At 43.6% G+C, this 115343-nt stretch carries 104 protein-coding genes, 2 pseudogenes and 1 other annotated feature (1 of these 107 cut by a window edge); of the genes and pseudogenes, 94 read left to right on the forward strand and 12 right to left on the reverse strand.

The annotated features are described in order from the left end of the window. The 9 genes from K1J09_RS08995 to K1J09_RS09035 form a co-directional block, all read left to right on the forward strand. Positions 1 to 2366, forward strand: the 3' portion of a protein-coding gene (locus K1J09_RS08995) for a bifunctional DnaQ family exonuclease/ATP-dependent helicase (RefSeq protein ID WP_223323861.1). Its footprint begins 79 nt before the window's first position; the window shows 2366 of its 2445 coding nt (coding positions 80–2445); the start codon falls outside the window, past its left edge; it ends in the stop codon at positions 2364 to 2366. A 99-nt stretch (positions 2367 to 2465) separates the two neighbouring features. After that, complete coding sequence (locus tag K1J09_RS09000; protein WP_223323860.1) at positions 2466 to 3446, forward strand: YeiH family protein; 981 nt, start codon at positions 2466 to 2468, stop codon at positions 3444 to 3446. A gap of 12 nt (positions 3447 to 3458) precedes the next feature. After that, positions 3459 to 4691, forward strand: coding sequence for an FtsW/RodA/SpoVE family cell cycle protein (locus K1J09_RS09005; protein ID WP_125341642.1), 1233 nt, complete (start codon positions 3459 to 3461; stop codon positions 4689 to 4691). A gap of 72 nt (positions 4692 to 4763) precedes the next feature. Next, positions 4764 to 5312, forward strand: coding sequence for a DJ-1 family glyoxalase III (locus K1J09_RS09010; RefSeq protein ID WP_223323859.1), 549 nt, complete (start codon positions 4764 to 4766; stop codon positions 5310 to 5312). Positions 5313 to 5547: 235 nt separating this feature from the next. Next, positions 5548 to 6114 (forward strand): HAD-IA family hydrolase, encoded by a 567-nt coding sequence (locus K1J09_RS09015; RefSeq protein WP_317627829.1) that lies wholly within the window; start codon positions 5548 to 5550, stop codon positions 6112 to 6114. A 12-nt stretch (positions 6115 to 6126) separates the two neighbouring features. After that, positions 6127 to 8076, forward strand: coding sequence for a DNA topoisomerase (ATP-hydrolyzing) subunit B (gene gyrB / locus K1J09_RS09020; protein WP_223323857.1), 1950 nt, complete (start codon positions 6127 to 6129; stop codon positions 8074 to 8076). A gap of 86 nt (positions 8077 to 8162) precedes the next feature. Then, positions 8163 to 9887, forward strand: a complete 1725-nt coding sequence (gene ezrA, locus K1J09_RS09025) for a septation ring formation regulator EzrA (protein ID WP_002912173.1) — start codon at positions 8163 to 8165, stop codon at positions 9885 to 9887. Between the two features lie 150 nt (positions 9888 to 10037). Further along, entirely contained in the window at positions 10038 to 10685 is a 648-nt protein-coding gene (gene serB, locus K1J09_RS09030; protein WP_223323856.1) for a phosphoserine phosphatase SerB, read from the forward strand. A 9-nt stretch (positions 10686 to 10694) separates the two neighbouring features. Beyond that, the gene (locus tag K1J09_RS09035; RefSeq protein ID WP_223323855.1) at positions 10695 to 11813 is read left to right on the forward strand and encodes a glycerate kinase family protein; all 1119 of its coding nucleotides are present in this window, start codon (positions 10695 to 10697) and stop codon (positions 11811 to 11813) included. On the opposite strand, the gene K1J09_RS09040 is transcribed toward K1J09_RS09035, so the two are convergent. Continuing rightward, a complete protein-coding gene (locus tag K1J09_RS09040) occupies positions 11810 to 12148 on the reverse strand; it encodes a nuclear transport factor 2 family protein (RefSeq protein WP_223323854.1) in 339 nt (112 codons plus the stop codon). The genes K1J09_RS09035 and K1J09_RS09040 overlap by 4 nt on opposite strands. A 1-nt stretch (position 12149) precedes the next feature. Beyond that, positions 12150 to 12599 (reverse strand): DUF1694 domain-containing protein, encoded by a 450-nt coding sequence (locus K1J09_RS09045; protein ID WP_223323853.1) that lies wholly within the window; start codon positions 12597 to 12599, stop codon positions 12150 to 12152. 208 nt (positions 12600 to 12807) lie between these two features. On the opposite strand from K1J09_RS09045, the gene eno reads away from it, so the two are divergent. From eno to mgtE, 3 genes are read left to right on the forward strand one after another with little or no spacing between them, the layout of a single operon-like run. Then, entirely contained in the window at positions 12808 to 14112 is a 1305-nt protein-coding gene (eno, locus tag K1J09_RS09050; protein WP_002897814.1) for a surface-displayed alpha-enolase, read from the forward strand. 56 nt (positions 14113 to 14168) lie between these two features. After that, a complete protein-coding gene (locus K1J09_RS09055; protein WP_223323852.1) occupies positions 14169 to 14798 on the forward strand; it encodes an HAD family hydrolase in 630 nt (209 codons plus the stop codon). Between the two features lie 59 nt (positions 14799 to 14857). Further along, positions 14858 to 16198 (forward strand): magnesium transporter, encoded by a 1341-nt coding sequence (gene mgtE / locus K1J09_RS09060; RefSeq protein WP_223323851.1) that lies wholly within the window; start codon positions 14858 to 14860, stop codon positions 16196 to 16198. 202 nt (positions 16199 to 16400) lie between these two features. Here mgtE and K1J09_RS09065 read toward each other — a convergent pair whose 3' ends face one another. Together K1J09_RS09065 and K1J09_RS09070 are read right to left on the reverse strand one after the other, a co-directional pair. Beyond that, the gene (locus tag K1J09_RS09065) at positions 16401 to 16592 is read right to left on the reverse strand and encodes a hypothetical protein (protein WP_223323850.1); all 192 of its coding nucleotides are present in this window, start codon (positions 16590 to 16592) and stop codon (positions 16401 to 16403) included. A 68-nt stretch (positions 16593 to 16660) separates the two neighbouring features. Continuing rightward, positions 16661 to 17671 carry a lactonase family protein gene (locus K1J09_RS09070; RefSeq protein WP_223323849.1) on the reverse strand — a complete coding sequence of 337 codons (1011 nt, stop codon included), beginning with the start codon at positions 17669 to 17671 and terminating at the stop codon, positions 16661 to 16663. A gap of 243 nt (positions 17672 to 17914) precedes the next feature. Between K1J09_RS09070 and K1J09_RS09075 the strand changes: the two genes are divergently transcribed. The 11 genes from K1J09_RS09075 (at position 17915) to K1J09_RS09125 (ending at position 37163) form a co-directional block, all read left to right on the forward strand. Then, the gene (locus K1J09_RS09075) at positions 17915 to 18187 is read left to right on the forward strand and encodes a YgdI/YgdR family lipoprotein (RefSeq protein WP_002895853.1); all 273 of its coding nucleotides are present in this window, start codon (positions 17915 to 17917) and stop codon (positions 18185 to 18187) included. Between the two features lie 28 nt (positions 18188 to 18215). Continuing rightward, positions 18216 to 19481, forward strand: a complete 1266-nt coding sequence (locus K1J09_RS09080) for an efflux RND transporter periplasmic adaptor subunit (protein ID WP_223323848.1) — start codon at positions 18216 to 18218, stop codon at positions 19479 to 19481. After that, positions 19468 to 20142, forward strand: a complete 675-nt coding sequence (locus tag K1J09_RS09085; RefSeq protein WP_002895848.1) for an ABC transporter ATP-binding protein — start codon at positions 19468 to 19470, stop codon at positions 20140 to 20142. The genes K1J09_RS09080 and K1J09_RS09085 overlap by 14 nt, the downstream gene beginning before the upstream one ends. Before the next feature lie 75 nt (positions 20143 to 20217). Further along, entirely contained in the window at positions 20218 to 21372 is a 1155-nt protein-coding gene (locus tag K1J09_RS09090; RefSeq protein WP_373197449.1) for an ABC transporter permease, read from the forward strand. A 21-nt stretch (positions 21373 to 21393) separates the two neighbouring features. After that, complete coding sequence (locus K1J09_RS09095) at positions 21394 to 22050, forward strand: response regulator transcription factor (RefSeq protein WP_223323847.1); 657 nt, start codon at positions 21394 to 21396, stop codon at positions 22048 to 22050. Next, positions 22047 to 23420: a sensor histidine kinase gene (locus tag K1J09_RS09100; protein WP_223323846.1), complete on the forward strand. Its 1374-nt coding sequence runs from the start codon at positions 22047 to 22049 to the stop codon at positions 23418 to 23420. Before K1J09_RS09095 ends, K1J09_RS09100 begins: the two co-directional genes overlap by 4 nt. A gap of 169 nt (positions 23421 to 23589) precedes the next feature. Continuing rightward, the gene (locus K1J09_RS09105) at positions 23590 to 24768 is read left to right on the forward strand and encodes an AI-2E family transporter (RefSeq protein ID WP_002910029.1); all 1179 of its coding nucleotides are present in this window, start codon (positions 23590 to 23592) and stop codon (positions 24766 to 24768) included. Next, on the forward strand, positions 24755 to 25984 hold the full coding sequence (locus tag K1J09_RS09110; protein ID WP_317627830.1) for a tetratricopeptide repeat protein: 1230 nt from the start codon (positions 24755 to 24757) through the stop codon (positions 25982 to 25984). Before K1J09_RS09105 ends, K1J09_RS09110 begins: the two co-directional genes overlap by 14 nt. A gap of 149 nt (positions 25985 to 26133) precedes the next feature. Beyond that, a complete protein-coding gene (gene budA, locus K1J09_RS09115) occupies positions 26134 to 26853 on the forward strand; it encodes an acetolactate decarboxylase (RefSeq protein ID WP_223323844.1) in 720 nt (239 codons plus the stop codon). A gap of 74 nt (positions 26854 to 26927) precedes the next feature. Beyond that, positions 26928 to 27419, forward strand: coding sequence for a flavodoxin family protein (locus tag K1J09_RS09120; RefSeq protein WP_009660584.1), 492 nt, complete (start codon positions 26928 to 26930; stop codon positions 27417 to 27419). 171 nt (positions 27420 to 27590) lie between these two features. Next, positions 27591 to 37163 (forward strand): CshA/CshB family fibrillar adhesin-related protein, encoded by a 9573-nt coding sequence (locus K1J09_RS09125; RefSeq protein WP_223323843.1) that lies wholly within the window; start codon positions 27591 to 27593, stop codon positions 37161 to 37163. Positions 37164 to 37347: 184 nt separating this feature from the next. On the opposite strand, the gene fbpA is transcribed toward K1J09_RS09125, so the two are convergent. Next, a complete protein-coding gene (fbpA, locus tag K1J09_RS09130) occupies positions 37348 to 38997 on the reverse strand; it encodes an Rqc2 family fibronectin-binding protein FbpA (RefSeq protein WP_223323842.1) in 1650 nt (549 codons plus the stop codon). 172 nt (positions 38998 to 39169) lie between these two features. After that, positions 39170 to 39403 (forward strand) — a binding site (T-box leader). A 125-nt stretch (positions 39404 to 39528) separates the two neighbouring features. Here fbpA and trpX point away from each other — a divergent pair. The 9 genes from trpX (at position 39529) to K1J09_RS09175 (ending at position 48742) form a co-directional block, all read left to right on the forward strand. Then, the gene (gene trpX, locus K1J09_RS09135) at positions 39529 to 40536 is read left to right on the forward strand and encodes a tryptophan ABC transporter substrate-binding protein (protein WP_223320383.1); all 1008 of its coding nucleotides are present in this window, start codon (positions 39529 to 39531) and stop codon (positions 40534 to 40536) included. Between the two features lie 180 nt (positions 40537 to 40716). Further along, positions 40717 to 40947 carry an AbrB/MazE/SpoVT family DNA-binding domain-containing protein gene (locus K1J09_RS09140; protein ID WP_004187353.1) on the forward strand — a complete coding sequence of 77 codons (231 nt, stop codon included), beginning with the start codon at positions 40717 to 40719 and terminating at the stop codon, positions 40945 to 40947. Between the two features lie 220 nt (positions 40948 to 41167). Beyond that, positions 41168 to 41917 (forward strand): ABC transporter ATP-binding protein, encoded by a 750-nt coding sequence (locus K1J09_RS09145; protein ID WP_164549582.1) that lies wholly within the window; start codon positions 41168 to 41170, stop codon positions 41915 to 41917. Next, positions 41914 to 42648 carry an ABC transporter permease gene (locus tag K1J09_RS09150; protein WP_164549581.1) on the forward strand — a complete coding sequence of 245 codons (735 nt, stop codon included), beginning with the start codon at positions 41914 to 41916 and terminating at the stop codon, positions 42646 to 42648. Before K1J09_RS09145 ends, K1J09_RS09150 begins: the two co-directional genes overlap by 4 nt. A 282-nt stretch (positions 42649 to 42930) precedes the next feature. Further along, positions 42931 to 43980, forward strand: coding sequence for a phenylalanine--tRNA ligase subunit alpha (gene pheS / locus K1J09_RS09155; RefSeq protein WP_125332081.1), 1050 nt, complete (start codon positions 42931 to 42933; stop codon positions 43978 to 43980). Positions 43981 to 44025: 45 nt separating this feature from the next. Next, positions 44026 to 44535: a GNAT family N-acetyltransferase gene (locus K1J09_RS09160; protein ID WP_125332079.1), complete on the forward strand. Its 510-nt coding sequence runs from the start codon at positions 44026 to 44028 to the stop codon at positions 44533 to 44535. 246 nt (positions 44536 to 44781) lie between these two features. After that, complete coding sequence (gene pheT / locus K1J09_RS09165) at positions 44782 to 47187, forward strand: phenylalanine--tRNA ligase subunit beta (protein WP_223323841.1); 2406 nt, start codon at positions 44782 to 44784, stop codon at positions 47185 to 47187. A gap of 184 nt (positions 47188 to 47371) precedes the next feature. Further along, positions 47372 to 47764 (forward strand): YbgA family protein, encoded by a 393-nt coding sequence (locus K1J09_RS09170; RefSeq protein WP_223323840.1) that lies wholly within the window; start codon positions 47372 to 47374, stop codon positions 47762 to 47764. Between the two features lie 150 nt (positions 47765 to 47914). Then, positions 47915 to 48742 (forward strand): alpha/beta fold hydrolase, encoded by an 828-nt coding sequence (locus tag K1J09_RS09175; protein WP_223323839.1) that lies wholly within the window; start codon positions 47915 to 47917, stop codon positions 48740 to 48742. Between the two features lie 121 nt (positions 48743 to 48863). On the opposite strand, the gene K1J09_RS09180 is transcribed toward K1J09_RS09175, so the two are convergent. Continuing rightward, positions 48864 to 50012: a cobalamin-independent methionine synthase II family protein gene (locus tag K1J09_RS09180; protein WP_223323838.1), complete on the reverse strand. Its 1149-nt coding sequence runs from the start codon at positions 50010 to 50012 to the stop codon at positions 48864 to 48866. A gap of 215 nt (positions 50013 to 50227) precedes the next feature. Between K1J09_RS09180 and K1J09_RS09185 the strand changes: the two genes are divergently transcribed. Together K1J09_RS09185 and K1J09_RS09190 are read left to right on the forward strand one after the other, a co-directional pair. Further along, the gene (locus K1J09_RS09185; protein ID WP_223323837.1) at positions 50228 to 50698 is read left to right on the forward strand and encodes an SP_0198 family lipoprotein; all 471 of its coding nucleotides are present in this window, start codon (positions 50228 to 50230) and stop codon (positions 50696 to 50698) included. A gap of 179 nt (positions 50699 to 50877) precedes the next feature. After that, on the forward strand, positions 50878 to 51915 hold the full coding sequence (locus tag K1J09_RS09190; RefSeq protein ID WP_223323836.1) for a zinc-binding dehydrogenase: 1038 nt from the start codon (positions 50878 to 50880) through the stop codon (positions 51913 to 51915). 90 nt (positions 51916 to 52005) lie between these two features. On the opposite strand, the gene K1J09_RS09195 is transcribed toward K1J09_RS09190, so the two are convergent. Next, positions 52006 to 52731: a hypothetical protein gene (locus tag K1J09_RS09195; RefSeq protein WP_223323835.1), complete on the reverse strand. Its 726-nt coding sequence runs from the start codon at positions 52729 to 52731 to the stop codon at positions 52006 to 52008. A 109-nt stretch (positions 52732 to 52840) separates the two neighbouring features. On the opposite strand from K1J09_RS09195, the gene K1J09_RS09200 reads away from it, so the two are divergent. The 39 genes from K1J09_RS09200 to K1J09_RS09390 all read left to right on the forward strand — a co-directional run bounded on the left by K1J09_RS09200 (position 52841) and on the right by K1J09_RS09390 (position 92972). Further along, complete coding sequence (locus K1J09_RS09200) at positions 52841 to 53449, forward strand: TetR/AcrR family transcriptional regulator (RefSeq protein WP_223323834.1); 609 nt, start codon at positions 52841 to 52843, stop codon at positions 53447 to 53449. Between the two features lie 67 nt (positions 53450 to 53516). Next, positions 53517 to 54578 (forward strand): ABC transporter permease, encoded by a 1062-nt coding sequence (locus K1J09_RS09205; RefSeq protein WP_223323833.1) that lies wholly within the window; start codon positions 53517 to 53519, stop codon positions 54576 to 54578. Continuing rightward, positions 54579 to 55244 (forward strand): ABC transporter ATP-binding protein, encoded by a 666-nt coding sequence (locus K1J09_RS09210; RefSeq protein WP_223323832.1) that lies wholly within the window; start codon positions 54579 to 54581, stop codon positions 55242 to 55244. It abuts the gene before it with no gap. 50 nt (positions 55245 to 55294) lie between these two features. Then, complete coding sequence (locus tag K1J09_RS09215; RefSeq protein WP_223323831.1) at positions 55295 to 55711, forward strand: GNAT family N-acetyltransferase; 417 nt, start codon at positions 55295 to 55297, stop codon at positions 55709 to 55711. A gap of 173 nt (positions 55712 to 55884) precedes the next feature. Beyond that, positions 55885 to 56496, forward strand: coding sequence for a TetR/AcrR family transcriptional regulator (locus tag K1J09_RS09220; protein ID WP_223323830.1), 612 nt, complete (start codon positions 55885 to 55887; stop codon positions 56494 to 56496). An 18-nt stretch (positions 56497 to 56514) separates the two neighbouring features. Next, entirely contained in the window at positions 56515 to 58281 is a 1767-nt protein-coding gene (locus K1J09_RS09225; protein WP_223323829.1) for an ABC transporter ATP-binding protein, read from the forward strand. Next, positions 58274 to 60019 (forward strand): ABC transporter ATP-binding protein, encoded by a 1746-nt coding sequence (locus tag K1J09_RS09230; protein WP_223323828.1) that lies wholly within the window; start codon positions 58274 to 58276, stop codon positions 60017 to 60019. Before K1J09_RS09225 ends, K1J09_RS09230 begins: the two co-directional genes overlap by 8 nt. Positions 60020 to 60200: 181 nt before the next feature. Next, positions 60201 to 62162, forward strand: a complete 1962-nt coding sequence (locus K1J09_RS09235) for a P-loop NTPase fold protein (protein WP_223323827.1) — start codon at positions 60201 to 60203, stop codon at positions 62160 to 62162. Positions 62163 to 62165: 3 nt separating this feature from the next. Beyond that, complete coding sequence (locus K1J09_RS09240; protein ID WP_061602735.1) at positions 62166 to 63437, forward strand: DUF2130 domain-containing protein; 1272 nt, start codon at positions 62166 to 62168, stop codon at positions 63435 to 63437. A 9-nt stretch (positions 63438 to 63446) separates the two neighbouring features. Further along, complete coding sequence (locus K1J09_RS09245) at positions 63447 to 63890, forward strand: GNAT family N-acetyltransferase (RefSeq protein WP_061602736.1); 444 nt, start codon at positions 63447 to 63449, stop codon at positions 63888 to 63890. Between the two features lie 30 nt (positions 63891 to 63920). After that, a complete protein-coding gene (locus tag K1J09_RS09250; protein ID WP_223323826.1) occupies positions 63921 to 64724 on the forward strand; it encodes an alpha/beta fold hydrolase in 804 nt (267 codons plus the stop codon). Between the two features lie 3 nt (positions 64725 to 64727). After that, positions 64728 to 65606, forward strand: coding sequence for a tRNA pseudouridine(55) synthase TruB (gene truB / locus K1J09_RS09255; protein WP_223323825.1), 879 nt, complete (start codon positions 64728 to 64730; stop codon positions 65604 to 65606). A 247-nt stretch (positions 65607 to 65853) separates the two neighbouring features. Next, on the forward strand, positions 65854 to 66783 hold the full coding sequence (locus K1J09_RS09260) for a bifunctional riboflavin kinase/FAD synthetase (RefSeq protein ID WP_317627828.1): 930 nt from the start codon (positions 65854 to 65856) through the stop codon (positions 66781 to 66783). A gap of 111 nt (positions 66784 to 66894) precedes the next feature. Further along, a complete protein-coding gene (locus K1J09_RS09265; protein ID WP_002906786.1) occupies positions 66895 to 67296 on the forward strand; it encodes a Spx/MgsR family RNA polymerase-binding regulatory protein in 402 nt (133 codons plus the stop codon). Positions 67297 to 67298: 2 nt separating this feature from the next. Then, positions 67299 to 67577 carry a UPF0223 family protein gene (locus K1J09_RS09270; RefSeq protein ID WP_126435678.1) on the forward strand — a complete coding sequence of 93 codons (279 nt, stop codon included), beginning with the start codon at positions 67299 to 67301 and terminating at the stop codon, positions 67575 to 67577. Then, a complete protein-coding gene (locus K1J09_RS09275) occupies positions 67567 to 68337 on the forward strand; it encodes an inositol monophosphatase family protein (protein WP_164549578.1) in 771 nt (256 codons plus the stop codon). Before K1J09_RS09270 ends, K1J09_RS09275 begins: the two co-directional genes overlap by 11 nt. Continuing rightward, positions 68338 to 69642, forward strand: a complete 1305-nt coding sequence (locus K1J09_RS09280) for an RsmF rRNA methyltransferase first C-terminal domain-containing protein (RefSeq protein WP_223323822.1) — start codon at positions 68338 to 68340, stop codon at positions 69640 to 69642. A 131-nt stretch (positions 69643 to 69773) separates the two neighbouring features. Further along, a complete protein-coding gene (locus tag K1J09_RS09285; protein WP_223323821.1) occupies positions 69774 to 70655 on the forward strand; it encodes a phosphate ABC transporter substrate-binding protein PstS family protein in 882 nt (293 codons plus the stop codon). Continuing rightward, positions 70652 to 71569, forward strand: coding sequence for a phosphate ABC transporter permease subunit PstC (pstC, locus tag K1J09_RS09290; RefSeq protein ID WP_002895771.1), 918 nt, complete (start codon positions 70652 to 70654; stop codon positions 71567 to 71569). Before K1J09_RS09285 ends, pstC begins: the two co-directional genes overlap by 4 nt. After that, positions 71559 to 72443, forward strand: a complete 885-nt coding sequence (gene pstA, locus K1J09_RS09295) for a phosphate ABC transporter permease PstA (protein ID WP_002895770.1) — start codon at positions 71559 to 71561, stop codon at positions 72441 to 72443. Before pstC ends, pstA begins: the two co-directional genes overlap by 11 nt. A 10-nt stretch (positions 72444 to 72453) precedes the next feature. After that, positions 72454 to 73257: a phosphate ABC transporter ATP-binding protein PstB gene (pstB, locus tag K1J09_RS09300; protein ID WP_002895769.1), complete on the forward strand. Its 804-nt coding sequence runs from the start codon at positions 72454 to 72456 to the stop codon at positions 73255 to 73257. 75 nt (positions 73258 to 73332) lie between these two features. Next, a complete protein-coding gene (gene pstB, locus K1J09_RS09305) occupies positions 73333 to 74091 on the forward strand; it encodes a phosphate ABC transporter ATP-binding protein PstB (RefSeq protein ID WP_032906495.1) in 759 nt (252 codons plus the stop codon). Between the two features lie 14 nt (positions 74092 to 74105). Beyond that, entirely contained in the window at positions 74106 to 74759 is a 654-nt protein-coding gene (phoU, locus tag K1J09_RS09310) for a phosphate signaling complex protein PhoU (RefSeq protein WP_125332717.1), read from the forward strand. Positions 74760 to 74915: 156 nt separating this feature from the next. Continuing rightward, positions 74916 to 75545, forward strand: coding sequence for a hypothetical protein (locus K1J09_RS09315; protein ID WP_126435674.1), 630 nt, complete (start codon positions 74916 to 74918; stop codon positions 75543 to 75545). Positions 75546 to 75813: 268 nt separating this feature from the next. Further along, positions 75814 to 76443 (forward strand): hypothetical protein, encoded by a 630-nt coding sequence (locus tag K1J09_RS09320; protein ID WP_032909734.1) that lies wholly within the window; start codon positions 75814 to 75816, stop codon positions 76441 to 76443. Continuing rightward, positions 76434 to 77777, forward strand: a complete 1344-nt coding sequence (locus K1J09_RS09325; RefSeq protein WP_223323820.1) for a hypothetical protein — start codon at positions 76434 to 76436, stop codon at positions 77775 to 77777. The genes K1J09_RS09320 and K1J09_RS09325 overlap by 10 nt, the downstream gene beginning before the upstream one ends. 10 nt (positions 77778 to 77787) lie before the next feature. Beyond that, the gene (locus tag K1J09_RS09330; protein WP_002900565.1) at positions 77788 to 78084 is read left to right on the forward strand and encodes a hypothetical protein; all 297 of its coding nucleotides are present in this window, start codon (positions 77788 to 77790) and stop codon (positions 78082 to 78084) included. 8 nt (positions 78085 to 78092) lie between these two features. After that, the gene (locus tag K1J09_RS09335; RefSeq protein WP_002900564.1) at positions 78093 to 78419 is read left to right on the forward strand and encodes a hypothetical protein; all 327 of its coding nucleotides are present in this window, start codon (positions 78093 to 78095) and stop codon (positions 78417 to 78419) included. Between the two features lie 168 nt (positions 78420 to 78587). After that, positions 78588 to 81128, forward strand: a complete 2541-nt coding sequence (locus K1J09_RS09340; protein WP_223323819.1) for a M1 family metallopeptidase — start codon at positions 78588 to 78590, stop codon at positions 81126 to 81128. A 151-nt stretch (positions 81129 to 81279) separates the two neighbouring features. Next, the gene (locus K1J09_RS09345; RefSeq protein ID WP_223323818.1) at positions 81280 to 85482 is read left to right on the forward strand and encodes a GbpC/Spa domain-containing protein; all 4203 of its coding nucleotides are present in this window, start codon (positions 81280 to 81282) and stop codon (positions 85480 to 85482) included. A gap of 267 nt (positions 85483 to 85749) precedes the next feature. Then, complete coding sequence (locus K1J09_RS09350; RefSeq protein ID WP_002900560.1) at positions 85750 to 86034, forward strand: helix-turn-helix domain-containing protein; 285 nt, start codon at positions 85750 to 85752, stop codon at positions 86032 to 86034. Positions 86035 to 86089: 55 nt separating this feature from the next. Then, complete coding sequence (locus K1J09_RS09355; RefSeq protein WP_002904310.1) at positions 86090 to 86416, forward strand: DMT family transporter; 327 nt, start codon at positions 86090 to 86092, stop codon at positions 86414 to 86416. A gap of 3 nt (positions 86417 to 86419) precedes the next feature. After that, positions 86420 to 87235 (forward strand): SDR family NAD(P)-dependent oxidoreductase, encoded by an 816-nt coding sequence (locus tag K1J09_RS09360; RefSeq protein WP_223323817.1) that lies wholly within the window; start codon positions 86420 to 86422, stop codon positions 87233 to 87235. Positions 87236 to 87415: 180 nt separating this feature from the next. Beyond that, the gene (locus tag K1J09_RS09365; RefSeq protein ID WP_223323816.1) at positions 87416 to 87898 is read left to right on the forward strand and encodes a hypothetical protein; all 483 of its coding nucleotides are present in this window, start codon (positions 87416 to 87418) and stop codon (positions 87896 to 87898) included. 106 nt (positions 87899 to 88004) lie between these two features. Continuing rightward, on the forward strand, positions 88005 to 88679 hold the full coding sequence (locus K1J09_RS09370; RefSeq protein ID WP_002897753.1) for a response regulator transcription factor: 675 nt from the start codon (positions 88005 to 88007) through the stop codon (positions 88677 to 88679). Continuing rightward, positions 88669 to 90060 (forward strand): sensor histidine kinase, encoded by a 1392-nt coding sequence (locus K1J09_RS09375; protein WP_002915424.1) that lies wholly within the window; start codon positions 88669 to 88671, stop codon positions 90058 to 90060. Before K1J09_RS09370 ends, K1J09_RS09375 begins: the two co-directional genes overlap by 11 nt. 15 nt (positions 90061 to 90075) lie before the next feature. Beyond that, positions 90076 to 91014, forward strand: coding sequence for a ketopantoate reductase family protein (locus K1J09_RS09380; protein WP_125332541.1), 939 nt, complete (start codon positions 90076 to 90078; stop codon positions 91012 to 91014). 112 nt (positions 91015 to 91126) lie between these two features. Next, positions 91127 to 91513 carry a lactoylglutathione lyase gene (gene gloA, locus K1J09_RS09385; protein ID WP_002895748.1) on the forward strand — a complete coding sequence of 129 codons (387 nt, stop codon included), beginning with the start codon at positions 91127 to 91129 and terminating at the stop codon, positions 91511 to 91513. 61 nt (positions 91514 to 91574) lie between these two features. Continuing rightward, entirely contained in the window at positions 91575 to 92972 is a 1398-nt protein-coding gene (locus K1J09_RS09390; RefSeq protein ID WP_223323815.1) for a polysaccharide deacetylase family protein, read from the forward strand. 93 nt (positions 92973 to 93065) lie between these two features. Here K1J09_RS09390 and K1J09_RS09395 read toward each other — a convergent pair whose 3' ends face one another. Both K1J09_RS09395 and K1J09_RS09400 read right to left on the reverse strand, forming a co-directional pair. Beyond that, positions 93066 to 94157, reverse strand: a complete 1092-nt coding sequence (locus K1J09_RS09395; protein ID WP_223323814.1) for a DEAD/DEAH box helicase — start codon at positions 94155 to 94157, stop codon at positions 93066 to 93068. Beyond that, the gene (locus K1J09_RS09400; RefSeq protein WP_223323813.1) at positions 94147 to 95157 is read right to left on the reverse strand and encodes a Gfo/Idh/MocA family protein; all 1011 of its coding nucleotides are present in this window, start codon (positions 95155 to 95157) and stop codon (positions 94147 to 94149) included. The genes K1J09_RS09395 and K1J09_RS09400 overlap by 11 nt, the downstream gene beginning before the upstream one ends. A 79-nt stretch (positions 95158 to 95236) precedes the next feature. Here K1J09_RS09400 and udk point away from each other — a divergent pair, with 79 nt between their 5' ends. From udk to K1J09_RS09465, 14 genes and pseudogenes are all read left to right on the forward strand, one after another. Further along, positions 95237 to 95872, forward strand: coding sequence for a uridine kinase (udk, locus tag K1J09_RS09405; protein WP_032907433.1), 636 nt, complete (start codon positions 95237 to 95239; stop codon positions 95870 to 95872). 165 nt (positions 95873 to 96037) lie between these two features. Then, positions 96038 to 96706 (forward strand): YoaK family protein, encoded by a 669-nt coding sequence (locus K1J09_RS09410; RefSeq protein ID WP_223323812.1) that lies wholly within the window; start codon positions 96038 to 96040, stop codon positions 96704 to 96706. Positions 96707 to 97242: 536 nt separating this feature from the next. Beyond that, complete coding sequence (locus tag K1J09_RS09415; protein ID WP_223323811.1) at positions 97243 to 98811, forward strand: 2-isopropylmalate synthase; 1569 nt, start codon at positions 97243 to 97245, stop codon at positions 98809 to 98811. Between the two features lie 12 nt (positions 98812 to 98823). Continuing rightward, positions 98824 to 99861: a 3-isopropylmalate dehydrogenase gene (gene leuB, locus K1J09_RS09420; protein ID WP_223323810.1), complete on the forward strand. Its 1038-nt coding sequence runs from the start codon at positions 98824 to 98826 to the stop codon at positions 99859 to 99861. Further along, positions 99858 to 100124 (forward strand): DUF1294 domain-containing protein, encoded by a 267-nt coding sequence (locus K1J09_RS09425; RefSeq protein ID WP_101771275.1) that lies wholly within the window; start codon positions 99858 to 99860, stop codon positions 100122 to 100124. Before leuB ends, K1J09_RS09425 begins: the two co-directional genes overlap by 4 nt. 1 nt (position 100125) lies before the next feature. Further along, positions 100126 to 101508 (forward strand): 3-isopropylmalate dehydratase large subunit, encoded by a 1383-nt coding sequence (gene leuC / locus K1J09_RS09430; protein WP_125331004.1) that lies wholly within the window; start codon positions 100126 to 100128, stop codon positions 101506 to 101508. Positions 101509 to 101517: 9 nt separating this feature from the next. Continuing rightward, entirely contained in the window at positions 101518 to 102108 is a 591-nt protein-coding gene (gene leuD, locus K1J09_RS09435; RefSeq protein WP_002895722.1) for a 3-isopropylmalate dehydratase small subunit, read from the forward strand. A 99-nt stretch (positions 102109 to 102207) separates the two neighbouring features. Continuing rightward, positions 102208 to 102987, forward strand: coding sequence for an L-threonylcarbamoyladenylate synthase (locus tag K1J09_RS09440; protein WP_011836840.1), 780 nt, complete (start codon positions 102208 to 102210; stop codon positions 102985 to 102987). Between the two features lie 169 nt (positions 102988 to 103156). Then, positions 103157 to 103240 (forward strand): annotated as a pseudogene (locus tag K1J09_RS11895) (nuclear transport factor 2 family protein); the annotation flags it as partial. A 14-nt stretch (positions 103241 to 103254) separates the two neighbouring features. Further along, entirely contained in the window at positions 103255 to 103983 is a 729-nt protein-coding gene (locus K1J09_RS09445) for an ABC transporter ATP-binding protein (RefSeq protein WP_223323809.1), read from the forward strand. Continuing rightward, complete coding sequence (locus tag K1J09_RS09450; protein WP_223323808.1) at positions 103976 to 105496, forward strand: ABC transporter permease/substrate-binding protein; 1521 nt, start codon at positions 103976 to 103978, stop codon at positions 105494 to 105496. Before K1J09_RS09445 ends, K1J09_RS09450 begins: the two co-directional genes overlap by 8 nt. Positions 105497 to 105646: 150 nt before the next feature. Beyond that, positions 105647 to 105964, forward strand: a complete 318-nt coding sequence (locus K1J09_RS09455) for a TfoX/Sxy family protein (protein ID WP_032909732.1) — start codon at positions 105647 to 105649, stop codon at positions 105962 to 105964. A 91-nt stretch (positions 105965 to 106055) separates the two neighbouring features. Next, positions 106056 to 106721 (forward strand): SatD family protein, encoded by a 666-nt coding sequence (locus K1J09_RS09460; protein ID WP_223323807.1) that lies wholly within the window; start codon positions 106056 to 106058, stop codon positions 106719 to 106721. Beyond that, entirely contained in the window at positions 106718 to 107455 is a 738-nt protein-coding gene (locus tag K1J09_RS09465; RefSeq protein ID WP_223323806.1) for a DUF3307 domain-containing protein, read from the forward strand. Before K1J09_RS09460 ends, K1J09_RS09465 begins: the two co-directional genes overlap by 4 nt. A gap of 64 nt (positions 107456 to 107519) precedes the next feature. Here the strand turns inward: K1J09_RS09465 and K1J09_RS09470 are convergent, their stop codons facing one another. After that, positions 107520 to 108281 (reverse strand): DNA/RNA non-specific endonuclease, encoded by a 762-nt coding sequence (locus tag K1J09_RS09470; protein WP_223323805.1) that lies wholly within the window; start codon positions 108279 to 108281, stop codon positions 107520 to 107522. Between the two features lie 193 nt (positions 108282 to 108474). Here K1J09_RS09470 and K1J09_RS09475 point away from each other — a divergent pair, with 193 nt between their 5' ends. The 7 genes and pseudogenes from K1J09_RS09475 (at position 108475) to K1J09_RS09505 (ending at position 113281) form a co-directional block, all read left to right on the forward strand. Then, positions 108475 to 109056 (forward strand): GrpB family protein, encoded by a 582-nt coding sequence (locus tag K1J09_RS09475; protein WP_223323804.1) that lies wholly within the window; start codon positions 108475 to 108477, stop codon positions 109054 to 109056. A 62-nt stretch (positions 109057 to 109118) separates the two neighbouring features. Next, positions 109119 to 109367: pseudogene (locus K1J09_RS09480) on the forward strand (class I SAM-dependent methyltransferase); the annotation flags it as partial. A gap of 11 nt (positions 109368 to 109378) precedes the next feature. Further along, positions 109379 to 110002: a Type 1 glutamine amidotransferase-like domain-containing protein gene (locus tag K1J09_RS09485; protein ID WP_223323803.1), complete on the forward strand. Its 624-nt coding sequence runs from the start codon at positions 109379 to 109381 to the stop codon at positions 110000 to 110002. A gap of 18 nt (positions 110003 to 110020) precedes the next feature. Next, entirely contained in the window at positions 110021 to 110854 is an 834-nt protein-coding gene (locus K1J09_RS09490; protein ID WP_125330995.1) for an alpha/beta fold hydrolase, read from the forward strand. Positions 110855 to 110883: 29 nt separating this feature from the next. Next, a complete protein-coding gene (locus K1J09_RS09495) occupies positions 110884 to 111381 on the forward strand; it encodes a GAF domain-containing protein (RefSeq protein WP_125330994.1) in 498 nt (165 codons plus the stop codon). Then, on the forward strand, positions 111381 to 113051 hold the full coding sequence (gene dnaX, locus K1J09_RS09500) for a DNA polymerase III subunit gamma/tau (RefSeq protein WP_125330993.1): 1671 nt from the start codon (positions 111381 to 111383) through the stop codon (positions 113049 to 113051). Before K1J09_RS09495 ends, dnaX begins: the two co-directional genes overlap by 1 nt. A 38-nt stretch (positions 113052 to 113089) precedes the next feature. Continuing rightward, complete coding sequence (locus tag K1J09_RS09505; protein ID WP_002895701.1) at positions 113090 to 113281, forward strand: DUF3272 domain-containing protein; 192 nt, start codon at positions 113090 to 113092, stop codon at positions 113279 to 113281. Positions 113282 to 113334: 53 nt separating this feature from the next. On the opposite strand, the gene birA is transcribed toward K1J09_RS09505, so the two are convergent. Further along, positions 113335 to 114270, reverse strand: coding sequence for a bifunctional biotin--[acetyl-CoA-carboxylase] ligase/biotin operon repressor BirA (gene birA, locus K1J09_RS09510; RefSeq protein ID WP_223323802.1), 936 nt, complete (start codon positions 114268 to 114270; stop codon positions 113335 to 113337). A 16-nt stretch (positions 114271 to 114286) separates the two neighbouring features. Continuing rightward, complete coding sequence (locus K1J09_RS09515; protein ID WP_125330991.1) at positions 114287 to 115288, reverse strand: LacI family DNA-binding transcriptional regulator; 1002 nt, start codon at positions 115286 to 115288, stop codon at positions 114287 to 114289. Positions 115289 to 115343 lie beyond the last annotated feature (55 nt).

Consider the following 115343-nt stretch of genomic DNA (forward strand, 5'->3'; position numbering starts at 1 on the left):
TTGGCATTGTTCTGATTGAGAATGGAATCATTACCAAGACTTATGAAACAGATGTCAATCCTCATGAGGAACTGGATGAGCATATCAAAGAGCTGACGGGTTTAAATGATGAGCGGCTTGGCCGAGCTCCGGAGTTTTCTCAGGTAGCAGCTGAGGTATATGAGCTGATTCAGGATGCGATTTTTGTCGCTCATAATGTCAAGTTTGATGCCAATCTACTAGCAGAGGCTCTTTTCTGGGAAGGGTTTGACTTGCTGACACCGCGTGTGGACACGGTAGAGTTGGCTCAGGTCTTCTACCCGACCTTTGATAAATATTCCTTGGGCAATCTCTGTAATTTGCTGGATATTTCTTTGGAAAACGCCCACACTGCTCTGGCAGATGCTCAAGCAACGGCTCAGCTTTTTTTAAAAATACAAGACAAAATCAAGAGCCTGCCCAAGGCCTTGGTTGAGAAAATGCTAACTTTGGCGGACAGCATTATCTATGAGTCGCGTCTGGCGATTGAGGAAGTTTATCAGACGATGCCGGATCAGCAAGATAAGGAACTGCAATCCTGCCATGGTATTTTCCTGCGGCGTCCCCAAAAGCTGACTTCGGAAAAGAAAATGTCGCAGGATTTCCTCACCAATCTATACCTGCTGGGCTTAGAAGAGCGGTCTGAACAGCTCAAATTTGCTCGTTTTATGGAGGAAGCTCTGGACCAGCAGGAGCCTAGTTTTTTAGAGGCGCAGACAGGCTTAGGTAAGACCTTTGGCTACTTGCTGCCTATTCTATCTAGAGGTCAAGAAAAAGTACTAGTGACGGTTCCGACTAAGATTCTGCAGGACCAGCTGTTGCAAAAGGAAGGACGATTGTTGGAGGAAGTCTTTGGGATTTCCTTTCACAGTCTCAAGAGTCCGGAGAATTATATCAAGCTGGACCATTTCTATCAGTCATTTGACAGGGAATATGACAACCGTCTGGTTAGTCGCTGTAAGCTGCAACTCTTGGTTTGGCTAACAGAAACCAAAACGGGTGATTTGAATGAAATCGGGCAAGCTCATCGCTTCTCAAGCTACTTCAATGAAATCCGTCATGATGGCAAGCTAAGCAAGCATTCTCTTTTTTATGAGGAAGATTTTTGGCGGCTGGGACAGGTCAAGGCGGCCACCAGTCGAGTCGTGATTACCAATCATGCATACCTGCTGACGCGTTTAGAGGATGACCAGTCTTTGCTGGACAATCGTATTCTGGTAGTAGATGAAGCTCAGAAGATGTTTTTCGCCTTGGAAAGCTTCTCTCAAGCCAGTATAAATCTGACTAAAACGCTGCAGCAGATAAATCATCTCCTTCAGGAAGAAGGAGAACTTTTGCAGCAGCGCCTATTGCAAAGCATTCAGTTTGAGCTGGCTGATGCCGCAGAGAAGCATCGTAAGAAAACATCTGAGCTAAGTCAGGAAAAGATTGCCCGGCTGCTTCAGGATGTGTCTGAGTTAAAGATGAGTGCACTGCCTGAGCTGCAGCACTTGTTCAGTGGTAAATACCAGTATTATTGGTTGGTTGATGAAGTTTTGGCAGATCATCGCTTGATGACTCTGCATGCTGGCCGTTCAGAATTGCTGCATTTCACAGACTTTTTACCTGAAAGGGCCAAGGTTGTCTTGGTTTCGTCCACTCTGGAAATCAGCTCTAAGGTCAATTTGGCGCAGTTACTAGGCTTTGAAAGTTATCACTTTTACAAGCTGAAAAGCAAGAAGAAGCCACTGCAGAAGCTCTTTTTAGATGAGAGTTTTCCAGCAGTAGTGGATTTGTCAACTGAAGATTTTGCCCAAGAGATTGTTGCTTGCCTGCAAGAAGTGGCAGCACTTGGTCTGCCTATCGTCGTCCTTTTCACCTCTAAAGACTTGCTTTTGACTGTTTCGAACTTGCTGGCTCTTCCGCATTTGGCCCAATATAAAAATGGCGATGCCGGCAATATCAAGCGGCGTTTTGATAGAGGAGAGGCAGGTATTCTTTTAGGCTCTGGCAGCTTCTGGGAGGGGGCGGATTTTGCTGAGCAAGACCAGATTATTCAGTTGATCACTCGGATTCCTTTTGACAATCCCAAGGATTTCTTTGTGCAGAAGATTAACAGCCGCCTGAAAGCGGAAGGTAAGAATGCCTTTTATGATTATCAACTGCCTCTTGCCATCTTACGGCTTAAGCAGGCTATTGGCCGGACCCGTCGAAATGAACATCAGAAGTCAGCTGTTATTTTTTTGGACAACCGAATCTCTAGTAAACGCTATGGCAAGCAGATTCAGCATCATTTGTCACAATTAGCTTCTTTGGACATTCTGCCAGAGGCAGCCATTATGCAGGAATTACAAGACTTTTTTGACTGAAACTTTCTAAACTCAGCTGAGTTTTATCAGCTGAGTTTTTAGGTTCATTCAGATTTTTGGGACAGAATTTGTTATAATGAGAGGCATAGGAAAGAAGGGGTGTTCGTGAAAAAATATTTACCAGGAATTCTGTTATCCTTTGGCATAGCAGCTGTTTCTATCTTTTTAGGTGGTTTGCTTCCCTTGATAGGCTCTAGTGTTTTGGCTATTGTCTTTGGGATTGTTTTGAACAACAGCATGAAGCTGCCGGCTATGTTTCAGGAAGGACTCAGCTATTCAGGAAAGAAATTGTTGCAGTATTCCATTATCTTTTTGGGATTTTCCATGTCCATTGGTCAGGTTTCTGAGACGGGGCTTTCTTCTCTTCGTATCAGTCTTATCACCATTCTGATAGCCTTTCTGGCGGCCTATCTGGCTGGCCGTTTCTTTAAAATGAACCGCGTCTTGACTATTTTAATCGGTTTTGGAACAGCCATCTGCGGTGGCTCTGCCATTGCGGCTGCTTCACCAATCTTGGAAGCTGATGAAGAGGAAATCGCCCTGTCCATCTCCACTATTTTCTTTTTCAATATCTTAGCGGTATTCATTTTCCCTTTTTTGGGGCATTTGCTGCAGATGTCGGATGCCTTTTTCGGGACTTGGGCCGGAACAGCTATCAATGATACTTCGTCAGTAGTGGCAGCAGGCTATACATATAGTCCGTCAGCTGGCGACTTGGCGACCATTGTCAAGCTGAGTCGAGCCCTGATGATTGTACCGGTCTGTTTGATCTTCGCAGCTTATCGCTATATCAAGTCTAAGAAGTCGTCGCAAAAGACAAACTTGAAACAGATTTTTCCTTGGTTTATAGCTTGGTTTGTCCTTGCTTCACTTGTCAGCAGTCTAGGACTTGTGCCGGCTGCTATCATTCCTTATACAAAATTCATTTCTCAGTGGCTGATGGCTATGGCCTTGGCAGCTATTGGCGCAAAGGTCTCCTTTAAGCAGTTTAAGCAAGCAGGAGCAGCGCCTTTGCTGACTGGTGCCTTCGCTTGGTTTTGCGTCGCTGTTTCTAGCTTGATTATCCAGTATTTTTTCTAAAAAGGAGGGACTATGCCTTATCAAAGACGGACGTTTGAGTCCCGGATTGATTATAGTTTAATTTTGCCAGTTTTGATGCTGCTTTCAATCGGTGTTGTAGCTATATACATTGCTGTTAGTCATGATTATCCTGATAATGCCTGGCCCATGGTTGGTCAGCAGATCGCTTGGATTGCGGTAGGCTTCTTGCTCAGCTTTATCCTCATGTTTTTTAATACCAAGTTTCTCTGGAAAATCACGCCCTATCTCTATGTTTTTGGTCTTGGCCTCATGGTCTTGCCTCTGATTTTTTACAGCCAATCCCTGGTAGCCTCCACTGGTGCTAAAAACTGGATTGCTATTCGTGGTGTGACCCTCTTTCAGCCCTCAGAGTTTATGAAGATTTCATATATTCTCATGCTGTCGCGGCTGGTGGTCCATTTTCTCCAGCAGCACAAGCAGGATGAGCGAACCTTGGCTTTAGACTTTTTTCTGATCCTGAAGCTTGGGCTCTACACTGTGCCTGTTCTGGTTCTGTTAACCCTTCAGAGTGATTTGGGAACTGCTCTAGTTTTTGTTGCCATATATGGCGGTATCGTTCTTCTGTCAGGTGTTTCTTGGAAGATTATCCTGCCGGTCTTTCTGACGGGAGTCTTGCTGTTGGGAGGATTTCTCTTTATCTTTATTTCCGATGGTGGCCGTGCCTTTCTGCATAATCTAGGCATGCCAACCTACCAAATAAATCGGATTTTGGCTTGGCTTCATCCTTTTGACTATGCTCAGACGACCACCTTCCAGCAAGCACAGGGACAAATTGCTGTCGGAAGTGGTGGTCTGACTGGTCAAGGCTTTAATGTTTCGAATCTCTTGGTGCCTGTTCGGGAAAGTGATATGATTTTCACCGTCATTGCAGAAGATTTTGGTTTCTTAGGCTCGACCTTGGTTATCATGCTCTATTTACTGCTGATTTACCGCATGCTCAAGATTACGATTAAATCCAACAACCAGTTTTATACCTACATCTCAACTGGCTTTATCATGATGCTGCTCTTCCATATCTTTGAAAATATTGGAGCGGTGACAGGGATTCTACCTCTGACAGGGATTCCGCTGCCCTTTATCTCACAGGGTGGCTCTTCTATCATCAGTAATCTTATCGGTGTTGGTCTCCTGCTGTCCGTCTCCTATCAGAACAGCCTGACGGATGAAAAGAAGGAGCGAATTCCAGCTGTCCGTAAAAAAGTCGTACTGAAGAAATTAAAATAAAAATAAAGCAAGTTTTTGACTCACAAATCAGATGCGATTTTGTGACTGGCTCATCTCAGAAAGGATATTTTCATGAAAAAAGCAGCTTTACTCTTAGCTCCCGGCTTTGAAGAAATCGAGGCCTTGACAGTTGTGGACGTCTTGCGCCGTGCCGGTCTTGTCTGCCATATGATTGGTTTTGATGAATCAGTGACTGGCTCTCACGCCATCACTGTTAAAGCAGATCAGATCTGGAAGGGTCGGCTGGATGACTATGATATGGTTATTTTGCCAGGGGGGATGCCGGGATCGGCCAATCTCCGTGATGATGATCGCTTGATGCAGCTTTTGCAGGATTTTCAGCAGGCCGATAAATTCATCGCTGCTATTTGTGCCGCTCCCATTGCTCTTGACCGTGCAGGTATCTTGACTGGTAAGTATTTCACTTGCTATGATGGTGCGCAAGACAATATTAAAAATGGAACTTACCGTAAAGAAACAGTTCTTGTTGATGGGAAGTTGATTACTAGTCGTGGTCCATCAACTGCCTTGGCTTTTGCCTATGAGCTGGTTCGTCAGCTGAGAGGAGACGCTGACCAGTTGGCTGATGCTATGCTTTATACAGATGTATTCGGGAATTAAAAATATGCTGGGATTCATAATGTTTCCCAGCTTTTTTGAAGTCTAATATACATTTGCGCTCCTCTATATGGAGCGGGTTTAGAGATGTTGGAAAGGACGAAACCAGCAGCCATTTTTAAATTTTAGATTCTTTGAGATATTTTGTTTAGAAAAAGGCTTGAAAAAAGTCGGAAAAGTGCTGGATTCGGGCAAATATTAGCCCCTTTTTCATGAAAATTATGGTATAATGAAAGGTATGAATTATCAAGATTACATCTGGGATTTAGGTGGAACACTCTTGGATAATTATGAAACTTCGACAGCAGCTTTTGTTCAAACCTTGAAAGAGTTTGGTCTGCAAGCTGGTCACGACGAAGTTTATAAGGCCCTCAAGGTGTCTACAGACTATGCTGTCCAGCAGTTTGCTCCCCAAGAAAAAGACTTTTTAAAGTTTTATAAGGCCAATGAAGCAGAAGAGTTGACTCACCCTGTCTTATTTGACGGCGCGGCAGAGTTGCTTAGGCGGATTGTGGCCAAGGGCGGTCGGAACTTTCTGGTCTCCCACCGGGACAACCAAGTGCTGGAAATCTTGGAAAAGACTGCCATTTCATCAGCATTTACAGAAGTGGTGACATCGGCGAATGGCTTTTCAAGGAAACCCTCACCAGACTCCATGCTCTATCTAAAAGACAAGTATCAAATTTCCTCTGGCTTGGTTATTGGTGACCGTCCTCTGGATATTGAAGCAGGGCAGGCAGCTGGCTTTGATACCTATCTCTTTGATAATATGCAGCATCTTGAAGAATTTATAGATATTGATTAGAAAAGGAACACTATGACAGAAGAAAAGCAACAAGATATACAGGCCCAAGAATATGATGCCAGTCAGATTCAGGTCTTAGAAGGCCTAGAAGCCGTTCGTATGCGTCCAGGGATGTATATCGGTTCGACCTCCAAGGAAGGTCTGCACCATTTAGTGTGGGAAATTGTTGACAACTCGATTGATGAGGCGTTGGCTGGTTTTGCTAGCCACATTCAGGTCTTTATCGAAAAAGACAATTCCATCACAGTAGTGGATAACGGTCGGGGAATTCCTGTTGATATTCAGGAGAAAACAGGCCGTCCGGCCGTGGAAACCGTCTTTACTGTTCTCCATGCAGGAGGAAAATTCGGCGGTGGCGGATACAAGGTATCAGGAGGTCTGCACGGTGTGGGCTCTTCCGTTGTAAATGCCCTCTCCACTCAGCTGGATGTCCGCGTTTATAAGAACGGTCAGATTCATTACCAAGAATACAGTCGCGGTCAAGTAGTCGCAGACCTAAAAGTCATCGGTGAGACAGACCGTACAGGTACGACAGTTCACTTTACACCGGATCCAGAGATTTTCACTGAAACAGTAGAATTTGACTTTGAAAAGCTTAATAAGCGGGTGCAAGAACTGGCCTTCCTCAACCGCGGTCTCAGAATTTCTATCACTGATAAGCGGGATGGAATGGAGCAGGCTAAGGATTACCACTATGAGGGTGGGATTGCCAGCTATGTCCAATACATCAATGAAAACAAGGATGTAATCTTTGAAACGCCGATTTATACCGATGGCGAAATGGACGACATTACGGTTGAAGTCGCTATGCAGTATACAACTGGCTACCATGAAACAGTCATGAGCTTTGCCAATAACATCCACACCCACGAGGGTGGAACGCATGAGCAAGGTTTCCGGACTGCCCTGACAAGGGTTATCAATGACTATGCCAAGAAAAACAAGCTTCTCAAAGAAAACGAGGACAATCTGACTGGGGAAGATGTGCGTGAGGGACTGACAGCGGTCATCTCTGTCAAGCACCCCAACCCTCAGTTTGAAGGTCAGACCAAGACCAAGCTGGGCAATAGCGAAGTGGTCAAGATTACCAATCGACTTTTTAGCGAAGCTTTCTCTGATTTCCTTTTGGAAAATCCTGCGGTAGCTCGAAAAATCGTTGAAAAAGGAATTTTGGCTTCTAAGGCTAGAATTGCTGCCAAGCGAGCTCGGGAAGTAACCCGCAAGAAGTCTGGCTTGGAAATTTCCAATCTGCCAGGTAAATTGGCTGACTGCTCGTCTAACGACCCTCAGGAAGCTGAACTTTTCATCGTGGAGGGGGATTCAGCGGGTGGTTCAGCTAAGTCCGGCCGTAACCGTGAATTCCAGGCTATTCTGCCAATTCGCGGTAAGATTCTCAACGTTGAAAAAGCCAGCATGGACAAGATATTGGCCAATGAAGAAATCCGCAGTCTCTTTACTGCTATGGGAACTGGCTTTGGAGCTGACTTTGATGTCAGCAAGGCCCGCTACCAAAAATTAGTCATCATGACCGATGCCGATGTAGACGGTGCTCATATTCGGACCCTGCTCTTGACTTTGATTTACCGCTATATGAAGCCAGTTCTGGAAGCTGGATTTGTCTATATCGCTCAGCCACCAATCTATGGTGTCAAGGTCGGAAGTGAAGTCAAAGAATATATCCAGCCAGGTGCTAATCAGGAAGAAGAGCTTCAGGCTGCTTTGGCTCGCTATAGTGAAGGTCGCTCCAAGCCAACCATTCAACGCTATAAAGGTCTCGGAGAGATGGATGACCATCAGCTGTGGGAGACAACTATGAATCCTGAACATCGCTTGATGGCTCGGGTTTCAGTGGATGATGCAGCGGAAGCTGACAAGATTTTTGACATGCTGATGGGGGATCGCGTTGAACCTCGTCGTGAATTTATCGAAGAAAATGCTGTATACAGTACGCTCGACGTCTAAAAAAATCAGAAAAATCAACCATTATGGGCAAAAATATGATATAATCATTATGTTTGCTTTATAGTAACAATGTGAAGGAGTTCTATATGTCTATTGGACTAGTTATTCTCGTTGCTGTGGTAGCTCTGCTTTTGGTTGTCGGCTATGGTACTGCAGTTCTGATGAGAAAGAGAAATGAAGCTTTACTTCAAAATTTGGAGGAGAGAAAAGAAGCACTCTATAATCTCCCTGTGAATGATGAAGTTGAAGAAGTAAAAAATATGCATTTGATTGGGCAGAGTCAGGTAGCCTTCCGTGAGTGGAATCAAAAATGGGTAGACTTGTCCTTAAATTCATTTGCTGATATCGAAAATAATCTATTTGAAGCAGAAGGTTACAATAATTCTTTCCGTTTCATAAAAGCCAAGCATGCCATCGGCAATATTGAGAGTCAGATCGACTTGATTGACGAAGATATCAAGATGATTCGTGCAGCCTTGGAAGATCTTAAAGAGCAAGAGTCTAAGAACAGCGGTCGTGTGCTCCATGCCCTGGATTTGTTTGAAAAACTGCAAACTCAGGTGGCGGAGAATGCGGACTCGTATGGGCAAGCCTTAGCTGAGATTGAAAAACAGCTGGAAAATATCCAGTCAGAGTTTTCTCAGTTTGTGACCCTTAATTCTTCAGGTGACCCGGTTGAGGCGGCTGAAATCTTGGATAAGGCAGAGGATCATATTCTTGCTCTGACACATATCGTTGAGAAAGTTCCTGCCATTGTCGAAGAGTTGACTGTGAAACTGCCAGATCAGTTGGAAGACTTAGAATCTGGTCACCGTAAGCTCTTGGAATCTGGTTATCATTTTATCGAAACAGATATAGAGTCTCGCTTCCAGCAGCTTCATGCAAGCCTCAAACGCAACGAAGCCAACATTTCTGCCTTAGAGCTGGATAATGCCGAGTATGAAAATGAGCAAGCGCAAGAAGAGATTAACGCTCTCTATGAAATTTTTACGCGGGAAATTGAAGCCCACAAAGTAGTGGAGAAGTTGATTAAAAACTTGCCTAGCTATCTGGCTCATACAAAGGAAAACAACCAGCAACTCCAAAAGGAGATAGAACGTTTGTCTCAAACTTTCCTTCTCTCTGATACGGAAACTTCTCATGTCAAGGAGTTGCAGGCTGAGCTTTCTGCCCAGGAAGATGTGGTGTTGAGCGCGGTAGAAGATTCTTCTGAAACCAAGCAAGCTTATTCAGTGGTTCAGGAAGAGTTGGAAGCTATTCAAGAGCGTTTGAAAGAAATCGAAGATGAGCAGATTTCTCTTGGCGAAGCACTTGCAGAGATTGAAAAAGATGATGCCAATGCTCGTCAGAAAGTCAATATCTATGCTAACAAATTGCATACCATTAAGAGATATATGGAAAAACGCAATTTGCCAGGTATTCCAGATTCTTTCTTAGAAATTTTCTTCTCAACCAGCAATAATATTGAAGAGTTGGTTAAGGAATTGGAGGCTACACGAGTCAATATCGAATCAGTTAACCGTTGGCTTGAAATTCTAGGAAATGATATGGAGCAATTGGAAGAAGAAACCTATCGTATCGTCCAAGATGCTACCTTGACTGAGCAGCTGCTGCAGTATTCAAACCGCTATCGTTCCTTTGACGATAATGTACAAGCAGCCTTCAACAAGTCCTTGTATGTCTTTGAACATGACTACGACTATGCTCAATCCTTGGAAATCATTTCAAAAGCTTTGGATCTTGTCGAGCCAGGCGTAACAGAGCGCTTTGTGACATCCTACGAAAAAACACGCGAGAATATTCGTTTTTAAAAGAAGTTCCTTCGGGAACTTTTTTCTTTTGCAAAGCGAACTCTAGAGAACAGTCAGTAACAAGGATTCTGAGACTTCAATTTTTCCCAGCTTGTTTTGAAATAGAATTTCCTGTATAATACAAAAAAATAGAAAGAATGAGGTCGGACAATGAAAACAGTCAAAGGCTTGTTAGTCATGGATGTAGACAGCACCTTAATCATGGAAGAAGGGATTGACCTGCTAGGTGAGGAAGCGGGTGTAGGAGCTCAGGTTGCGGCAATTACCGAGCGTGCCATGCGAGGAGAGTTGGACTTTGAAGCTGCCTTACGTGAGCGTGTCGCTCTTTTAAAAGGCCTGCCGGAGGATATTTTTGCTCGAATTGCAGAAAGGATTCACTTTACTCCGGGAGCCGAGGACTTGGTCAAGGAGCTGCATAAACGTGGTTATAAAGTAGGCTTGGTGTCAGGTGGTTTTCATGAGACGGTGGACAGACTGGCTGAGCAGCTTGGAATTGACTATGTAAAGGCAAATCGTTTGGAAATCCAGCAGGGCTTTTTAACAGGCCAAGTCTTAGGAGAGATTGTCACTAAGGATACCAAGCTTGCCATGCTAAAAGCATGGGCAGCTGAAAATAAGTTAGTATTAAATCGAACAATTGCTATGGGGGACGGCGCCAATGATCTGCCTATGATTCAGGCAGCAGGGATAGGAATTGCCTTTATGGCCAAGCCAATCGTGCGAGAGCGGGCTCCTTATCAGATTCAAGAATGCAATCTCTATCGGGTCATTGATCTTTTAGACAATAGAAAAGAATAGGAGAGAAGCATGCATATTCTAATTGCACCGGATTCTTTCAAGGAAAGTTTGTCAGCTCCTCAGGTTGCTCAAGCTCTGCAGACGGGCTTTTCTCAGGCCATACCAGATGCCAGCTTTGACTTGCTGCCGGTGGGTGACGGGGGCGAGGGGACAATGGCTGCGCTGACAGCAGCCTTGGGCTGGGCTGAATTTTACCACACTGTGACTGGACCCTTTGGCCAGCCAGTAAAAATGCCCTACGCCAGAAATGGTCAGCAAGCGCTTTTTGAAATGGCTGATTTAGTCGGACTTGCCTCTATTCCTCAGGAAAAACGAAATCCCTTGGCCATAGAGACCAAAGGATTGGGAGAATTGATTTTGCACCTGGCTGAAGACGGTGTCAGAAAGATTTTAGTTGGTGTTGGAGGTTCGGCTAGTAACGACGGTGGGATTGGACTGGCAGCGGGCATTGGCTATGAATTTTTCGATGCGGATAACCATAAACTGCGCCCCATTGGTTCGTCTTTGGGAAAGGTCGCTCGAATTTCAGCTGAGCAGGTTCCTGCTTTCTTGAAAGAAGTTGAGATTGAGATTTTGACTGATGTTGACAATCCTCTTTGTGGAGTGCGCGGTGCGACAACTGTTTTCGGAGGTCAGAAAGGTCTATCTCCCTTATTATTCTCTCAAGTGGATCAAGCTATGTCTGATTTCTATCAGTTGGTTAATCCTCAGGTGATTGATATGGAGGGAGCCGGAGCCGGAGGCGGACTGGCTGCAGGACTGGTTGCTTTTGCCAGAGGAAAAATCGTTTCGGGTATTGAAACCTGTCTAAATTTACTGGATTTTGATGACAGAGTTAAAAAAGCGGACTTGGTCGTAGTTGGCGAGGGACGGATGGATCGTCAGTCTTTGGCGGGCAAGGCACCAGTCGGGGTCGCAAGACGAACGCCAGAAGGTATCCCTGTACTGGCGATTTGCGGTAGCCTGGCTGATGATTTACCGGATTTCCCAGTTGAGAATATCCAGTCAGCTTTTCCGATTATTGCGCGAGCAGATAGTTTGGATAGGATTTTAGAGCAGGCGGAGCAAAATTTGATTCGCACAGCAAGAAATATTGGCAATTTACTAAAAATGAAAAAAAGCGGTTAGTCCGCTTTTTTTAGTAGGTATTCAATTTCTTTAACTATCATGCCCTTTTCAAAGAAGAAGATGTCACAAGACAGGTCACCAAAGTCATTTTCTAAAATGGTCACAATCCGATTCTGGTCAGGACTAGGTTGATAATAAGTGCAAGAAAATTGGACGGGGTTGTTATGGTAGACTTGTTGAATTTTAGTCAGGTAGTCAGCTTTACCTTTGATGATTTCGGTTGTGTCACCCTGTAATTCCCAGCTAACTTGATCAGAAAGAAAGGTCTCATAGGTTTGCCAATCGCGCTGATTTTCAGCTTCAAAAAATGCAAAAAGTTTTTCTAAATTTGTCATCTTACCCAAACCATTTTTTCCAGAGAGGGCGCTTTTCTTTTACTGGCTTTTCTGCTGGCTGAATGAGACTAGCAAACTGTTGGATCATGTCCTTGTCATCTACTTGGACAAGATGGTCGCTATGGACAATCAGACCAAAAGGAGAAGACTGGTAATCGCTAGAGACGATAGTGGCTTCACAACCCTGCTCCTTAGCAGTTTTTAGATAAAAGATTTGATTGCCAGACTCGACTTCTGGGGAAATTTTGACAATTACTGGTTGGCAGTTTTTCATGATGCTGTTGAGCATTTCTTTGAAATGACTGCGAATGAGAGAGCCGTTAGCTTGTTCAATAGAGCAGGAAGCCAGCACTCGCTCCTCAAAAGTCCCTAAAAATTTGCGTTGTTCATCAGGGTTGAGCTTGACTCCGCCCTGAGATTTTTCCATGATTACTTTATTAATATCAGTCATAATAAAATTGTACCATAAAAGGAGAAATTCTAAAAGGTCAAATCTTCTTTCTGATTTGCTGGAAAAACATTTATATAGTAAATTTGGAATCGTTTTCTTGTGCGAAATTTCTCAAATTTGCTTAGATTCTCTATTTTTCCTTGAAAAAAAAGCGTTTTTGAGGTATCATAGACTAGTAAATAATTTTAAATAATAAGGAGAGTAAGAAATGTCAATTATTACTGATGTTTACGCTCGCGAAGTCCTAGACTCACGCGGTAACCCAACACTTGAAGTAGAAGTTTATACTGAATCAGGTGCTTTCGGACGTGGTATGGTTCCTTCAGGAGCTTCTACAGGTGAGCACGAAGCAGTTGAACTTCGTGATGGCGACAAATCTCGTTACGGTGGTCTTGGTACACAAAAAGCAGTTGATAATGTAAACAACGTTATCGCTGAAGCTATTATCGGTTACGATGTTCGTGACCAACAAGCCATCGACCGTGCAATGATCGCTTTGGACGGTACTCCTAACAAAGGTAAATTGGGTGCGAACGCAATCCTTGGTGTGTCTATCGCTGTAGCTCGTGCTGCTGCTGACTACCTTGAAGTGCCACTTTACAGCTACCTTGGCGGATTCAACACTAAAGTTCTTCCAACTCCAATGATGAACATCATCAATGGTGGATCTCACTCTGATGCTCCAATCGCATTCCAAGAGTTCATGATCTTGCCAGTTGGTGCTCCAACATTCAAAGAAGCTCTTCGTTACGGTGCTGAAATCTTCCACGCTCTTAAGAAAATCCTTAAATCTCGTGGTTTGGAAACTGCCGTTGGTGACGAAGGTGGATTCGCTCCTCGCTTTGAAGGAACTGAAGATGGTGTAGAAACTATCATCGCTGCTATCGAAGCTGCTGGTTATGTTCCAGGTAAAGATGTATTTATCGGATTTGACTGTGCATCATCAGAATTCTACGATAAAGAACGTAAAGTATACGACTACACTAAATTTGAAGGTGAAGGCGCTGCTGTTCGTACATCTGCAGAACAAATCGACTACCTTGAAGAGTTGGTTAATAAATACCCAATCATCACTATCGAAGATGGTATGGATGAAAATGACTGGGATGGTTGGAAAGCTCTTACTGAACGTCTTGGTAAGAAAGTACAACTTGTTGGTGACGACTTCTTCGTAACAAACACTGACTACCTTGCTCGTGGTATCAAAGAAGGTGCTGCTAACTCAATCCTTATCAAAGTTAACCAAATCGGTACTCTTACTGAAACTTTTGAAGCGATTGAAATGGCTAAAGAAGCTGGTTACACTGCAGTTGTATCACACCGTTCAGGTGAAACTGAAGATTCAACAATCGCTGACATCGCTGTTGCAACTAACGCAGGTCAAATCAAGACTGGTTCACTTTCACGTACAGACCGTATTGCTAAATACAACCAATTGCTTCGTATCGAAGATCAACTTGGTGAAGTTGCTCAATACAAAGGTCTTCAAGCTTTCTATAACTTGAAAAAATAATCTAACAGCCTATAAGAGGAGCTAGGACTTAGTCCTAGCTTTTTTGGGGTAGAAAGATGAAACAATGGATATTTTTTGATTTAGGGTCAACCCTAATTGATGAAAGGGAGACCTATCATCTTTTCCGAGAACATTGCTTAAAAGTTCTGTGTGAGGCTGGGCATACTTTATCTCTTGAGGAATTTGAGGCTAAAATGATAGCTTTTGCTAAGGAAAATAAAGATCCTGTTAAGGAGACATGGACTTTCTTTGCACCGAGTGCTCTTTCACGTCCCAAATGGGATCATACAACAGATATTCTCTTTCAAGATGTAGCAACTGTTTTGGGAGAATTGAGCAAATCTTATCGCCTCGGCATCATTGCCAATCAGCAAGAAAATCTAGCAGAGCGTTTAGAACGATTTGAACTAGGCTCTTATTTTGGAGTAGTAGTAGGTTCTGCTGATATTGGATTCAGTAAACCTGATCTAGCTATTTTTGAATACGCTTTGGAAAAAGCAGGTATTTCTCCACAGGAAGCTATTTACGTTGGAGATCGTATTGACAATGATATGATTCCTGCTAAAAAGCTAGGAATGACAACAATCTGGATTCGACAAGGTTTAGGAAAATATAATCAAGAAATTCCTGCGTTTCCTTGTGACTACATGGTTGAAAAAGTGAGTGATTTACTGAGGATTTTATAGCTTTCTTGCATCAAAATCAGTCTTTTATGGTATACTAGCAAAGTGGAAGGAGGAGTACAATGGAAGAATTATTACATCAGGTCTTACTATCACAGGATAGGGAAGTTTTCAATCAGATATTTGACGATTACTATCCCATTGATATTGCTCTTTCTTTGGAAGCCTTGGAGGATGAGGAAGGGAATCTTCTTAAAACCTTTACGGAAATGGCTAGTGATGATCAATTGGTAGAGATTTTAAAAGAAGCCGAGCCGGAGTTGCAACGACAGATTATCCAATCGATTTCTTTCAAACGTACCAGCACTCTTTTTTATCTTATGCCAGATGATGATGTGGTAGATATTTTGGGTTACTTGAGTGTGGACTTGCGTAAGCAATACTTAAGTATGATGAAAAATGCCAGTCAAGAGAATTTGAAAGCTATGTTGGCTTACGATCCTCAGACAGCTGGTGGTCTGATGACGAAAGAATTCATTACCTTAAATGAAAATCTGACCGTCTCAGCAACTCTCAATAAATTGAGGGAAATTTCACCCAATACGGAAGTTATTGATACCTTATTTATTAGAAATGTACATCATTCGCTAGTTGGCTGGATTGATATCCGTGATTTATTTATTCATGATGCGGAGATGAAACTCAGCGAATTTATGAACACTCAGTTAGTGACTGTTACGCCAGAGGTTGACCAAGAGGAAGTGGCACAGCTTTCTGCCAAATATAATTTATCTGTTGTACCGGTCGTCAATCATCGGCAGGTACTGCTAGGAATCATCACAATTGACGATATCGTCGATGTTTTGCAAGAAGAGTATCAAGAAGATATCTTGCGGATGGGTGGTGTCCAAGAAAGTGAAGAAATTGGAGGGCCTTTCGTAGAATCACTCAAGAAACGCTTACCTTGGTTGATGATTAACCTAGTGACAGCCTTTCTAGCTTCTGCGACAGTAGCACTTTTTGATGATACGATTTCAAAAGTTGTAGCATTAGCAGCGATTAGTCCTATTATCACGGGAATGGGCGGAAATTCTGCCTCTCAGACACTTGCTTTGGTTATCCAGGGGATTGCCTTGGGCAAACTAGATCTGAAAGAAGATCGGTATTTAGTATTCAAAGAAATCGTGCTAGCTTTGGTTAATGGTTTCTTTACTGGCTTGATTGCAGCGATTGTCATGTTTGTCTTCTATCAAAATTTCTATCTGTCTGTTATTGTGGTATTGGCTATGATGATCAATCTAGCATGTGGTGCTCTATTTGGTTACTTTGTACCGCTGATTATCAAGACCCTGCATCAGGATCCGGCTCTAGCCTCGACCATTTTCATTACCACGGCAACAGATGTGTTAGGTTATTTAGCTTTTCTAGGCTTAGCACAAATTTTCTTACCATTGATTTTATAAAAAAGAATACACAAAAAGAGGCTGGGACAAAAGTCCTAGCCTCTCAATTGTCTTTGGATTGTCGAGCAAGACGCAGTGGTTGAGTGGGCTCTACTACGCTGATTTCATCAGCTTTTACAGCCCTACTCAACTGTGCGGAGGTGGGACGACGAAATCGAATTCTAACGAATTCCCGATTTCTGTCCCACTCTCTTTTGTTTTCTTAGTTGTCGAACAAACCTTTAACTTTATCAATAGCGTCACTAGCTATTTCATTTCCAGCTACTAGTTTTTTAGCTTGTTCTAGGTATTCTCCGAGTTTGTCTTTGTTTTCTTCGATAAACTTTTTAGCGCCATCAAAGTCTTTCTTTTCAATCATTTCTTTTACTTGGTTAAATAAATCTACTGGATTCATAGTTGTTGCTCCTTGGTATTTTTTTATACTATTTAATCAAATTTCTAATAGAAAGACAAGAATTCTGCTTACTTGAAGGTCACACAAACAGCTTCGGGAACGTAGAAATCATGGGAGATTTCTGTTAATTTTCCACTTTCAGCATCGCGTTTGAAAATGGTTGCATTGTCAGAGTCTTGATGGACCGCAATGATATAGTTTTGGTCTGGTGTGATGTTGAAATCCCGTGGATTTTGACCATTGGTAGGTGCAATCTGGATTAATTCCAAGCTGCCGTCAGCTAAGATTTCGTAAACGGCAAGAGAGTCATGGCCACGGTTGGAACCGTAGAGGAACTTGCCGTCAGCAGACAGACGGATAGCAGCTGTTCCGTTTGCACCCTCAAAGTCCTCTGGTAAGGTGGAGATAGTTTGCAGGTGTTCAAAATGGCCGACTCCATCGTAAATCAGGACTTCAATAGTAGAATTAAGCTCACAAATCAAATAGGCGATTTTGTAATGATTGTGGAAAACGATATGGCGGGCACCAGCTCCAGCGGCACACTTGTAAGTGTTCAGAGGAGCGAACTTTCCATCTTCAGAAACATCATAGGTGGTGACTTCATCAGTTCCCAAGTCGCAGGTGATCAGGTATTGATCTGGTGTAAGGTCAGCATAGTGGACATGGGCAGAGGTTTGGTTGGCGTGTGGTCCTTGACCTTGATGGCTAGCTGAGTCAGCCAGTTCCAGTCTTCCATCAGCCAGTTGTCTGTAGACCAAGACTTGTCCCTTATGATAATTGGCACCGTAAACCAAGTCACGCTCTTCGTCAACTGCCACATAGCAAAGCGGAGCTCCTTCTTCAACGACATGGTTGAGGAGCTGACCTGCCTTGTCAAAGGCTGCAATTCCCCCCTGTCCGTCCTTTGCCCCGACAGAATAGAGATGTCCAGCCTTATCAAAGGCTAGGTAGGTTGGACTGGGCTCTTCAGCAAGCAAGGTCAAGTTTTCTAAAGTTCCTTTGTTAGAATTAAAATCTGCCTTGTAAATTCCCTTGGAATCTCTGCGAGTATAAGTTCCAAAGTAAACCGTTTGTGTCATTCCATTACCTCGTATGTATTTAGATTGCTTGCTACTATTATATCATAAAAGCAGATGATAGGTCTTAGAGCGGAGGATTTGCCTGATTTTCAAAAGAATAGTATTGGTTTTGAAAAAACAGATAAAAAACAGATAGTGGGTAGGAAGGGGATAGATGGCTTTGTTAGAATAGAATTGTTCAAAAAAACAATTACTGTCAGGAAACAACAAAGTTCCTGCTTGCTAAAACAAAGGAGAAATCAAATGAACGTTAAAAAAATTGCTATGCTCGTTGCCCTTATCGGAATGTCAGGATTCTTTTTAGCCGCATGCGGAAATAAAGAAGCTGATAACTCAGAAATTAAGGATGGGAAACAAGTAGACTTCCAGAAGGATGCTGTTGATAAGAAGACCAAGACAGTTGATGGCAAAGAAGTGACAGAATACACAATGCCTGATGGAAATGTTATCCAAATCCCAGCAGATGGTGAGGAAATTCCAGAAGATGGATCAGGATCTAGCTCAGAAGCTGAATAAAGATTAAAACATGTAGGTTGGAGGCAATATGTTTCGAAGAAAAAAAATGAATCGTAAGACCATTCTATTGGGCAGCACGGTCATTCTTGCTTGTGCTGGACTGGGAGGCTATCTGTATTTTAGACAGATCAATCAACAACAGGCCATGAAAATGGTAGATAAGACGATTGATTCGCTGACGGTCCAAGAAGCTGTCAATAACAGTAAAAAAACAAGCCTGGTTTTATCTGGGGAAGTAGTTGCCAACAATAGCAGTAAGGTCAAGATTGACCCTTCTAAAGGGGAAGTCAAGGAAGTATTTGTCAAAAATGGTGATACCGTTACACAAGGACAGCCGCTCTTTTCCTATGCGACAGAGCAGCAATTGACAGCTCAGTCGGCTCAATATGATGCCCAGTCCAAGGCTAATGGCATCACGGCCGCTCAAAACAGCGCTGCGATTAAATGGGAAACCTATAATCGCAAGCTGGCCAGTCTTAACTCTCTCAAGGACAAATACAATTCCAGTCAGGATGAGTCACTGCTGGAGCAGATAAAGTCAGCTGAAGACGAGCTGGCTCAGGCGCTGAGCGATGCTAAGACTGCGGATAATGAAGTAACGACAGCTCAGATTGAGGCTGAAAAGGCTCAGGTGACAGCTCAGACAGAATCAGACCGGATGAAGTATGATACTGTAACTGCCGATACAGCCGGAACAGTTACCTCTATGAATGAGGATTTGCCCAATCAGTCCAAGGCCAAAAAGGAAGAAGAAAACTTTATTGAGATTATGGACAAGTCCAAAACTCTGGTCAAAGGGACAGTCAGTGAATTTGACCGTGAAAAGCTGAGTGTCGGCCAGAAAGTGGAAGTGGTGGATCGCAAGGATCCTAAGAAACGCTGGAGTGGTACGGTAACTCAGGTCGGCAGTCTGACAGCAGAAAATACTTCCAATAATAATGGTGGGAATAAGCAACAGGAAAATCCCAACCAAGGTAAGTTTCCTTATACTGTAGAGCTAGATCAGGGTGGTGAGATGCCGCTAGTGGGTTCCCATTCCTATGTCAATATCGTGGAAAATGCTCCTGAGGCCGGCAAGGTAGTTGTCAATAAGGCTTATACTTTCAGTAAAAATGGCAAGACCTATGTCTGGAAGGTAGAGGGTAAGACTCTGAAAATGCAGGAAGTCAAGACCAAGAAAGTTTCTGACCGTTTGGTGGAGATTACAGAAGGTTTGACTATGCAAGATACCATTTCGACCCCAAGAGCAGGTATGGAAGAAGGGATGGAGGTAGGACAGCATGTTAAAGCTTAAGGATATCCACAAATCTTATCAGCAGGGCAGTCAGGAATTTCCAATTTTAAAAGGAATTGATCTGCATGTGAAAGAGGGGGATTTTCTAGCTATCATGGGACCGTCTGGATCTGGCAAGTCCACTCTGATGAACATTATCGGCTGTCTTGATAAGGCAAGTTCGGGGACTTATCATATCGAAGGGACCGATGTATCTGAGCTGTCTGACAATCAGCTGTCCGATTTGCGCAATCAGAAGATTGGCTTTGTTTTTCAAAATTTTAATCTTATGCCCAAGCTAACGGCCTGCCAAAATGTGGAACTGCCTCTGACTTACATGAAAATTCCTAAAAAAGAGAGACGGGAGCGGGCACTGGAAATGCTGCGATTGGTCGGGCTGGAAGAAAGAAGTGATTTCAAGCCGATGGAGCTGTCCGGTGGTCAAAAGCAGCGGGTAGCCATTGCGCGAGCCTTGGTAACCAATCCCAGCTTCATCCTTGGTGACGAACCAACGGGGGCCCTGGATACCAAGACCAGTGTGCAGATTATGGACCTTTTCAAGCAGTTTAATGATGAGGGAAAGACCATTGTCATCATTACCCATGAGCCGGAAGTAGCCCAACTCTGCAAGCAGACGGTAATCCTACGGGACGGTAATATAGAGAGCAAAGCGATAGGATAGAAAGGAAGCTGTATGGAAGATATTTTTGTAGCTCTGAATTCAATCTTGTCGCATAAAATGCGCTCTATGCTAACTATGTTGGGGATTATCATAGGGATAGGCGCTATCATCGCTATCTTTTCCATCATTGAGGGAAATACGGAAAATACCAAGCGTCAGCTTATCGGTGGCAACAATAACACAATCAAGGTCGTCTATGACAAGAAAAGCGCCATCGATCCAACCATTCCAGAGAAATCTCAAGCTCAGAAACCTTCTTATATTCCCTTTATGGGAGAGGATGTGCTGAGTAAGATTAAGGAAATCTCTGGGGTCAAGAATGCTCTGCTGACCTATGGTACAGATGAGAAGATCTACTACCTAAGCCAAAAGTCGTCTGGGAAGATTCAGGCTGTTTCGCAGACAGCTGCTGACATCAAGCAGCAACGTTTACTAGAAGGTGAAGGATTTGACTCAGAAGCCTTTAAAAATCAAGAGCAGGTGACCTATCTGGAAAAGTCGCTTTATGATAGTCTTTTTCCAAAGGGTGATGGTATCGGCAAATATGTGGAAGTCTTGGGCAATCCCTTTAAGGTTATTGGCGTATTTGAGTCAACTGAGCAGAGTGGCTTAACAGCTGGTGCGGAAAAGGTTGCCTATATTCCCCTGCAGCAGTGGCATCGGATTTTTGATACCATTAATGTCAGTCCTGAAGTGACTGTCCAAACCCACAAGGCCGATGATTTGAAAAAGGTGGCCAAGAAGGTCAGTGATTATCTCAATCAGCAAATGCCACCGTCAGACTATATGTTTGGTGTACTCAACCTGCAGGAATTTGAACGGCAGCTGGATAATCTCAATAAGTCTAACTTCGTCTTGCTAGCAGGTATTGCCAGCATCTCTCTCCTAGTCGGAGGTATCGGTGTTATGAATATCATGCTGGTTTCAGTGACAGAGCGGACTCGTGAAATCGGAATTAAAAAGGCTCTGGGAGCTCGACGGAAGATCATTCTCAAGCAGTTCCTGATAGAGGCAGTCATCCTAACCTTGATGGGAGGAATTATTGGCGTGGTGGCTGGTATCGCCTCTGGCTTTGCCATCACCCAGTCTCTAGCATATCCGTATATTTTATCCCTCTTTTCTGTCTTTGTAAGTTTGCTCTTTTGTTGTATAATAGGAGTAGTATTTGGGCTCCTGCCAGCTGTGAAAGCATCCAAGCTGGATCCAATCGAGGCCCTGCGATTTGAATAGGTAAAGGAGAAAAATCTAAGTATGCACAAGATTCTAGTGGTGGAAGATGATACGACGATTAATCAAGTGATTTGCGAGTTTTTAAAGGAAAGTCAGTATGAGGTAAGGCCAGTATTTGATGGTGGCGATGCTTTGCAGGCTTTTGAAGAAGAGCCCTTTGATCTGGTCATTTTAGATATGATGCTGCCGACCAAGAGCGGTCTGGAAGTACTGAAGGAAATCCGCAAGACTTCTCAGATTCCGGTCATGATCTTGACAGCACTTGATGACGAGTATACCCAGCTGGTCAGCTTTAATCACCTCATCAGTGATTATGTAACCAAGCCTTTTTCACCGCTAATCTTGGTCAAACGGATTGAGAATATTCTGCGTAGAAATACTGTTACTTCAGAGATTGCTGTTGGAGATTTGACGGTTTCTATTGATGACTGCACGGTTTATTGGCAGGGTGAGAAGATGCCTCTGACCAAGAAAGAATATGAAATCTTGCAGACTCTGGCTAAGAGGAAGGGGCATTTGGTGACCCGAGATCAGCTGATGAATACCATTTGGGGTTACAGCGAGCTGGATAGTCGGGTGCTGGATAATCATATCAAGAATATCCGTAAAAAGATTCCTGGTGTACCGCTGAAAACCATTACGGGTATGGGTTATCAGCTTGGAGGAGAAGACAAGTGAAAATTGTCAAAAAGAACTTTCTCTTGACCTCGTCCATCATTTTCGTGGTGGTGACTATCGTTCTAGCCAGTCTTTACTTTGCCATGCCGGTGTATTATCAGCAGGTTAAGAGTGGAGAAGCTCAGAGGGAATTTGACCAAGTTTCCAAGCAAGTTAAAGGAAAGTCCAGTCAGGAAATCGGCGAGCTCTTGAGTGATTATAGTAAAAAGAGTAATCTGATTTGGTTTACCTTGCTTGCGAAAGACAATACGATTCTCTATCCCTCTCTTGAGGCAGGAGATGAAAGTTCTCTGCAGCTGACAATTGTTCCAACGATAGCCAACAGCGAATATGAGAGCAAGAGTTTATCAGAAAGTTTTCGAACTTCAGATGGTAAAGAAGTTGTCCTGAGAGGGGAATATTCCTTACAGCCGGTTTCTGATGCTAGTCGGATTTTGCTTAATCTCTATCCATTTGTCTTGCTTGTATCTCTGAGTTTGGGTGGTCTGGCTGCCTATCTCTATAGCCGGACTTCTAGTCAGCGGATTAAAGCCATCTCTAAAAGCACCCGTCAAATGACGAGTCTGGCTCCAGATGTGACCTGTCAGGTCAAGGGGCGTGATGAGATTGCCGAACTGGCTCAAGACATCAATCATCTCTATGCTAATCTACTGACCAGTATCGAGGCTCTGCGCCTGGAAAATGAAAAGGTAGCAGAAAGCGAGCGGGAAAAGGCTGAGTTTCTGCGGATGACATCGCATGAGCTTAAGACACCCATTACCAGCATGATGGGGATGGTTGATGGCATGATCTATGGAGTAGGAGAGTTCAAGGATCGAGACAAGTACTTGCAGAAGTGCCGAGAAATCCTAGAGGAGCAGTCGGAGTTAGTCCAGTCTATCTTAGCCATTTCTAAACTGGAGATGAAGACTGAAACTGAACAGGAAGTCTTTTCACTCAAGCAGGTCTTGGAGGAAAATCTGAGCACCTATCGAGTTTTAGCAGATGTCAGACACTACCATTTTCAGGTTGAACTGGCAGAAGCGAAGGTCAAGGGGAACCGCACCTATCTGCTCAAGGCTATCAAAAATCTTCTGGACAATGCCTTTCATTATACAGTAGAAGGTGGACAAATTCTACTTAGGCTGGAAGAGCATAAGCTAGTCATCGAAAATGAGGCGGAACGCGTCTTGAACAAAGACCAAATCCAGCAGATTTTTCAGCCTTTCTACCGGCCAGACTACAGTCGCAATCGCAAGGATGGCGGGACTGGTCTGGGACTCTTTATCGTTCGGCAGATTTTGGACAAGCATGGTCTGCGATATCAGTTTGAAGCCGTTGATGGGCGGAAGATGCGCTTTAGCATTTATCTGCCAACTGTCGAGAAATAACCTTGCATTCTAGCTGGCCTTGCAGGAACCGAAGAGAGAAGTCAGAAGCTGTATTTTGCGAAAAATACAAGTCTTCTGTCTCCTCTCTTTTTTGCTTTTCCCTATAGCTGAGCAGAGAATTTTTCTCTGAAAAATGTTACAATGAAATGACGAGTTAAAGGAGGAGAATATGGAGCACAAAGAGAAAGATTTTAGCCTATCCTGGTTTTTTAAATGGTTTTTAGATAACAAGGCCATTACAGTATTTTTAGTGACCCTTTTGATGGGGCTGAATATTTTTATACTTAGTAAAATCAGTTTTATTTTTAGTCCAGTCATTGAATTTTTGGGAGTGATTATGCTGCCGGTTATTTTAGCTGGCCTGCTTTATTATCTGTTAAATCCAATCGTTGACTGGATGGAAAAGCATAAGATTAATCGACTGGTTGCTATTACCATTGTCTTTGTCTTAATTGCTTTTTTGATTATCTGGGGCTTGGCTGTTGCTATTCCTAGTTTGCAGCATCAGGTCATGGCCTTTGTCAGAAATGTTCCAGCTTATCTGAAACAGGCTGACAAGTTCATCGACGATGTTGTGACCAAGTATATTTCGGCAGATTTCAAGCCGCAGATTGAGGAATACACTAGCAATCTGTCTAGCCAGATTACTGATTGGGCCAGCAATTTTTCATCGCGAGCAGTTAACTGGGCGGGGAACTTAATCAGTACAACTTCGCAGATTATCGTGGCTATTATCATCATGCCATTTATCCTTTTTTACCTGCTGAGAGATGGGAAAAATCTGAAAGGCTATGTGACCCAGTTTCTGCCGACTAAATTCCGCGCTTCCTTTGGTCAAGTGATGACGGATATCAATAGCCAGCTGGCCAACTATGTGCGCGGTCAGGTGACGGTTGCTATCATTGTAGCTCTGATGTTTATCGTTTTCTTCAAGATTATTGGTCTGCGCTATGGTGTCACTCTTGGAGTAATTGCCGGCGTTCTCAATCTGGTGCCTTATTTGGGCAGCTTTTTGGCTATGCTTCCAGCTCTGGCAATCGGTTTGATTGCTGGTGGTCCAGTGATGCTGGCTAAAGTCATTGTCGTTTTTATCGTTGAGCAGACAATCGAGGGGCGTTTTGTTTCTCCTTTGGTCTTGGGCAGTCAGCTCAGCATTCATCCAATTACGATTTTATTCGTATTATTGACTTCTGGTACTATGTTTGGCATTTGGGGCGTTTTCCTGGGAATTCCCGCCTATGCTTCAGCCAAGGTTGCCATTGCGGCCATCTTTAAGTGGTATCAGAAAGTAAGTGGCCTCTATGAAGCCGATTTTGAACAAGAAGGAGAAATCAGTGAGCAAGAGTGAGCAAATGTTGGCAGCTTTACAGGAGCAGGACCTAGCTCTGGCTGATCGCTATTTCGAGCAAGCCCTGACTACAGACAGCGAAGAAGAATTATTGGATTTGGCCGATTACTTAGAGAGTATCGGCTTTTTCCCTCAGGCCAAGCGTATTTTTGAAAAGTTGGCTCCTGACTATCCGGCTTCTTATATCAGCTTGGCAGCTATTGCCAGTGATGATGGAGAGTTGGAGCAGGCATTTGCCTATCTGGAGGAGATTCAGCCAGACAGTGACTGGTATGTTGCTGCTCTCTTGGCTAAGGCTGACCTCTATCAGCTAGAGGGTCTGCCCGATGTAGCTCGTGAGAAACTGGCTCAGGCAGCAGAGCTGACTGATGAGCCTTTGGTAACCTTTGGTCTGGCTGAGATTGATTTGGAGCTGGGGGATTTTTCACAGGCGATTAAGGAATACGCTCAGCTAGACAATCGTACAATCTTTGAACAGACAGGCGTCTCAACCTATCAGCGGATTGGGGTATGCTATGCCAGTCTTGGAAAATTTGCAGCTGCCATTGAGTTTTTGGAGAAAGCAGTTGAGCTGGAATACGACGATGCAGCGGTTTATGAGCTAGCAACTATATTAGCGGACCAGGAAGAATACCAGAAGGCCAATCTTTATTTCAAGCAACTGGATACTCTGTCACCGGATTTTGAAGGCTACGAATATGGCTATGCCCTGTCTCTTCATGCGGAGCATCGGACGGCTGAAGCCTTGACTCTTGCCCAGCAGGGCTTGGCTAAGAATCCTTTTGAGACTCGACTCTTGCTTTTAGCCTCACAGCTTTCTTATGAACTTCATGATGAGAAAGCTGCTGAAAATTATCTTTTGCAGGCTCAGGAAGATGCGGATGATTTAGAAGAGATTGCCTTGCGACTGACTACTCTTTACTTGGAGCAGGAGCGTTATGAGGATATTTTAGAATTTGCAGAGCAAGAAGTCGATAATGCCTTGACTCGCTGGAATCTGGCGCGTGCTTATCAGGCTTTGGAAAATCTGGAAAAAGCAGAGGAACTCTATGATCAACTGGCTCGTGAATTGCATGATAATCCAGAGTTTCTAGAGCAGTATGTCTATCTTTTGCGTGAACTAGGCAGATTTGAAGAAGCTAAAAGAGCTGCTGCTTCTTATCTAAGATTAGTGCCTGATGATGCTAGTATGCAGGAGCTTTATGAAAGCTTATAAAAGCTCAAGAAGCACTTGCTCAGCTCTTTCCCACAATTTATGGTATAATGATTGGCGGTAGAAATTCAGTAAGTACATGTAATTAGGATGAAAAAATCTTAGCTGGATGGGCAATAATATTTTTAGAAGAGAAAGATTAAGGAAAAAGAATGGCAGAACCAATCAAATTATTTCAATATAATACTTTGGGAGCCTTGATGGCTGGTCTTTACGACGGCAGTATGACTGTTGGGGAGTTGCTGCAGTATGGAGATTTGGGCTTGGGGACATTGGACTCTATTGATGGTGAGCTCATTGTTCTTAATGGTAAGGCTTATCAGGCAAAGGGCTCTGGAGAAGTGCCAGAAGTGGTTGAGGTGTCACCAGATATGACAGTACCTTACGCGGCAGTTGTTCCTCATCAGGCGGAGGTCATTTTCCGTCAGCGCTTTGAGATGGATGACAAGGAGTTGGAGAAGCGGATTGAGTCTTACTATGATGGGGAAAATCTTTTCCGCTCTATCAAGATTCACGGCGATTTCGCCTGCATGCATGTTCGGATGATTCCCAAGTCTACGACAGAGCGGAAGTTTGCAGAAGTAGCGGTCAATCAGCCTGAGTATCGTAAGGAAAATGTCACAGGCACCATCGTTGGTATCTGGACGCCTGAGATTTTCCACGGGGTTAGTCTAGCAGGCTATCATCTGCATTTTGTATCGGATGATCTGACTTTTGGCGGACACGTCATGGACTTTGTCATCAAGGAAGGTGTCGTCGAGTTGGGTGCTGTAGACCAGCTGGATCAGCGTTTCCCAGTACAAGATCGCAAGTATCTCTTTGCTAAGTTTAATATGGAAGAAATGAAAGAAGATATGGAAAAGTCGGAATAAATAGCAAGGGTGAGCATTGTTTGCTTCCCTCTTTTTTGATATAATTGGAAAAAGAATAGAGGAGAAGAGAAGCTATGATTTATTTGGTAAACGCCAGCCCGAATAGGAATGGTAATAGTTTTAAGCTGGGGCATTTTTTTCTGCGGGATAGAGATTATGAGGCTCTTCAATTAGTGGATTACCACATTGAGCAATATGGCCAGTCAGCAGAAAACGACCAGTTCTTTCAGGTCTATGAGCAACTGAGTCAGGCTGATGTACTGGTCTTTACCAGTCCTATTTATTGGTGGTCTTTTTCGGGTCTGCTAAAAACCCTGTTGGACCGAGTGGCAGATGTGCATGAGCCGCAGGAAGCACTCAAGGGCAAAAAGGTGTTTTTCCTCCTGCAAGGCTCTCAACCCAGCAAAGAAATTGAAATGCTGGACTACGTGATGAGTCGCTTTTGCCAGAACTGCGGACTCGAATATGAGGGGCTGGCAGTAACCAATCATAAGCTAAAAGAAATCGAAGGTTGGGAATTAACAGCCCTGCAGGAAAAATTAGATAAGGTTTTATCAGAAGGTTAAAAGTGAGAAGATTCGTTTGCGAGTCTTCTTTTTTTACTATAAAAATGGAGTCTTTTTTTTATGTGTCTATTTTTGGACACTATGCCCCTCAACTACAGTCATATCCATGGCTAACTAAATATAAATGTTGTATAATACCAATTGCTATTAAATATTAATATAGGAGATTCTATGGGAAAAGAATTATTTAACCCCCATTTAAACAAGTTTTCGATTCGAAAATTAAATGTCGGAGTTTGCTCGGTATTATTATCTACCGTTTTCCTTTTAGGTACTGCGGCTACAGTCAATGCAGATGAAACTTCCAGCGGATCTGTAGATGATAATATCTCATTGCCAGAAAAACCGACGGACTCTGCTGTGAGTCAGCCAGTCAGTCAGCCTGCTCTTGAGAATACAGCAATATCTGCTGTTCCTGAAACAGCTAACTTAGAAGCAAGTGCTGATCAAAATCAGCTGGTAAGTCCAGCTGCTGCCCCAGAGCAAGCGACACCTGAAAAGGCACAAGAAGCTAATCAAACAGCTGAGACCTCTAATGAAGCCAGACCAGCTGAAGCTAGTCGGACTCGCTCTTATTCAGTGCAATATACGCCAAAACCAAGTTCTGCGGCTATGCCAAGGTCTGATCGTAATGGTCAGCCAATGGAGGCAGGAACTTCATTCCGTACAGCCAGTCCTGCTGGTCAAGCTAGCTCTGCTATACAAGATGCAACACCTAATCCTACAGTTTCTAAACCAACACTGGAAGAATCAGTAAGAAAACGCTCTGATGAGTTGATGAAGCAAGTGAACTGGCTAGATTTTGGTGATACTAAATCACTGAGAAATCTAGATAAAGATGGCTCCTTTAAAGTTGGAACAGTATATGAGAAGGAAATTTCGCCGGGCTATGTGGTAAAACTGACTGTGACGGAATTGAAACCTTTCTATGCGACAGAGATCTATCGTGATCGAGTAAAGGGAACTGAGTACGAAAGCAGTTATGATCCCAATGCAAAAAATACTTGGCTTCAATATAACAATAGTAATAATTATGCTTATCAGTATTGGTATGGTGATGATTATCGCCCTAAAATTACTGGTGCTGCTCAGAATCAATGGTCTGCTATTAAGTCAGAAGGGATTGATACCAAAGGACGTAAAACCCAACTGCAGGTTCCTAAAGATGAAGCCAACTATGGTGTGAAGTTCAAAGTTGAAGCTAGATATCGTGGGAAGCCAGTTAAAGCAACCGTTGTCATGGCTGATGGAGAAGAGGCAAACCCTGGTGAGTATGCTATCTTTACAACCAATGGTAAGGGTTGGGAACATTTGGCCGAGTGGAAGCGTACAGTTACAGACGCAAATGGTGTGACTACTGAGATTACAGAAACCTATAAGCCAATGAAGCCTACTACAGAAGGACAATTTATTGGAAATGACGGTACTGGAGTTCATTGGCAGGCCTATGTCAGTCCTGACCAAAAGACTGGCGGACTGGGAAGCCAAGTATTTGGACCGAACGTTTCTAGACACAATACAATTCCGCTTGTCATGACACGTGGTGCATCAGAGGTTGGTATTTATATAGCTTCTTCTGGCCAGCAGGCTGCGATGATTGGTTTTATGGCAATCGATGAAGGGGATGCACCGGATTCCTATGGAAAAGCTATCCATGCTATTTCAAGATACAATGCAGAAACTGGCGGTCAAAATCCACAGCCATTCTTGGGCCGTGTTGCGGCTGATATTGATACCACATCTGGAAACAACTGGAAGCATGACGATCAGAATGATTTAGCCGATGAAGGTATTAATCAGCTCTTGTCTGATGATTTAGTCGGGAAAACCAATGGTCTCTTTCCAGTCAACCGTCTGCGTGACGGAGATTATTCTCTCCGCATCCATGCTTCGGCTAACGGATATGAAAAAGCCTATGTCCGTGCCTGGATTGACTTCAATAATAATGGCGTCTTCGATGAAGACGAAGCCAGTGAATTTACCGAAGTAACAACTGCGGGAGATTATACTGTCAACTTTAAGAAGAATCCAGCTATGACCAATCCTGAACTTAGCAAGTTGGGAATGCGTGTTCGTATCGCCTTGAACAAGGGAGATATTGAAAAGCCTACTGGAACAGCATTTAGTGGTGAGGTGGAAGATCTAGAAGTTGAACTGACCTACCCACCAAAAGGTGAGAAGAAGGAAAGTACTGGAATCCGTGATCAGAGACAGACAGCCACTCTTCATTTTACTCCGCAGGGGATTGCTCAAAATACTGAAAATAAGAGAGTAGCGATTGATACTACTAAAGCTCCGATTGTATTGGATGCGAGAGGAAATGCCCTGACAGCTGATGCAGAAGGCTGGTATAACACTGCTGAAGGCCGTTATAAAGTAACAGCAAACGGTGCGGATGTAGATGTGGTATATGAGCCTAAGGCAGGCTTTGTCGGCACAGCTCAGGGGATTAACATCCGTCGTTTTGATACTAACGGCGCAAGTACGGATTGGATTGCCAAGAATCAGGCTGAAGCAGTCATCAATGACCAGCTCAACACCATGGATGGACGCTATGTACCAACTGTGCTCAATGTTCCTAAGTATGAAACAACGGATGCTCAAGGACTAACGCAAGAAAAGACGCCTGTCTTTAATGATGGTGATGCTGGAAAAACTCCGGCAAATCCGACTGCAGCAAATCCTGTGAAATTTGTGAAAGCGGATGGAACGACTACAGATGATACTAGAGTTCCAGCTTTATCAAATGGTCGGGAAGTTGGTCGTTTCGAAGTCGAGTCTTCAACAGGTAAGATTACTTTCAAACCAAACAAAAACTTTGTTGGGACTGTTGACCCTGTTTCCGTTCAGCTGACTGATGGCAAAGGTATTCCGCATCAAGCTGTTTATCAGCCAAAGGTGACTCCTGTTAGACCGACTGCTCAAGGTGCCAGCAGCGAGGGCATTCAAGGTGCAGTTCAGACAGGGCAATTGACCTTCAATCCGGGCCATAATCGTGTGCCTATTGATAGCAAGAAGTTGCCAACCTTTGATAATGGCAGTCAGACTAAAACAGTTGCTGGTGTTGGTACCTATCAGGTGGATAATCAAGGCCTAGTTACCTTCACTCCACTACCGACTTATACTGGACGTCCAGCAGCAGAGACTATCAAGCGAGTAGATGTCAATGGAACAGAAGTAACAGCTACCTATCAGGCTGATGTAAAAGCAGCAGCACCAAGTGCGGCGAATGCTGAAACCAGTGGTATACAAGGCCAAGTTCAGCGAGGAAAAGTCAGCTTCACAGAAGGTTCTGCGCAAGTCAATGGTCAAAAACAAACGGTGGCTTTTCCGGCTGGTTCCACTCCGCTCTTTGACAACGGTTCTACTGTTAAAGAAGTACCTACTGTTGGTAAGTTTGAAGTGGATGAGGATGGAAATGTAACCTTTACTCCAGAGAAACAATTTAAAGGCCTTACGCCGGACATCAGGATTACTCGTACAGATAGGAATGGCAGCACAGCTACAGCTATCTACAAGGCAACAGTCACTGCTGTTACTCCAACAGGGACAAACATCACCAGCACTGGTAAACAAGGCCGTCCACAGACAGGTAAGCCAAACTTTGTCAGTGGCAACCCAGATGTACCACTTGATAATGACACTCCTGCGACTTTCGACGACGGAAGCAAGCGCAAGGTGGTTCCAAATGTTGGTATCTTTGAGGTGGCACCAGATGGATCTGTCACTTTCACACCTGACAAGCAATATGTTGGTACACCGGATCCAGTAACAGTTAAGCGAGTAGATAAGAATGGCACTCCTGTGACGGCTAAGTACACGCCTACTGTTGAGAAAGTAACCCCAAGAGCAACAGGTGCTCAGACAAAAGGCCCTCAAGGTCAAGTTCAAAAAGGTAAGATTACTTTTGAACCAGGAAGTCCGCAAGTTGGTTTCCCAGAGAACAGCACCCCAGTCTTTGACACTGGCACGAATGTGAAAGAAATTGCCAAGGTCGGTAAGTTCGAAGTGGACGGAGAGGGTAATGTCACCTTTACTCCAGTCAAAACCTTTGTAGGCAAAACTCCAGAAGTCGAACTCAGCCGTACAGATGTTAATGGTACAGTAGCCAAGGCCAAATATCGGGCGACTGTGACCGCTGTGACTCCGACAGGAACTGGAGATCAGACAGAAGGTCCGCAAGGCCAAGTTCAAAAGGGCCGTGTAACTTTTAAAGCTGGCGATCCAAAAGTAGGATTCCCAGCCAACAGCACGCCAGTCTTTGACACAGGTACGAATGTCAAAGAAATTGCCAAAGTCGGTAAGTTTGAAGTAGATGCGGAGGGCAATGTCACCTTCACGCCAGACAAACAGTTCAAGGGTGAAACACCAGAAATTAGCATTACTCGCAAAGATGCAAATGGTATTGCCGCAAAAGTCACTTATGTTGCGACGGTTACATCAGTAACTCCAACAGGAACTAATGTGACTAGTACTGGCCCTCAAGGTCTTCCGCAAACGGGTACCCCAACTTTCCAAGGTGGTGATCCGCTAGTTCCGATTGATGAAGCAGTCGAGCCAACCTTTGAAGATGATAGCAAGGAAAAGGCTATTCCAGGTCAAGGAACTTACACCATTGCACCAGATGACACAGTGACCTTCACACCAGAGAAGCAGTTTGTAGGCAAGCCAGATCCAATCACTGTAAAACGCGTGGATAAGAATGGCACTCCTGTGACGGCGACTTACAGTCCAGAGTTTACCAAGGTAACTCCAACTGGTACTGGTGACAAGACAGAGGGCTTGCAAGGTCAGGTTCAAGAAGGTCATGTTAGCTTCACACCTGGTCATGCCTCTGTACCATTCCCAGCTGAAACAACTCCGCTCTTTGACAATGGTTTGACTGTTAAAGAGATTCCAACCGTTGGTAAATTTGAAGTGGATGCCAATGGCAAGGTGACTTTCACGCCAGACAAGCAGTTTAAGGGAACCACTCCTGAGCTGACATTAGTTCGAGCAGATGTGAATGGCACTCCTGTTACCGTCAAATACCAAGCAGTGGTGAAAGAAGTGGTTCCAACGGGAACAAATATCACCAGCACTGGTGAGCAAGGCCGTCCACAAACAGGCAAGCCAAACTTCGTGAGCGGCACTCCGGGAGTACCACTGGATAATGATACTCCGGCTACTTTCGATGACGGAAGCAAGCGCAAGGTTGTTCCAAATGTCGGTATCTTTGAAGTGGCACCAGACGGTTCTGTTACTTTTACCCCAGATAAGCAATATGTTGGGACGCCAGATCCAGTTGTTGTTAAGCGAGTGGACAAAAATGGCACTCCTGTGACAGCCAAGTATACGCCAACAGTTGAAAAAGTGACTCCAAGAGCGACAGGTGCTCAGACAGAGGGGCTTCAAGGCCAAGTTCAAAAAGGCAAGGTTACTTTTGAAGCAGGAAGTCCGCAAGTCGGCTTCCCAACCGACAGCACACCGGTATTTGATACTGGCACGAACGTCAAAGAAATTGCCAAAGTCGGTAAGTTCGAGGTTGATGCGGATGGTAATGTTACCTTCACACCAGTCAAATCGTTTGTTGGTAAGACACCAGAAGTTGAACTTAGCCGTACAGATGTCAATGGTACAGCAGCAAAAGCCAACTACCAAGCAACTGTGACCGCTGTGACTCCGACCGGTACTGGTGACAGGACAGAGGGCTTGCAAGGTCAGGTTCAAAAAGGCCATGTCACCTTCACGCCAGGCCATGAATTAGTTCCATTCCCAGCAGGTTCGACTCCGCTTTTTGGTAACGGAAAAAATATTAAAGAAGTTCCAAATATCGGTAAGTTCGAAGTGGATGCGGATGGCACTGTAACTTTCACTCCAGACAAACAGTTCAAGGGTGAAACACCAGAATTAGGAATTATTCGTGTGGATGCCAACGGCACTCCTGTTACAGTTAAGTATCAAGCAGTAGTGAAAGAGGTAACTCCAACAGCTACCACCGTTACGAGCACCGGTCCACAAGGTATCCCGCAAACAGGAACTCCAACCTTCAAAGCTGCGGATCCACTAGTTCCAATCGATGAAACAGTAGAGCCAACCTTTGCAGATGGAAGTAAGGAGAAGAAGATTCCAGACCAGGGAACTTATACCATCACTCCAGATGGCGTAGTGACCTTCACGCCAGACAAGCAGTTTGTAGGTAAACCGGACCCAATCACAGTTAAGCGAGTGGACAAAAACGGCACACCAGTGACTTCGACCTACAGTCCAGAGTTCACTAAGGTAACTCCAACTGGTACCAATGCAACCAGCACTGGTCCTCAGGGCCTTCCGCAAACTGGCACACCGACCTTTGCAGGTGGCGATCCACTGGTTCCGATTGATGAAACAGTAGAGCCAACCTTTGCAGATGGAAGTAAGGAGAAAAAGATTCCAGGCCAGGGAACGTACACCATTACTCCAGATGGAGCAGTGACTTTCACGCCAGAGAAGCAGTTTGTGGGTAAACCAGATTCAATCACTGTAAAACGTGTCGATAAAAACGGCACACCAGTGACTGCGACTTACAGTCCAGAGTTTGCCAAGGCAACTCCAACTGGTACTGGCACTAAGACAGAAGGCTTGCAAGGCCAAGTTCAAGAAGGCCAAGTCACCTTCACGCCAGGCCATGATTCAGTTCCATTCCCGGCAGGTTCAACTCCATTATTCGATAATGGTACCGCAGTTAAAGAAGTGCCAAATGTTGGTAAGTTCGAGGTTGATATGGAGGGTAATGTTACCTTTACTCCAGTTAAAACGTTTATCGGTAAGACACCAGAAATCGAACTCAGCCGTGCCGATGCCAATGGTACAGTAGCTAAGGCTAACTATCAAGCGACTGTGACTGCTGTAACTCCGACAGGAACCGGTACTAAGACAGAAGGCTTGCAAGGTCAAATTCAAGAAGGACAAGTCACCTTCACACCTGGCCATGACTCTGTTCCATTCCCAGCTGGTTCAACTCCATTATTCGATAATGGTACCGCAGTTAAAGAAGTACCAAATGTCGGTAAGTTTGAAGTGGACGCAGATGGTAAGGTAACTTTCACTCCAGACAAACAATTCAAGGGTGAAACACCTGAACTCGAATTGACTCGTGTGGATGCCAATGGAACATCAGTAACCGTCAAGTACCAAGCGGTAGTGAAAGAGGTAACTCCAATAGGTACCACCTCAACCAGCACTGGCCCACAAGGCCGTCCACAAACTGGTAAACCAAACTTTGTTGGTGGCGACCCGAATGTACCACTGGATAATGATACTCCAGCGACTTTCGATGATGGAAGCAAACGCAAGGAAGTTCCAAATGTCGGAATCTTCGAAGTAACACCAGATGGATCTGTCACTTTCACACCGGACAAGCAATTTGTTGGAACACCAGACCCAGTTGTTGTTAAGCGAGTAGATAAGAATGGTACCCCAGTGACGGCTAAGTACACGCCTACTGTTGAGAAAGTGACCCCAATAGGAACTACCGCAACTAGCACTGGTCCACAAGGCCGACCACAAACGGGTACTCCAACCTTCACAGGTGGTGACCCACTAGTTCCGATTGATGAAACAATTGAGCCAAGCTTCGACGATGGCAGCAAGGAAAAGACTATTCCAGGTCAGGGAACTTACACCATTACTCCAGATGGATCAGTGACCTTTACTCCAGAGAAGCAATTCGTTGGCAAACCTGACCCAATCACTGTGAAACGTGTGGACAAGAATGGTACGCCAGTGACAGCAACTTATATACCAGAATTCACCAAGGTAACTCCAACTGGTACTGGCGCCAAGACAGAAGGTCTTCAAGGCCAAGTCCAAGAAGGCAAAGTGACCTTCACGCCTGGTCATGATTCAGTTCCATTCCCAGCTGGTTCGACTCCGTTATTTGACAATGGCTCTTCTGTCAAAGAAGTACCAAATGTTGGTAAGTTCGAAGTGGACGCAGACGGTAAGGTTACTTTCACTCCAGATAAACAATTCAAGGGTGAAGCGCCAGAACTTGAATTGACTCGCACTGATGTCAATGGTACCCCTGTTACAGTTAAGTACCAAGCAGTAGTGAAAGAGGTAACTCCAACAGGTACCACCGTGACGAGCACTGGCCCACAAGGTCTTCCGCAAACTGGCACTCCGACCTTCAAAGCTGCGGACCCACTAGTTCCGATTGATGATACTGTTGAGCCAACCTTTGCAGATGGCAGCCAGGAGAAGACTATTCCAGGTCAGGGAACGTACACCATCACTCCGGATGGCGCAGTGACTTTCACACCAGACAAGCAGTTTGTAGGCAAACCAGATCCAATCACTGTGAAACGAGTAGATAAAAATGGCACACCAGTAACTGCGACATATAGCCCAGAGTTCACCAAGGTAATTCCGACAGGTACTGGCACTAAGACAGAAGGTCTGCAAGGTCAGGTTCAAAAAGGTCAGGTGACTTTCACGCCAGGACATAAATTAGTTCCATTCCCTGCTGGATCTACTCCACTCTTTGGTAACGGAAAGAATATTAAAGAAGTGCCAAATGTTGGTAAGTTCGAAGTGGATGCGGATAACAAGGTGACCTTCACCCCGATAAAACAATTCAAGGGTGAAACATCAGAACTGGGATTAATTCGTTTAGACGCTAACGGAACTCCTGTTATTGTCAAATATCAAGCAATAGTGAAAGCAGTAGTCCCAACTGGTAAAGATGCGACCTCTACGAATATCAAAGGCCATGTTCAAACTGGCAAACCTATCTTCGAAGCAGGTGATCCATTGGTTCCAATTGATGAGTCAGTAGAGCCAACCTTCGAAGACGGAAGCAAGGAAAAGACTATTCCGGGTCAGGGAACATACACCATCGCACCAGACGGTACAGTCACTTTCACTCCTGATGCTGATTTCCTTGGTCAGGGAAGCGGTGTTACTCTTGTCCGTCGCGATAAGAATGGCACCTCAGTGACGGCTCGCTATATTCCGACCGTAGTTGAACCATCAACTAGCAAGGACAGTGTATCTAGCGGTCGCAAGGGCCAAGCTCAAACGGGCACGCCAACCTTTGAAGGGGCCATTGACCAGGCAGTAGCACCGACCTTTGCGGATGGCAGCATCGAAATGGTTGTCCCAGGTGAGGGAACTTACAGGTTCAATATGCTAGGGGCAGTGACCTTTGTGCCGGAAGCCGACTTTGTCGGAACTGCTAGCGGAGTTGTCGTGAAGCGTTCAGATATTTATGGCAATGCTGTGACGGCTACCTATACCCCAACTGTTTTGGGAAATACTGCCACAGAAGATACCGGCAGCACGGGTCTTAAAGGCCAGCCTCAAACTGGTATGCCTATCTTTGAAGGCGATGTAGATCCAACCGTTCCGCCAACTTTCGAGGATGGCAGTACCGAAAAGGTTGTTCCAGGCCAAGGTACTTATACGATTGCGCCAGATGGCACTGTGACCTTTGTACCGGAAACCGACTTTGTCGGTCAAGCTGACGGCGTGACAGTGATTCGCAAAGACCGCAATGGTCAGACGATTTCAGCGGTTTACATTCCGACTGTAACAGAAGCTCCTGTTCAGTCAGAGCGGACGATTACGCCTGCACCACCGTCTCTTTCCAAGAGTGAGGGTGCAAAATCCCTTCCTAAGACTGGTACAGAAGAAACCTCCTACTTGGCGGCAAGCTTACTTGCGGGAGTATCTGGTTTGGGATTGATTGGCTTAGAGAAGAGAAAGAAAAAGTCTGAAGACTAACATAGGCTTGAAGAAATTCTATTAATGAACTAGAAGAATTTCGGAAAAGCGCAAAAACAGGTAGAACTTATGTTCTACCTGTTTTGTTATCAAAAATTATTGGAGTTGATGGAGATAATAGAATGCTTCAGCTAGCTAATGACTGTCCTGCTCCTAAGTCTGTTTGATAGTTAAAGAGGTAACTTTATATCTTCATGCTTTTAATTTTCTCTTCATCTGGTGTGACGCGCAAGGTTTTCTGGCCCGTATAGGTGACAAATCCTGGCTTTCCACCGGTTGGTTTGTTGAGCTTTCTAGTCTCAATCATATCTACTTGGACCAGATTGGAGAGTCTGGCTTTGGAAAAATAGGCTGCTAACTCGGCAGCGTCTGTCTTGACTTCATCGCTAGGTTGGAGGTTGCCAGTAATCACCACATGACTACCTGGAATATCCTTGGCGTGAAACCAAAGCTCGTCCTTCTTGGCCATTTTAAACGTCAGCTCGTCATTTTGTAGATTATTGCGTCCAACTAGGATAATAGTTTGGCCATCTGTTGCCAAATATTTCTCCGGTTTCTGTCTTTTCTGGATTTTCTCTCTTTGGCGTCGGCGGATAAAGCCAGTCTGGATTAGTTCCTCCCGAATTTCTGCAATTTCAGTCAGGCTGGCCTGAGCAAGGGCAGTTTCCACGCTCTCTAGGTAGAGAATCGTAGCCCGAGTCTCCTCAATCAAGCTGGTCAGATGTTTGACGGCTTCCTTGAGCTTCTGGTAACGTTTGAAATAGCGCTGGGCATTTTGGTTGGGGGTTAGGGCCTTGTCAAGCGAGATAATAATCTTCTCACCTGTATAGTAATTATCCAACTCAACCTGGTCCTGATCGTTAGGTACCTGATGGAGAAAGGTAGTTAAGAGCTCCCCTTTTTGACGGAATTCCTCTGCATTCTCCGTTGCTAGAAGTTCTTCCTCTTGCTTGACCAGCTTTTTTCGGTTCTTTTCCAACTCATTTTCTACTCGACGAATCAGTTCGCTAGCCTGCTGGTTGACTCGATCTCGCTCAGCCTTGTCCTTATAGAAAGTGTCCAAAAGCTCGGATAGCGTGGACATTTGGGTCTTGCTGTCGGAAAATAGCAGAGCAGAGAAGGATTTTTCGGTCAGGCTTGGCTGAGTTGGACTGGCAAAAAATGCACGGAAAGTTTTGAGCTTGTCAGCTGTCAGACAGCCACTGAGCTCAGTAGCCGTATCCCGGCCCAATCCCTGAAAAATCTGCTGCAGGCGTTTGGGCTCTAAGTCTTCAGTATGTAAGATTTCAAAGAGCTTTTCATCACCCACAGCGAAAGGATTGAGACTGCCTGTCTGAGGCGGTGCGACATAGGTTGAGCCAGGCAGGATCGTTCGATAGCTATTCTGAGAAAATCCAACATGTTTGATGGCTTCAATAATCTTACCGCTAGCCTTATCCAAGAGAATGATATTGCTGTGCTTGCCCATGATTTCGATGACCAGAGTCACAGCCACGCTATCGCCGATTTCGTTCTTATTGGAAACACTGATTTCCAAAATCCGGTCATTCTCCACTTGCTGGATTGCTTCAATAACAGCGCCTTGCAGGTATTTGCGCATCACCATGATAAAGGTATTGGGAACAGCTGGATTTTCAAACGTGGTATCTGTCAGCTGGACGCGCCCAAAGACCGGGTGGGCTGATAGGAGCAGCTTGTGGCTTTTACGGTTGCTGCGAATCTGTAAAACTAGCTCCTGTTCAAAGGGCTGATTAATTTTCTGAATGCGGCCGCCCAGCAATTCGCGGCGCAGCTCCTCTGTCATGTGGTGTAAAAAAAATCCGTCGAAAGACATGCTTTTCTCCTTGAAAGTTGCTACAGAAAATTATAACAAAAAATCAAGCTAAAAGCTTCTAAAGTCTCGCCAAAAAGCAATTTAGTTTTTGCCTATGACTGCCTCTATAAACCAAATCCGAACATTTTATAAAAATTTTCAAAAAGGCCTTGACATCTTTTCAGGAAAAACTTAAAATATAGGAAATTAGAAAAGTAGTAAATGTATTTGTTTTTAGCGAGCTTGTGGTTGGTGGAAATGAGCAGCAAATCTTTATGAAATTGGGCTAATGGATAAAATGAATTTGAAACAATAAGAATTCGGTAGGCACACCTTACAGTGCAGCTTGTTTGATGACAAGATAGAGACATGGGGAATATTAGCTATTTTCCATAATTGAGGTGGCACCGCGATTTTCGCCCTCACACAGAATACCTGTGTGAGGATTTTTTGTTGCTTATTATAAAAAACAAGGAGAATTGCCTATGTTTAAACGATGGCGTCCCTAGGGATTAAATAGGAAATTATAAAACATAGAAATGGAGAAAGAACATGAAAAATAAACGATTAATAACTATCTTAGGCCTTCTGGCCATTTTGGCAATCGGTGGGATTGTCTATTCCAGCTTGAACAGCAAAGGCAACACCACTAAGACTAGTGGCGACAGTCAGACAGTCAAGGTAGGCGTGCTGCAGTATGTCAGCCACCCTTCGCTGGATTTGATTTACAAGGGAATCCAGGATGGTCTGGCTGAGGAAGGCTATAAGGGCGACAAGATTAAGATTGACTTTATGAATGCTGAGGGTGATCAGAGTAAGGTCTCTACTATGAGCAAGCAGTTGGTCTCCAATGACAACGATGTGCTGATCGGGATTGCGACTCCGTCTGCACAAGGACTGGCTGCAGCTACTAAGGACAAGCCTATTGTCATGGGAGCTATCACAGATCCAGTTGGAGCAAATCTAGTGAAAAATCTGGACAAGCCAGGTGGCAATATCACGGGTGTCTCTGACCGCAATCCAGCCAAGCAACAGCTAGAGCTGATTAAAAAATTAACTCCAGATGTCAAGACTATCGGTGCTCTCTACTCTAGCAGTGAAGACAACTCTAAAACTCAAGTGGAAGAGTTCAAAAAATTGGCTGAAGAAGCAGGCTACAAGGTAGAGGAATACTCTGTTCCTTCGACCAATGAAATTGCTTCAACCATGAATGTCATGACTGGCAAGGTTGACGCTATCTGGATTCCAATTGACAATACCATTGCATCAGCTTTTGCGACAGTTGTGTCCAGCAATAAAGAAGCTAAGAAACCGATTTATCCAAGTGCAACAGCCATGGTAGAAGAAGGTGGTCTTGCCTCTGTCGTTGTAGACCAGTATGACCTAGGTGTTGCGACTGGTAAAATGGCAGCTAAAGTCCTTAAAGGTGCTAAACCTGCTGATACTGCAGTAGATATTTTTGATACAGGTAAATCTGTTATCAATACCAAAAATGCCAAAGAACTTGGCATTACTGTACCAGAAGATGTTCTGAAAGAAGCAGGACAAGTGATTAAATAGAAAGAAAGGGAGTCTGTTGTTTGACAGGCTTCTTTTTCTCGATAGTCTCTTCTTGTAAAACCTTTCTCACAGTTGTATAATAGAATTGGCTCAAGTGAATGAGAAGAGCAAATGAAGTGCAGTTTGCTCCAGTAGATTTTACGAAAAGATAGAAGCGGAAAGGGAGTTAGTCAAGAAAGAATGGAAGAAGATATTCAAAAAAACCGCTATATGGGATCGGTCAAGGTTGGCCCCAAGGGGCAGATTGTCATTCCCAAAGAAGTGAGAGATATGTTTGAAATTCAACCTGGGGATGCTCTGGTCCTCTTTGCAGATGCCCAGCAAGGCATTGCCATCCAGCGTTACGAGCTCTATGAAGATCTATTTAATCAGACCTTCAATGGAGACAAAAGTTCAAAAAGTGATTTATAAAATCGGAATCTGCTCAAGCAGATTTTTTCTTTTGCTTTTATTTGCTACTACTAATGAATGGGTGTATAATAAGTATAAGAAGTTATACAACTTATACCAAACTCTTTCGAGATTGAATTAAAATAGCTTAGTTTTTATTTAAATGAGTAAGTTGTGACTAGCTTTAGATGTCAAAGTCATATCTTTAAATAACATTTCGTTTTTTAGTTCCTCATATCTGATGAAAGGAGATGTCCTTATGTATGCAGTTGAGATGCAGGATTTGACCAAGCAATACGGCTCAAAAACGGTTGTTGATGGTTTGAATCTAAAAATTGAAGAAGGTGAATTCTTTGCCATGCTGGGCTCTAATGGTGCGGGGAAGACAACAACGATTAAGATGCTGTCCTGTCTAGTTGAGCCGACGATAGGAGATGCCCTGATGCTAGGCCATAGTATCCGCAAGGAGGAAGATGCTGTCAAGGAAATGATTAATGTTTCACCTCAGGAAACAGCTGTTGCTCCCAAGCTGACAGTCAAGGAAAATCTGGAGATGATTGCTCGTCTATATGGATTTTCTAAGGAAGAAGCGGCGCAAAAGACAGAGCATCTGATGGAGACATTTGACCTGACGGATAGGCAGGATGATCGAGCCAAGTCCTTGTCAGGTGGCTGGCAGCGCAAGCTCAGTATTGCCATGGCCTTAATCAGTCAGCCCAAGATTCTTTTCCTAGATGAGCCGACCTTGGGTCTGGATGTGCGAGCTAGAAGAGAACTTTGGAAGAATATTGAGCAACTAAAGGGAAAAGTCACAGTTATTCTGACTACCCATTATCTAGAAGAAGCCGAGGCTTTGGCCGACCGACTTTGCATTATGGATAAGGGAGTGGTGCAGATCTTGGGAACAGCAGAGGAAATTATCCAAGCTTCCGGCAAGAAGGATTTTGAAGAGGCCTTTTTGTCCTATACGGAAGGAGGGGAATTAGCATGAGAGCCTTCATTTTTGCAAAGCGCAATTTCAAAGAAATCATGCGTGATTATGTCAGCAGTTTGATGGGAATTGGTTTTCCTGTCTTTCTGATTATCGCCCTGTCCCTTATGAAACAGAGCCTCAAAGGGATGCCAGCTATCTTTTCCATTGAAAATTTTGCTCCTAGTATGATGGTATTTGGTGCTTCCTGGCTGACTATTTTTGTCGGCAGTTTAATGGCCACGGACCGCAATAACTCTTTTCTCATGCGTCTCCTATCTACACCGCTTAGAAGCGTGGATTATATCTTAGGGTATTCGATTCCAGTTCTGCCTCTGGCTCTTTTACAGGGCATAGCCAGTTTTGCGACTGCAATGATTTTTGGCTTATCCTTAAATCTGGGAACTTTTTACGTCCTCTTGGTTTTGATCCCAGTAGCTCTGCTCTTTATTTCTTTGGGCTTGCTTTTAGGGTCAGCTTTCTCTAGCAGTAATGCAGTCAGTGGTTTTGGAACTATTCTTGTCAATGCTACGGTTTTTCTCAGTGGAGCAGTGCTTCCGATTGAGATGATAGGAGGTGGTTTTGAAGCATTTTGCAATGCCTTGCCATTTGCCCATGCAGCAAAGGTTGTTCAGTTGGCATTGGCTCAAGATTTGAATTCACTTTTGCCTCATCTTTTTTGGGTTCTTCTCTATGCTTTCCTATTCTTTATCCCTTCTGTCTGGATTTTCAAAAAGAGGATGAAAGGCTAGGGCTTCCATTCGAGCGTGGAAATCAGCTGGATTAGCTTGCGAAATGTTTAGAAATCTGTTAGAATGAAATATAACTAAATAGCAATCCGCAAGACCAGTAACCTAGGGGAAGTTTAACAGGGAGGGGAGCCAGCGACTGAAAGCTCTCTAGATGAAAGCTAGGCGAATTCACTTGCTCTAGGATTGATAAGTAAGGTCTGGCTTGCCAGATAAAAAACGGATGGTACCGCGTGTCAACGCTCCGCTTATGGAGATTGGCGCGCTTTTTATTTTGGAGGGAAAATGACGAAAACGATTGAAGAACAACTGAAAAGCCTACGTGAAGAGACTCTAGCTTCTCTCAAGCAGCTCAAGGCTGAGAATCAAAAGGAACTGCAGGACTTGCGTGTAGCAGTCTTGGGTAAGAAGGGTTCGCTGACTGAAGTCCTGAAAGGGATGAAGGATATTTCAGCTGAAATGCGGCCGATTATCGGGAAGCATGTCAATGAAGCGCGTGATATTCTGACAGCAGCCTTTGAAAAGACTGCTCAAGAGATGGAAGAGCAATTAGTAGCTCTGAAACTGGCTGAGGAATCCTTGGATGTGACCCTGCCAGGCCGTCAAATTCCGGTTGGGAACCGTCATATTCTTAGCCAAACTAGTGAAGAAATTGAAGATATCTTCATCGGGATGGGCTATCAGGTCGTGGACGGCTTTGAAGTGGAAAAGGACTATTACAACTTTGAGCGGATGAATCTGCCTAAGGACCACCCAGCACGGGATATGCAGGACACTTTCTATATTACAGAGGAGATCCTGCTCAGAACCCACACCAGTCCAGTACAGGCCCGAGCTATGGATGCTCATGACTTTTCTAAAGGGCCACTTAAGATGATCTCACCGGGGCGTGTCTTCCGTCGGGATACTGATGATGCGACTCACTCACACCAATTCCATCAGATTGAAGGTTTGGTGGTTGGAGAAAATATTTCCATGGCAAACCTGCAAGGAACGCTGCAGCTGATTGTCCAGAAGATGTTCGGCAAAGATCGCAGTATCCGTCTGCGTCCGTCTTACTTCCCGTTCACAGAGCCGTCTGTTGAAGTGGATGTTTCCTGCTTTAAGTGTGGTGGTGCCGGCTGTAATGTCTGCAAGAAGACCGGCTGGATTGAGATTATGGGAGCTGGTATGGTGCATCCGCGCGTGTTGGAAATGAGCGGCATTGATGCAGAGAAATACTCTGGATTTGCCTTTGGTCTTGGCCAAGAGCGGGTAGCTATGCTCCGCTACGGTATCAACGACATTCGTGGATTCTACCAAGGAGATATTCGTTTTTCTCAGCAGTTTAAGTAGAAACCTATATTCATAGATGCAGCTTTTCTGAGAAAGGAGTGCAGTATGCTAGTCAGAGTCAAAAAAGAAGAAGCGAACCTCCTGCGAGAGTTGGAAGTCGCGACCTATCAAGAAACCTTTGGTCCATTTATCAAGGAAGCTGATATGGCTCATTATTTTGACAATGAGCTGTCGCTTGCAACTATCGAAAAGGAACTGGCAGACCCTGAGTCAGAGACTTATTTTGTTGTCAAAGGCGGTGAAATTGCTGGTTTTCTCAAGGTAAACTGGGGACAGGCTCAAACAGAGCAAGAACTGCCACAGGCCTTTGAGGTTCAGCGAATTTACGTTTTGAAAGCCTATCATGGTCAGGGATTAGGCAAGGAAATGTTTGAATTTGCCTTGGAAGAAGCCAAAAAACGAGGTTTTGACTGGGTCTGGCTGGGCGTCTGGGAGAAGAATTTTAGAGCTCAAGATTTTTACTTCAAATACGGCTTTGAAAAATTCAGCCAGCACGACTATATCACTGGTGAGACAGTAGACACCGACTGGCTGCTGCGCAAGAAATTGAAATAAACAAGAAACTTTAAAGAGAGGAAATGAATACGACCTAAAAGCTTTAAATTTAGATGATTTGTTTCTGAAATCAGGATTTCAGACAAATCCCTAAAATTTGGTCGGTCTAGTCCCTCAGCGATAGAATAGAGAAAGGAATTGAACCCGGGCTAAAAACTCGAAAAAAGATAGATTTGCGATCATTCGTCGAATGCTTAGTTAATCTCCTGTTTTTCAGTCGTTTTTGACGCCCTTGGTATCTTAAATATGCTAGTAAGTTATAAGTGGTTAAAAGAGTTAGTAGACATTGATGTGGCGAGCGCTGAGCTGGCTGAGAAAATGTCAACGACAGGAATTGAAGTGGAAGGTGTGACTTCACCAGCTGCTGGCCTGTCAAAAATTGTCGTTGGTGAGGTGGTATCGTGTGAGGATGTTCCTGATACCCACCTGCATGTTTGTCAAGTCAATGTCGGAGAAGAGGAGAACCGTCAGATTGTCTGCGGTGCTCCAAATATTCGTGCAGGCATCAAGGTCATGGTGGCTCTGCCGGGTGCTCGCATTGCGGACAATTATAAGATTAAAAAAGGAAAAATCCGTGGATTGGAGTCACTGGGTATGATCTGCTCTCTGGGTGAGCTAGGTATTTCTGATTCTGTCGTGCCAAAGGAATTTGCGGATGGCATTCAAATCCTGCCTGAAGAAGCAGTGCCGGGTGAGGAAGTCTTCTCTTATCTGGACTTGGACGATGAGATTATCGAGCTTTCCATCACGCCAAACCGGGCAGATGCTTTGTCTATGCGTGGGGTGGCTCATGAGGTGGCTGCGATTTATGACAAGTCTGTACGTTTCAAAGACTTCCCACTGGTGGAGAATGAAAAGCAGGCAGCTGACAGTCTTTCAGTAGCCCTTGAGACAGAGAAAGCCCCTTATTACGCAGCTCGTATCTTGGAAAATGTCACCATTGCGCCAAGTCCTCAGTGGCTGCAAAATCTTCTCATGAACGAAGGAATCCGTCCGATTAACAATGTAGTGGACGTGACTAACTACATCCTGCTCTACTTTGGTCAGCCCATGCATGCTTTTGATCTGGATACTTTTGAGGGTGACCAGATTGTCGTCCTGGAAGCGCGTGCTGGTGAAAAACTGGTGACACTGGACGGCGAAGAGCGCGAGCTGGAAGTCAGCGACCTAGTCATTACTGTGGCGGATAAGCCAGTTGCTCTGGCTGGTGTCATGGGCGGTGCAGCGACTGAAATTTCCGGTAAGTCCACTCGTGTTGTTCTGGAGGCGGCTGTTTTTGATGGAAAATCAATCCGCAAGACCAGCGGTCGCCTTAATCTGCGTTCGGAATCATCTTCCCGCTTTGAAAAAGGCATCAATGTAGCAACTGTCAATGAAGCTTTGGATGCGGCAGCAAGTATGATTGCGGACTTGGCAGGTGCAACTGTTCAGGCTGGTATCGTATCTGCTGGTAGCTTAGACACTAGTGATGTAGAAGTGGTGTCCAGTCTCGCGGATGTCAACCGAGTTTTGGGAACAGATTTACTTTATACAGATATTGTGGATGTCTTCCGCAGACTTGGCTTTGGCTTGTCAGGAAATGCTGAACAGTTCACTGTCAGCGTACCTCGCCGTCGCTGGGATATTTCAATCGAAGCGGATCTTTATGAAGAAATTGCCCGCATTTACGGCTATGACAAATTGCCAGCTAGCCTGCCAAAAGATGACGGGACTGCTGGTGAATTGACTGCAACGCAGCAACTGCGCCGTCAAGTACGGACCTTAGCAGAGGGAGCTGGACTGACAGAAATCATCACCTACGCTTTGACGACGCCAGAAAAGGCGGTTGAGTTCACTCTCAATCCTAGCAATTTGACTGAGCTCATGTGGCCGATGACAGTGGAGCGTTCTGTTCTTCGTCAGAACATGGTTTCCGGCATTTTGGACTCCCTAGCCTACAATGTAGCTCGTAAAAATAAGAATCTAGCCCTCTATGAGATTGGAAAAGTCTTTGAGCAGACTGGCAATCCTAAGGAAGACCTGCCAAATGAAATCAATAGCTTTGCCTTTGCTTTGACAGGTCTGGTTAATGAAAAAGACTTCCAAACTAAGCCAGTAGCAGTTGATTTCTTCTATGCTAAGGGTGTAGTGGAAGCACTCTTTGCTAAGTTGGGCTTGACAGCTGAATACGCGGCTAGCAACCAGATTAAGAGTTTGCATCCTGGTCGGACTGCTTTAATCTCTATCAATGGCCAGCCTGTCGGCTTTGTCGGTCAAGTCCATCCTGCGACAGCCAAGGCTTACGATATTCCTGAAACTTATGTGGCTGAGCTCAATCTGTCTGCTATTGAAGAGCAGCTCCAGCCAGCCCAGCCATTTACAGAAATCACTAAATTCCCAGCTGTCAGCCGTGATGTGGCCCTTTTGCTCAAGGCTGAAATCACTCACCAAGAGGTCCTTGATGCAATCCTAGCAGCTGGTGTGAAGCGCTTGACAGATATTAAGCTCTTTGATATCTTCTCTGGTGACAAGCTGGGTGTTGGCCTCAAATCTATGGCCTACAGCCTGACTTTCCAAAATCCAGAAGCTAGCCTGACCGACGAAGAAGTGGCTAAATATATGGAAAAAATCGAAAAATCTCTGACCGAAAAACTTGGTGCAGAGGTACGTTAATGAACGATTCCCCAGTCATGTGATTGGGGATTTTGATTAATACTTTTCGAAATCTTTTTCCAATCATAGTTGATTTACAGGTTCGCTTAGCTTTCTGTCTTGGTAAGCTTATTACTGGGATACGAGTAATGATGTAGACGACACGAGAAGTATTCGAAATTGAAAATCAGTAGGAAAAGTAATCATGGAAAATTCAAACCAAATCTCCCAATGTCAGACTCTTTGGGCTAGAAATAAATATCTGGTTCTCAGTCATTCCAGTAAGATCTATCTGGAAATCCGCCAATATCTAAAAAGTGACTCGGTGGAAGCAGCACATGTCCAAGACTTGATTGACCAGGCGGTAGCCCTGCCAGAAAACCGCGGTCAGGTCTGCAATGCCTTTCAGCATGTTTGGGGCTATTTTAAGAAAAAAGTCAGCACTTCAGAAAAAGAAGATTTTATGCATCTTTTGCTTCGTTACCAATCCGGTCAGGCTGAGCAAAAAGACTTGGTAAGAGCTGTAAGGGATCTGCTAGTAAAGTACCCTAATCCTTATCTGCAGCAGTCGACCTTGTTATTTGGGGATGAGGCATGAAGCTCTGAAATCAAGGGGAAAGAATAAGTTTGCTCGTCTAGTAGCTTTGAGGGGTGTAGATCGTAAGAATAATTTGTTAGGCTTATTAACAATATTATTTTGACTGGTTTCGATAAAGGCTCCACCTCGAGCAAAACGTGTCTTTAAGGTATGATTGGAGAAAAAATGTTTTTTACTTATCAGGGAAATAAATTATATTATAAAGTGATTGGTCAAGGAAAGCCAGTCTTGGCAATTCATGGTTTGGGCTGTTCATCTGAATTGATGGAAGGATGTTTGGAACCTATTTTTGAGAAACATGCTGACTATAAAAGGATTTATTTAGATTTGCCTGGCATGGGTAGGTCTGATGCCAATCCTGCTTTTGCAAGTGCGGATGCGATTTTAGAGATGATCTTAAACTTTATAGAGACTGTAATCAGCGGACACACCTTTCTCTTAGCTGGAGAGTCTTATGGTGGCTATCTTGCTAGAGGAATTTTGGCTAAGAAAAGGTTGGAGATTGATGGTTTGCTGCTTATTTGTCCAGTAGTTGCACCCAATCCGCAAGAAAGAATTTTGCCCAAAGATACTCTGGTAGTTAGAGAGGTAGGTTTTGATATAGCAGGCAAAAGCAAAGATTTCGTCGATTTAGCGATTTTACAGACTAAAGAAACTTATCAACGGTTTGAAAAAGAAATCTTAGCAGGGCTTCAGATGATGAATGCTCCCTTTGTCCAAAAGTTGCAAGAAAACTATGCTTTTTCGTTTGAAGTGGATCAAGAAATACAGGGAAAGGGTTACGATAAGCCCAGTCTTTTTATAGCAGGAAAGCAGGACCAAGTCGTGGGCTTCCAGCAGTTAGCCCAACTGTCTCGCTGTTATCCAAGGGCAACTCATGCTGTAATGGATCTTGCTGGCCACAATGCACAGATAGATCAAGAGGCTCTCTTTACGGCCTTGGTTGAAAATTGGCTCAAGCGAATTGAACTTTCCTGATACTACAAGATTTAATATGTTGAACAGATGCAGATGAAACTGGAGTTCATCAAAGAAATCTAATTCAGCCCAAAATTGATTTTAAAAGCATTGAAAAAAGCGGTCATACCGCTTTTTTTGCTTATTCTCCCCAGAATTTCTGGGCGATTTCTTGGCCTTGTTTGATTTTGGCCCATTGTTGTTCAATGGTTAGTTCGTTTCCAGAGTCACAAGAGGCGAAGCCGCATTGGTGGGAGAGCAGGAGACGCTCTTTCGGTAGAACGGTTGCTGCTTTCTCGAGCAGGTCTAGGACGCGTTTTTCGTCATCCAAGCCTGTCGTTTTGCTGGAAAGAAGTCCTAAAACGACTTCTGCATTCTTGTCTTTCAAAGCTACTAGGGCTGATACATCACCAGCCACATCGCTGTCCCACTCTAGGAAGTAACGATCATAGTGTTGGTCGCGCAGGAATTTTTCCGCGATAGCTTCGTAGGTCCCTTCAGCAGCAGAACGGCTTTCGTAGTTGCCACGGCAGTTGTGGGTCCAGACAGTCAGTCCTAGCTCATGAGCGTAGTCTACAACTTCGTTATTAATAGCGACAAACTCGTCTGCCAGGTCAGCCAGACTGGCATTGCCTTCAGCAAAGAAGCTGGCAGGATTGGACTCGTCAAAGAGTTCCCAGAGACAGTCGTCAAACTGGATAATCTGTCCGCCAGCGGCCTTATAGTCGTCCAAAAATTCCTTATAAGCTTGAATCAAGCCTTTTTTCAAGTCTTCATTGGTCTCATAAACTTGTCCTGGTCCCGCCAAGCGGTCAAAGACAGCTAACTCAGTATAAGCATGGGCAGGTCCCCAGACAGTCAGCTTGGTATCTTCACCAGCAGCCTCATCCTTGACTAGCTTATAAATCTCGATAAAGTGATGATTTTTACCAAAGAGTGGTGCTGTGATGCGGATACCAATGTCCTTACGGGTCTCATATTGCCCGCCGTCGTGGTCCTTGAAGGTATAGCCGTGGTCAGCAATGTAGCGCTCGATTCCCTTAAGTCCCCAGACAAAGTCCAGATGCCACATAGACTTGGAGTATTCTCCATCTGTCAGGATGTCAATTCCCTTTGCCTTTTGCTCAGCAACAATCTCCTTGATGTCAGCTGTCTCCGTCTCATGGTAGCCTGGGAAGCTGTCGTAGAAGGGGTATTGAATATCATCGCGGTGCTCAATTTCTGTCTTATACTGGCGCAGATTTTCTGGGCGCAGAAGTGATCCAACCAGTTGGAATTTTGATTTTGTCATAAGATTTCTCACTTTCATTAGGGATTATGGTCTATTGTATCGAAAATTTCTCTGCAAATAAAATAGTTAATTCTGCTGGTAGGGTATATCCGAAAACTATTGCTAGCGCTTAGGGTGTATTTCCTTTTAATAAAAACTGCTTTTTCTTGACAAATGAAACAGACAAGTGTAGAATATAAGTATAAACTACAAATGTAGAAAAAGGAGAAAAGAATATGACTATTACAAAAAAAGCCTTTATCGGAATTCTATCTCTGACAGCAGCAGTTCTATTGGTTGCCTGCTCAGGCAATACTAACCAAGGAGGGGATACTAGTTCATCACAGAATACTCAAGGCCAAACATCACAATCTGCGCAGAATCAGACTTCGCAGTCATCAGCTGCATCATCCTCTAATCAGCCTTCGTCATCATCAAATGCAGGGCAGGCCACAAATCTAGACGGGCGCTACCAAGCAACCGACCATGATGGCGACCAACATGTCCTAGAAATCAATGGTACGACTGGTACTTGGACTGAGACCGAGGTTGATGGTAGTAAGGAAATCAAGCAGGTACAAGTAGATAGTGCTAACCAAAGACTAATTGTCGGTGATGATGTCAAAAGTTACCGCCAAAATGGCAATCAGCTGATTGTGGACGAATTGGATGATGATCCAGACACTCTGACCTTTACCAAGCAGTAAAGCGCTTCTCATTCTGCTCAGGACAACAGGATGAGCAGTGAGGGAATCAAACTAGGAAACTCTGAGAAAGGAGTTTCCTTTTTTATAAGAATTTTTCTTAAATGATGTCAAAAATTTGACTTGAAGGGTGCTCTAAGTTGTATAATAGTTACTATAAAGATATCAAAGGAGAAGAAACGATGAAATTGGCAGTTTATTCAAAAGCAGGTCAAGTTGGACTGACTGAGATTGATCGTCCGCAAATTATTGAGGCAGATGATGCCATTATTCGGATTGTTCGGACCTGTGTCTGTGGCTCTGACCTATGGCGCTACCGCAGTCCAGATATTGAAGCAGGCCATCAAAATAGTGGGCACGAAGCAATTGGAATTGTCGAAGAAATCGGGGATGCAGTAACGACTGTTAAACCTGGTGACTTCGTTATTGCACCTTTCACTCATGGATGCGGGCAATGTGATGCCTGTTGGGCAGGATTTGATGGCACCTGTGATTCTCATATTGGGAATAACTGGTCAAATGGGGTGCAGGCAGAATATATGCGCTTCGAATTTGCTAACTGGGCTCTTATCAAAATTCCGGGTCAGCCCTCTGATTATACAGAAGGTATGCTCAAATCCCTCTTGACACTGGCAGATGTCATGCCGACGGGTTACCATGCCGCGCGTGTGGCAGACGTTAAGCCTGGTGATAAGGTAGTCGTGATTGGTGACGGAGCTGTTGGACAATGCGCTGTTATCGCAGCTAAAATGCGTGGTGCTTCCCAAATCGTTCTTATGAGCCAACACGAAGATCGCCAAAAAATGGCCTTGGAATCCGGTGCAACAGCCGTTGTTGCAGAACGTGGCGAAGAGGGAATTGCCAAGGTCCGTGAAATCCTTGGTGGTGGGGCAGATGCAGCTCTGGAATGTGTTGGAACAGAAGCTGCTGTTGATCAAGCTCTAGGAGTCCTTCACAACGGCGGCCGCTTAGGCTTTGTCGGTGTGCCACACTATAATAACCGAGCACTTGGTTCTACCTTTGCTCAAAATATTACAGTGGCAGGCGGAGCAGCCTCTGTCACGACTTACGACAAGCAAATATTGCTCAAGGCAGTTCTTGACGGCGATATTAATCCGGGGAAGGTCTTTACTTCAAGCTACAAACTGGAAGATATCGATCAAGCTTATAAAGATATGGATGAACGCAAGACTATTAAGTCCATGATTGTCTTTGATTAGGTAAAGAAGAAAACAGCCTTGCTGCGGTCTCTTTAAGATGGCAGTAGGCTGTTTTTGCATGGCTTGGTAGTTCTTTTCATGAAAGGAAATTCATTCTTTATGCTCTCTGCACCAAGCTATCCACCTTGACCATTCGGCGGCAAGATGGAGCTGGTGTTCTTTGATAAGGCTGTCTGGACAAAGGCTGGGGAATTCAACGCAGAATCGGGCTTCTAGGCCTTTTTCTGTGTCGCGAAATTGATGGCGAATACCACCGATATTGCAACCATTCGCTAGTCTGGCGACACCGACAGATTGGAAGGGATAAGACGCATCACGAGGTTCCTCTATCTCAGCCTCACCACCAAGATCAAGAAAAAACTGTGTCGGCAGCGGGCTGTTTCCTGCCGTCTCAATGACTTCAAGTTTGTCTCCGTGTGGCTGCATGGCATAATGGTCTGGACAGGCACCAAGATTGACTCTTTTATGAACATCTGTCTTTTCTAACATCAACTTTTCTAGCCTTTTACTGAAAGAAGCAGCAGTCAGACCACTTGCAAAAATCGTGATGATAGCTCTTTTTCGTGGTTTATTGGACCATTTGGCCGCCCATTTCATCAAATATTGGCTCCATTTGAGTTTGGTTCCGATTTGCTGGATTAGCTCTTCGTATGTCAGCTTCATTTTTGCTTCCAGTAGGGCTTGGTCTAAAATCTCCGTGTTGTCAGTATTAGGTAGCTGTAGATTAAGTATCTTAGCTGCTTTAAGGATTTTTTGCTTTCTCCATTGTTCAATTCTTTCTTGACTAACTTCCTTTTGATTGATAATAATCTTCATCTTTTAATCCTCTTGTTCTTGTCTTCTGCTTATATTTATTATATAGTGGGAGCTGGATGGTAGACAAGCATCAATTTTAGATAGACTGTTGCATTTTGAGGTGAATAGCATGTATGAGAAAAAAAGAAGAAAGACAGAAAAGCAGATAGAGACTAGCTTGCTGCAGCTGATGAAAGAGCAGACTTTTGAGAGCATCAGCATTCGCCAATTGATTGATTTGGCAGAGGTGAATCGTAGTACCTTTTATCGGCATTATCTGGATAAATATGATCTGCTGGAGAAGATAGAAGACCGCTTTCTAGGTAATTTGCAGGCCTATTATCAAGAGGCTCTAGAATCTGCCTGCTTGTTCAAGTTAGAAAAGGATTTTAAAGTGGAAGACTATATCCATGAGAAACAAAATCTTTTTCATTTTTTTGAGCCTTACTTGGAAGACTTGGCCATTCTTTTGGGTCCAAATGGCAGTCCAACTAGTTCGCAGCGGTTGCAGGAAGCTTTGAGGGAGATTTTCTCGCAGAGTATTTCCTTGGGGAATCCACATTTAGAGGAGATAGAAGCAGATTTGCTGCTGAATCATCAGGTCGCGTCCTTTATGGGAACCCTGACTTACTGGCTGGCTCATCCTTGTTATCAGGTTCAGCAAATGAGCGATTTTCATGCTGGGGTGACCGCTGTCGGTCTGGCAGGCTTTGTCAGAGAGCATATGCAGGGGGATTGACAGGATAGTTTTTCCAGCTTGCTTCTTTATGATATAATAGTCTTGAATATCTCAAAGGAGGACAGCCTTGTTTTTAGCTTTTAAAGAGATTGTCTACAGCCGTGGACGCTATCGTTTAGTGGTTGCTGTGGTCTTTCTCATTACCTATATGGTTTTCTTTTTATCTAGTCTTTCCGTCGGTTTGGCTAGGCTCAATCGCTTGGCTTTGGACCAATGGCAGGCTGAGTCAATCGTCTTGTCGGAGTACGCCAATAAGAATCTAATAGCTTCGACTCTCAAGGAAGAGGAATACAGCCGCCTGCTTCAAGGGGACTCAATCGCTGCTTTGGGACAAACGTCAGCAGTGGCCAATTATGAAGATGGCACTGATAAAATCAATGCTCAGATTTTTGGTCTGTCTTGGGATAGTTTTCTAGCGCCTGACATTATTGAGGGACGTCCTGCTGAGAATGCTTATGAAGTTATTGCGGATAAGCGTCTGCAGCAAAAAGGTGTCAAACTAGGCGACCAACTCCAGCTCAATGGCAGTGAGCGCCTCTATCAGGTTGTTGGTTTCACAGAGGATAATAGCTTCTTTACTCAACCTGTAATTTTTATGGATTTAGATGATTTCAGGGAATTAAAGTACGGCTCAAGTCAGGTTAAGAATATCAGTGCACTTGTGGTCAAGGATGGTCAGAAGATTGAAGAAGCAGGACTTAGTCAACTCTCTATGAGTGATTTTATAGAAAATATCCCTGGTTATCAGCCTCAGGTACTGACTTTTTCCTTTATGATTGGGGCCATGGTTCTGATTACATTTTTGGTATTGGGAATTTTCATGTACATCATTACCATCCAAAAGACGCATCTTTACGGTATTATGCGCGCCCAAGGGATTGCGAGTGGGAAGATTATTGCTTCTATTTTCTGGCAGATTTTCATCCTGTCCACTCTGGGAATCAGCTTAGCTGTCTTGGCTCTCTTGGGAACCCAGCTAGTCTTGCCGGCTTCTATGCCTTTTTATAGTGACTGGCGAGCTTATGCTGGATTGATTGTCCTGATTGTTTTCATGTCACTGGCTGGCGGACTCTTGTCCATTCACCGGGTTCTGAAAATTGACCCTATCACAGCAATCGGAGGTGAGTAAATGTCAATCATAGAACTAAAAGGGGTTACAAAAGAATACGGCCAGGGACATACGCTGGTTCAAGCTCTGAAACCAACTGATTTCCAACTGGAAGCGGGGCAGTTTGTAGCTATTATTGGGCCGTCAGGATCGGGTAAAACAACCTTTCTGACCTTGCTGGGGCATTTACAAACACCCTCAAAAGGACAGATTCTTCTGCATGGGAAAGATACTTCCCGGCTCAAGGAAAAGGAACGGGCAGCCCTGCGTTTCAATGATTTCGGTTTTATTTTGCAGGCTTCTAATCTCATTCCTTTTTTGAAAATCGAAGACCAGTTCCAGCTGATTGACCGCTTATCTAAAAAGGAAAGGACGGATCTAGACAGTCTGATTGAGTTGCTAGATCTACAAGGATCACTCAAGCAGTATCCGAAAGAATTGTCCGGCGGAGAACGGCAGAGAGCCGCTATCGCTAGAGCGCTTTACAATAGCCCAGATATTATCTTGGCTGATGAGCCAACAGCTAGTCTGGATACAGAGCGGGCTAAGCGCGTGGTCCATCTGCTCAAAGAGGTGACCCAGAAATTCCATAAGAGCGTGGTCATGATTACTCATGATACCCGCCTGCTGGACGAAGTTGACAAGGTCTATGAGATGCAAGACGGAGTGCTGACTCAAGTTCGATAAAGCTTTAGAAGTGTTTTGCAAACAAACAGAGAAAAAACAAGGAGAGGACTATGATTCATTATAAAACAAATCCGCAGCTAGATTTTGCGGCAGTGCTAGACCTCTATGCTTCGGTTGGTTGGAGCAATTACACCAATCGTCCTCAGCAGTTAGAGCAGGCATACCATCAGTCTTTGTTTGTGATGGCGGCCTATGACGAAGACAGGTTGGCTGGTTTGATCCGAGTGGTCGGAGATGGGCTTACCATTGTCTTTATTCAGGATTTGCTGGTGTATCCACACTACCAGCGTCAGGGAATTGGCCGAAGCCTTCTTCAGCAGACGTTGGAAAGATTTAAGGTCGTTTACCAAATCCAGCTGGCAACGGAGCAGTCAGATAAAAATCTAGCGTTTTATCAAGAGCTCGGCTTTCGCAGGCAGGAAGATTTCGACTGTACTGGCATGATTTATGCACCTAATAAAAAATAAAATTCTAGAGGAGCTTGTTCGCAAGCTCCTTTTGTTATGTTTACAAGAGGAAAAGGAATAGAACTAGACCGATGAAAATATTTCTCGGTCTCTTTTGTTTTTCCTTGACAGTTAAATTGTCAGAATTTATAATAAAAGAAGAAAGGCGATAACAGCGTTATCGAATTGAAACCATGAAAAAAGAAACAGATGAGTTAAACGAAAAAATCTTGGAAAGCGCGAGGAGTGAGTTCTTAGCTAATGGCTATCAGGATGCTTCACTGCGGAGAATTTGTCGCGCTGCTGGCTTGACGACTGGGGCGCTTTATAAGCGCTATGAAAGTAAGGACAGTCTCTTTAGTGTTCTGCTTGAACCTACTCTGACAGCCTTAGACCAGTATGGACAAGAGCAGAAGCGACGTGACTATGCTTTCCTAGAAGAGGGACACCTATCTGATATGTGGACTCATCGTTTAGAGGATCTCCAGTCCCTGATGCGGATTCTCTATGAGCATAAGGATATTATGCAGCTCTTGCTCTTTAAATCTCAGGGTTCTTCGCAAGCGGACTTCAGGATGCGTCTGCCTCATTTGGCTGCAGACGAGACTTATCGCTATCTGGAGCTGGCATACAAAGAGGGTAAGATCAATCATTTGGTCAAACACGAGTTTCTGCGATCGTGCATGACAGCTTATTATACAGCTGTATTTGAGCCCTTGGCTCAAGACTGGCCCCAAGAGCAGGCGCTGGAATTTTGCCATTCCATCATGGACTTGTTTGACTGGGGAGGTTTGCTAGGTTTTTGATAGAAAGAAGGAAATTCTATGAAGAAAAAATCTGTCTTTGCTTGGATCTGGGACTTTGTTTCCCTTCATAAGATATATTTTGTGCTCAGTCTGATCTTTGCCTTTGCCTCTGTGCTTTCAGGATTTCTGCCTTATTTCTTTATTGGTGGAATGATTAATCAGCTCTTGGCTGGCAATAAAAACTGGGATTTTTACCTGCAGCAGTCAGCTTGGGCAGGTCTAGCTTGGATTGGCTACTGGGGATTCCATGGTATTTCCACCATGCTGTCACATACGGCTACTTTTAAGATTCTAGCGGAAATGCGGCACCGCCTGACAGACAAGATGGCTAGGCTGCCTTTAGGCACAGTGCTCAGTCAGTCATCAGGCAGTTATAAAAACATTATCGTTGAGCGGGTAGATGCGACCGAAACGACCTTGGCTCACCTAATTCCAGAGTTTACTGCTGGGATTTTTGGTCCGATTATTGTTCTCATTGCTATGCTGGTTATCGATTGGCGGCTGACCTTGCTGTCTCTCCTGACTATTCCCATCGTGGCGCTGGCCTATATGCGGATGGTTGCTAATAGCGAAGCAGACTATCAAAATACTCTGGTCAAGACCAAAAAGCTCAATGATACAGCGGTGGAATACATCAATGGGATTGAGGTTATCAAGGTTTTTGGCAAGGAAAAGTTCTCTTACGATAAGTTTGTTACGGCTGTTAGAGAAGGAGCAGACTGCTTTATTGAGTGGATGCGCAAGTTCAATCTGGAGATGGGTATTGTGACTGCTTTTCTGCCATCAGGCTTGCTCTTTCTGCTGCCTGCTGGCTGTTATTTCTATCTGCAAGGTAGCTTGACTGCCAGTAATTTCATTCTGATGATTATTCTTTCGCTCAGTCTTCTGACTCCTCTGATTTTAGTGGCTAGCTATATGGACGATTTACGGAAAATCGGCACTATTTTTGGCCAAGTCATTGATATTTTGGAAAAGCCTGATTTGGAAAGGCCTCAGGAGCTGAGAGAACTTCCAAAAGGAAGGGATCTGGTCATGACGGATGTCAGCTTTGGCTATACAGATGAAGAGGAAGTACTCCATGGTATTTCGCTAGATATTAAGGCTGGCAGCATCAATGCTTTAGTTGGGCCATCAGGCTCAGGTAAGTCTACAATTGCCAAGCTTCTAGCTTCATTCTGGGATGTCAGTTCTGGTCAGATTACCTATGGTGGCTTGGATATTCGTCAGCTTCCGCTAGACTATTACAGTCAGCAGATTGCTTACGTGACCCAGGATAACTATCTCTTTGATGAGACTATTATGGAAAATATTCGGATGGGAAATCCAGCAGCTTCTGATGAAGAGGTCATCGAAATTGCCCGTCGCTGTGGCTGTTATGACTTTATCATGAACTTAGAAAACGGCTTTGAGACGCAGGTCGGATCTGGCGGCGGGCATCTATCTGGTGGTGAGCGCCAGCGGATTGCCATCGCCCGTGCCATGCTTAAGGATGCGCCGATTCTTATCTTGGATGAAGCGACTGCTTATACAGATCCGGAAAATGAAGCGCGGATTCAGTCCAGTCTAGCTCGTCTGATTGAGGGACGGACCTTGATTGTCATTGCCCACAGGCTGTCAACGATTATGAGTGCAGACCAGATAGTCTTGGTAAATGACGGTCGGATTGAAGCTAGAGGCCGGCATGAAGAGTTGCTGACAGCAAGTCCGCTTTATGCTTCCATGTGGCAAGCCCATATAGCTACTAGGGATAGTGATGAGATGGAAGGAGGGCTGACTCATGCTTAATATACTGAAGAAATTCTTTGATTTCTGTACGTCAGAGGACCGTAGGAAATTTTATCAATCCATTTATCTGGGCATCATCAAGTCCTTTATCATCGCTCTGCGTATTCCAGCAATCGGCCTAGTCGTTATGGGACTGATTGAGAAGAATCTCTCTATGCAGACCTTCTGGCTGGCTCTGGGTATCATGTTGGTATCCACTGTTCTAAACGTCTGGATTACCCTGAAAATTACCATGCTGCAGACGGAAGCAGGCTATCATACCTGTGCTCAGAAGCGGATTGAAATTGCCGAGCACATGCGCTATCTACCCATGGGTTACTTTAATCAAAATAGCTTAGGCAAGATTACCAGTGTTACGACCAATACGCTGGAAGGACTGTCTGATGTAGCTACGCGAGTGGTTATGATGACTGTGCAGGGCTTTCTGACGACTGGTCTCATCACTATTTTGGTCTTTCTCTATGACTGGCGGGTTGGTCTGGTTCTCTTGGTGGGTCTCGTCCTCTTTCTCCTGCCAAATACCCTCATGCGTTGGCAAGTTGGCAAGGTTTCAGATGACAAGTATCAGGCGGATATGGACCTGGTAGCCGTTGTTTTGGAGTACAGCCAAGGGATTGCTGAAGTTAAGAACTACAATCTGGTCAACCGTTCTGCCAAGAAGCTGTCCAAGGCTATTGAAGGCAAGAGTCAGCTAGATACTAAAATGACACTCGTGACCTCACCTTACATTGCCCTCCAGGGCATGGTGACCAAGCTGACCGGTCTCTTTATGGGTCTTTTCTCTATCTATTTTTATCTCAATGGCAGTATGGAGCTGCTGGTAACCATTATGATGATTGTCAGTGGTTTTATGATTTATGAAAATCTAGACGGCGTTGGCTCTTTCTCTTCTCTCCTGCGCATTGTTGATCTGTCGGTTGATATGGTCAATCAAGTCTTAGCTATCCAGCCGATGGACATCAGTGGTCAGGATATTGAGCCTAAGAGTAGCCGGATTGATCTGAGAGATGTTAGCTTCTCTTATGGGAATAAGAAAATCATTGACCGGGTTTCCCTCACCATTCCAGAAAAAACAACAACTGCTCTGGTTGGACCTTCTGGATCAGGCAAAACAACGCTCTGCAACCTCATCGCCCGCTTCTGGGATGTGGACCAAGGAAGTATCAGTCTGGACGGACATGATGTTAGGGATTACAGCTATGACAGCCTGATTCGTAATTTCAGCTTTGTCTTCCAAAGCGTCTATCTCTTTGAGGATACCATTGCTAATAACATTCGTTTTGGCAAGCCGGAGGCCAGTCAGGAAGAAGTGATAGAGGCTGCCAAGAAAGCTGCCTGTCATGATTTTATCCTCTCGCTACCTGATGGCTATGATACCAAGATTGGTGAAGGAGGTGCCAGTCTTTCTGGAGGTGAGCGTCAGCGCATTTCCATTGCACGAGCAATTATCAAGGATGCTCCTATTATCATTCTGGATGAAGCAACAGCCAATGTTGACCCAGAAAACGAAGAAGCCCTCATGCAGGCTATTCAGGCTCTGACTCGCGATAAGACCATTATCATGATTGCCCACCGACTCAAGACGGTTGAGCATGCAGACCAGATTCTGGTGCTGGATCAAGGCCGCATTGTCGAGCAAGGCAAACACCAAGACTTACTGGCCAAACAAGGTATCTACAGCAAATTTATCCAAGAAAGAAAAATAGCTGCCAGCTGGCGGATTGAGATGGGTGAGTGATAACCTGAAACAGCAGGCCAATAGCTTGCTGTTTTTGCTTGCAGGAGCTCTATTTTGTTGCTATGATAGACCAGCTAAGTGTGCTATAATGATGTAGAAGAATAGGAAAGAGCTTGTCCGAACTCCCAAGTGGGAAAGAGTTTGACATTGGAGGAAGCGAGAGCTCGTTAGCGAGGGAATTATGAGTAAAAATAGAGAGATTAATTCAATAGAGGAAGATAGGTTTGGCTTAGAAAATCATGTTAAAGAATTTTATGAACAATATATTGATTCAGACTATACAGGTACAGTTCTTTTAAGTGGTAATTGGGGCGTCGGAAAGTCTAGCTATATTAATTTAGTAGAAAATTATGCAATTAAGAACAAAGAAATTAAATTTATCAGATTAAATTTTTGGTCGTTTTCAGGTGAACAAACGATATATCGTTATATCTTTACTAATCTATACCCTAGAATTAATATTATTCTTAATTGGCTAGCTCCGATTGTGGTTGCTCTATTTTTTCTGTTAAACAATTTTATAAATTGGATGTTTTCTAATCCGGTCAATTGGAATTTATTAGCTCCGCTATTGATCTTAACATCGATAGTAACTGTTTTTCAAGATAAAGCCATAAAAGAAGGATGGTATGAATCTTCTGTAACTAAAAAATTTAAAACTAAAAAGCAGAAATTAATAATAGTTGTTGATGATTTCGATCGTATTCCTTCCAATATCAGAGATGACATATATGCCGTTTTGTCTAATTTAAACGCATTTAACAATCATTTAATCATTATTATTGGGGAATATGAGAGATTGAAGGGAAAAAGTGAGGAGTCTCTTTTTATTCAGAAAATCATTGATAAAATTATTATAATGCCACATAGCATGTCATCTCGAAATGTGTGGTATCATTTCCGTGAGACACTTGAATCAATGAGTGGTTTTGCAGATATCTCTGAAACAGATATTATTCTGTTAGGAGATATTCAGAATGCATTTATTGTAGAACAACGTAATATGAGAGATTCGATTCATCTTTTAGAAGTTTTTGAAAAAGAATACGCTAACAAAAAAGAAAAAGTAAATTTTAGCGAATTACTTTTAATGTGTTACATATATGAATTTCACCATGGATTTTATAATGAGATTGTTCATGATAAATCGAAGTTTTATAGAATGACTAACACAAATTATTCTGAGATTATCACGGATTTAATTAATAAAGCGCTTAAAAATAAAGAGAGAAATGTTTTCAGGTATTCTAGTTTTACTGAAGATCAATATTTTGAAAGGTATTTAGTAGGCTTTAATGTGAATAATAGTATATCAAAAATTGATGTTCAGACAATTTTTGAATCTGATAAGGCTACTCAGATTAATCTACTAAGAAAAATTTATGATAATGACCAACAAGAGGAATTTTATAATCTTCTAAGTAAAGAATATTTAGATATTAATAAATTGTTAGATATTAATAAATTGTTAGATGATGATATGATTGCTCATAGTTTTAAAAATATTACTGAAGAAAATTATTCATCCCTATTAACTAATTTGATATCATTGAATGCAGAGATTGATGGTTTTGGTCTTTCAAATTTTAGTCTTGATTATCTGGAAAGTATAATTTATAAAATTAGAGATATTTTACAACGTAAATTTGCTGTGATGCCAGCCCAACAATTTGAAAAGTATATTTTAAAAATTTCTGAACTTGATTTATCTGAAAAATTGACTTTGCTTCCAAGATTTGTTTCGGAGTCATCTAAGGAATATGAGATTCTTGTAAATAAAACGTTCAAAGAAGATGATGAATTTGAAATTCTCAGCGTACAGAATCCATATATGATATTTTTGTTTAGCAAGACTCTAAGAGGAGAACTTCAAAAAGCTGTTGCTAGTAAAATTAATTCGATATTTGAGTTTGATAATTCAACCTTTTATCAATTTGTAATGGATAATCTCGTAACTACACACACTTCTTACTCAAATGGTGAGGTCAACAAACGAAAACTGTTAGTTTTGAATAACATTTCGTACAATGATGATTTTGCAAATAAATTTTTGGAAAAAATCAATCAATTAGAAGAAAATCAAAAAAATAATTTGGGTAAACTAATTATGAATGCTATTGAAATTAAACATAACGTGAGGTAACCCATGAACGAAATCAAATGTCCCAACTGCGGGGAGGTTTTTACTGTCAATGAGAGCCAGTACAGTGAGCTTTTGTCGCAGGTTCGGACAGCAGAGTTTGACAAGGAGATTCATGCTCGGATTGAGCAGGAACTGGCTTTAGCAGAGCAAAAATCCCAGAATGCCCAACAAGCTCTCCTATCGCAGAAAGAACAGGAAATTAGCAATCTTCAAAGTCAAATTGCTCAGTTTGAGACCCAGCAGGAGTTGGCTAAGAAAGAGGCAGAGCAAGCAGCTAGTCTTCAATTGCAGGAGAAGGAAAAGGAAGTTCAGCAATTGGAAAGTCAGCTGACAACTCTGCGCTTGGAGCATGAAAATCAACTGCAAAAGACCTTATCTGCGCTGGAAAAAGAGCGAGACGAGGTTAGGAATCAGCTAGTTTTGCAAGAAAAGGAAGCAGCGCTGGCTCAGACCTCGCTTAAAGAGCGCTATGAGGTAGAGCTGCGGCAGAAAGATGAGACAATAGAGTTCTACAAGGATTTTAAAGCCAAGCAGTCCACTAAGATGATTGGTGAGAGTTTGGAACAGCACTGCGAGTACGAGTTTAACAAGAACCGTATGGGGATGTTCCCACGAGCTGAGTTTGGCAAGGACAATGATGCCAGAACCGGCAGCAAGGGTGACTACATTTACCGTGAAGTGGATGAAAATGGTGTAGAAATCCTCTCCATCATGTTTGAGATGAAAAATGAAGGCGATGAGACGGCGACCAAGAAGAAAAACGAGCATTTCTTCAAAGAGCTGGATAAGGATCGGCGGGAGAAAGGCTGTGAGTATGCTATTCTGGTGACACTTCTTGAGGCTGACAGCGAGCTCTACAATTCGGGTATTGTCGATGTGTCCTATGCCTATGAGAAGATGTATGTTATCCGACCACAGTTCTTCCTCCCCATGATTACACTCTTGCGTAATGCTGCGCTCAACTCGCTTCAGTACAAGCAGGAACTGGCCTTGGTGCGGGAGCAGAACATTGATATTACGCATTTTGAGGAAGATTTGGATGCCTTTAAAGTAGCTTTCGCTAAGAACTATCAGTCTGCTTCGACCAATTTTGGCAAGGCCATCGAAGAGATTGACAAAGCTATCCGTAGGATGGAAGAAATCAAGAAATTCCTGACAACTTCTGAAAACCAGCTGCGCTTAGCAAACAACAAACTGGACGACGTCTCTGTCAAAAAACTGACACGCAAAAATCCTACCATGAAAGCTAAGTTTGAAGCTTTGAAAGGAGACTAGGAGGATCCTATGCAGATACGAAAAGCAACCATGAAAGATGCTGAAGCCTTACTGTCTCTATACGAAGACTTGGGCTATCCAACGACCGCTTCTAAGCTGGCTCGACGTTTAGAAACGATTCTTTCTCAGCCGCATTATGGCTGTCTTTTAGCTGAAAGAAACGGAGAAATTTTAGGTTTCTTGGGTTATGCAAAGCTCTTCTTTTTTGAAGCAGATGGATCTTACTATCGTATTTTGGCTTTGTCAGTTGCAAAAGAAGCAAGACGACAAGGAATTGCTAGTAGGCTAATCGATGAATTGAAAAAGCAAGCGGTAAAAGAAGGAGTTAAGGCACTGGCTCTAAATAGTGGATTAACTGCTGAACGAAATGCTGCACATCAGTTTTATCAGGCGGTTGGATTTGAAAAAGTGACTGCCGGCTTTGCTCTGCATTTAAAAAGTCAACATGAATAAACATGATAAAATAGTAAGGGAAACGAAGTAATGTCTTCAACAAAAGGGAAAACCTTATATTTTAACGAAAAAAGCATGGATTATGCGACCTCTGGAAAAGGGAAGAAGCCGCTGCTCATCATTCCAGGTCTAGGGGATGGTTTGGCGACTGTTAAGAGAATGACGCAAATGCTTGCCCTAGCTTATAGGGGCTTCGCAACAGCTTACCAGGTCTATGTTTTTAGCAGAATTAATGAGTTGCCAGAAAATTATACAACGCGAGATATGGCGACTGATATAGCTGAAGCAATGGATGTTTTAGGTTTGAAAACGGTAGCTGTCCTAGGAATTTCTCAAGGTGGTATGATTGCCCAATGGTTGGCAGCAGATTTCTCAGAAAGAGTTGAAAAATTGATTTTGACAGTTACTACTGCGAAACTGAATAATCTTGGTAGGGAGCGGATTACTCGCTGGCTTGAGTTGAGTCAGACTGGATCCTATAAGGAGCTGATGTTGGATATTGCAAGTCACTCTTATACGGCTAAATCTTTTGGAAAGTTTAAATACCTTTATCGAATAATGGGAATCTTTGGTCGTATTAAAGATAAACAGCGGATTGCTATTCAGACCATATCTTGCTTAAGACATGATAGTTTAGCAGTTCTGGAAAAGATCAACTGTCCTACGCTAGTCATCGGAGCAGAAGAAGATGACGTTCTAGGTGTAGAAGCTTCGCTCGAATTGCATCACCATATCAAAGATAGCCAGTTCACTATTTTGCCAGACTGTGGCCACGCACTCTATGAACAGCATAAGGATTTCCAAAAGAGAGTTTTACTATTTTTAGAAAGTTAACCAATGAACGGAATTATCAACCTAAGAAAAGAAGCGGGCATGACCTCGCATGATGCGGTATTTAAGCTGCGAAAGATTTTAAAAACCAAGAAAATTGGTCATGGGGGAACCTTGGATCCAGATGTGATCGGGGTGCTTCCGATTGCTGTGGGCAAGGCGACGCGCTTGGTCGAGTTTATGCAGGAGGAAGGCAAGGTCTACGAGGGGGAGATTACTCTAGGCTGCTCAACGACGACAGAGGATGCCAGCGGAGACATCTTAGAGCGGACGCCAGTGACAGAGCTTTTAGAAGAAGCCCTTATCGATGAAGCGATGGAGTCCATGACTGGTGAGATTCGCCAGATTCCGCCCATGTACTCTGCAGTCAAGGTCAATGGCCGCAAGCTTTATGAGTATGCAAGAGCGGGTCAAGAAGTGGAGCGGCCAGAGCGGCAGGTGACCATCTATAGTTTCGAGCGCACCAGTCCGATTGCCTATGAAGATGAGCAAGCCCGCTTTCGTTTTCGAGTCAAGTGTAGCAAGGGGACCTATGTCCGAACCCTGTCTGTTGATTTGGGAGCCAAGCTTGGCTTTGCCAGTCACATGTCCCAGCTGACACGGACTTCCTCAGCAGGTATGAGCTTAGATGATGCCTTGACATTGGATGAAATAGCAGAGCGAGTAGCAGTAGATGATTTCTCCTTCCTCCAACCACTCGAATTAGGAGTCGGAGATTTAGTGAGAGTTGAGCTCTCTGACGAGCAAGTTGAGGACGTCAGAAACGGTCGTTTTATCAGCTTGATGTCAGAAGAAGCGGAGCTAGCTGGCTTTTATAAGGAGAAGTTAGTAGCCATTTTGGAAAAGCGGGAAGCCGCCTACAAGCCCCGCAAAGTCTTCCTTTAATATCCGCAGTAGAATTGTCAAAAGATTGTTACTCTTTTGTAATATGAAATGTGCGCTTGCATGTTATAATAATTTCATTAAACCTCACAAAAGGACAGCAACTGCACAACTGCTGTCCTTTTGTTTTGCTTTTTTCAGATTTTGACCAACGCCGTGACTAAGGCAGTAAAATCTTTTTGAATATTTTGCAGTTTCGCGCGGAACGGATATTGTAAAAATAGCAAATGCGTAGTAAAATAGAGGAATGATGATAACCAAGAGAATTATAGATGAAAAAGGGATTGATCAGACAGAAGATACAGTCCTTGTTCTAGGCTATTTCGATGGGCTGCATAAGGGCCATCAGGCACTCTTTGAGAAAGCGAGAGAGATTGCTGCGGAGCAAGGTCTCAAGATTGCAGTGATGACCTTCCCAGAGTCGCCTAAACTGGCCTTTGTCCGCTATCAGCCTGAGCTCATGCTGCATCTGGCTAGTCCTGAAGACCGGATGGCACAGCTGGAAAGTCTAGGTGTTGACTATCTTTACCTGATTGATTTTACTAGTCATTTTGCGGGGAATACAGCCCGAGACTTTTTTGAGAAGTATGTATCTCGTCTGCGTGCCAAAGCCGTGGTAGCTGGCTTTGACTATCATTTTGGCTCAGACCGCAAAGAGTCACATGAGCTGAGAGATTATTTTAATGGCAAGATTGTTATCGTTCCCTCGGTTAATCTGGATAATCGGAAGATTTCTTCCACACGGATTCGAGAGACGATTGCTGTCGGAGATATGCTGAAAACTCAAGAATTGCTAGGCTATCCTCTGTCCACTCGCGGTATCGTGGTTCATGGCAATGCCAGAGGACGGACGATTGGCTATCCAACAGCCAATCTAGCTCCCTTGGATCGAGTTCATCTCCCAGGAGATGGCGTTTATGTAGCGGACGTTGAGCACAATGGTCAGCGCTATCGTGGTATGGCTAGTTTTGGGAAAAATGTAACTTTTGACGGTGATGAACTCCGTTTTGAGGTTAATATCTTTGATTTTTCTCAGGATATTTATGGTGATACCATTCGAATTTTCTGGCTGGACAAGATTCGCGAGATGGTTAAGTTTGAAGGTATTGACAGCTTGATTGCTCAGTTGCAGAGCGATGAACGGATCGCTAGAAGTTGGACTGGTTATCGAAATAGTTGAAAAATTTATATTTTCATGACATTCAGCAGTTATTTTCAAAAAAATATAGTCAAGCCAAATAAAATTTAGTATAATAGAGGTAGTTATTATACAGAATTAGAAGAGAAACGCATGATTACATTATTTTTATCGCCGAGTTGTACTTCTTGCCGTAAGGCGCGTGCTTGGCTGCTAAATCATGAAGTGCCCTTTCAGGAACATAATATCATGACGAGCCCTCTGTCAGCTCCCGAATTGCAACACATTCTTTCTTTGACAGAGAACGGTACAGACGACATTATTTCAACTCGCTCAAAAATTTTTCAGAAATTAGATTTGGATGTGGAGGATTTATCCATTTCAACCTTGATTCAGTTGATTGAGGAAAATCCCAGTCTTTTGCGACGCCCAATTATTTTAGACGGCAAACGGATGCAAATCGGCTTTAACGAGGATGAAATTCGTGCTTTCCTGCCTCGGAGTTATCGTAAGGAAGAGTTAAGATCCGCAACCATGCGGGCAGATATTCAGTAAAGATGAACAAAAATTATAGTTACCCACTAGATTTATCGTGGAGCACTGAAGAGCTTGCTTCGGTGCTCTCTTTTTTTAATGATGTAGAAGCAGCTTATGAACAGAAAGTCCAAGTGGAAAAGCTCTTGAAGTCCTATGCGGCTTTCAAGCAAGTTGTTCCTAGCAAGAGCCAAGAGAAGCGAATTGGCCGTGAGTTTGAAAACGTCAGTGGTTATTCGCTTTATCGTGCTGTTCAAGAGGCAAAAAGTAAAGGTAAAGGAAGCATTTCTCTTGGAAAATAAATTTCATTTTGCTAAAGAAATCATCTACCAAGCTGGTGCTTTTTTGAGGGAACATCTCTATGATGATTTGGATGTGAGTCAAAAGACCAGTGCCACTGACTTGGTCACCCAGATGGACCGGAAGGTTCAGGATGATTTGGTGGCTAAGATTCTAGCCCGCTATCCTCAGGATGCTATTTTAGCGGAGGAAAATGGACTCCGACATAATATTGCTGATGGCAATGTCTGGGTGATTGATCCGATTGACGGAACCACCAACTTTATCACTCAGAAGGCTGATTTTGCCGTTATGATTGCCTATTTTGAAAAGGGCATTGGTCGTTTTGGCTTGATCTATGACGTGACCAGAGACCAGCTCTATCATGGTGGCGGGGACTTTGATGTCTATTGTAACGACCGGAAACTTCCTGCTTTTGAGGACCGGCCTTTTCAAGACTTTCTCATGGCTTCTAATGCCGGTATGCTGCAAGCCAATGATTGGGGCTTGGCAGACTTGGCTCGGGAGTGTTTAGGGGTTCGGGTTTATGGCAGTGCTGGGATTAGCTTTAGCAAGGTGCTGTCTGGTGGCCTCTTGGCTTATTTTTCCTACAACTGGCCTTGGGATTATGCGGCGGCTTCGATTATGGCGGAGAAGCTAGGCTTTATCGTCCAAACCTTGGATTGCAGTCAGCTAAATTTCCAGACTCGGCAGCCTGTCATGATGGCACCTAAGTGCAAACTATCAGCTCTGAAGCCTTATTTAGAAAAGGGGAAGCAGTAGATGGACTTTCCTAAAGGTTTTAAAGAAAAATATGAGCAGATTTTAGGCACTGAAGCGACGGACTTTTTTGCGACTTTTGACGAGGAGCCGATTTCGGCCTTTCGCAGCAATCCTCTAAAAGAAGGCCAGCAGAATTTCTCAGATGCCATTCCTCAGACAGACTGGGGCTTTTATGGCAAGGTGTCTGGTAAGTCTGCTGAGCATGTGACTGGTCTGGTTTATTCGCAGGAGCCAGCAGCTCAAATGGTAGCCCAGATAGCAGCGCCATCTAAGGGAATGAAAGTCTTAGATTTGGCGGCTGCACCAGGTGGCAAATCAACCCATCTCTTGTCATTTCTGGATAATACAGGCCTGCTGGTCTCCAATGAAATCAACAGCAAACGCTCTAAAATCTTAGTGGAGAACATTGAACGCTTTGGTGCCAGAAATGTTCTTGTTACCAATGAATCAGCTGAGCGGTTGGCTCAGGTTTTTGAAGGTTATTTTGATTTGATTGTTTTAGATGCACCTTGCTCGGGCGAGGGCATGTTTCGCAAGCAGCCGGATGCTACCCAGTATTGGACTCCGGATTATCCAGTACAATGCGCCCAGCTCCAGAGAGAGATTCTAACAGCTGCTATGAGTATGCTTGCCAAGGATGGTCGCTTAGTTTATTCAACCTGTACTTGGGCTCCTGAAGAAAACGAAGACGTCGTTGCTTGGTTACTGGAAGAATTTCCACTTGAACTGATTGATATTCCTAAGATAAACGGGATAGCTGAAGGGATTGGCTTTCCTGAGACAGCTCGGATGTATCCGCATCGCTTCAAAGGTGAAGGTCAGTTTGCAGCTCACTTTCGCTTTACTGGTGAGAATAGCTGCAAGAAGATTAAATCAGCTAAGAATCGTTTGACGAGCGAGCAAAGAAAACTCTGGCAAGACTTTGAGAGGAAGCATTTAAAAAAAGTCTTGATCGGAGACTTGCAGACCTTTGGGGACAATCTTTATTTGTTACCAGCTGGCCTGCCAGACCTGTCCAAGCTAAGGATTGCCCGTAACGGCTTGCATCTAGGAACGTTTAAGAAGAATCGCTTTGAGCCTAGCTTTGCCCTAGGCTTGGCTATGAAGCCCAGCGAAGTTCTAAATCGAGTTGAAATCGATAATCAGGACTTCAAGAAATATGCGGCTGGCGAGACGATTGAACTGGCAGAAACGAAGCCAAATGGCTGGTACCAACTAGTCCTTGGCGGGAACGGCCTGGGCTTTGCAAAAGTCACTGGAAAAACCCTGAAAAATTATTTTCCAAAAGGCCTGAGATTTAGATAAAATATTAGGAAAAGCTGGTATTATATGATATAGTTGAAGATGTGAATGTATTTAAAAGAAGCTTCTTTCTGCTAAGTAAGAAATACTAAAGATACTTCCCATCCTCTTGTTTTTATTAAAGGAGAAATCTTTTGAACAAATTGAAAAAATTTGCTTTGGCGCTGACGGCTCTGGGCTTAGGACTCACCTTATCAGCTTGTTCATCATGGATTGACCGTGGTGAATCTATGACAGCAGTAGGGTCAACTGCCCTGCAGCCTTTAGTTGAAGCGGCAGCTGATGACTTTGGCTCTAACAACATCGGTAAAACAATCAATGTTCAGGGGGGTGGATCTGGTACAGGTCTGTCTCAAGTGCAGTCAGGAGCTGTTGAAATCGGGAACTCGGATGTTTTCGCTGAAGAGAAGGAAGGAATCAAAGCGTCTGACTTGGTGGACCATAAGGTCGCAGTGGCTGGGATTGCTGTGATTGTCAATAAAGAAGTTGACGTGGATAATCTAACGTCCGAACAGCTGCAGAAAATTTTCACTGGTGAAATCACCAACTGGAAAGAGCTGGGCGGTAAGGACTTAGAGATTTCGATTATCAATCGTGCGGCTAGCTCTGGATCCCGAGCAACCTTTGACAGTGTCATCATGGATGGGAAATCAGCTGTGCAGAGTCAAGAGCAGGATTCCAACGGTATGGTAAAAAATATCGTTTCGCAAACTCCTGGTGCGATTTCTTACCTAGCCTTTGCTTATGTTGATGAGTCTGTAAAAACCTTGAAACTTAATAACTACGAGCCAACAGCAGAAAATGTTGCTACCAATAACTGGTCGCTCTGGTCTTATGAGCATATGTATACACTAGGCAAGCCGACTGGTCTGGCAGCTGAGTTTCTGGACTATATGTTGTCAGATGATGTTCAAAAAGGCGTTGTTACCAGCATGGGCTATATCTCAATCAACGATATGAAAGTCAGCAAGGACGCTGATGGGAATGTCACAGCAGTAGAAGGAGATTCAAAATGAAAAATGAGGAATTAACCAAAAAGTTGTTATCGCCTTCTAAGAATTCTCGCTTGGAGAAGTTTGGCCGCTATCTGACTTTTGCCTGTCTGTCACTGATTGTGGTGATTGTGGCTATGATTCTAATCTTCGTTGCTCAGAAGGGTCTATCTACTTTCTTTGTCAACGGCGTTAATGTTTTTGATTTTCTTTTTGGTGGCGTCTGGAATCCTTCTGGTAAGGAATTCGGTGCCCTGCCAATGATTTTAGGCTCCTTTATCGTTACCATTCTGTCAGCTCTGATAGCAACTCCCTTTGCGATTGGTGCAGCTGTCTTTATGACAGAGGTTTCTCCAAAAGGAGCGAAAATACTTCAACCGGCGATTGAGCTTTTAGTTGGTATTCCGTCTGTTGTTTATGGATTTATCGGTCTGCAAATCGTGGTGCCTTTTGTCCGTACAGTCTTTGGCGGGACTGGTTTTGGGATTTTGTCTGGTATTTTTGTGCTCTTTGTCATGATTTTGCCGACAGTAACCTTTATGACAACGGACAGTCTGCGTGCTGTGCCACGTCATTACCGTGAAGCAAGTCTGGCTATGGGCGCAACGCGCTGGCAGACTATTTGGCGGGTAACACTCAAGGCTGCTCGCTCAGGTATCTTTACAGCGGTGGTCTTTGGAATGGCGCGTGCCTTCGGTGAAGCACTAGCTATCCAGATGGTCGTTGGGAACTCTGCGGTGATTCCAACCTCCTTGACAACACCAGCAGCTACACTGACCTCTGTCTTGACTATGGGAATTGGAAATACAGTTATGGGAACAGTGGATAATAACGTTCTCTGGTCTCTGGCTCTGGTGCTCTTGATGATGAGCTTAGCCTTTAACAGTGTGATTAAACTAATTACAAAAGAAAGAGGTAAGAAAAACTATGCACGCTAAGAAATTAGATAAATTGGCGACTGGTGTTCTCTACACAATAGCGAGTATCATTGTTGCCATCCTTGCCTCTCTTATCCTCTATATCTTAGTTAGAGGTCTGCCGCATGTTTCCTGGTCTTTCTTGACAGGGAAATCCTCTTCTTACCAAGCTGGCGGTGGCATTGGGATTCAGCTATACAATTCCTTCTTCCTGCTGGTGATTACTCTGATTATCTCTGTTCCTCTTTCTATGGGGGCTGGGGTTTATTTGTCAGAGTATGCTAAGAAAGGACCAGTAACCAACTTTGTCCGCACTTGTATTGAAATTCTGTCTTCACTGCCTTCAGTAGTAGTTGGGCTCTTTGGTTATTTGATTTTTGTTGTCCAGTTTGAGTATGGCTTCTCAATCATTTCTGGTGCCTTGGCTCTGACAGTCTTTAATCTGCCTCAGATGACGCGGAACGTCGAAGATAGTCTTCGCCATGTCCACCACACCCAACGTGAAGCTGGTTTGGCCTTGGGAATTTCCCGCTGGGAAACGGTTCTGCATGTGGTCATCCCGGAAGCTTTGCCTAGTATTGTGACAGGGATTGTACTGGCTTCCGGTCGTATCTTTGGTGAAGCAGCAGCCTTGATTTATACAGCAGGTCAGTCAGCTCCGGCTCTGGACTGGTCCAACTGGAATATTTTCAGTGTTACCAGCCCTATCTCTATCTTCCGTCAGGCTGAGACCTTGGCTGTTCATATCTGGAAGGTCAACAGTGAAGGAACTATTCCTGATGGCACAGCTGTTTCTGCTGGTTCAGCAGCAGTTCTCCTGATCTTCATTTTGATTTTCAATCTGGGAGCCCGCAAACTGGGCAGCTATCTGCATAAGAAATTAACCTCTGCTTAAAGGAGAAGAAATGACAGAATATAATTGGAATGAAAAACATATCATTACTTTTCCTGAAGAAAAGGTAGCCTTGTCAACCAAGGATTTGCATGTTTACTACGGTAAAAAGGAATCCATCAAGGGCATTGATATGCAGTTTGAAAAAAACAAAATCACTGCTTTGATTGGCCCCTCTGGCTCAGGGAAATCAACCTATCTCCGCAGCCTCAACCGCATGAACGATACTATTGATATTGCCAATGTGACTGGAGAGATCCTCTATGAGGGGATTGATGTCAACCGCCCTGAAATCAATGTTTATGAAATGCGCAAGCATATCGGTATGGTTTTCCAAAGACCAAATCCTTTTGCCAAGTCTATCTATCGCAATATCACTTTTGCCCATGAACGGGCTGGTGTCAGAGATAGAAAGGTTTTGGATGAGATTGTGGAGACTTCGCTCAAACAAGCAGCTCTTTGGGACCAGGTCAAAGATGACTTGCACAAGTCAGCCCTGACTCTCTCTGGCGGTCAGCAGCAGCGGCTCTGCATTGCCCGTGCTATCTCGGTCAAGCCAAACATTCTGCTCATGGATGAGCCAGCGTCAGCCTTGGATCCGATTGCGACCATGCAGCTGGAAGAAACCATGTTTGAGCTTAAGAACAACTATACCATTATCATTGTGACCCACAATATGCAGCAGGCTGCCCGTGCTAGTGACTACACTGGATTCTTCTATCTGGGCGACTTGATTGAGTATGATAAGACGGCCAATATTTTCCAAAATGCCAAGCTTCAGTCCACTAATGACTATGTTTCAGGCCACTTTGGTTAAGCAGCTGTCCCTATTCATCACGATTCAACAAGCTTAGTCTTTGGTTGAATGTAAAATAAAATGAAGGAAAAACGTATGACAGAACCTATTTTGCAAGTCAAGGACTTGTCGGTTTATTATAATAAAAAGAAAGCCCTTAATAGCGTTTCACTTGATTTCATGCCAAATGAGATTACAGCTTTGATTGGACCGTCAGGCTCAGGTAAGTCAACCTTGCTCAAGGCCATTAACCGAATGGGGGACCTGAATCCAGAAGTAACGACTACAGGAACGGTCATTTATAACGGTCACAATATCTATAGTCCGCGGACAGATACGGTAGAGCTTCGCAAGGAAATCGGAATGGTTTTCCAGCAGCCTAATCCCTTTCCTATGACTATCTATGAAAATGTGGTCTATGGACTTCGGATTAATGGTGTCAAGGACAAGGCTGTTTTGGACGAAGCAGTTGAGCGCTCCCTGATTGGTGCATCTATCTGGGATGAGGTCAAGGACCGTCTGAATGATTCCGCTATCGGTCTTTCCGGTGGCCAGCAGCAACGGGTTTGTGTGGCTCGCGTGCTAGCTACTAGCCCTAAGATTATTCTCTTGGATGAGCCGACATCAGCCTTGGACCCAATCTCAGCTGGGAAAATCGAGGAAACCCTCTACAGTCTGAAAGACAAATATACCATGCTTTTGGTCACTCGCTCCATGCAGCAGGCATCTCGGATTTCTGAAAAGACTGGCTTCTTCCTTGGCGGAGACTTGATTGAATTTAATGAAACCAAGAAGATGTTCCTCAATCCAGCCCACAAAGAGACCGAAGACTACATTACTGGTAAATTCGGATAACAGAAAGGAATCTTATGCTTAGAGTACAATTTGAAGAAGATTTAGAAAAACTTCATAATCAATTCTATGCGATGGGAAATGAAGTCCTATCGCAGATTAACCGGACAGTGCGTGCCTTTGTCACGCATGACCGTGAACTGGCTCGTCAGGTTATTGAAGACGACGCTGAAGTCAATGACTACGAGGTCAAACTGGAGAAAAAATCTCTGGAAATTATCGCCTTGCAACAGCCTGTGTCTCAGGATTTGCGAACCGTTATCACCGTGCTGAAAGCCAGCAGTGACTTGGAACGCATGGGCGACCACGCCGTATCTATCGCCAAAGCTACTGTTCGGATGAAGGGAGAAGTCCGCATCGAGTCCGTAGAGGATGCTATCAGCAAGATGGGGCGCGATGTTAAGAATTTCGTCGAAGAAACCCTAAACGTCTACCTCAATGGAAATGTAGACCAAGCTTATGCCGTAGCAGCGCTAGATGAGAAAATTAACGAATATTTTGATGATATTCGCGATCTTGCTACAGAGGAAATCAAACAAAATCCAGAACTGATTGTAACTGGCCGCGATTATTTCCAAGTTATCTCTTACTTGGAACGAATCGGCGACTATGCCAAGAATATCTGTGAATGGGTTGTTTACTTTGAAACAGGTAAAATTATTGAGTTGTGATGATAAAAGATACGATTTGTTTCGTATCTTTTTTGTATATTCTCAAGAATTGTCAGAATTCTGTTTTGTGTTTTAACTTACAACTAACTATGTTATACTACGAGTGTAGATTCAAAAAATATATATTTTTATATTAGTACATAATGGAGAATGTTTATGAAGAAAAAGATCATTTTCGCCTTGGCAGTTCTGATGCTTCTCATTCCAGGTGGAATCTTTGGTGTGACAAAGTGGATTGAACACCAAGACTCACCCGATAATGTTAGTGACGTTTTAGACGATAAAGGAGTGAAACTTTACAAACGCGGATTTCGTTTGTTGGAAGAACAACTGGCAACTTACATTAAAGAGCACTATTCAGGAGTCAGTAAAATTGAGTTTTCACCCATACTAGTTCGAGGAGGTGACGGACGATATATGTTTCATGCCAATATTGTTCCTATAGTTTATGATGAATATGGAGATAAGGCGTATTTAGGTAAAAAAATTGGAAATCGAACATTTGCTCATTATGATGATTTTAGTAGTATCAGACTCGATTTTGATGGATTGGATGAAGAAATCATTGAAATAAGAGTTGGTAGTGAATTTATTGATATATCTGATAGTAAATGTTTACCTGAAAATGTAAAACTTAATTCTGTTAAAGAAATGGATGAAAATATAGAAGCGCTTGTCAATGCTGGTCAACTAAAAGATGTGGTTAAAAGTGAAAAAGGTAGTCAAAAAGCGGAAATTGTCTATAATACAGAAATTAAGAAAGGAGACTATTTGGATTGGCGTTGACAGAATGGCATTGTTTATATTAAATAACACTTAGTAAGGCTAAAAGATGTTAAGGAATCAGATGTAGGAAGTCCGAATGCCGAAATTAGACTACAACTTATAAATTAAAAGAGGGAGTTATTCAGAATAGGGATAATCTTTGATTAAATGGGGAGGTTTCTGTTTATGGATAATATGGCAGAAGTACTCGGCAAAAAATACAATATTGTGATATACTATAAACAGAAAAAATGGATTCGTTTTCATTTAGATATAGAGGTGACAGTTAATGAAGAAAAAACAACTTGCAATTATAGCTGTATTAATTACCTTAGTTTCAGGAGGGGGATACTGTATGACAAAATGGATTGAACATCAAAACTCGCCGTATAATGTTAGTGATGTTTTAGACGATAAAGGAGTAAAACTTTACAAACGCGGATTTCGTTTGTTGGAAGAACAACTAGCAACTTATATCAAAGAACACTATTCAGGAGTTAGTAAAATTGAGTTTTCACCAATTTTTGTGCAAGGTGGGGATGGGCAGACTATGTTCGATGCTAATATCGTTCCCGTAATTTATGACAATCATGGGAATAAGGCTTATTTAGGGCGAAAAGTTGGTAAGCATGGATATGCAAGCTACGGTCTTTTAGGAGATCTACGGTTAGATTTTAATGGTTTTGATGAGGAAGTGATTGAAATTGATGTAGATGGTAAATTTCTTGATATAACGAATTACAAAAGTTTGCCTCCAAAAGCTAAATTAACAATCAACCCCGCAATGGATGAAAATATTGAAGCACTTGTTAAAGATGGACAACTAAAAGATGTGGTTAAAAGTGAAAAAGGCAGCCTAGAAGCAGAAGTTGCCTATAATACAGAAATTAGGAAAGGAAATGAGTGGGAATGGCGTTGAATGATGAACAGGTACAGCAATTGCAAACAAGAGTTCTAAAAATAATTAAAGACCATGATGTTGGTGAAGATTTTTCGTTAAAAAGGGGAGGACAAAAATATGTCTTAATCAACGAAATCAATGAAACCACCCAAGCTATTGCTGTTGCGCCTCTTGATAAGGAAGGGAATCCAGATTTCAGTCAAACTACTATTGTTGTTGCTGGTACTCAATCACCTAATAACGAAATTAATAACCATGTTACAGAATCAGTATTCAATGCGGTAATGGCAAGAAATCAATTAACAGAACAGACAAAGGACGTTCGAGAATTTTATAATCAATCATTAGCTAGTGCTAAAAAAATGGCTGGCAAAGGACAAGAAGTTGATATCAGTAATATGTCGGGATTCAGTCAAGCGGGACCAGCAGTTGCTAAAGTAGCTGCGGAAATGAAAGTCCAAAAGATTACAAATTTCATGGACTGGGGTGCGTGGAATTCGTTGACAAAAAATACAGCCGACTATAGAGGTATTAGTGATGAAGAATTAGCATATATTAATAAACACTTACATTCATACAGTGATCAAGGGAAGGATTTAACAAGTTGGGATGGCCATGGTGGGATCATTACGTATGGAAAAGTATTTACCGTAGAGGGAAAACATCATAATGCTGGGTTGCCAAAGATTAAAGGTAATAGCCCAGATCTTGAATGGTATGAAAAAAATGGTCTCTTTTGCTCAGGTATGACCGAAAAGCAAGTCAGAAAGATTGCAAAACATAAAGCAAAAATGTACGAAATAAATCCAGTAACCGCAAATTTTGGATTAGACTATGCTAAAAAAGATCCTGAACATTATGTTCTTGAGTATCTAAAAGAATATGGAGGCTTCGCTCCTGAGCCTTCTAAGCAGGATTTAATCTCCATAAATAGGAGATACATTGATGAATTGCATGCTTCTTTAAGAATTAGTTCTGGCGACAAAAAAATTAGTTTAAGAGAGGAACTCGTTCGCACAAGTGCTCAAACTGCTCTGCTTCAAGCTGAGGTCTATGAGCAAGAGATTAAAGATAAGTTAGCAAGTTCAAAATCAAAAGTAGAGGAACATATATCTGAATTAAGTAATGCAGCTCATACCCTTGCTCACAACCTTTCATCTGGTGAAGTAGAAGATCTTTTGTCTGAACTGACCTTATCCAAAGCTTGGAATGGGGAGACAGAAGCCTCTACTCTTGCCTCAGCAAGTGCATATACGACTAAAATGACGGAAATCGCTGGTAATTTAAACAAGGCCGCTGATAATATCGTAGCGATTGATCAAAAAGGCGCCCAGATTTTCACAAAAAAATAGGAGGAAGAGCATGATTGAACCAAATACAGAAGATCGAGCTGAAGCCGAACGGATAAAAAAAGAATATTTAAAGATTCAGGAACGCACAGCTATTCGTGGCTTGATTTCAGCTAAAAGAGCCATTCTTCTTGAAGAAAGTCAAGCTTTGCAGAGTTGGCTAGATAGTCAAGCTGAGACTATGAAAACTTTTGCCTCTACTCAAGTACCTGCGGACTTATCTGGGGCCTTCACAGGTGGAGCAGCAGATTCAGTCAAAGAGGTGCTAGGTGCTGTTCCAAAGCCTGAATTAGCCAGCCCTATCCTGTAGGAGGCCGTATGGATATTCAGAAAAGAATTAAGCGCCTTGATGACGAGCATATAGCTTTTCGAAAGAAAGTCAGCGAGTATGAATGGGATTATCAGGACATGAGACGAGAAGCTAAAAATGTTTCAGAGCAAATGAGCGAATGGATATTATCTTTTTGTCGCAATAGTCCTAATACCGTCCCCTCATATGAATTAAGCCAAATAGAGGAAAATAGAGAAATTTTTGAGAGAAAAATTCATCGTTATGAAGAACGGCTAAACAAAACTTATCACGAAGAAAATCGAATCTATAATAAAAAATTAGAGGAACTTGAGAAAGAAAAGAAGAACTCTTAACCTTTCTTCCATTTTCATAAACTACATGGACAGGTACTACATCTGTCTTTTTGTTTACATTTATTCTGCAACGAAATCTTCTAAATATGATACAATAATAACAGATTATAAGCGGACAAGGGCGGCAGAGTAATCTTGCCATGTTGTTCGCTAGATGAGGAGAAGCTGATGCAAGCAGTTAAACATTTTATTGAAACTTTTGTTCCTGAGCACTATGATCTCTTTTTGGATCTGAATCGTGCCGACAAGTCTTTTTCAGGCAAGGTGACCATTACTGGAGAAGCTAAGACGAGTAAGATTTCCCTACATCAAAAAGATTTGACAGTTGAAGCTGTAGAGGTGGCTGGCCAAGCTCGTCCTTTCACTCTTGATAAGGACAATGAAGCTCTTTATATCGAGCTGGAAGCGGCTGGGCCTGTATTGGTGACAATAACTTATACTGGTCAGATTACGGACAATATGACAGGGATTTACCCATCTTACTACACGGTAGATGGTGTAAAAAAAGAGATTATTTCTACGCAGTTTGAGAGCCATTTTGCCCGCGAAGCCTTTCCGAGTGTAGATGAGCCAGAAGCTAAGGCAACTTTTGATTTGGCTTTGAAATTTGACCAAGCAGAGGGTGAGTTGGCTCTGTCTAATATGCCAGAAATTGATGTTGAAAACCGCAAAGCGACTGGCGTTTGGAAGTTTGAAACGACTCCACGTATGTCTTCCTATCTCTTGGCTTTTGCTGCAGGTGATATGCAAGGAATTACTGCTAAAACCAAGAATGGAACTTTGGTAGGAGTTTATGCGACCAAGGCCCACCCAGAGAGCAATCTAGAGTTTGCTTTGGACATTGCGGTTCGCTGTATTGAATTTTACGAAGAATACTACGGAGTCAAGTATCCTATTCCTCAGTCACTTCACGTGGCCCTGCCAGATTTTTCTGCTGGGGCTATGGAAAACTGGGGCTTGGTGACCTATCGGGAAATTTATCTGCTGGTGGATGAAAATTCAACAGCTCTGAGCCGTCAGACAGTTGCCTTGGTTGTTGCGCACGAACTAGCTCACCAATGGTTTGGAAATCTAGTGACCATGAAGTGGTGGGATGACCTCTGGCTCAATGAAAGTTTTGCCAATATGATGGAGTATGTCTCAGTTGATGCGATTGAGCCTAGCTGGAAGATTTTTGAAGATTTCCAGACCAGTGGTGCTCCTTATGCCCTCAAGCGTGACGCGACAGATGGCGTCCAGTCGGTCCATGTAGAGGTCAAGCATCCTGATGAAATCAATACTCTTTTTGATGGAGCGATTGTCTATGCCAAGGGTAGTCGTCTTATGCACATGCTGCGCCGTTGGCTGGGAGATCATGCTTTCCGTAAGGGGCTAGGTGCCTATTTCGAGAAGCATCAGTATGGCAATACCATCGGTCGCGACCTCTGGGACGCTCTTTCTCAAGCTTCTGGTCGTGATGTAGCTTCCTTTATGGATGCTTGGCTGGAGCAGCCGGGTTATCCAGTTGTCACTGCTAAAGTCGAAAATGACTGCTTGATTTTGAGCCAGAAGCAGTTCTTCATTGGGGAGCACGAAGACAAAGGTCGCCTCTGGCCAGTACCGCTCAACAGTAACTGGCAAGGCCTTCCTGATACTCTGACGACAGAAAGACTGGAAATTCCTAATTATGCAGCCTTAGCAGCGCAAAATGAAGGAGCCCTGCGTCTCAATACAGAAAACACTGCTCACTATATTACAGATTATCAGGGTGAGTTGCTAGATGCTCTTCTGAATAATCTCAGCTCTTTGGACAATATCAGCAAACTACAAATCGTGCAGGAGCGTCGACTTCTGGCAGAGTCTGGTAAGATTTCCTATGCGGACCTGCTGCCAGTTATCAGCAAGTTGGCAAACGAAACTTCTTATATGGTAGTTTCGGCTGTTTCCCAAGTGCTGGAAGGATTGAATCGCTTTGTGGATGAGGGCAGTCAGACTGAAGAAGATTACAAAGCCCTGTTGAAAGTTCTCAGTCAAAGCAATTTCGACCGTCTTGGTTTTGAAAAACAGGCAGGCGAAAGCGATGAGGACGAGATGGTTCGTCAGCTAATTGTGGGTAATATGATTAAGGCTGACGATGAGACAGCTAAAGCTCAAGCAAGCCAGATTTTTGACAAGTATCGTGATAATTTGGAAAAACTTCCTGCCGCTATTCGTCTGCAGGTATTGGTCAACCAAATCAAGCATCATGAAAGCAAGGAGCTGACTAAGCTTTATCTGGACTTATATGTCGCTTCAAATGATGGAAGCTTCAAAAATGCTCTTTCTACAGCCCTTTCTTATACGAAGAACAAAGAAACCTTGGATGAACTTTTAGCGACTTGGAAGGATAAATTTACTGTGAAACCGCAGGATTTGTCAGCTTGGTATGCCCGTTTCCTCAGCCGTGATTTTACTCAAGAAGCAGTGTGGACTTGGGCGCGTGAGAATTGGGACTGGATTAAGGCAGCTCTAGGTGGCGATATGAGCTTTGATAGCTTTGTCATTAGCCCAGCAGTGGTCTTCAAGACAGAAGAGAGATTAACAGAGTACAAAGCCTTCTTTGAGCCACAGTTGGATGATATGGCGATTAGCCGAAACATCAGCATGGGAATCAAGGAAATCGCTGCTCGTGTTGAATTGGTGAAGCGTGAGAAAGAAGCAGTGGAAAAAGCTATTCGAGCTGCAATCTAATGGATTTGATTATAATGACTAGAAAGTCTGAGATATTATCTATCTCAGGCTTTTTCTTTATCATTTTGAGTATTTAAACATTGCTTATTTGCTTTTGCTCTGATAAAATAGAACAATATGGACAATAAACAGGTAACTGTTTAAAGGAGAAATGGAGATTATAATGGAAAAGAAAATAGTCTATGGCTTCCGCAAGAGCCGCCTTTCTAAGGGCTTGTGCGGAGCTGTTTTGGGTGCGGCTTTGTTGCTAGCTGCTGGGTCGGTTCAGGCTGAGGAAAAGGCAGCTGAAGCAGCAGATCAGTCTGCCCTTTCTGAAGCTGCACTTTCGCCAACCGAAGCGTCCCAGCCAACTGCTGCCCCTGCTCAGTCGGAGCCAGTAAGTCAAGACAAGCTTCCCTTGGAGGTTTCCCATGCGGATCTGGACCAAGCTTTAGCAGAGGCCGAGAAAACAGGAGTTCAGCTAAAGCAGGAGCCGACTGTTGATTTAGGAACAGCTAGAAATCCAGAAGAAGCTGCGAGTAAACGGGAGACAGCGCTAGCAGATTATGCGACCCAAGTCAAGGAAATACGTGAAACCACAGCAGCTTATCAAGAGCAACTGAAGACTTATGAGAAAGAACTCAGCCAGAAAGAGTCTGCCAATCAAGCCTTGAAAGACCAATATGACAATGCTCTGGCTTCCTATGAACAAGAGTCCAACCGTATTCAAGCTGAAAATGCTCAGCTAAAGGCAGACTATGAGCAGAAACGGACGGCTTATCAAGCAGAATTAAACCGTATAGTAAAAATCAATCAAGAGAAAGAAGCCTCCTATCAAGCAGCTTTAGCAGCCTATCAAGAGGAGCGTTCACAAATTTTACAAGAAAATGCTCAAGCGAAAGCAGACTACCAAACTGCTATGGAGAGTTATGCTACAGAGCTGAAAGCTACTCAGGAGAAGAATGCTCAAGCAAAGCGTCGCTATGAAGAAAAGCTTGCTCATGTCTCAGCTCACAACAAAGCAGCCCAAGCTGAAAATGCAGCCATAGCAGAACGAAATCAGGCAGCTGAAAAGGCCTATCAGGAAGCAGTCAAGCAGTATGAAGCTGAAGTATCCAGACTAACTCAGGTTAAGGCAGAAAAAGAAGCTGTTTATCAAGCTGCCTTGGCTGACTATGAGAAAGAATTGGCTCGGGTTCAGAAAGAAAATGCTGAGCTAGAGCAGCAGTATCAGTCAGAATTGACGGCTTACCAGCAGGAAGTAGAACGTATTCAAACAGCCAATCAAGCAGCAAAACAATCTTATGAGACAGCCTTGGCTAAAATCCAAGAGCAGAATAAAGAGATTGAGACCCAAAATCTAGCTGTTCAGAAGAAAAATGCAGCCTTAAAGGAGCAGTATCAGGCTGATTTAGCTGCTTATCAAGAGCGATTGGCTGAGATTCGACAAAAAAATCAAGCGGCAGAGAAAGACTATGAGAGCAAATTAGCAGATTATCAAAAGAATCGCTCTCAAATCGAGGCGGCCAATGATGCCAAAGCGAGAGATTATCAAGCGGCTTTGACTGCTTATCAAGCTGAACTTGAGCGTGTTCAATCTGAAAATAAGAAGCGGCAAACTGCCTATGAGACAGAAAAAGCAGGAGTAACAGCCCGTAATGCTGCCATTGAAGCTGAAAACGCCCAAATTCGTCAGCAAAATCAGGAAAAACAAGAGCTTTATAAAAGGCAATTAGCCCAATATGAGCAGGATGTGGCTCGAATCACCGAAAGCAACCAGAAAAGTCGAGAAGCATATGAGAAAGCCTTGCTTACCTACCAAGAAGAAACTGCTCGGATTGAGACGGAAAACAAGAATAAACTAGCTGCTTATCAGGCTGACTTAGCGACCTACCAAGCAGATCTTGCAAAGATTGAAGCAGAAAATCAAAGACTAAAAGAAGACTATGAGGCAAACCTTGCGGCTATTTCAGCGCAGAACGCTGTGATTGAGCAGGAAAATGCAAGCATTAAGGGAAAAAATGCCCGCTTGAAAGCTGACTTTGATAAGCTCTTGGAAGAATATAAGAAGGCAAAAGCTGCCTATGATACAGCCAAAACTAAGTATGATGCAGCTCTTGTAACTTTTGAGAGAGAGTTGCAAGAAGCTGAAGCTAAGAAAAATGAAGAAGGTTATCTCAGTAAGGTTGAAAGCCAGCCTTTTGTTTTCAAATCTGAGCCCCAGGCTGTCTTGACGCTTGATCCCTCTATTAGAACCTATACCAATGATGAGCTGACTGATGAGGTTCGTTCTTGGGGAATGGATCAACAAGGAATAACTGCTTTGACCAGTGTTTTAAAAGGGAAAGAACATCAGACTAAAGTCATTTTACAAAAAGATGTGCCTCTGGTAGCTACTTATACTAATATCAAAAATTCCAGTATTCAGGGCAAGAAAATCGCTAAAGTTGTCTACACTTATACTCTGAAAGAATCAACGAAGAGTCAGGATAAGCTGCCAGTTTTCTTAGTTAAGGATCCGACCTTGACTGTCTGGACCTTGGATTTTCATGGCCATTCTCGGGTCAATGTTCAAGCTGAGTTTTTCGATGAGGCAGGAGAAAAGCTTGATATGACAGGCTCGCTAGTCAGCTTCTCATCTTTAAATACGAACAAAGCTGCGATTGAGTACATTAAGAATTTTAATGGTGAATATGTTCCTATCACAGGATCTGCTATTAACATTCACCCAGATACCAGTGTTCATGCCGATATTTCTATTAACCATGAGAAGGAAGGCTCTCGCTTTGAGTATAACAAGTGGGACTCGCCGAACAGTCCTTATAACTGGTATGGCGCTATTGTTGGTAAGGCGAAAGGCTATATCATTTCCTTTGACATTGGTTCACGAAATCGGGGTTCTGCTTGGTTTGTATTTAACTCTGATATTAAAGCCAAAGGTGTTCCAATGAAGCCTGTTGCTCCGACAGAAGTTGCTCAACCTCAGGAACCGGCTTATGAGGAAGTCAAGGCCTTGCAGCCTCTTCCGAGTCAGCCAGTCTATCAACCTTTGCCAGAAGAGCCAGATCAGCCGACCTATCAAGAAGTTCCTAAACAGCCGACAGAAACTCAACCTCTTCCCCTTCCCAATCGGCCTGAGGAGCCAGTAGTTTTACCGGAAAGAGATTTGGAACTTCTGCCGCAAGAGCCAACTTATCTGCCTGAGCCGCTTCAACCTCAAAAGCCAGTTTATCAGGAAGTGCCAGAAGAACCTAGCTCCCCTTCTCTATTGACAGAGCCGACTGCAGTTGAAGAGCCGACCTATGAGAAGGAGCAGCCCTTGCTGAGTCTTCCCCAAGCTCCGGTTGAAGAAGCGCTGCCACAGGAACCACAGCTCACATCTTATTTGAAGGAACCAGAGAAACCTCAAAAAGATCCTGAAGTAAACACGGGTGAGACTCCGAAACCGCCTGTTTATGAAGAAAAAATTGCTTTAGAGGACCTGCCTCAGGAGCCAAGCTATCTGCAGGAACCTCAGCTCCCTCAAGAACCAGTTCTTCAGCCTGAGCCTCAGTCACCTGTCAGAGAAAGTGACTTGCCTTTGATGGAGGAGCCAGATCAGCCGACCTATCAAGAGCTTCCTCAAAAGCCGGCTGAGCCTAGCTATCAAGCTTTGCCAAGCCGTCCTCAAGCGCCGACTCAAACTTATCACTATAACCAGCTCTTTATCCAGTTAAAAGTCAGAGAAGAGTTGGAGGATGAGTCCAAGAAGAATATTCATCAACAAGAGGTTAGCCAGGGAAGTTTTGCTGTCCTTAATCTGGTAACGGATGCTTTGCCTGCTTATCGCTTGCCAATTCACTCTTTCGTATTGGAAGATCGTCTGCCGGAAGGTTTTGAATTGGATCTAGAAGCGACTAGAGCGAAAAGTCCTGGTTATGAAGTTTCTTATGACCCGAGCACCAGAGTCTTGATTTTTGTTGCTGCACCAGGTCTGCTTGAACGCTACAATGCTGACTTGAATACTGCGACCGAGACCCTAGCTCCAGCAGCAGTCGGTCGACTCTTGTATCCAGGCAGAACCTATACCAATCATTTCAGCTTGCTGATTAATAATCAATACCGGATAGAATCCAATCAGGTTAGTGTTTCGACACCTCCTGCAGAGATTACTGTTCAAACAGCGCAAAAATTTGAGCCTCTTTCAAATCAGGATTGGCAGCATCAAAGATCTGCAAGTAAGCAACCAAGCAACATGCAGCTATCCGTCAGCTACCAAACCAGTCAAGGTCAATTGCCTAAAACTGGTAGCAATGCGAGCTCTCTTCTCACCTATCTTGGCTTTGCGGCCTTGCTAGCTTCAGCTGGTTTCCGCTTTTCTAAGAAAAAGTCATAAAAAGATAAACAGCTCCTGCATCCAGAGCTTTTGAACATGATAAATTTAGACTGAGACAATTTTGTCCCAGTCTTTTTTGCTGCGGATTTTTGGGGCAAATGTTTGATAGATGTATCAAGTGTTTTAGATAGGCAAGTATTTTAAGATGAACGTAAATCGTGTTATAATAGCCATGTCAAAGAATTTTTACCTACAATAATCACTAATGTTAAAGAATTTCATCTAGCCAAACAAATAAAAAATAAGTATGATGAGGAGGAAAAGATAATGTTAGGAAAACAATTGAAGTTTATACGGGAGCAAAGAGGCTATAGCCAAGCTCAGATTGCAGAATCATTAGGAACGACTCGGCAGACCATCTCGAACTGGGAAAATGATAAGACGATTCTAGATAGTGCAAGTCTTATTCGTCTAGCCGATTTTTACCAGATTTCATTAGACGAGTTATGCGGTCGAAAAGCTTTATCTATCTCCAAAGATTCGAGCATAAAATCAATGATTTTGACAAATGCCTGTACACTTTGGACTTGCTTTGTTTCATCTCTCGGATAGTTCTATTGATTTTCCTGCTAACTTTTTAGTTATTTAGAATATTAGGAGGAAAACAATGTTTTACTATTTTTATTTATCTCTCGCAATTCTATTTGAAATTGCCGCCACAAGTCTTTTAAAACTATCTCAAGGTTTTTCGAAACTATTTTTCGGTTGCCTTGCTTTGATGTTTTATGGCTTGTGCTTTTTCTTTTTATCTCTATCTTTAAAGGGCATTCAGTTAAATCTAGCTTACGCTATTTGGTCTGGAATAGGTCTAGTAGGGACAACGATATTATCTATTCTGCTTTGGCACGAAAAAGTAACAGCTGTAAGCCTTTTAGGGATAAGTCTAGTTATTGTCGGACTTGTTTTATTGAATTTATCACAAAAGACTCACTAGAGAATGGAGAATGATATGTTTGATAATTATTTTAAAAATAAAAAGGTTGTAATTATTGGTGCAAGTGGCAGTTTGGGAAGAGTCTATACACGAGCTTTTCATCAAGCAGGTGCTAGGTTATTTCTCTTAGGAAGAGATATAGAGAAGTTAAAGATATTTGTGCAAGAATTTTCGTCTTTTATTCCAATAAGCTCAGTTGATATTACAAGTGAAGAGTCTCTAAAAAATGTAGTATCAGAGATACACGAGTGGTCGGAATGTATAGATATTGTTATCAATGCAACTGGTTTTGATGTAAGAAAGTCTTTGTCAGCGCATTACCTTGAGGACATAGAGCAGACACTATTGATCAATTTATCTGGCGCCATTCTGATTAGCAAGATTTTTCTGCCCTTATTAGCAAATGAAAAAGGTGCTACAATTGTTCATTCTGGCGGTTTTGCAGATGGGCGGCTCGCTTTCCCTTACTATAGCGTAGATGTGGCTAGTCGCGCAGGGATTTTTTCTTTTATTGAATCAATGAATCGCGAATTAAAGCAGGAGCAGAAAAAGGTGTATTTAACCTATTTTTGTCCCAATGCTGCGGATACACCCTCAGAAAAGCCTTACCATCCTGTTTGGAAGGAAATGGGGATTAAGATTTCAACTACAGATGAAGTTTGCCTAGCTTTGCTAAAAGGTATTAAGTCTCATCAAAGAGTCATCCTGATGGGGCGAGGAGCATCTTTGTTTGCTAAACTCAATCTTCTGTCTTCAAGATTAGCTGATTTTCTTTTATTAGATAAATATAGCCATATATTGAAAAAACACTTTTCATAAACCATTTTCCCTATCTTTCAGCCTTTTTTAAGAAAAAATTCAGTCCTGTTTAAGTAAAAATTTATATGATAATGCTATTCAAGTGAAAGGATGTGTATGGGATGACTTGTAAGCTGCATTAGCTTCTTGTTTGATAGAAACAGATAGAAAAATTTACAAAAGAAAGAAGGAACATATTAAATGGATATGGAAAAAATGATTGTTGTAGAAAAAAGCACTAAATGGTGGCTGACGGTTGCGACGGGTGGTGCTCTAGCAGTCGGACTTCTGAGTGGCTATGGTCTTGCGACAGCTATTCACGGTACAAACAATCAGCAATCAGCTATTCAACAGCCAGCTGCTATGCCTGGAGCACCGGAGCAGGGTCAGAATGGCCAGGATGCAGGAAATGGAATGCCACCACAGCCAGGTCAGAATGGTCAAAATGGTGGACCAGGTAATGGAATGCCGCCGCAGGATGGTGGACCAGGACAGAACGGTCAAGACCAAGGCATGCCGTCTCAAGACGGCCAGCAGTCTGACAATGACAAGAGCAAGAATTCTTCTGCTCAACAAAATGACAACGGGAAGAAAAACAAGAAAAAGTCTTCAACGAACACAAGTGAACAATCGGACAAGAACAATAATAAGTCGACAAAAGAAAATAAAACGTCGCAGTCGTAGGAAAAAACTTACTGATTTTGAACCCAAGTCATGATATAATAAGAATAGCAAATAAAACAAAAACCAAAAGACATAATCTTGGTAAGTTTTATTGGAGGAAAGAAAGATGATTAAAATTCTATTGGTAGAAGATGACCTTGGACTGTCAAACTCAGTTTTTGATTTTTTGGATGATTTTGCAGATGTAATGCAGGTTTTTGATGGTGAAGAAGGTCTATATGAAGCAGAGAGCGGTGTTTATGACCTTATCTTGCTGGATCTCATGCTTCCTGAAAAGGATGGTTTTCAAGTGCTGAAAGATCTTCGGGCAAAAGGAGTCACAACCCCTGTTCTCATCATGACAGCTAAGGAAAGCTTGGATGACAAAGGACATGGCTTTGAGCTCGGCGCTGATGACTATCTGACCAAACCTTTCTATTTGGAAGAACTGAAAATGCGGATCCAAGCGCTCTTGAAACGTGCTGGTAAATTCAACGAGAATACTCTTTCTTATGGTGATGTGACTGTCAATTTATCTACAAATTCAACCACGAAGGCTGGTAAAGACGTAGAGTTGCTTGGTAAAGAGTTCGACCTCTTGGTTTATTTCCTGCAAAATCAAAATGTAATCTTGCCTAAGACTCAAATTTTTGACCGTCTGTGGGGCTTTGACAGTGATACCACTGTTTCCGTTGTTGAAGTGTACGTTTCCAAGATTCGTAAAAAACTGAAAGGAACGGCATTTGCGAAAAACCTACATACTCTTCGTAGTGTCGGCTACATTTTAAAAGATGCTGAATAAAATCAAGAAGACCTTTTATGCGGATGATTTCTCTTATTTCATTCGCTATTTTGGGCTGTTTACATTAATCTTCTCAGCCATGACCTTGATTATTATTCAGGTTATGCGCTCCAGCCTTTATACGTCTGTTGATGAAAATCTTAAAAACCTGAGTAATGATCCTAGTTCGGTAGCAGATTTGGCCTATCGGACGACAGGTCAGCAGTCTGATCCGAGCAATAAGGTCAACACTAAAAGTCCTAAAAGCAGTAAAGAACCAGATGGCGATCCAAACGAAGAGCCTAAGCCTGACAATCTGACGACGCCAAATTTCAGTTCTAATACTTTCGCCCTGCTTTTGGATGATAATTATAAAAATATTTCCACCAGCAAGAGCGATGGCTTTCTGGACTTTAATTCTTTGGACTTTAACAAGTCCTATCTGAATCAGATTAAGGAAATTGTGATTGGCAATAGCTTTGGCCAGACAGAAAGCTACCGGGCTTATCTCTTTGATATTGACCCTAATAATGAATATCCAGATATCAAGTATGCTGTGGTCATGACTAGCATCAGTCAGCTGGAGCAGACTAGCGGTAAGCATGAGCAACTGATTGCCATGGTTATGGTCAGCTTTTGGGGGATTTCCTTGATTGCCAGTATTTATCTGGCTCGGATGAGTGTCAAGCCCTTGCTGGAAAGTATCCAGAAGCAGAAGGCTTTCGTGGAAAATGCCAGTCACGAGCTGCGGACACCATTGGCTGTTTTGCAGAGCCGCTTAGAGACGCTCTTTCGTAAGCCTGAAGCTACAATTATGCAGAGCAGTGAAAATATCGCTTCTAGCTTGGATGAAGTGCGCAATATGCGCTTGCTGACGACCAATTTGCTAAATCTGGCTCGTCGCGATGATGGTATTAAGCCCCAATATGGTGAGGTAGAACCGGAGTTCTTTGATACGACCTTTGCTAATTACTGCATTATCGCAAGGGAAAATAAAAAAGCTTTTCATTCAGAAAATATGATCAAGAACCCCATTGTGACAGATCAAATTTTCCTCAAGCAGCTGATGACTATCCTATTTGACAATGCTATCAAGTACACAGATGATGACGGCGAAATCAGTGTTATGGCTGCTTCAACCGATCGTTACCTCATCTTTCGGGTAGCAGATAATGGACCTGGTATCAGCAACGAAGATAAGAAGAAGATTTTTGATCGCTTTTATCGGGTGGATAAGGCTCGGACCCGTCAGAAAGGTGGCTTTGGTCTGGGACTTTCTCTGGCCAAGCAGATTGTCGATGCTTTCAAGGGCACCATTTATGTCAAGGACAACAAACCAAAAGGTACGGTCTTTGAAGTTAAACTGCTATTGAAAGAAACGAAAAAGCGTTCTGTAAAATAGCGGGAGAGGCCTAATATGAACATTTTGGTTTATGGTGCTGGCACGATCGGTTTGACATACGCTTGGTTACTGTCTAATCAACATCAAGTTACTGTCTTAGTTAGAGAGCATAAGCTGTCGACTTTAGAGCAAGGCTTCACACTTTCTATTAAAGATTTAAGGAAAGATGATCAGGTCTATAAAGAACATCATTTCCAGCCGCCGTTGGTGACGAGCATTGCTCAAGACTATGACCTGATTCTCTTAACGGTAAATAGTTTGCAACTAGAGCAGGCATTGAATCATTTGGCGGCTATAAAGGAAAAATCTCATATACTTATCTTACAGAATAACTGGAATATCAACTCCAAGATTCCTTCTTATTTGGACAGAAAGCAGGTGTCGTTAGCTTTTCCTTCTTCTGTTGGAGGAGGGCGAAAGAGTGATGGTCGGATCCAAGCTATCATTTTCAAAGAAGCTACGTTACTTGATGATGATTCTTACACATCAGAGTTGTCTCCTATCTTCACAGCTAGTGGGATAGACATTGATGCTATGCCTGACTTGGCTTCTTGGATGAAGGTTCACTGCCTTCAGGAGGCGGTAATGGCAGGTGCAGTTGCAGAAACGGGGACTTTTGATGCACTCTTGAAAGATAAAAAAGCAATTCGAAAGATGATTTGCGCTTGGCGAGAAGGTTTAGAACTCTGTCAGCGATATGGCATTCCTAAACATCGTTATAAACCTACTAAATATCTATCCCTGCCCCTATTTCTCTTGGTCCCAGTAATGAAGTTCATGTTGAGTCAGCCTTTGGTTGCCGAAATGGTCACAAATCACATGCATTCAGGCTATGCCGAGTGGGTTGATCAATATTTTGAAATCAAAAGAAGTGCTGAGAAAGAAAGCATTCCCATGCCTCAATGGAATTCGTATGGCGACTTCATTGAACATTTTTTGAAAAACAATTCTTAGCAGGCCTTAATGGCTTGCTTTTTCCTGACTTCCATTTACTTTTTTAAAAATTTAATATAAGTTTTGCCCAAAATAGGGTATAATAATAAACAAGAAAGAATGAGGTGAAATTATGGCATCAAAAATGTTACATACTTGTTTGCGTGTGGAGAATTTGGAAGCGTCTATCGCTTTTTATGCAGAGGCTTTTGGTTTTAAGGAGCTTCGTCGCAAGGATTTTCCAGATTATCAGTTTACTATCGTTTATCTAGGTTTGGAAGGCGATGATTATGAGCTGGAGCTGACCTATAACTATGACCATGGTCCTTATGTGATTGGGGACGGTTTTGCCCATGTGGCACTTAGCACGCCAGACTTGGAAGGTCTGCACGCTGAGCACAAGGCCAAAGGCTATGAAGTGACAGATCCAAAGGGTCTTCCTGGCAACCCGCCTAATTATTATTTTGTAAAAGACCCTGATGGCTACAAGGTGGAAGTCATTCGTGAGAAGAGTCTCTAACATCTAGCTGCAGTGAACTTTGCAAGATAAATGATGATTTTTATTCATTTAGGACAGGTGTATGAAAAGACAAAATAACAAGAAACACGGTAAGAAAACACTCATTGTTCTCAGCTTGCTCGGTTTAGCTTTTGTTGCTGCTCTATTTCTGGGTGCTGTAAAGATTTACGCTATTTTCCAAGAAAAGGAACTGCAAGAGAAGGTTAGTGTGCTGATTATCCAAGAAGAGACCTTCCATGCTGAAAATACTGAAAGGCAGAGCAAGATGATTGGCAGCCACTATGTAGAGGCCTTTTATCCTCTGCTAGATGGTCAGGTTATGGCAAGCGTCAAGGAGCAGATGGACGCAGATAGCCAGACGATTAAGGATAATCAGAAGAAGGGCGATAAGATTGAGGAATTGACCTTCTACTATGCTGAGGAAAAAGAAACGAGCCTGAAGGATGTCAAAGAAGTACTGGTGCATCGCAAGGACTATCATGTCAAAGAGATGAAAATCAGTAAAGGAGAAGAGCGGGAAGTTGCTGACAGCTATCTCGGTGCAGACGGCAGCCGTTTCACTCTGGATAAGGTCTTTCAGGATCCCGATGCAGCTAAGGAAATCTTCATCAACGAAATATCCAGCCAGCTGACCTTTAGGCAGGCCGATGAGGCGGTGCAGACGGAAATTCTCAATAACCTTAATGGAACGGAGTTGAGTCAGTGGTCCTTCCGTTATGAGTACAGCCATTTTTCTATTAAGCTGAGTAAGGAAGTGCAAGGCTTAACCAGCATTGATGTTCCTTTGTCTAGCTTTTATGACCAGATCAATGCGGACTATCTGACTGGAGATGACTTGGCAGCTTATCAGAGTTTTGAAGCTAAGAAGCATGTGAAGATGGTTGCTCTGACCTTTGATGACGGTCCAGATTCTAAGACAACACCGCAGGCTCTGGATATCCTCAAGAAATATGGTGCCAAGGCGACCTTCTTTATGGTTGGTCAAAACATTGCTGGTAATGAAGCGATCGTCAAGCGCGTGCACAATGAAGGTCATCAGATTGGGATTCATACATGGGACCATCCAGTCTTAACCAAACTCCCTCTGGAGTCGGCCCAAAAAGAAATCCTTGATACACAGACCGCTATTAACAATGTCATAGGCATCAAGCCAACGATTACGCGGCCTCCTTATGGAGCTATTAATGCTACAATCCAAAATTCGGTTGACCAGTCCTTTATCATGTGGAATGTGGACAGCCTAGACTGGAAGACACGCAATACTAAAGCTATTATGCAAGAGATTGCTAAAACTCAGCCAGGTTCGATTATCCTCATGCATGATATTCACCAGACCAGTATTGACGCTCTGCCAAGTGTCCTCGAGTATCTGAAGAGTAACGGATATACTTTGGTAACGGTTGATGAGCTGCTGGAAGGTCAGCTTGAGCCCCATCGTATTTATTACGGCAGAGACTAAGATGATTCTTGGGGTTAGATTTTTGAAGTCATTGTTGGTAATCAGTAAAAGCAAAAAGCTTTGGAAACATTAGATTTCCAAAGCTTTTTTAGCTTAACTCGTTACATAAAGTTCTTGATTTTTTAATACAATTTCTCGGACGGTGGCGTATTTTTTCAATGTTTTCAGCTCTTCTGGATGGCTTATGAAGGTAATCACATAGCCTTCCTTGCCCATGCGGCCGGTTCGTCCAGAGCGGTGGGTATAGGTTTCTAAATCGCGCGGAAGCTCATAATTGACGACGCATTCTAGGGAGTCAATATCAATACCGCGAGCAACCAAGTCAGTGGCTAGCAAGAGAGTAATCTGGTGTTCTTTGAACTTATCCAAAATCACCTTGCGGAACTTAACGTTGACATCGCTGGCCAGAGAAACGGCGTTGGCTTCACGATACTGGAGTTTTTCTTCGGCACTGCCCAGGTCTGACAGAGCGTTGAAGAAGACCAGTCCACGGAAATCTTCAACATTGGATAATTTGCGGAGCAAGTCCACCTTATCACGTTTTTCGACTTGCATGTAAAAATGCTGGATGTTGTCTAAAACTTGGTCGTCAATGCTGATTTCTAGAGTATTTTCAGCAATCTTATCGTGGTCGAACTTAGCGGTAGCGCTCATATATACCAGCTGGTGGTCACGAGGCGCATAGTGGGTGATTTTATCTACAAAGTGATACTGAGAATCGCTGAGCAGCTGGTCAAATTCGTCCAAAATGATAGTTTCGACATTCATCATCTTGATTTTCTTGAGCTTGGCCAACTCGAAAATCCGCCCAGGCGTTCCGATGATAATTTCTGGACCTTTCTTAAGGCGCTCAATCTGTCGCTTCTGGCTGGAGCCGGGGAGCAGGAGCTGGGCTGTCAGCCCTAAAGGCTCCGCCCAAGTCTTGCAGACCTCAAAGATTTGTCCAGCCAACTCAGTATTAGGAGCTAAAATCAAGAGTTGTTGGGCTTTTTTAGGTGTCAGTCTAAGCAGGCTGGGAAAGAGATAGGCCAGAGTTTTACCAGTACCAGTCGGACTGATTCCCAGCACGGTATCGCCTGCAGAAATAGGCTCAAACATCTTCTCCTGAATAGCCGTCAAATCTTCAAAGCCTAGCTGAGCCAGCTGATTTTGCCAGCTTGGGGGAAATTGTTCCTTAATCATCATCAACCTCAAATCTAATGCCAGCGTCCTTGCGCATGGCAAATAAGCTTTCGTGAACAGCCGTAGCCGCATTCAACCATTTCTCATAATCCGCATCCTGTCCGCCCTTGAGCACTCGCGCGAAAGCTTGAGCTTCTTCCAGCATGGTGTGGGAAGCACGCTGGATAGGCAGCACCTCCTCTTGACCGTCCAGAGTTTGGAAAATAGCAGAGCTGATAAATTCAATTCCGTCTAAAGTCAGAGTTCCTTGATCCGTGTAAATTTCCGCAGGCAGATTGCTGTTTATATTTTTACCGGCCTGAATCTGAACTTGAAAATCTGGATAGATGAGACAGCCGGCTCCATTTAAATCAATCGTATTGGCTAGCTGCTGGGCGCTGTAGCGAGAGAAGCGCGGATGGCCGAAAAGTCTGATAGCCGCATAGACTGGATAGACACCCAGATCCATCAAAGCGCCGCCAGAAAATTTAGCTGAGAAAACGTTAGGCTGCTCTCCCGCAAGCAGAGCCTGCATTTTTGAAGAATACTTGGCATAGGTGAAGTTGGCTCCTAAGACAGTCTTGTCCTTGAGGAAATCACTAATCGTATCAAAGGCCTGCTCATGATAGTTGCGGGCAGCTTCAAAGAGATAGACTTGATGCTCGTCAGCCAGCTTGACCAATTCCCGCCATTCTTTAGGACGGGAGACAGCCGGCTTTTCGACAATGACATGTTTACGAGCCAGAATGGCTACCTTGGCATGATTGAAATGCAGGCTGTTGGGACTGGCGATATAAACGACATCGATATCAGACGACAGAAAGTCCAGCATTTCAGTAAAAATGGCCGTATTTTCATAGTTTTGCACAAAGCGTTCAGCAGAAGCCAGAGTCCGGGAGTAGACAGCTGCAAGCTGATAGTCTCCTGTTGCGTGAGCGGCCTTGATGAACTCATGAGAAATAGATCCTGTTCCGATGATTCCAAGTTTGAGCATAAAAACCTCCTTTTTTCTATTTTTAAGCATGTACTTTTTTTATTTTAGCTCTTTCATTATAACATGAATTGCGGTAAAATAGATAAGATAACAAGAGATGGAGCTTATAATGCAAAATAGACCTATTATTATTGGTGTAACTGGTGGTTCCGGAGGCGGAAAAACCAGTGTTTCTCGAGCGATTTTGGCTAATTTTCCAAATGAAAATATTGCCATGATTGAGCATGACTCCTACTATAAGGATCAGACGCATCTGACTTTTGAGGAGCGGGTGAAGACCAACTATGACCATCCTTTTGCCTTTGATACCGACCTGATGATTGAGCAAATCAAGGAGCTCTTGGCTGGTCGACCAGTGGATATTCCCACTTACGACTATACGGAGCATACCCGCAGCAAAAAGACCTATCGTCAGGATCCTCAGGATGTCTTTATCGTTGAGGGGATTTTGGTCTTAGAGGACCAGCGCCTGCGGGATTTGATGGACATTAAGATTTTTGTAGACACAGATGATGATGTTCGGATTATCCGTCGAATTAAGCGAGACATGGAAGAGCGTGGACGCAGTTTGGATAGTGTTATTGAGCAGTATTTGGGTGTCGTTAAGCCTATGTATCATCAGTTCATTGAGCCGACCAAGCGCTATGCGGATGTCATCATCCCAGAGGGCGCTTCTAACAAGGTGGCTATTGACCTGATTACGACCAAGATTGAAAAAATCCTTAAGGAAGCCAGAGAAGGCTAGGAAAAGCAGCTTTCTAGATTAGTCGTTTGAGGAAATAAATAGCTGTAAATCTGGTAAAAAGCAGTAGCTGCAAGATTTTTTAAATGTAATATAGCAAGGGGAAGTGGACGGACTGAAATCTAGGGATTTCGGAGTCTGGTCACTCCCTTATTTTGTAGGTGGTTTATGAAACAATTTGTAAAAAGAGAGTTTCACTCTCGTTCAAAATTTTTTGCCTGCCTCTTGACCTTTTGTGCAGGATTTATCGATGCCTATACCTTCATTGAGAGGGGAGGCACCTTGGTGGCAGGGCAGACGGGAAATGTCGTTTTCCTTTCGGTTGAGCTTATCAATCAAGAGACAAGAGGAATTGAAGTAAAATTGGCAACTATGCTAGCCTTTATGCTGGGTATTTTTCTGATGACCGTTTTTCAGCATCACTTTGAGCATTCTTGGCGCAGGCTGTCCAGTGTTTTTCCTTTGATATTGACGACAGCTGTCGCTGGATTTTTACCAGCAAATGTGCCCTATCTCTATATTGTGCCACCACTGGCTTTCTGCATGGGCCTGGTTGCGACGGCTTTTGGCGAGGTGGATGGCATTGTCTATAACAATTCTTTTATGACGGGGAATATCAAGAAAACCATGGTAGCTTTTGGCAACTATGCTCGAAACAAGAAAGCGAAAGATTTGAAAGAAGGCCTTTTCTTTGTAGCCCTATTGGCAAGCTTTGTAGTGGGAGCCATCATCTCTACCTATCTGATTCAATTTTACCTCCTGAAGACCATCTGGCTTGTTTCCCTGATTCTAACAGCCTTTCTCCTTTTCCGAGGTGTTCAGTATGCGAGGAGATGAATAATGTGGAATTAGATTATGTTGTGATTCCTGAAAAAAATAGAAGAAGCAGGAGCTACCTTGCTTCTTTTTCTCTTCTTTTTGCTAATCACCTCTAAAAATAATCCAGCATATTAAAAATTTTCAGAAAATATCGACTTTTTCTTGACAGGCCTATGATACTGTGCTAAAATACTAAACAATAAGAAACCATCTCAAAAAGGAGTTAGTCAAACATGAAGTCAACCCAATCTTCAAACTTTGCTTTGTTGTTGCGTTACTCGGGCTAGTGCAAAAGCATTAGTCCTGTTTGGCTTACCAAGCGGGAGTAAATCAACATCTCGCTTGTTCCTCAAGTGAGATGTTTTTTATTTCACCAATCTTACCTCAAATTCTGATGAGGAAGAAATGGTTTCTAAAGAAGCGACGGGAGTGCGGCTACATCTTGATTTTTCTGAAATCAATTTGTCTCATACCGTCTCAGTCATTGAACACGACCTAGAAGTTGGGGAAGAGTTTTTCCTAAATGGTCTATGTATTTAGAAAAGGAGTTGTCTATGACACGCAAAGTTGAATTTTTTGATACCAGCCTCCGGGATGGTGAGCAGACACCAGGAGTGAATTTCTCTATCAAGGAAAAGGTGGCTATTGCCAAGCAGTTAGAGAAGTGGGGGATTTCAGTCATTGAAGCCGGTTTTCCTGCTGCGAGTCCAGATTCTTTTGCGGCGGTGCAGGAGATTGCTAAAGTCATCACAAAAGCCTCTGTTACTGGGCTGGCGCGTTCGGTCAAGTCCGATATTGATGCCTGCTATGAAGCGCTCAAGGATGCCAAGGATCCACAGATTCATGTCTTCATTGCGACCAGTCCTATTCACAGAGAGTTCAAGCTGAAAAAGTCCAAGGAAGAGATTTTAGAAGCTGTGAAAGAGCATGTCTCCTACGCGCGCTCCAAGTTCGATATAGTCGAGTTTTCACCAGAGGATGCGACACGAACAGAGCTGGATTTCCTTTTTCAGGTGGTACAAACAGCAGTGGATGCAGGTGCGACTTATATCAATATTCCAGATACAGTCGGCTTTACCACGCCAGAAGAGTTTGCAAATATTTTCGACTACCTAGTGGCAAATGTGACTTCTGATCATAAGGTGGTATTTGGTGTTCATTGCCATGATGACCTTGGCATGGCAACGGCCAATACTTTGACGGCTATCAAGCACGGTGCTGGTCGTGTTCAGGGAACTATCAATGGAATCGGTGAGCGGGCTGGAAATGTAGCATTGGAAGAAGTAGCAGTTGCCTTAGAGATTCGTCAGGACTATTACCAAGTTGAGTCGGATATCGTCCTTAATGAAACCATCAACACTTCTGAGCTGGTGTCCCGCTTCTCAGGTATTCCAGTGCCTAAGAACAAGGCGGTCGTTGGTGGCAATGCCTTCTCTCATGAGTCCGGTATCCATCAGGATGGCGTTCTTAAGAATCCACTGACCTATGAAATCATTACACCTGAGCTGGTTGGAGTTAAGAGCAATTCGCTGCCGCTTGGCAAGCTGTCTGGCCGCCATGCCTTTGTCGAAAAACTCAAAGAATTGGCTCTGGACTTTGCAGAATCTGAAATCAATGATCTCTTTGCTAAGTTTAAGCTTTTGGCTGATAAGAAAAATGAAGTCACAGACGCTGATATTCGGGCTCTGATTGCCGGAACGACCGTCGAAAATCCTGAAGGCTTCCACTTTGATGATCTGCAGTTGACGACCAATGACGACCATACCATCACAGCGGATGTGCAGCTGGTTAATGGCGATGGTGAGACAATTAACTGTGTGGCAGAAGGCAAAGGAAGCGTTGAAGCCATCTTTAATGCCATCGATCAATTCTTTAACCAGTCTGTCCAGCTTTTGTCTTATAACATCGAGGCGGTGACGGATGGTATTGACTCTCAGGCTCGCGTCTTGGTAGCTGTTGGAAATACGGATACAGATACGATTTTCAACTCCTCTGGTATTGACTTTGATGTTCTTAAGGCCAGCGCCATTGCCTATATCCATGCCAACACCTTTGTGCAAAAGGAAAATGCAGGTGAAATCGGCCATCAGGTGTCTTACCGCGATCTGCCTGCAAATAATTAGAAGGAAGCGACTATGACAAAAGAAATTGTAGCTCTGACGGGTGATGGTATCGGCCCAGAAATCATGGAGGCTGGTCTCCAAGTGCTGGCTGCTGTTGCGGACAAGTTCGGTTTTACTTATCATATCACGGAGAAGGCTTTTGGAGGTGCTGGTATTGATGCGGAAGGTCATCCTCTCCCTCAGTCTACTCTAGAAGCAGCCAAGGAAGCAGATGCAATTCTCCTAGCAGCTATCGGCAGTCCCCAGTATGATAATGCTCCAGTTCGGCCGGAGCAAGGCTTGCTGGCTCTGCGCAAGGAGCTTGAACTCTATGCCAATCTTCGTCCGGTTAAGATTTTTGATGCTCTAAAGCATTTGTCGCCTTTAAAGGCAGAACGAATTGCTGGCGTGGATTTCGTGGTCGTGCGCGAGTTGACTGGTGGGATTTACTTTGGCGAGCATATTTTGGAGGACAAAACCGCGCGGGATATCAATGACTACAGCTATGAAGAGGTGGAGCGAATTGTCCGTAAAGCCTTTGATATTGCGCGTGGTCGCAGAAAGCGCGTGACCAGTATTGACAAGCAAAATGTACTAGCGACATCCAAACTCTGGCGCAGAGTGGCAGATGAAGTGTCCAAGGATTATCCAGATGTGACCTTGGAGCACCAGCTGGTGGACAGCGCTGCGATGCTCATGATTACCAATCCTGCTAAATTTGATGTTGTAGTAACAGAAAATCTCTTCGGGGATATTCTATCAGACGAGTCCAGTGTTCTGTCAGGGACGCTGGGAGTTATGCCATCGGCCAGTCATTCGGCAGCTGGACCAAGTCTTTATGAGCCTATCCATGGTTCTGCTCCAGATATTGCAGGGCAAGGCATTGCCAATCCTATCAGTATGATACTTTCTGTGGCCATGATGCTGCGGGATAGTTTTGCAGAGCTTGAAGCTGCAGAAGCGATTGAAGCAGCAGTGGAGAAGACTTTGGCTCAGGGTATCTTAACCCGAGATTTGGGTGGTCAGGCAGGGACAGCTCAAATGACGGAGGCTATTATTAATAACTTATGAAATGGATATTAACGGGTATTTGCCTGCTATGGAACCTTGTCGTTTTCCTACTTTATGGCTGGGATAAGCGAAAGGCTAAGAAAAATCACTACCGCATTCCAGAGAAGACTTTGCTGCTGTCAGCATTGGCAGCCGCAGGTTTGGGCGCTTTATTAGGCGGTCGCCTCTTTCATCACAAGACCAGAAAATGGTATTTCTGGCTGGCTTGGATTTGCGGAATAATAGTTGAAATCGGAATTTTATATTACATATGGAGAAGCTAGTATGGCTGGAAAATCGATTTTTGATAAGCTGTGGGAAAGGCATCTGATAACTGGTGAAGAAGGCCAGCCCCAGCTTATGTATGTGGATCAACATTATATTCATGAAGTAACCAGCCCTCAGGCTTTTCAAGGTCTTCGAGATGCAGGGCGCAAAGTTAGACGGCCGGATTTGACCTTTGGAACCTTTGACCATAATGTTCCTACGGTCAATATCTATGATATTCGGGATGTGATTTCCAAGGCACAGATTGATAAACTTTCTGAGAATGTCAAAGATTTTGGCATCGAGCATGCGGCTCATGGATCGGAGTTGCAGGGGATCGTCCATATGGTTGGACCGGAAACAGGCAAGACTCAGCCGGGCAAATTTATCGTCTGCGGTGACAGTCACACGGCCACTCACGGAGCTTTTGGAGCTATTGCTTTTGGAATCGGTACTTCAGAGGTGGAGCACGTCTTTGCCACGCAGACCATTTGGCAGGTCAAGCCTAAGAAAATGCTGGTAAAATTTACTGGAGTGCCGCCTAAAGGTGTCTATTCCAAGGACTTTATCCTCGCTTTGATTGCCCGATATGGTGTGGCTGCAGGTGTCGGTCATGTGGTCGAGTATGCTGGTGATGCGATTGACCATCTTACTATGGAAGAGCGCATGACCATCTGCAATATGTCCATAGAGTTTGGCTCTAAGATGGGCATTATGAATCCCGACCAGAAGACCTATGATTACGTTCAAGGACGGCCGGGTGCTCCCAAGGACTTTGAGGCGGCGGTAGCTGATTGGAAGACTCTGGTCAGTGATCCTGATGCTGTCTATGATAAGGTCATTGAGATTGATGTCTCTGAGCTGGCACCTATGGTCACTTGGGGAACCAATCCTTCTATGGGAGTAGAGTTCGGCTCGGCTTTCCCTGAAATCCGTGATATGAACGATGAGCGGGCCTACAATTACATGGACCTCTCCCCGGGTAAGAAAGCAGAAGATATTGACCTAGGTTATATCTTTATCGGCTCCTGTACCAATGCCAGACTCAGCGATTTGCAGCTGGCAGCTAAGTTTGTCGCTGGTAAGCACATTGCTCCCAATCTGACAGCTATCGTTGTACCAGGCTCTCGTCCGGTCAAGCGGGCTGCTGAAAAGATGGGACTGGATAAAATTTTCATGGATGCAGGCTTTGAGTGGCGTGATCCGGGTTGCTCCATGTGCCTGGGGATGAATCCAGACAAGGTGCCAGACGGAGTCCACTGTGCCTCTACTAGTAATCGGAACTTTGAGGATCGTCAGGGATTTGGCGCTAAGACTCATCTTTGCAGTCCAGCCATGGCTGCAGCGGCAGCTATTGCCGGGCACTTCGTAGACGTCCGCCAGCTACCGGAGGTCCAGTAAGGAAGTTTTATGGAAAAATTTACAATCTACACGGGGACAACGGTTCCCCTCATGAACGATAATATTGATACGGACCAAATTTTACCCAAGCAGTTTCTCAAGTTGATTGATAAAAAAGGCTTTGGCAAGTACCTCATGTACGCATGGCGCTATCTGGACAACCAGTACACCGAAGATCCGGATTTCGTCTTTAATAGACCGGAGTACCGCAAGGCGACTATTCTGATTACAGGGGACAATTTCGGAGCGGGTTCCTCTCGCGAGCACGCTGCCTGGGCCTTGGCTGACTATGGCTTCAAGGTAGTCATTGCTGGATCTTTTGGCGATATTCACTACAATAACGAGCTTAATAACGGTATGCTGCCTATCGTCCAGCCTCTTGAAGTGCGGCAAGCATTGGCTAATCTGAAGCCAACGGATGAAGTGACGGTGGATTTGGAGCAGCAGAAGATTTTTTCTCCGGTGGGAGAATTCTCCTTTGACATTGATGGTGAATGGAAGCACAAGCTCCTCAACGGTCTAGATGACATCGGCATTACGCTGCAGTACGAGGATTTGATTGCAGAATATGAAAAAAATCGTCCATCTTATTGGCAGTAACCTTATTTTTGCTATATTGAGAAAATTCTGAAAAAACCTTGTCTCCGATAAAAATATATGGTAAAATAAATCTTAATTTAATAGAAAAGGAAGAAACTTATGACAAAACACATTCAATGGAACGGACAGCTTTCACAAGAAGGTTATGACATCTTGAAAGGTGATGGTGGCTGTATCGTTTGCCCTACCAAGGTGGGTTACATCATCATGACTAGCGATAAAGCTGGCTTGGAGCGTAAGTTCGAAGCTAAGTCTCGTAACCGTAATAAGCCAGGTGTTGTCCTCTGTGGTAGTATGGATGAGCTCCGTGCTTTGGCTCAGCTGAATCCGGAAATTGAAGCTTTTTATCAAAAGCATTGGGATGAAGACATCCTCTTGGGCTGTATCCTACCATGGAAGCCAGAAGCTTTTGAAAAGCTCAAGGCATTTGGCGACGGTCGGGAAGAGCTGATGACAGATGTTCGTGGCACTAGCTGTTTTGTTATTAAGTTTGGTAAGGCGGGCGAGCAGCTGGCAGCTAAGCTTTGGGAAGAAGGCAAGATGGTTTATGCATCCTCAGCTAACCCATCTGGTAAAGGAAACCGCGGCAAGGTTGAAGGAATTGGCGAGCGCATCGAAAATGCTGTTGACCTCGTCATTGAAGCAGATGATTATGTAGCCTCTATCCAGCCAGACAAGACCATTGAAACGCGCTACGAGCAAGGTGTCATGGTCTCTATGGTTGACAAGGATGGAAAACTGATTCCAGAACAAGGTGGCCAACGTTCCATCTCACCAGCACCAGTAGTCATCCGTAAAGGCTTGGATATTGACAAAATCATGATGCACCTGTCCGATACTTTCAACTCATGGGATTACCGTCAGGGTGAATATTACTAAGATAAAAAAATAAGCTCAGTGTGGGAGAGGTATTTCCTCATTACATTGGGTTTTTTAGTTTGAAACTTTAATTTTAAATTCTTTACCCAGTTTAAAATTATTTCCAAATAGAACAAAATTCTTGATAGTTGAAATCACAAGTGTTACAATGGAACCATTCGTTTTGGATGATAATGGATTGATTGTTGAGCATTGGGACAATAAAGAAGTCATGCCTAAGGTAGAAGACTTGACGAATCGAGGGAAGTTTTAAAATGAGGACAAAGAATGATTGAATATAAAAATGTAGCGCTACGCTATACAGAAAAGGATGTCTTGAGAGATGTCAACCTACAGATTGAGGATGGTGAATTTATGGTTTTAGTGGGTCCTTCTGGGTCTGGTAAGACAACCATGCTCAAGATGATTAACCGTCTTTTGGAACCAACTGATGGAAATATTTACATGGATGGCAAGCGCATCAAAGACTATGATGAGCGTGAGCTACGCCTTTCCACAGGCTATGTCTTACAAGCGATCGCCCTCTTTCCAAACCTAACTGTGGCTGAAAATATTGCTCTTATTCCTGAGATGAAAGGTTGGAGCAAGTCAGATATTCAGCAGAAGACCGATGAATTGCTGGAGCTAGTGGGCTTGCCTGCTGATGACTATGCTCAGCGTATGCCGAGTGAGCTGTCTGGCGGTGAGCAACAGCGGGTGGGGATTGTCCGTGCCATTATCGCCCAACCCAAAATCCTGCTGATGGATGAGCCATTTTCAGCTCTTGATGCTATCTCGCGTAAGCAATTGCAGAGCTTGACCAAGAGTATCCATGACCAGTTTGGGATGACAACAATCTTTGTTACCCATGACACGGATGAGGCTTTAAAGTTGGGCAATCGGATTGCTGTTCTGCAGGACGGGGAGATTCGTCAAGTGGCGACACCTGAGGAAATCCTATCTGCACCTGCAACCAACTTCGTAGCAGATTTGTTTGGAGGTGTTCAACATGGCTAATTTGTTTTCTACTTTTCAGGAGCGCTTTGGCGAATGGTTGGCAGCCTTAGGGCAGCACCTCCAGCTGTCTCTTCTGACCTTACTAGTGGCCATCTTCCTGACCATTCCGCTCGCTATCTATCTTCATAGTCATAAAAAAGCAGCCAATTGGGTGCTGCAAATTGCGGGAATCTTTCAAACCATTCCTTCAATGGCTTTGCTGGGACTCTTTATCCCCCTCATGGGGATTGGCACACTGCCGGCACTGACTGCTCTGGTGATTTACGCTATTTTCCCGATTTTAGAAAATACCGTCACTGCCTTGAATGGGATTGATCCTAGTTTAGAAGAAGCTGGAATCGCCTTTGGGATGACCAAGTGGGAGCGACTCAAAAAGTTTGAACTGCCTCTAGCTATGCCTGTCATCGTATCAGGAATTCGGACAGCGACGGTTATGATTATCGGGACAGCAACTCTAGCAGCCCTTGTCGGAGCTGGTGGACTAGGTTCTTTTATCCTTCTAGGAATTGATCGTCGCAATGCCAGTCTAATCTTGATTGGAGCTATTTCATCTGCAGTTTTGGCTATTCTTTTCAACAGTCTCCTTAAATGGATGGAAAAGGCTAAGCTTCGGACTGTATTTACAGCTTTTGCGGTTTTAATCCTCGGCCTCGGCGCTTCTTATACACCGAGTCTGATTCGCAAGCAGGAGAAGGATCATCTGGTTATTGCTGGGAAATTGGGTCCAGAACCAGAAATTCTCATGAATATGTATAAACTTCTCATTGAGGAAAATACGGATATGACTGTGACAGTCAAACCTAATTTTGGGAAGACTGACTTCCTTTATCAAGCTCTAAAAAAAGGTGATATTGATATTTATCCTGAGTTTACCGGTACGATTACTGGAACTCTCTTGCAGCCTGCTCCAAAGGTCAGCAATGATGCTGAAGAAGTTTTTGAAGCAGCACGTGATGGAATCAAAAAACAGGACAATCTAGTCTTGCTCAATCAGATGGCTTATCAAAATACCTATGCTATCGCAGTACCTAAGAGTATCGCCAAAGAATACAATCTTAAAACCATCTCTGACCTTAAGACGGTTCAGGATAAGCTCAAAGCGGGTTTTACCCTAGAGTTTAACGATCGTGAAGATGGGAACAAGGGTTTGCAATCTCTATATGGCCTTAATCTTAATGTAGCGACCATGGAGCCAGCCCTTCGCTACCAAGCTATTCAGTCGGGTGATATTCAAATCACGGATGCCTATTCGACTGACGCAGAACTTGCGCGTTATGATTTACAAGTTTTAGAAGACGATAAGCACCTTTTCCCTCCTTATCAAGGTGCCCCTCTCCTGAAGGCTGAATTGCTAGAAAAACACCCTGAGTTGGAAGGTATTCTCAATAAGCTGGCTGGCAAAATTACGGAAAGTCAGATGAGCCAGATGAATTATCAAGTTGGCATCGAAGGTAAAAATGCCGAAGCTGTTGCGCGTGATTATCTGGTCAAGGAAGGACTTTTGAAAAAATAAAAAGTAAAAGAGTTAGACTTGTATGGTCTAGCTTTTTTGCTTACTTGTGGATAGACAGACTAAGGATGGAAGGAGATGAGTTGATCTCTTAGTCAGGAAATCTTCATCCATTTTTGGTATAATAAAGTATCAATTCATGGAGGTGTTCCGATGGCATCTAGTCAAGAATATTTGGATTTTATCCTGAAGCAGCTGCAGGGCTTAGGGCAAGAAATTAGCTTTCGCAAGATGATGGGAGAGTATTTGCTCTATTATCGGGGGCGCTTATTTGGCGGGATTTATGACAATCGCTTGTTGCTTAAGTCAGTCCAGCCAGCCCTGGATTTTTTTGAAAATCCGGTTTATGAGTTTCCTTATCCAGGCGCAAAGCCAATGCTTCGTATAAAAGAAGTAGAAGACGCTTCCTTTCTCTGCAGTTTGATTGACGCTGCCTATCCTACCTTACCAGCACCAAAAAAGAAAAAATAGCCTTTCCTTTTCAATGGATATTCTAAAAAGTTGCCGTTTAAATAGACATTTTTAAAATTTTCCTTTATAATGGACTTAAAGGAGGTTTGGTATGCTTTATATTGCTCTTATTGGAGATTTAATAGAATCCAAACAGCTGAAAAATCGTAAGCAGGCGCAGAAGGACCTGCAGGACATGATGGCGGTGCTAAATCAGGATTATCGGGATTGTCTGGTGTCACCTTTCACGGTAACGACTGGAGATGAGTTCCAAGCTTTGCTGCGGCCTAATCCAGAGATCATGCAGCTCCTTGATCAGATTGCCTTGGGCTTTCCTCATCCGATTCGCTTTGGACTTGGTCTGGGAGAGATTGTGACGGATATCAATCGGGAGCAGAGTATTGGTGCGGACGGTCCGGCCTACTGGAGGGCACGCGCAGCCATTGATGTTATTCATGAGAAGAACGACTACGGCAGCAGCCGTATAGCTGTATCCTTGGGAGATGAAGAGCTCAGTCAGGCGGTCAATACAGTGCTGGCAGCTACTTCATTTATCCAAAGCAAGTGGAATACCAGTCAGAAAGAGGTTCTGGAGCGGATGCTCATGGAATATATCTATGACGAGAATTTTTCTCATGGAGAAATAGCAGAGCTGTTGCAGATTAGTCCCAGTGCGCTTAGTAAGCGACTCAAGTCCTCTGGTTTGAAGATTTATCTGAGAAATCGCCGTTTAGCTATGAGAATGATTCTACAGGCAGCAAAGGAGGCTGAAGAATGACAAATTTTATGGGATTTTCAGAATTTTTCATGCAGAATCCGATTCTTGTTTTGACTTTGCTGGCTCATGTACTAGCTGATTTTCAGCTTCAAAGTCAGAAAATGGCCGACCTAAAAAGCCGGCGGATGAATTTCTTAATTCTCCACTTGGGAATTGTTCTCTTGCCCCTGTTGCTCTTGGGGCTCATCTTACCTAATTATCTGCTATATTTCGCCTTGGTCTGGTTCAGTCATGCGCTTATTGACTTCTTGAAGAATAGGCTGAATTCATTGATTGTCCGGCATCATGCTCAAAAGCTTGCCTTCATACTGGATCAGATCTTGCATCTGATTAGTATTTTTGCTCTTTATTTTCTCTTAGGGCAGCAGCAAATTCCAGTTCCTAATTGGCTGACTGACCGTTACCTCATGCTGCAGGCTCTCTTTTTCTTCGCCCTTACTGGTAAGCCGATTAATATCCTCTTTAAACTCTTCTTCAGCAAGTATCAGGCAGGGGAAGACAGCGGAGAGACTATTGCGGGGGCTGGAGCCATGATTGGGATTTTGGAGCGCTTGATTATGGGACTTTCCCTTATTTTCGGGCAGTTTACTGCGATTGGGCTAGTTTTTACAGCTAAGTCTATCGCCCGCTATAATAAGATTTCAGAAAGCCAGTCCTTTGCTGAATACTACCTGATTGGCTCGCTTTTCAGTATGATTGCAGTCCTGCTGGTTTACGGCTGTCTTTATTGGTAAAAATAAATACAAAAACAGATCATCATAGTAAGGATGGTCTGTTTTTGTATTTTTATCTGTAATTCTACTCAATCATGGTATTGACAGCAGTGCCTGTTTGGTAGTCAATCTCTGCATTAGGAGAGACATTGTCTAGGATGACATGAGATATTCCGTCTTCATCAATTGTTTCCTTGCCCCCTAGCTGAATGCTGACAATATTGCCTTCTGAGTCTAATCCGACATACTGGAGCTCAATCTTGCGAGGAAGAAGTTCATTGTCCGTATAAATCGGAGTAACCTTGTAATCCAGCCAATAATCAGGATTTTCCTCTAACCAGCGCTCCAAGCGATGTTCATAATAGATCATGCTATCTGGGTTATTGTCATCCAGTCCTTGGAAACTGCCAGAGTTGAGCCAAGCGGTCATTGGAACGAGGTTTTTCCCTTCGTTATTGAGACCGCTGAAAGTAAAGCCAATCAGGTGAGCGCGATTCATGAGCCAAGCCCGATCATCTCCATTTCCATAGTAAAATTTATAATTGTGCCAACCGATGGGATTGTATGTGACCTTGGTCTCCTTTTTCTTTTTGGCTTTGTGTTGCTCCTGCATTTGGACATGAGCAGCAGTAGCCCGACCGTATTTGTCCTTTTTCCCAAGCTTTAGCTGATACTCTCCATTCAACTCCAGAGTGCCGATAGCTGTTTCATCGCTATGGTTGAGCAGCTGGACCTTAATCTGGTTCTTCTGATTAGCAGCAACATTTTCTGCAGGAAGAGCCTGTGAAAGTAACAACAAAGAGCCGGCTGACAGGACAAGCCAAGTGCCAAACCTAAACTTTTTCATAAAGAACTCCTTTTAAATAATATATCTCCGACATCATTCTACTAAAAAATAGATTGTTTGACAACTAAAACTTTTCAAAAATATTACAAAAATAAATATTTGTTCAATAAGTTCGAGGTTTGACTAGGATGTGTATTTTTTCTATAATCGTAACTAGAGAAAACGCTTGTATAAATTACCTAAGGAGGTGCTTATGAGTCCATCTTTAGAGGAAATGTCACTTGAGGAGCTGTGGCAGCTTTTTCCGATTTTTTTAAGAGAGCATCAGGATGAGTGGAAAGACTGGTATGCGGAGGAACGGCTTCGGCTTTTGAGTTTTTTGCCAGAACATCAGATTGTTCGTCTTAGCCATATTGGCTCAACATCGGTAGAGACCATTTGGGCCAAGCCAATAGTGGACATTATGCTGGAAATTCCTAAAGAAACAGATATGGCAGCAATGAGAGACTTGCTGCTGAAAAATGGCTATCTGCTCATGTCAGAAAGCCAAGAGCGGATGTCATTTAATAAAGGCTACACACCGAGTGGTTTTGCAGAGCGCGTTTTCCATCTGCATCTGCGCTATGAAGGCGATCATGATGAACTGTACTTTAGGGACTATTTACAGGAGCATCCTGCTGTAGCTAAAGACTATGAAAAGCTCAAGCTGTCCTTGTGGAAGCAATATGAGCACAATCGTGATGCCTATACAGAGGCTAAAACGGATTTTATCAAGAACTATACAGATGAAGCTAAAAAGCTTTATGGCGGAAGATATGAGAGGGAAGACAGATGATTTATCCAATGATTGGCTTTCTGATTATTCTTGCTTTTCTTTACTTAATGTACCAATCAAAGAATTTGATTGCAGCCTTTCAGACCCATTTTCATTGGTCGGATTTAACTCAGGCATTCACAGAACTTAAACGGATACTAAAGCAAGATGGAACCATTCTACTGGCATGTGAATGGAGTAAATTAGCTTACTACCTACCAGACTTTAAAAAGCGCGAAAAACTGGAAAGCTTCTTGACAGCCTTGGACCTACATCTCATCGATAGTCAAAAAAAGGGCCAATGGATTCTTTATAAAATCGTGAAAAACTAAGGAGGTATCCTATGAAACAATTATTTTTATGTTCATATTTTGCGGGAGTCAAGGACTTGTTCAGACAATATGCGTCTGAAAAGCAATTGGGAAAACAAGTACTTTTTATCCCGACGGCTGGAAATGTAGAAGAGTACAGGGGTTATATTGACGAAGCCCAGCAGACCTTTGCGGACTTGGGATTTCAAGTAGAGGTCTTGGATATTTCAGCTTGTGATAGAGAAACGGCTCAGGTCAAAATTTTCCAAAGCAAGCTCCTCTATGTCTCTGGTGGCAATACTTTTTATCTTCTGCAAGAACTAAAGAAAAAGCAGCTTCTGTCCTTGATAAAAGAGCAGATTGCGGATGGAATGGTTTATGTGGGCGAATCTGCTGGCGCTGTTATCACTGCTGAGGATATTGACTACATCAGACTTATGGACGATAAGGAAGTAGCAGGGGAACTGTCTGATACGGTGGCGTTACATGAGGCAGATTTTTATCTCCTGCCTCATGTTGGCGAAGAACCCTTTGCTGAAAGTGCTCAGGCAATCCTAAATACTTATGGAGACAAGCTTAATTTGCTGCCCCTTAATAATCGCCAAGCAGTGCTGGTGGAGGATGAGGAAGTGAAGGTTTTGGTGGAAAATAAATAAGAATGCGGGTGTAGTATTTTGATTGAAAAGACATACGAAACATCAAGTGGAGTCATTCACTATTGGACAAATGAGGTTGATGAATCATCCGAAAGTGCTCTTATATTTTTACCTGGGCTAACTGCTGACCATAGGTTATTTGAAAAACAAATAGAATATTTTAAAGATACATATAGAGTCTTGGTTTGGGATGCACCTGGACACGCTTCATCTTATCCATTTCGTCTCGATTTTACTTTATTTGATTTAGCAAGTTGGCTAGATAGAATATTTGTCAAAGAGAGAATAAAAAATCCAATATTAATTGGTCAGTCAATGGGAGGATATGTAGGACAGGTTTATGCTCAACTTTTTCCTGAGAAATTAAAAGGCCTTGTTACGATTGATTCACCTTCCCTGCAAAGGAAGTATTATACAGCTATGGAATTGTGGTTCTTAAAAAATATGGAGGCAATTTATAGAATCTATCCATGGAAATCTCTTTTGAAATCAGGCCCTAAAAGCGTATCAACAACAGACTATGGAAGAAAACTGATGTATGATATGATGATGGTTTATGATGGCGATCAAAAAAGGTATGCTCGTCTTGCGGGATATGGATATAAGATATTTTCAGAAGCAGTAGAGAAGAAGCTTTCTTATGAAGTAAAATGTCCACAATTGGTTATATGTGGAAAAGAAGATCGTGCAGGTTCATGCAGACGATATTTGAAAGCCTATGAAAGAAATACTGGGAAGTCTGTTCAATGGATTGATGAGGCAGGACATAATTCTAATACCGACCAACCCGATATTGTAAATAGACTGATTAATGAATTTTTGAATAACAAAATTAAAGAAAAGCTTGGTTGAAAGACCGGCTTTTTGATATAATAGACTCTATGAACACAAAAGAAAAAATTTCAAATTATCAACTTTTATTGGCTCAGCTAGAAGCCTTGTTGGAGGGTGAGACCAATGTTTTGGCCAATCTGTCCAATGCTAGCGCCCTGATTAATCAAGCCTTGCCTAATTCTGTTTTTACTGGTTTCTATCTTTTTGATGGGAGCGAGCTGATTTTGGGGCCTTTTCAGGGTGGTGTTTCCTGTGTCCATATTGCGCTAGGTAAGGGTGTCTGTGGGGAATCTGCGGAGAAAGAGCAGACGATTATCGTAGATGATGTGACCCAGCATGCCAATTATATCTCCTGTGATAGCCGGGCTAATAGCGAAATTGTGGTGCCCATGGTAAAAGACGGTCGACTTCTGGGGGTGTTGGATTTGGACTCAGACTTGACGGGTGATTATGATAAGGTAGATCAGGAATATTTGGAAAAGTTCGTCCAGATTTTGCTTGAAAAAACGACTTGGAATTTTGAAATGTTTGGAGAAAAAGCCTAATGTATCAAGCTTTATATCGAAAGTACCGCAGTCAGACCTTTGGTCAGCTGGTTGGGCAGCAGGTAGTAGCCACCACCCTGCGTCAGGCTGTGGAGCAAGGGAAAATCAGCCATGCTTATCTCTTTTCTGGCCCACGTGGAACAGGGAAAACTAGTGTTGCTAAGATTTTTGCCAAGGCTATGAATTGTCCGAATCAAAAGGACGGCGAGCCTTGTAATGACTGCTATATCTGTCAGGCTATCACGGAGGGGAGCCTTGAAGACGTCATCGAAATCGACGCTGCTTCAAATAATGGGGTAGATGAGATTCGTGATATTCGGGACAAGTCTACCTATGCGCCTAGTCTTGCCAAGCACAAGGTCTATATCATTGACGAGGTGCATATGCTCTCGACAGGGGCTTTTAACGCCTTGCTCAAGACCTTGGAAGAACCGACAGAAAATGTGGTCTTTATCCTAGCGACGACAGAACTGCATAAGATTCCAGCGACCATTCTTTCCCGTGTCCAGCGTTTTGAGTTTAAGTCTATCAAGACGCAGGACATTATTGGCCATATCGAGTGGATTTTGGAGCAGGAAGGCATCGATTTTGAGCAGGAAGGTGTGCAGATTATTGCCCGTCGAGCTGAGGGTGGTATGCGGGATGCCTTGTCTATCCTCGATCAGGCTCTTAGCTTAACCCAGGAAAATCGTTTGACCACAGACATAGCTGAAGAGATCACTGGCTCTATCAGCTTGGGAGCCTTGGATGCCTATGTAGCAGCTTTGATTGCTCATGATGCAGTAGCAGCCTTGGATAATCTCAATCTGATTTTTGATAGCGGCAAAAACATGGCCCGTTTTGTGACGGACCTCCTGCAATATCTGCGTGATCTAATCATTGTCAAAACTGGCGGGGAGAATCATCATGCCAGTGAGCTCTTTCTGGAAAACCTCAATACACCGCAGGATACCCTATTTGCCATGATTGATATAGCGACCAAGAGTTTGGCAGACATCAAGAACAGCCTGCAGCCTAAGATTTATACAGAAATGATGACCATTCAACTGGCAGAGACTAGCAGTCATCCTGCAGTGGCAGCGATTCCGGATAATCTAGCCGATGAGCTTAAGGGACTGAGACAAGAGATTGATAGTCTTAAGCAGCATCTGGCTAATGGCAATGGCAAACCTGCAGCAACTGTCAGAACTTCGGATATTCGGCCGCAGAAATCTAAGGGCTACCGAGCAGACCGCAATAAGGTCAATGCCATCCTAGAAGAGGCTGTTGACAATCCAAGCCTTGCTCGCAGCAATTTGACCAAGCTGCAGAATGCTTGGGGTGAGATTATCGAAAGTCTGGCTGGAGCTGATAAGGCCTTGCTGGCAGGATCGCAGCCAGTGGCTGCCAACGAAAGCCATGCTATCTTAGCTTTTGAGTCTAATTTTAACGCTGAGCAGACCATGAAGCGGGACAATCTCAATACTATGTTTGGTAATATCCTCAGCAATGCAGCTGGATTTTCACCAGAGATTTTGGCCATTTCCTTAGAAGAGTGGACCAAGATTCGGGCGGACTTTTCAGCTCGCAGCCGCAATGGCAAGGCAGAGGCTGAAGAGAAGGAAGAGGAAAGCCTAATTCCAGAAGGATTTGACTTTTTAGCAGAAAAAATTACCATTCAAGAGGACTAAAAAAAGATTTTTCTAGGTTTTCGTGTTATAATAAATCTATGAACAGACGACAATTTATTGTAATGGCTGTTTTTACGGCCTTAGAAACCTATTTTTTCAATGAATCCATCATGGCTGGGCGCTATTTCATGGCTGCTTTCTGGGCTGTTTTAGTGCTACGCAATCTGCAGATTTCCTATGTCATGGGGCGGATTGTGGATGAAATCGATAAACATTTAGGACCGAAATAATGAAAACAGGACTGAGTCATTAGAACTCAGTCCTTTTGAAATGAAATTTTTGATTACCAACTGGTCAGCGAGACTTCGCCGCTGTTGAGCCAGATTTCCTGACCATCTGTCAGCTGGACTAAGAGTTGCCCGCTGTCTGAGATATCCTTGGCCAAACCTTGGTAGTCCACGCCTTTTTGGCTAAAGGTCACTTGCCGTCCTAGCACCAAGGAGCGCTGCTTGTAGAGATAGATGAGCTCTTCTGGATCACTTTCGTAGAAGCATTTCCAAATCTCGGCAATGAGCTCATTGCGACTAATGGCTGGTTTCTCTTCAAAGAGGGAGCCAGCTTTTTCTTTGATGTCGGCTGGAAAGTCTGTTATGAAAAAATTAAAGCCAACACCTATGATGACATCGGTGACGAGACCCGTCTCGATAGAAGTTGTAGCCTCGGTCAAGATGCCGGAAATTTTTTTGTTTCGATAGTAAATGTCATTAACCCACTTGATATCAATCTCCATGAGGGTTAGATTTTTCACTGCCTTGTAAATGGCACCCGCAGTTAAGATAGTATAGGAGGGGAGCTGGTCGAAGGGGAGGTTGGGCTTGAGGTGGAGAGACATGTAAAAGCCGCCCTGGCTGGGGCAAAAGAAGGCACGACCGAAGCGGCCACGGCCAGCAGACTGGGCAGCGGCCAGATAGAGAGTGTTGGCTGGGCGTCCGGCCTCCATGCCAGCCTTGGCATCCATCTGAGTGGACTGGCAGTCAGGATTGAAGAAGACCTGAAGAGGTGAGTGTGTTTCAATCCAGTCAGGAATCAGTAGGTCACCCGCTGTCAATCGATAACCCCGGTTCTTGACGGATTCGATTTGGATGCCTTCTTTCTCTAGTTTTTGAATGGCCTTCCAAATGGAAGTTCGTGAAATGCCCAATTCTTGGGCTATTTTTTCACCGTTGACATAGTCGTTAGCCTGACTGAGGATGTCAAAGATTTTTTCGTAGGTTTTCATAGGCGGTCTTTCTAGCTTAAAGGCTGCTTTCTCTTAGTGTCAGCTTGGTAGAGAGCTTGATCATATAGGGGATGGGGCTTTCGTCAGTTTTAATCATCTGGTCCAGCATCTGCAGAGCTTGCTTGCCCATTTCCTCTGTAAAGACTGTCACAGTACTGAGGGGCGGATAGACATATTTGGCGATGGATGTATCATTAAAGGAAATAATCTGGACATCTTGGGGAACAGCTATTCCCGCTTCCTGAAAAGCACGGAGGGCACCGACAGCCAGAGCATCGCTAGCTATGAAGAATGCTTTGGGCATCTGTTCTTTTTGCTGGTCAATCAATTCTTTCATCAGCTGGTAGCCAGATTCTGAGGAGAACCTGCCTATCTTGACATAGGCCGGCTGATAAAGACCTTTTTCACTAAGGTAACGGCAGAAGCAGGCCAAGCGCGGGTCATCAAGACTTATCGTTCCATCTGCTGTTTCTTCACGTCCAGCAATCATACCGATTTCTCGAATACCCTGCTCAAGAAAATGGTCGAGAACATGAGTAACGGCATGCTCAAAGTCCGTTGTTACACAGCTGTGACCTTGGTTGAGCGTATCGCTATCAACGAATACTAAAGCGGTACTGTATTGCTCCAGCTCCTTGACTTGCTTGCTGCTGAATTTTCCGATGGCAATGACGCCGTCAATCTGTTCTAGCTGGCTTAGAGAGTCGTTGTTGAAAATCCGTACGATATCATAGCCCAGTTCCCGGGCTTTCTTTTCAATGCCTAAGCGGATGGAGTAGTAGTAAAGATCATCCAGCTCTTCCAGCTCTGTGTACCATTCCACGATGGCAATGCGATGGGTTTGAGGTGAAGTCTTTTTCTGCCTTTTGCTTTTTTTGTAGTTGAGCTGTTCAGCGATATCGAAAATCTTTTTACGCGTCTCATCGCTGACAGACATGGACTTGTCATAGTTCAAAACCCGCGAAACAGTTGCGGGAGAAACACCGGCAGTTTGGGCGATATCTTTGATAGTAGCCATTTGATTTGGTCCTTTTTAATTTACTGTCTACATAAATTATAACTCAAAAATTAGT

It is taken from the genome of Streptococcus sanguinis, assembly GCF_019928825.1.
Taxonomy (GTDB): Bacteria; Bacillota; Bacilli; order Lactobacillales; family Streptococcaceae; genus Streptococcus; species Streptococcus sanguinis_L.

Bases quoted from the DNA above. Each gene is read 5' to 3' on its own strand.
- K1J09_RS09005 (WP_125341642.1), top strand. From the start codon at position 3,459: ATGCCTTATCAAAGACGGACGTTTGAGTCCCGGATTGATTATAGTTTA.
- K1J09_RS09010 (WP_223323859.1), top strand. From the start codon at position 4,764: ATGAAAAAAGCAGCTTTACTCTTAGCTCCCGGCTTTGAAGAAATCGAG.
- K1J09_RS09015 (WP_317627829.1), top strand. From the start codon at position 5,548: ATGAATTATCAAGATTACATCTGGGATTTAGGTGGAACACTCTTGGAT.
- gyrB (WP_223323857.1), top strand. From the start codon at position 6,127: ATGACAGAAGAAAAGCAACAAGATATACAGGCCCAAGAATATGATGCC.
- ezrA (WP_002912173.1), top strand. From the start codon at position 8,163: ATGTCTATTGGACTAGTTATTCTCGTTGCTGTGGTAGCTCTGCTTTTG.
- serB (WP_223323856.1), top strand. From the start codon at position 10,038: ATGAAAACAGTCAAAGGCTTGTTAGTCATGGATGTAGACAGCACCTTA.
- K1J09_RS09035 (WP_223323855.1), top strand. From the start codon at position 10,695: ATGCATATTCTAATTGCACCGGATTCTTTCAAGGAAAGTTTGTCAGCT.
- K1J09_RS09040 (WP_223323854.1), bottom strand. From the start codon at position 12,148: ATGACAAATTTAGAAAAACTTTTTGCATTTTTTGAAGCTGAAAATCAG.
- K1J09_RS09045 (WP_223323853.1), bottom strand. From the start codon at position 12,599: ATGACTGATATTAATAAAGTAATCATGGAAAAATCTCAGGGCGGAGTC.
- eno (WP_002897814.1), top strand. From the start codon at position 12,808: ATGTCAATTATTACTGATGTTTACGCTCGCGAAGTCCTAGACTCACGC.
- K1J09_RS09055 (WP_223323852.1), top strand. From the start codon at position 14,169: ATGAAACAATGGATATTTTTTGATTTAGGGTCAACCCTAATTGATGAA.
- mgtE (WP_223323851.1), top strand. From the start codon at position 14,858: ATGGAAGAATTATTACATCAGGTCTTACTATCACAGGATAGGGAAGTT.
- K1J09_RS09065 (WP_223323850.1), bottom strand. From the start codon at position 16,592: ATGAATCCAGTAGATTTATTTAACCAAGTAAAAGAAATGATTGAAAAG.
- K1J09_RS09070 (WP_223323849.1), bottom strand. From the start codon at position 17,671: ATGACACAAACGGTTTACTTTGGAACTTATACTCGCAGAGATTCCAAG.
- K1J09_RS09075 (WP_002895853.1), top strand. From the start codon at position 17,915: ATGAACGTTAAAAAAATTGCTATGCTCGTTGCCCTTATCGGAATGTCA.
- K1J09_RS09080 (WP_223323848.1), top strand. From the start codon at position 18,216: ATGTTTCGAAGAAAAAAAATGAATCGTAAGACCATTCTATTGGGCAGC.
- K1J09_RS09085 (WP_002895848.1), top strand. From the start codon at position 19,468: ATGTTAAAGCTTAAGGATATCCACAAATCTTATCAGCAGGGCAGTCAG.
- K1J09_RS09090 (WP_373197449.1), top strand. From the start codon at position 20,218: ATGTTGGGGATTATCATAGGGATAGGCGCTATCATCGCTATCTTTTCC.
- K1J09_RS09095 (WP_223323847.1), top strand. From the start codon at position 21,394: ATGCACAAGATTCTAGTGGTGGAAGATGATACGACGATTAATCAAGTG.
- K1J09_RS09105 (WP_002910029.1), top strand. From the start codon at position 23,590: ATGGAGCACAAAGAGAAAGATTTTAGCCTATCCTGGTTTTTTAAATGG.
- budA (WP_223323844.1), top strand. From the start codon at position 26,134: ATGGCAGAACCAATCAAATTATTTCAATATAATACTTTGGGAGCCTTG.
- K1J09_RS09120 (WP_009660584.1), top strand. From the start codon at position 26,928: ATGATTTATTTGGTAAACGCCAGCCCGAATAGGAATGGTAATAGTTTT.
- K1J09_RS09125 (WP_223323843.1), top strand. From the start codon at position 27,591: ATGGGAAAAGAATTATTTAACCCCCATTTAAACAAGTTTTCGATTCGA.
- fbpA (WP_223323842.1), bottom strand. From the start codon at position 38,997: ATGTCTTTCGACGGATTTTTTTTACACCACATGACAGAGGAGCTGCGC.
- trpX (WP_223320383.1), top strand. From the start codon at position 39,529: ATGAAAAATAAACGATTAATAACTATCTTAGGCCTTCTGGCCATTTTG.
- K1J09_RS09140 (WP_004187353.1), top strand. From the start codon at position 40,717: ATGGAAGAAGATATTCAAAAAAACCGCTATATGGGATCGGTCAAGGTT.
- K1J09_RS09145 (WP_164549582.1), top strand. From the start codon at position 41,168: ATGAAAGGAGATGTCCTTATGTATGCAGTTGAGATGCAGGATTTGACC.
- K1J09_RS09150 (WP_164549581.1), top strand. From the start codon at position 41,914: ATGAGAGCCTTCATTTTTGCAAAGCGCAATTTCAAAGAAATCATGCGT.
- pheS (WP_125332081.1), top strand. From the start codon at position 42,931: ATGACGAAAACGATTGAAGAACAACTGAAAAGCCTACGTGAAGAGACT.
- K1J09_RS09160 (WP_125332079.1), top strand. From the start codon at position 44,026: ATGCTAGTCAGAGTCAAAAAAGAAGAAGCGAACCTCCTGCGAGAGTTG.
- pheT (WP_223323841.1), top strand. From the start codon at position 44,782: ATGCTAGTAAGTTATAAGTGGTTAAAAGAGTTAGTAGACATTGATGTG.
- K1J09_RS09170 (WP_223323840.1), top strand. From the start codon at position 47,372: ATGGAAAATTCAAACCAAATCTCCCAATGTCAGACTCTTTGGGCTAGA.
- K1J09_RS09175 (WP_223323839.1), top strand. From the start codon at position 47,915: ATGATTGGAGAAAAAATGTTTTTTACTTATCAGGGAAATAAATTATAT.
- K1J09_RS09180 (WP_223323838.1), bottom strand. From the start codon at position 50,012: ATGACAAAATCAAAATTCCAACTGGTTGGATCACTTCTGCGCCCAGAA.
- K1J09_RS09185 (WP_223323837.1), top strand. From the start codon at position 50,228: ATGACTATTACAAAAAAAGCCTTTATCGGAATTCTATCTCTGACAGCA.
- K1J09_RS09190 (WP_223323836.1), top strand. From the start codon at position 50,878: ATGAAATTGGCAGTTTATTCAAAAGCAGGTCAAGTTGGACTGACTGAG.
- K1J09_RS09195 (WP_223323835.1), bottom strand. From the start codon at position 52,731: ATGAAGATTATTATCAATCAAAAGGAAGTTAGTCAAGAAAGAATTGAA.
- K1J09_RS09200 (WP_223323834.1), top strand. From the start codon at position 52,841: ATGTATGAGAAAAAAAGAAGAAAGACAGAAAAGCAGATAGAGACTAGC.
- K1J09_RS09210 (WP_223323832.1), top strand. From the start codon at position 54,579: ATGTCAATCATAGAACTAAAAGGGGTTACAAAAGAATACGGCCAGGGA.
- K1J09_RS09215 (WP_223323831.1), top strand. From the start codon at position 55,295: ATGATTCATTATAAAACAAATCCGCAGCTAGATTTTGCGGCAGTGCTA.
- K1J09_RS09220 (WP_223323830.1), top strand. From the start codon at position 55,885: ATGAAAAAAGAAACAGATGAGTTAAACGAAAAAATCTTGGAAAGCGCG.
- K1J09_RS09225 (WP_223323829.1), top strand. From the start codon at position 56,515: ATGAAGAAAAAATCTGTCTTTGCTTGGATCTGGGACTTTGTTTCCCTT.
- K1J09_RS09230 (WP_223323828.1), top strand. From the start codon at position 58,274: ATGCTTAATATACTGAAGAAATTCTTTGATTTCTGTACGTCAGAGGAC.
- K1J09_RS09235 (WP_223323827.1), top strand. From the start codon at position 60,201: ATGAGTAAAAATAGAGAGATTAATTCAATAGAGGAAGATAGGTTTGGC.
- K1J09_RS09240 (WP_061602735.1), top strand. From the start codon at position 62,166: ATGAACGAAATCAAATGTCCCAACTGCGGGGAGGTTTTTACTGTCAAT.
- K1J09_RS09245 (WP_061602736.1), top strand. From the start codon at position 63,447: ATGCAGATACGAAAAGCAACCATGAAAGATGCTGAAGCCTTACTGTCT.
- K1J09_RS09250 (WP_223323826.1), top strand. From the start codon at position 63,921: ATGTCTTCAACAAAAGGGAAAACCTTATATTTTAACGAAAAAAGCATG.
- truB (WP_223323825.1), top strand. From the start codon at position 64,728: ATGAACGGAATTATCAACCTAAGAAAAGAAGCGGGCATGACCTCGCAT.
- K1J09_RS09260 (WP_317627828.1), top strand. From the start codon at position 65,854: ATGATAACCAAGAGAATTATAGATGAAAAAGGGATTGATCAGACAGAA.
- K1J09_RS09265 (WP_002906786.1), top strand. From the start codon at position 66,895: ATGATTACATTATTTTTATCGCCGAGTTGTACTTCTTGCCGTAAGGCG.
- K1J09_RS09270 (WP_126435678.1), top strand. From the start codon at position 67,299: ATGAACAAAAATTATAGTTACCCACTAGATTTATCGTGGAGCACTGAA.
- K1J09_RS09280 (WP_223323822.1), top strand. From the start codon at position 68,338: ATGGACTTTCCTAAAGGTTTTAAAGAAAAATATGAGCAGATTTTAGGC.
- pstC (WP_002895771.1), top strand. From the start codon at position 70,652: ATGAAAAATGAGGAATTAACCAAAAAGTTGTTATCGCCTTCTAAGAAT.
- pstA (WP_002895770.1), top strand. From the start codon at position 71,559: ATGCACGCTAAGAAATTAGATAAATTGGCGACTGGTGTTCTCTACACA.
- pstB (WP_002895769.1), top strand. From the start codon at position 72,454: ATGACAGAATATAATTGGAATGAAAAACATATCATTACTTTTCCTGAA.
- pstB (WP_032906495.1), top strand. From the start codon at position 73,333: ATGACAGAACCTATTTTGCAAGTCAAGGACTTGTCGGTTTATTATAAT.
- phoU (WP_125332717.1), top strand. From the start codon at position 74,106: ATGCTTAGAGTACAATTTGAAGAAGATTTAGAAAAACTTCATAATCAA.
- K1J09_RS09315 (WP_126435674.1), top strand. From the start codon at position 74,916: ATGAAGAAAAAGATCATTTTCGCCTTGGCAGTTCTGATGCTTCTCATT.
- K1J09_RS09320 (WP_032909734.1), top strand. From the start codon at position 75,814: ATGAAGAAAAAACAACTTGCAATTATAGCTGTATTAATTACCTTAGTT.
- K1J09_RS09325 (WP_223323820.1), top strand. From the start codon at position 76,434: ATGGCGTTGAATGATGAACAGGTACAGCAATTGCAAACAAGAGTTCTA.
- K1J09_RS09330 (WP_002900565.1), top strand. From the start codon at position 77,788: ATGATTGAACCAAATACAGAAGATCGAGCTGAAGCCGAACGGATAAAA.
- K1J09_RS09335 (WP_002900564.1), top strand. From the start codon at position 78,093: ATGGATATTCAGAAAAGAATTAAGCGCCTTGATGACGAGCATATAGCT.
- K1J09_RS09340 (WP_223323819.1), top strand. From the start codon at position 78,588: ATGCAAGCAGTTAAACATTTTATTGAAACTTTTGTTCCTGAGCACTAT.
- K1J09_RS09345 (WP_223323818.1), top strand. From the start codon at position 81,280: ATGGAGATTATAATGGAAAAGAAAATAGTCTATGGCTTCCGCAAGAGC.
- K1J09_RS09350 (WP_002900560.1), top strand. From the start codon at position 85,750: ATGTTAGGAAAACAATTGAAGTTTATACGGGAGCAAAGAGGCTATAGC.
- K1J09_RS09355 (WP_002904310.1), top strand. From the start codon at position 86,090: ATGTTTTACTATTTTTATTTATCTCTCGCAATTCTATTTGAAATTGCC.
- K1J09_RS09360 (WP_223323817.1), top strand. From the start codon at position 86,420: ATGGAGAATGATATGTTTGATAATTATTTTAAAAATAAAAAGGTTGTA.
- K1J09_RS09365 (WP_223323816.1), top strand. From the start codon at position 87,416: ATGGATATGGAAAAAATGATTGTTGTAGAAAAAAGCACTAAATGGTGG.
- K1J09_RS09370 (WP_002897753.1), top strand. From the start codon at position 88,005: ATGATTAAAATTCTATTGGTAGAAGATGACCTTGGACTGTCAAACTCA.
- K1J09_RS09375 (WP_002915424.1), top strand. From the start codon at position 88,669: ATGCTGAATAAAATCAAGAAGACCTTTTATGCGGATGATTTCTCTTAT.
- K1J09_RS09380 (WP_125332541.1), top strand. From the start codon at position 90,076: ATGAACATTTTGGTTTATGGTGCTGGCACGATCGGTTTGACATACGCT.
- gloA (WP_002895748.1), top strand. From the start codon at position 91,127: ATGGCATCAAAAATGTTACATACTTGTTTGCGTGTGGAGAATTTGGAA.
- K1J09_RS09390 (WP_223323815.1), top strand. From the start codon at position 91,575: ATGAAAAGACAAAATAACAAGAAACACGGTAAGAAAACACTCATTGTT.
- K1J09_RS09395 (WP_223323814.1), bottom strand. From the start codon at position 94,157: ATGATGATTAAGGAACAATTTCCCCCAAGCTGGCAAAATCAGCTGGCT.
- K1J09_RS09400 (WP_223323813.1), bottom strand. From the start codon at position 95,157: ATGCTTAAAAATAGAAAAAAGGAGGTTTTTATGCTCAAACTTGGAATC.
- udk (WP_032907433.1), top strand. From the start codon at position 95,237: ATGCAAAATAGACCTATTATTATTGGTGTAACTGGTGGTTCCGGAGGC.
- K1J09_RS09410 (WP_223323812.1), top strand. From the start codon at position 96,038: ATGAAACAATTTGTAAAAAGAGAGTTTCACTCTCGTTCAAAATTTTTT.
- K1J09_RS09415 (WP_223323811.1), top strand. From the start codon at position 97,243: ATGACACGCAAAGTTGAATTTTTTGATACCAGCCTCCGGGATGGTGAG.
- leuB (WP_223323810.1), top strand. From the start codon at position 98,824: ATGACAAAAGAAATTGTAGCTCTGACGGGTGATGGTATCGGCCCAGAA.
- K1J09_RS09425 (WP_101771275.1), top strand. From the start codon at position 99,858: ATGAAATGGATATTAACGGGTATTTGCCTGCTATGGAACCTTGTCGTT.
- leuC (WP_125331004.1), top strand. From the start codon at position 100,126: ATGGCTGGAAAATCGATTTTTGATAAGCTGTGGGAAAGGCATCTGATA.
- leuD (WP_002895722.1), top strand. From the start codon at position 101,518: ATGGAAAAATTTACAATCTACACGGGGACAACGGTTCCCCTCATGAAC.
- K1J09_RS09440 (WP_011836840.1), top strand. From the start codon at position 102,208: ATGACAAAACACATTCAATGGAACGGACAGCTTTCACAAGAAGGTTAT.
- K1J09_RS09445 (WP_223323809.1), top strand. From the start codon at position 103,255: ATGATTGAATATAAAAATGTAGCGCTACGCTATACAGAAAAGGATGTC.
- K1J09_RS09450 (WP_223323808.1), top strand. From the start codon at position 103,976: ATGGCTAATTTGTTTTCTACTTTTCAGGAGCGCTTTGGCGAATGGTTG.
- K1J09_RS09455 (WP_032909732.1), top strand. From the start codon at position 105,647: ATGGCATCTAGTCAAGAATATTTGGATTTTATCCTGAAGCAGCTGCAG.
- K1J09_RS09460 (WP_223323807.1), top strand. From the start codon at position 106,056: ATGCTTTATATTGCTCTTATTGGAGATTTAATAGAATCCAAACAGCTG.
- K1J09_RS09465 (WP_223323806.1), top strand. From the start codon at position 106,718: ATGACAAATTTTATGGGATTTTCAGAATTTTTCATGCAGAATCCGATT.
- K1J09_RS09470 (WP_223323805.1), bottom strand. From the start codon at position 108,281: ATGAAAAAGTTTAGGTTTGGCACTTGGCTTGTCCTGTCAGCCGGCTCT.
- K1J09_RS09475 (WP_223323804.1), top strand. From the start codon at position 108,475: ATGAGTCCATCTTTAGAGGAAATGTCACTTGAGGAGCTGTGGCAGCTT.
- K1J09_RS09485 (WP_223323803.1), top strand. From the start codon at position 109,379: ATGAAACAATTATTTTTATGTTCATATTTTGCGGGAGTCAAGGACTTG.
- K1J09_RS09495 (WP_125330994.1), top strand. From the start codon at position 110,884: ATGAACACAAAAGAAAAAATTTCAAATTATCAACTTTTATTGGCTCAG.
- dnaX (WP_125330993.1), top strand. From the start codon at position 111,381: ATGTATCAAGCTTTATATCGAAAGTACCGCAGTCAGACCTTTGGTCAG.
- K1J09_RS09505 (WP_002895701.1), top strand. From the start codon at position 113,090: ATGAACAGACGACAATTTATTGTAATGGCTGTTTTTACGGCCTTAGAA.
- birA (WP_223323802.1), bottom strand. From the start codon at position 114,270: ATGAAAACCTACGAAAAAATCTTTGACATCCTCAGTCAGGCTAACGAC.
- K1J09_RS09515 (WP_125330991.1), bottom strand. From the start codon at position 115,288: ATGGCTACTATCAAAGATATCGCCCAAACTGCCGGTGTTTCTCCCGCA.